Here is a 112,081-nt window from a genome sequence, read left to right on the forward strand (position 1 = left end):
GCCAGGGCTCGCTGCGGACCTGGTGGGTGCTCGACTACAAGCTGGAACCCCGCCCGCACGACGACGCTGACAACCTCGCCCAGCTGGCACGCTACCGCCGCGTCGTGTCCGCCCTGCAACCCGGTGAGCCGGTTCGGGCGGCGTTCATCACCGGGCGCGGAGATCTGATCGAGATTTCGGGTTAACGAGCGGACGAAACGGCCGATATAGGCAGGCGAATGCGCCTGTGAAAACGTTTGTCGCTGGTCCGGCACCGCCGTATCGGCGCGAAAAGATGACGGATTTCCCGGTACTTCCGGCCACCGTGGCGGGCGGTGACGGGGTGCAATCCGGATGAGGTCCTCGGGCCGTTCACGCTAGCAGGGAGAAGTCGCGTTGATGACCGATCGGGCCACCGCCAAGGCGCCAGACCGCAGCACGGGTGCATGTGGTCGCCCGCCATCGCGGGTGCAAACGGTTGGAACGGTCGGTTTGAGAGGCGAATTTCGCTCCTTGCATGGCGTGAGTGGCCACCCACGGAATCCAGGCGCCGCCTGAACAGGCCCGATCCGACATGGTTGTTCCCGCCCATTCTTCTTCCGCCGAGTCTTCCCGACCCGCCGCCTCGACCGGCGCGGTGCGCATGTTCGGCCGCTTCCAGCTGCTGCGGCTGCTCGGCAAGAGCGAGCGGGGCATGCTGTGGCTGGCGCTCGATCCACGTGCCCAGCAAGAAGTGATGCTGGCCATGCCGCGCACCCAGCCGGGCGAATCCGCACCGGCCTGGACGCAGGCGGTGCGCCGCGCCGCGCGTCTGAATCACCCGCGGCTGGCCAAGCCGCTGGACATTGGCGAGCACGAGCATTGGCCCTACGTGGTCTACGACCGGGGACAGAACGTCACCTGGGACGAGAAACTGTCGTCGCATGGCATGGTCGCGACGGAGCTGGCCGATTGGCTGGCTCAGGCGTCGCAGGGCCTGGCCTTTGCCCACGAGGCAGGCACCGCCCACCATGATCTGCAGCCGTGGTGGCTGCTGGTCGACGAAGACAACCACGTCAGCGTCATGGGGCTGGAAGTGGCCGGCGCACCTCGGGCGTCGGTCACCCAACCGGGTGGCCTCGACGAATTGCGCGCCGTGCGCGATGCCGCCGGGCAGGACGTGCTGGCGCTTGGACTGGTGGCCCACTGGTGTCTGGCCGGCCAGCCGCCGCTGGATGAGCCCGACCTCGGCCGCGTCATCGCCAGCATGCCCCCGCTGGGTGCCGATTTCGTGCGCCTGCCTTGGGCCGTGCCACGGCCGATCCCCGAGCCGCTGCGCGCCATCGTCAACCGCGCCACCGACCGGCAGGAGCGTCACCGCTACCTGAATGCCCGGACGCTGCAACGCGCGCTCGAGGGCTGGCTCAAGACCACCCGCGAGCAAGATGGCGGCCCGCTGGCGCTGTTGCTCGACCGCCTGCGCCAGGTGGGCACCTTGCCGGCTCAGCCGGGCGGTGCCGACCGTGCGGCCCACCTGGCCATGATGGAAAGCGCGCGCACCAGCGACCTGGCCGAGATCGTGCTCGACGACCTGGCGCTGAGCTTCGAACTGCTGCGCACCGTCAACACGGCACAGGTCAACGGTGGGCGAGTCTCCAGCGATGGCCCGGTGCTGATGCTGCGGCGCGCGATCGCGATGCTGGGCGTGGACGGCGTGCGGCGCGCAGCCCTGTCGTTGCGACGCTGGCCTGGCCCGATGAACGAGCAGGCCGCCACCGAGATGGAAACGCTGATCCGCCGGGTGAAGCGGGCCGGGCGCGTGGCGATGCGCCTGGTGCCGGCCGGCTATGACGGCGAAGTCGTTTACCTGATCACGCTGCTGCAAAACCTCGGGCGGCTGCTGGTGCAGTACCACTTCCCGGAAGAGGCGGGGCAGATCCGCCGGCTCATGGCGCCGACGGTGGTGACCGTGCCCCACAAGAACCCGGGCACGCCGCCAGAAACGAAAGAAGAGCCGGGCATGAGCGCCGAGGCGGCGTCGTATGCGGTGTTGGGCGCCGATCTGGAGGCGCTGGGCGTGGCCGTCGCGCGCTACTGGGGCCTGGACGACTCGGTTCAGCAGATGATCCGCCGCATCGCGCCCACCGCGCCGGTGCGCACGCCCGATTCCGATGCCGACATCCTGCGCGCTTGTGCCAGCTGCGCCAACGACCTGGTCGACGCCATGTCGCTGCCGGCCGGCCGCGCGACCAAGACGCTGAACCTGGTGGCGCAGCGCTATGCGCGGCCGCTGGGGCTGACCGGGCGCGACATGCAGGACGCTCTGCAAGGCGAAGGTGCGCGCAAGCGCCCCGAGGCCGCTTCGCCGTCCGCAGGCGCGAAGAAACCCGGTGCCGAGGGCGATGCCCCTGGCGCCGGCGGCACGCCCCGCCGACCGGGGCCCTGGTCTCAAGCCATTGAAGGCACGCTCACATGAGCACCGCCACGGCCAATCCATCGACCAAGAGCCCGGGTTCGCCACACGCGGGCCGGTTCGAGCTGAGGGGCGTGCTGGGCCGAGGGGCCCAGGCCACGGTCCACCTCGGCTGGGACCCGAAGCTGCAGCGGGAGGTGGCGGTCAAGGTGATGAGCGCCTCGGCCGGCCCCGCCACGATCCACGAATGGCTCAGCGAGGCGCGTGCCGCCAGCGCGTTGGCCCACCCAGGCATCGTGCCGGTGTACGAGGCCGACCAGGACGGCGATGTCGTCTTCCTCGTCTTCGAGCGGGTGGATGGCCAGACCCTGAGCGAGAAACTCAAGGGCCTGGGGCCGATGCCCGCGCGCGAAGCCGCCGAACTGATGCGCGAAGTCCTGGATGCACTGGCCTTCGCCCATGCGCGCGGCGTGGTGCATCGCGACCTGAAACCGTCGAACATCCTCATTGGCAGTGACGGCCGCGCACGGGTGATGGATTTCGGCATCGCGGCGCGCTTGTCCGAGGCGCACGACGGCCGCATCGTCGGCACACCGGGCTACATCTCGCCCGAGGCAGCGCGCGGCGCGGCGCCGACGCCGGCGATGGATGTGTATTCGGCCGGCATGATGCTGGGCCAGCTGCTGCTGGGCGGGCCGATGCGGCCCATTCCCGTCGCCCCCGATGCGGCGCTGCGGCAGGTGATCGACGAAGACATCGTCTGGCCCGCGGGTCGCGCGCAGGTGGACGACAACCTGCGCACGATGGTCATGCGGGCCACCTCGCGTTCGCCAGAGGCGAGGTTCGCCAGTGCCAGCGAATTCCGCGACGCACTCGCGCGCTGGCTCACGCCGCCGGATGCCGCACCGCAGGTGGGCGGGCATGGCACGCTCGAGTTCTTGCTGCGTCGCATGCGCCTGCATGGCGACTTCCCAGCGCTGTCGGATTCGGTGGTTCGCATCCAGCGCGTGACGGCGTCGGAGAACGAAAGCCTGCATGCGCTCTCGGCCGAGATCCTGAAAGACGTCGCGCTGACGCAGAAGCTGCTGCGGCTGGTGAACACCGCACATTTCCGCCACGTCGGCGCGGGAGAGATCGCCACCGTCTCAAGGGCCACGGCCCTGATCGGCTTTGCCGGCATCCGCAACATGGCGCTGTCGGTGGTGCTGCTCGAGCACATGAAGGACCAGACCCATGCCCAGCGCATGAAGGAGCTGTTCCTGCAGGCGCTGCTCACGGGCACCCTCGTTGACCAGCTGTCGCCCACAGCGCGCGAGCGCGAAGAGGCGTTCCTCGGGGGCATGCTCAGCCACCTGGGCCGCATGCTGGCCGAGTACTACTTTCCCGAAGAGGCGGCCCAGGTGCGCGCCCGCGTCTCTCGCAGCGGTCTGCGCGACACCGGTGACACGCCCGACGAAGGCCGGGTGGCCGCCGATGTGCTGGGGCTCAGCTACGACGACCTGGGGCAGGGCGTGGCCCAATCCTGGGGCCTGCCCGACACCCTGCGCCGCATGATGCACGTGCCGCGCGAAGAGGTGCCGGGCCGGCCCATCGAATCCGCCGTCGAGCGTATGCGCTGGCGCGTGCGGGCGTCGGCTGAAATGGTGCAGATCCTGCTCGAGGGCGATCCGGCCCACATCGAGCAACGGGTGCTGGCGCTGGGCGAGCGCTACTCGCGCGCTCTGGGCGTGCGGGCCGATGAATTCGCCTCGGCCCTCAAGCAGGCGCGGGTGAATCTGTCGGAGATGGCGACCAGCCTGAAGATCGAGCCGGGCGCGCAGGCCCGTGCGCGCCGCCTGCTGCATGCGCCGGCGGACGCCGGCTCGCCCGTGTCTTCGGCCCCCAAGCATGGCGCGGTCGACGCCACCATCGTCTCGCGGCCGTTGGCGCCCACCGGCGTCGGGGTCGAGTCGGCGCACGATTCCACGATGGTGCTGCCGGCCTCGGCCCACCCCACCCATGAGGAGGCCGAGGCCATGCTTTCGGCCGGCATTGCCGATGTGACCACGTCGATGGCGGCCGACAGCTTCAAGCTCAACGAAGTGCTGAAGCTGATCCTCGACACCATCTACAAGGGCCTGGCCTTCGACCGCGTAGTCTTCTGCCTGCGCGACCCCAAGACCGGCCAGCTCAGCGGACGCATCGGCCTGGGGCATGGCGCCGAGCAGATGGCCAAGCGCTTCGTCGTCGATGCGCGTGGGCCGCAACCGGCCGACCTGTTCGGTGCGGCCTGCCTCAAGGGCGCAGACACCTTCATCGCCGACGGGCGCAGCTCGACCCTGGCGCCGCGCCTGCCGGCCTGGTACCGCGGCGCGCCGGCACACAGCTTCATGCTGCTGCCGATGATGCTCAAGGGCGCGCCGTTCGCGCTGATCTATGTCGATCGCCATTCCACGCCGCTGGAACTGGCCGAGCGCGAGCTGACACTGCTGCGCACACTGCGCAACCAAGCTGTGATGGCCTTCAAGTCCGCGGGCTGACCACCACATCAGACGGCCCCGCTTGGCCCCACGGCGGCGGGGGCCCGCGCCAACGCCCGACAATCCCGCGGGCATGAGTTCCACGCCAGCCCTTCTCGACGACACGCCCGCCCCCCGACTGCGCGACCAGCACGACTACCTCCGGCTGCTGGCCGCCCGCATCAGCGGCACCGCGGCCAACCAGATGCTGATGGTGGCGCTGGGCTGGCAGGTCTACGACATCACCTCCAGCCCGTGGGCGCTGGGCCTGGTCGGGTTGGCGCAGTTCCTGCCCGCCTTGCTCTTCACGTTGCCGGCCGGCCATCTGGTCGATCGGCACGATCGCCGCTGGATGCTGGTCGCGAGCCTGGCGCTGCAGGCGGTGGTCGCCCTGGTGTTGGCCACCGGCAGTGCGGGAGGGTGGATCGACGCGAACTGGATCCTCGCCACCTCGGTGCTGCTGGGCCTGGCCCGCGCGGTGCAGATGCCGGCCCTGCAGGCATTGACGCCGTCGCTGGTGCCGGCGGTGTTGCTGCCGCGTGCGGTAGCGGCCAGCAGCTCGGTGATGCAAGGCGCGATCGTGATCGGCCCCGCGCTGGGCGGCGCCATCTACGCGTGGGCCACCTTGGCGGGGGCGGGCCGCCTGGGGGCGGCGCCCGGCGCCGTGGGCGTCTACAGCGTGTCGCTGGGCATGCTCGCAGTATCGATCGGCGCGGTGATGCTGCTGCGCCACCGCGCGCGCTTCGAGCGCACGGCCACCGCCAACTGGGCGAGCGTGACCGCGGGCCTGCGCTTCATCTGGGAACGCCCGGTGATGCTGGGGGCGATTTCGCTCGATCTCTTCGCTGTGCTGCTGGGGGGAGCGACGGCGCTGTTGCCCATCTTCGCCCGCGACATCCTGCACACCGGTCCCGAAGGCCTGGGGCTGCTGCGGGCGGCACCGGCCGTGGGGGCGGTGATCGTGGGCCTGTGGCTGGCCCGGCACGGCATCCAGCGACGGGCCGGCCGGTGGCTGCTGGGGGCGGTGGCGGTGTTCGGCCTGGCCACCGTGGGCTTCGGCCTCGCGCGCACCATGCCTCTGGCCTCGCTGATGCTGGCGGTTGCCGGTGCGGCAGACATGATCAGTGTGGTGATTCGCCAGTCGCTCGTGCAGCTCGAAACGCCCGATGACATGCGGGGTCGCGTCGGTGCGGTGAACTCGGTGTTCATCGGTGCGAGCAACCAACTGGGCGAGTTCGAGTCAGGGGCCACTGCTGCGCTGTTAGGCCCGGTGGGTTCGGTGCTGCTGGGGGGCTTCGGGACGCTGGCGGTCGTCGTGCTGTGGTGGCGGTTGTTCCCTGCGCTGGCCCAACGCGATCGCCTTCGCGCCGACTGATCTTGCGACCTTTGGCGCGATGTGTTTTCAGGCGTTGAATCTCGTTTGAGAGCCCTTTCAGAGCTCGAACGTAGAATCCGCCACCTTACAAGATGGCAAAGCAACTGACTTTGGAAACTCCAGCCGTACCCGCCAAGAAGGCCGCCAAGCGTGGAACCCCCCGCAAGACCGAGCCTGTAGAAACCGTCGTTGAGCCGAAGCCGGTCCCGGTGCCTGTGAAAACGCAGGAGCCGATTCGCACTTTGCTCGTGGCCTCTTATGGCTGGCCGACGGATGCCGCCTTGCCCGTGCGACAACGGGCCACCAGGCGTTGAGCCTGGCGGCAGGTGCGTCCGCGCGCCTGCCTGATCATCGCTGATCCCCATCGAGGGCGCCTGACCTGCGCTGCACGCGCAACCGTCGGCGCCCTTGTTCCATTTCTCGTCTTCGCGCCGTGAGGCGCCTGTGAGGCAGCCCCCGGGCAGAGCCCGCGAACCCGCCAGGCATCGCCCATCGGCAGGGCCGTGGAAGGGGGCACGTCCTTCGCCCGGTGCCCCGTCTGTGCCTGGGCGGCGGCGCGATCGGCTCGCCTGTCAGCGGCGCGGCGTGCCCGTGGTGGCCCCGGCGCGCCCGAAGGCCTTGCGATCGGCCGCGCTGCGATCCAACTGCCGCGCGATGTTGCCGCACACCAGCTCGCACAAGGCATAGACCGATTCATCGGCGATGCGGTAGTAGACCGCAGTCCCCCGGCTTTCGCGCGCCACGAGGCCGTGCCTCATCAGCATCGACAGGTGCCGTGAGATGTTGGCCGAGGTGTAGCCACAGGCCTGGGCCAGTTCGCCGACGTTGAGTTCGCCGCCGCGCAGCATGTTGAGGATCTGCAGCCGGGTGGGTTCGGACAGCGCCTGGAAGTAGGCGGCAACCTGGTCCAGGGCCTCGGGGGGCAAACCTTGCATGGTGGGACACGACGGTGGTGGGATGTCCGGATGATGCCTCATGACGCGAACTCCTTGCGTACTCGATCAATTGCTTGCTTGACTATTTAGCTCATTAGTTAAAGAATAACGTCATCCGAGCCCAAAAGCGAGAGAGAAGTCGAATGGACCGCACGCCCTTGCTCATGTCTTTGCTGGTCGCCAGCCTGGGTCTGGCGTCGGCTTTGTCGACCGCCGCCGAACCGCCCGCCACCCCCGCACTGGCCAGCACGCCCGCCATCGCAGGGGGCGCGGTGGCGGGTACCGGCCACGATGGGGTGGTCGAGGCGGTGCGCCAGACGGTGGTGGCGGCCCAGGTGCCGGGCGCCGTCGTGGCCTTGTTCGCCAAGGCCGGCGACCGGGTGAAGGCCGGTCAGGTGTTGCTGCGACTGGATTCCCGTGCTGCCGATCAGCAGGCAGGCGCCGCCGCGGCGCAGGTGCATTCGGCGCGTGCGGCGCAGGACGTGGCGACCAAGGAATTCGAGCGCCAGAAGCAGTTGTTCCAGAAGTCCTACATCAGCCAGGCGGCGCTGGAGCGAGCCGAGGCGCAATACAAGGCCTCGATGTCGCAGGCCCAGGCACAGACCGCCGTGGCCGCCGCGGCCAGCACCGAATCGAGCTTCTACACCGTCAAGGCGCCGTATGACGGCGTGGTGTCGGACGTGTCGGTGGTGCTGGGCGACATGGCCATGCCCGGCCGGCCGCTGCTGACGCTGTACGACCCCGCGGCGCTTCGCATCACGGCCGCGGTGCCGCAGAGTGCCGCGCTGCGTCTGCGCACCCAGGGCAATGCCGCGGTGATGGGCGAGTTGCCCGGGTCTGGCGCCGAACTGATCAAGCCCTTGCGCTGGCAGGTGTTGCCCGCCATCGATCCGGCCACCCACACGGTGCCGGTGCGTCTGGATCTGCCCGCCCAGACCGAGGCGGCCCCGGGCATGTTCGCCCGGGTCTGGCTGCCGGGCGCCGTGGGGCAGGCGGCGCGCGTCTCGGTGCCGGTGGGCACGGTGGTGCGCCGTGCGGAGCTGACCGGTGTCTACGTCATCGGCAGCGATGGCAAGCCGCTGTTGCGCCAGGTGCGCCTGGGGGCCGAGGCCGCAGGCCGTGTCGAGGTGCTGTCGGGCCTGGGTCTTGGCGAGCGCGTCGCGCTCGACCCGCAGGCCGCGGCGAGGGTGCGGTGATGAGCGGGGACACCGTGATGGGCTCGTCAGGGCGGATCGCGCGCTTCTTCCAGAGCGCCGAGATCACGCCGCTGCTCGCGCTGGTGGCGCTGCTGCTGGGTGTGTTCGCGGTGGTGGTCACCCCGCGCGAGGAAGAGCCGCAGATCAACGTGACGATGGCGAACGTGATCGTCCCATTCCCCGGCGCTTCGGCGGCTGATGTCGAGCAGATGGTGGCCACGCCGGCCGAGCAGGTGCTCTCGCAGATCGCTGGCACCGAGCACGTGGCCAGCGTGTCTCGGCCCGGGCTCGCGATCGTCACGGTGCAGTTCAAGGTCGGCGTGTCGCGCACCGAGGCGCTGGTGCGGCTGTATGACACGGTGCACTCGCACGCCGACTGGCTGCCGGCGGGCCTGGGCGTGGGCGAGCCGCTCATCAAGCCCAAGGGCATCGATGATGTGCCCATCGTCACGCTCACGCTGCACGCGCAAGACCCCAGCACCGGCGCTTTTGACCTCGAGCGCATCGCGCACACCCTGGAATCCGAACTCAAGCGCGTGCCAGGTACCCGAGAGGTGTCCACCATCGGGGGCCCGGGCCGGGCGGTGAGGGTGGAGATCGATCCCACCCGCATGGCCGGTGCCGGCGTGACGGTGGTGGAGTTGCGCCAGGCCTTGCAGGCCGCCAACCTCGGCCTGCCGGTGGGCGACCTGCTGGGCGGCGACCGCGCAGTGGCGCTTGAAGCCGGGCCGCATTTGCGTGATGCGCGCGATGTGGGCGAGCTGGTGGTGGGCGTGCGGCAGGGGCGACCCGTGTTCCTGCAAGACGTCGCCCATGTGGTCGATGGGCCGCTGCCGCCGCTGCAGTATGTCTGGCATGGCGACAAGACGGGCGACGCGCCGGCGGTCACCATCGCCATCACCAAGAAGCCGGGCGAGAACGCGATCTCGGTGGCCGATGCGGTGATGCAGCGCGTCGATGTGGCGCGCAACGCACTGATCCCGCATGGCGTGGTGGTCAGCGAGACTCGCAACTACGGCGCCACCGCCAACGACAAGGCGATGAAGCTCATCCAGAAGCTGATGTTCGCCACCGCGTCGGTGGTCGCGCTGGTGTTCATCGCTCTCGGGCGCCGCGAGGCCGCGATCGTCGGCAGCGCCGTCATCCTCACGCTCACCGTCACCCTGTTCGCCTCCTGGGCGTGGGGATTCACCCTCAACCGGGTCTCGCTGTTCGCATTGATCTTCTCGATCGGCATCCTGGTCGACGACGCGATCGTGGTGGTCGAGAACATCCACCGCCACATGGCGCTGCACCCGGGCAAGACGCTCGCCGAGCTGATACCCGGCGCGGTCGATGAAGTGGGTGGCCCGACCATCCTCGCCACCCTCACCGTGATCGCGGCCCTGCTGCCGATGGCGTTCGTGTCGGGCCTGATGGGGCCGTACATGAGCCCGATCCCCATCAACGCCAGCATGGGCATGCTGCTGTCGCTGGCGATCGCCTTCATCGTCACGCCCTGGTTGTCGCGGCTGTGGATGAAGCACACCGGGCACGCCGACCATGCGGCGCAGAAAGGCCTCGCGGCGCGCATCGGCCCGCTGTTCGACCGGGTGTTCCGCCCTCTGCTGGACGATCGGCGTGGCGCCCGCAACCGCGCGCTTCTGGGGCTGGGCGTGGCGGGGTTGATCGCGCTGTCGCTCGCGTTGCCGGCGCTGGGTTGGGTGGTGCTGAAGATGCTGCCCTTCGACAACAAGTCGGAGTTCCAGGTCATCGTGGACATGCCCGCCGGCACGCCGGTGGAGCGCACCGCCGCTGTATTGCGTGAACTCGGGGCTCACCTGTCGCGCCAACCCGAGGTCACCGACTACCAGGCCTACGCCGGCACGGCGGCGCCCATCAACTTCAACGGTCTGGTGCGCCAGTACTATCTGCGCAGCGGCGGCGAGGTGGGTGACCTGCAGGTCAACCTGGTCGACAAGCACCAGCGCCACGAGCAAAGCCACGCCATCGCCACCCGGCTGCGCCCCGAGCTGCAACGGATCGGCAAGCGCCACGGTGCCAACGTCAAGGTGGTGGAGGTGCCGCCGGGCCCGCCGGTGCTGTCGCCGATCGTGGCCGAGGTGTATGGGCCGCAGGCCGATGGCCGGCGCCAGGTGGCCCGTGCCGTGCGGCAGGTGTTCGAGAACACGCCCGGCGTGGTCGATGTGGACGACTCAGGCATCGTCGACGCACCGCGGCAACTGCTGCTGGTGGACCGGCGCAAGGCCGCGATGCTGGGCGTGCCGCAGGCCGCGATCGTGAGCACCCTGCGCACGGGGCTGACGGGTGAGGCGGCCACCTACCTGCATGACCAGAGCAAGTACCCCGTGCCCGCCACCTTGCAGCTGCCCGCGAAGATGCATGGCGACTTCGACGTGCTGCTGCAGCTGACGGTGCGCGGCGCCGCCGGCCAGGCGGTGCCGATCCGCGAGCTCGTCACGGTGAGCGACACGCTGCGCGAGCAGCCGATCTTTCACAAGGACGGCTTGCCCGTGCACTACGTGGTCGGCGACATGGCCGGGGCGGTGGACAGCCCGCTGTACGGCATGTTCCAGATGCGCGGCGCGCTGGCTGCCATCACCACGCCCGGCGGCGGAACGCTGGGCGAGACCTTCATCACCCAACCGGCCGACACCTGGCGCGACTACGCCATCAAGTGGGATGGCGAGTGGCAGATCACCTACGAAACGTTCCGCGACATGGGGGCGGCGTATGGCGTGGGGCTCATCCTGATCTACCTGCTGGTGGTGGCGCAGTTCGGCTCGTACCTCACCCCGCTGATCATCATGGCGCCCATCCCGCTGACGATCGTTGGCGTGATGCCCGGCCACGCGCTGCTGGGCGCGCCGTTCACCGCCACGAGCATGATCGGCATGATCGCCCTGGCCGGCATCATCGTGCGCAACTCGATCCTGCTGGTCGACTTCATCCGTCTGCAGGTGGCCCACGGTGTGGCCCTGAAGGAGGCGGTGGTGCACTCGGCGGCCACGCGGGCGCAGCCTATTCTGCTCACAGGGCTGGCCGCGATGCTCGGCGCCTTCTTCATCCTCGATGACCCGATCTTCAACGGGCTCGCCATCTCGCTCATCTTCGGCATCTTCGTCAGCACGCTGCTGACGCTGGTGGTCATCCCGCTGCTGTACTTCGTGGCCTACCGGAACAGCCCGGTGCCACCGGCAGCAAACGTCGCAATGGAAGGAGAAGTTGCATGACCTCGTGGCAAATCGTTCGGCTGTTCGCCGGCTTGTTCATCCTCGTGTCGCTGGCCCTCGGCGTGCCAGGCAGCCCGGTCTTCGTGAGCACCTGGTGGCTGGCCTTCACGGCCTTCGTCGGGGCCAACCTGCTGCAAAGCGCTCTGACGCGCTGGTGTCCGTTGGAAATCATCCTGCGCAAGCTCGGCCTCCAGGCCGGTTGCTGAAGGGGCCCTTCATGCGCCAGCCCGCGATGACGCTGCCCCAGGCCCGGCACCGGGCGATGCTTCGCCTGGTGCGTTCCGCTTGCGTGGCCGCCGCGGCTGTCTCTGCCCCCGTGGCCCGCTCGGGCGCTCGATCTGGTGCAGGCCTGGCAGGGCGCGCTGCAGCAGTCGCCCGATCTCGCGGTGGCACGCGCTGCCCGCGAGGCGGGTGCAGCGCGTGCAGAGCAGGCCAGTGCGCTGTGGCGGCCGACGGTGGCGCTGCAAGCGGGCGTGTCGTACGCGGGCAGTGAGTCGAACATCCGCGGGGCCAGCTTCACCGCGCCGGGCCTTGGCTCGGCCAGTGGCGTGGCGTTCGACACCTCGGTGAGTGGTGGCGCCGCCACGCAGGCCACGTTGGCCATTCGCCAGCCGCTGTTCAGCCGCGAGCGAAGCGCCCGAGCCGAGGCCCTGGAGCAGGCCGCCCAGGCCGCGGAATACGAGTGGGCACAGGCCGAGCAGGAGGCGATGCTGCGAACGGCAGAGGTGTATTTCGCGGCTGCGTTGGCGGCCGAGCGGCTGCGCTTGGTCGAACGGCAGCAGCAGGCGGTCGACCAGGCGGCCCAGCAGGCCCGCGACCGTTTCCGGTTGGGCGACCGGCCCGTCACCGATGTGCATGAGGCCGAATCGCGCGCCGCGGGGCTGCAGGCCGAGCGGGTGGCCGCGCAGACCCAGCTGGAGCTGGCTCGCCAGGCCTTGTCGGACATGACGGGCCAACCCGTCACGGACGAGCCCGTTCACCTGCCGGGCGAGCTGGCCCGCGAGGCGTTGAGCACCTTGCCAGACTGGCTCGCCCGCGCCGAACAGCGCAATCCGATGCTCATGCGGGCGCAGACCCACTGGCGCACCGCCCAGGCCCAGTCTCGCGCGACAGGCTCCGCCTTGTCGCCCACCGTCGACGCGGTGGCCCAGATCGGGCGCGAACGATGGGCTGGAGACGGGGCCTCCGGCAGCGCCAGCCAAGCCAGCCGCCAGCATGCCGTGGGCCTGCAGATCACGGTGCCGCTCTACACCGGTGGCATGCGCAGCGCGCAGGCCGCCGAGGCCCGCGCCTTGGTGGATCAGGCCCGCGCGGAGCTGGACCGCGCACGCCTGCAGGTGGCGCAGCAGACGCGTGCCGCGTGGCTCGACCTGGCCGTGGGCCACCACCAGACCAGCGCCTTGAAGGCTGCCCGGGAGGCCAGCCTGGCCCGGCTCGACGCGACCCGCGTCGGCCTGCAAGCGGGCGACCGCACCACGCTCGACCTGCTCAACGCCGAGAACGATGCCGCCTCGGCGGAACTGGCGCTGAGCGAGGCCCGCGTTCGGCTCATCAGCCGCCGGCTCACGCTCGCGGCGCTGGCGGGCGAACTGGATGACACCGCGCTACAGCAGGCCAACGCGCAGCTGCAGCCTTCTGCAACCCGAAGATAGCGATCGACAGACAAGGAGACACCCCATGGCCCACATCGTTGTGCTCGGTGCCGGCATCGGCGGCATGCCGGCGGCGTATGAGTTGAAGGCTGCACTCGGCGGCGGCCACCGCGTCACGGTGATCAACGCGGTTGACTACTTCCAGTTCGTGCCCTCGAACCCCTGGCTGGCGGTGGGCTGGCGGGAGCGCGATGCGATCACCATGCCGATCCAGCCCGCGCTCGAGCGCAAGGGCATCGAGTTCATCGGCCAGCCGGTGGTGAAGATCGATGCCGAGGGCAACGCGGTGGAGCTCAAGGACGGGCGACGTGTCGCCTACGACTACCTGGTCATCACCACCGGCCCGCGGCTCGCGTTCGAGGAAGTGCCCGGCTCGGGCCCGGCGGCTGCCACTGGGGGCCACACGCAGTCGATCTGCAGCGTCGACCATGCGGACCATGCCCATGCCGAGTACAAGCGCTTCGTCGAAGAACCAGGCCCCGCCATCATCGGGGCGATGCCGGGCGCGAGCTGCTTCGGGCCCGCGTACGAGTTCGCCTTCATCTTCAGCCGCGATCTGCAGAAGCGAAAGATCCGCCACAGGGTGCCCATCACCTTCGTCACTTCCGAGCCCTACATCGGCCACCTGGGCCTGGGCGGCGTGGGCGATTCGAAGAGCATGCTCGAAAGCGAGCTGCGCAACCACGATGTGAAGTGGATCTGCAACGCCAAGGTCACCCGGGTGGAGGCGGGCAAGATGTTCGTGACCGAGCTGGACGACATGGGCCAGGTCAAGAAGGAGCACGAGCTGCCGTTCAAGTACAGCATGATGCTGCCCGCCTTCAAGGGCGTGGATCCGGTGGCGGCTGTCGAAGGGCTGTGCAACCCGCGCGGCTTCGTGCTCATCGACGAGCACCAGCGCAGCCCAAAGTACCGCAACATCTTCTCGGCCGGTGTGTGCGTGGCCATCCCACCGGTGGAGGCCACACCGGTGCCCACGGGAGCACCGAAGACCGGCTACATGATCGAATCGATGGTGACCGCCATCGTCCACAACATCGTGGCCGACATCCAGGGCCAGCCGGCCACGGCCAAGGGCACCTGGAACGCCATCTGCCTGGCCGACATGGGCGATACCGGCGCCGCGTTCGTCGCCTTGCCGCAGATTCCGCCTCGCAATGTCAATTGGTTCAAGAAGGGCAAGTGGGTCCACCTGGCGAAGATTGCCTTCGAGAAGTACTTCCTCTACAAGATGAAGACCGGAAGCTCCGAGCCCATCTATGAGAAGTATGTGCTCAAGGCCATCGGCATCACACGGCTCACGGGCCATCACTGAAGGAGCTTCACCTCATGCAACTCGACCCCCTGCAATGCGCCCAGGCGCTGGCCGATGGCGCCTGGCTGATCGACGTGCGCGAGCCGCACGAGGCCGCCCGCCTGGCCTACGACCATCCCCGCTGTGTGCCCATGCCCATGAGCCAGATCCAGTCCCGCTTCCATGAGCTGCCTCGTGATGCCCCGTTGGTGATGGCCTGTGCCGCAGGCGGCCGCAGCCAGCAGGCCATGCAGTTTCTGGCCCACCATGGCTACACGCATGTGGCCAATCTGGCTGGCGGCATGGGCGCCTGGGCCGCGCATGGCCTGCCGGTGCGCCGTGGAGCGTGAAGCCATGGCCGGTCACGTCGCGGATCGCCTCCAGATCGAATCGTTCTACGACCCAGCCACCAGCACCTTCAGCCACCTGCTGCTGGACGCCGCCTCCGGCGACTGCGCCTTGGTCGACACGGTGCTTGATTTCGATCCCAAGTCGGGGCGCACCGGCCGCGAGAGCGCGGACCGGCTCATCGCCCGGGTGAAGGCATTGGGGGCCCGCCTGGTGTGGCTGCTGGAAACACATGTCCATGCCGACCATCTCTCGGCCGCGGCGTACATCCAGCAGCAGTTGGGTGGCCAGATCGCGATCGGCCAGCACATCACCACCGTCCAGGCCACCTTCGGCCGCCTGTTCAATGTGGGGCCCGAGTTCAAACGAGATGGCAGCCAATTCGACCGCCTGCTCGCCGAAGGCGAAGTGATCACGCTCGGCACCACGCCGTTGAGGGTGATGCACACGCCGGGCCACACGCCGGCCTGCACCACCTACGTGGCGGGCGAGGGCGATCAGACGGTGGCGTTCATCGGCGACACCCTCTTCCGGCCCGACTACGGCAGTGCGCGCTGCGATTTTCCCGGCGGCGACGCATCCACGCTGTACCGCTCGGTGCGCCGGTTGCTGTCCCTGCCGCCATCCACCCGGCTGTACTTCTGCCATGACTACCCCGAGGCCGGACAGGCACCTTCTGTGTCGAGCACGGTCGCCGCGCAGCGAGAGGGCAACATCCACCTGCACGATGGCATCGCCGAGGAAGCGTTCGTCGCAATGCGCCGCGCGCGCGACGCCGGCTTGGCCATGCCTGTGCTGATCTTGCCCTCGGTGCAGGTGAACATGCGTGCCGGGCACCTGCCACCCCCTGAAGACAACGGCGTGAGCTACCTCAAGCTGCCCCTGGACGCCTTGTGATCCGGTGATGGCGCCTGCCGGCGGCGCCACCAGGTGAGGGCCGCCACCGCATAGCCCGCCAGCCCCAGGCCCAAGGGCATCCACAGGGCCCACGGGGAGGTGACGTTGTTGAGTTGGTGGATCTCGTCCGCCAGCGAGCGGGTGGGCCGGTCATCCACCACCAGCGCGTAGGCGGGCACGGGGTCGGTCGAGCCGCCGAGGTGGTCTCCATCTTTCGGTACGTGAAAGGCCAGGTGGGTAGAGCGCAGCCGCCAGGCTTCGGAGCTTTGGTGGATGGCGGTGAAGCGGTTCTCGTAGACCAGCGGGTCGCCAATGATGCGAAAGCGCACCGCCGAGCGGCGCCGCCCATGCTCGCGGCTCACGATGTCTTCCACCCGGCCTTGCTTCAGTGCGTAACGATCAGGGTCAGTGGGCAGCGGCTCAAGCGGGAACAGCACGAACAGCACGCTCATGGCCACCATCAGCGTGGAGAGCAACAGAAAGAAGATCCAGTCGCCGATGGTGCGAGGAGGGCGCATGAAGAGGGCTGGGTGGTCGATGAGCCCCGTGGGGCCCGGTGGAAAGATGGGCGCCGATGGTCGCATGGTTTGGGGCGCGTTGAGCCTCGCCTCGGGGGGCTTGTCGGCCACGGGCCTCGGTGGCGGGATAATCGCGGGGCCGATCCGGTGCCACCTTCGGGGCACCGGGCCCGTTCAGCCGACCACGGCCTGATTCGCCGGCGCATCCATCGCCCCTCTCGGGCATGGGCTGGTGGCATGCCGGGTCTTTCACCTTCAACGATGAAGCCTCCACGGATCCTCCCGACCCTTGTTCTCGCCTTGATGGCCGCTGCCCAAGGCAGCGCTCGTGCCGAAGGCCCCTCGACAGACGAATACGTCGCCTTTCAGGACTTCACCATCCGTCACTGCGCGCAGCATGATCCGGAGCGCTCGAAAGAGTACGAGAAGCTGCGCAACCCGCCCTACGCCTGCGCACCGGAGGACCGCGCCATCGCCGAGAAGGCGCGCCAGTCGACCGACTATGCCTCGATGACGCAGAAGCTCACCGAGCGCTTCAGCACCCTCAGCGCCTCGCAGCGCATCGAGGTGTGCCGCTCCACCCTGGCAGCCAAGTGCGGCGGCTGATCGCCCTCAAGCGCTGAGGCCCGGTGCGGGCGCGTGGCCCGGCCTGCCTTGTCAGCCCGCGCGTGCGCCCAGGCCGAATTCGCCGCCGAACATCGACGCGAGGTGTGCCTCGCCGTGCTCCAGCACGAAGTAGCGGAAGGCCTCGGCCGCGGGCGACAGGTGCTTGGCGGCGGTGTTCACCACATTCCATCGCCGCACCAGTGGCAGCCCTTCGGCCGCGGGAGCCGCGATCAACTCGTTGGCCCATTCGAGCGCGATGGTGTGCAGCGACAAGATGCTGATCCCCATGCCTGCCATCACCGCCTGCTTGATGGCCTCGTTGCTCGGCATCTCCATCACATACGTGGGCTGGATGTGGTGGCTGTCGAAAAAGCCTTGCAGCGCTTCGCGGGTGCCGGATTCGGGCTCACGCACGATGAACGGCTCGCTGGCCAATGCGGCCACGGGCACGGCTTCAGCGCGGGCAAAACGATGCTGTGGTGACACCACCAGCACATGGGGGTGCATCGCGAAGGGCTCTGCGCGGGTGGGCAGGTCGCGCGGGGCGCGGCCCATGATGCACAGGTCCACCTCGTTGGCCTGCATCATCACGCCGAGTTGGTCGCGGCTGCCCAGGCGCAGCCGCACGTCCACCGCCGGGTACTCGGCGCGGAACTTGGCCAGCAGCAGCGGCAGGAAGTAGGTGGCCGCGCTGACCATGCCGATCGTCAAACGGCCTGATTCGAGCCGGGTGAACCGCGCCATCGCGTCTTCAGCGTCTTTCAGGGTGGCCAGCAGCCGCTTGGCATAGACGAGGAAGTACTCGCCCGCCGTGGTCAGGCCCATGCGCCGGCCGGCCCGGTCGAACAAGACCTGGCCCACCTGCGACTCCACCTCCTTGATCTGCAGCGATACCGCCGGCGCGGTCAGGTGCAACGCCTCGGCGGCGCGCGCCACGCTGCCCTGCCGGGCCACTTCGACGAAGACCCGGATCTGGCGGAAGGTGATGTTCATCGTTTAGCTTTTCCTAAACGTTTTAGAAAGAATATCAAACTTTCACTTATTCATCTCGGCTCATACCCTGCGTTCCATACCGACCGACGCTGAGGAGACCCCGGATGAATGCCCCGCTCGATGCAGGCCTGCTGGCCGATGCCACCCAGATCACCGACGCCAAGAAGCGCTACAGCGCAGGTGTTCTGAAGTACCGCCAGATGGGCTACTGGCAGCCCGACTACGTGCCCAAGGACACGGACACGATCTGCCTGTTCCGCATCACGCCGCAGGAGGGGGTTGATCCGGTCGAGGCCAGCGCCGCCGTGGCGGGCGAGTCCAGCACCGCCACGTGGACGGTGGTCTGGACGGATCGCCTCACCGCCTGCGAGAACTACCGGGCCAAGTGCTTCAAGGTCGAGCCGGTGCCCAACATCCCGGGCCAGTACTTCGCGTGGGTGGCCTACGACCTGATCCTGTTCGAAGAAGGCTCGATCGCCAACATGACGGCCAGCCTGATCGGCAACGTCTTCTCGTTCAAGCCGCTCAAGGCGGCCCGGCTGGAAGACATCCGCATTCCCCCGGCCTACGTGAAGACCTTCAAGGGGCCGCCCACCGGGCTGGTGGTCGAGCGTGAGCGGCTGGACAAGTTTGGCCGCCCGCTGCTGGGGGCCACCACCAAGCCCAAGCTGGGTCTGTCGGGCCGCAACTATGGCCGCGTGATCTACGAGGGGCTCAAGGGTGGGCTCGATTTCATGAAGGACGACGAGAACATCAACTCGCAGCCCTTCATGCACTGGCGCGATCGCTTTCTCTATGTGATGGACGGGGTCAACAAGGCCAGCGCAGCCACCGGTGAGGTGAAGGGCTCCTACCTGAACGTGACCGCCGGCACGATGGAGGGCATCTACGAGCGGGCCGAGTTCGCCAAGCAGTTGGGCAGCGTGGTGATCATGATCGACCTGATCGTCGGCTGGCCCTGCATCCAGAGCCTGGGTGAATGGTGCCGCCGCAACGACATGGTGCTGCACCTGCACCGCGCCGGCCACGGCACCTACACCCGGCAGAAGAACCACGGCGTCTCGTTCCGCGTCATCGCCAAGTGGCTGCGCCTGGCCGGGGTCGACCACATGCACGCCGGCACCGCGGTGGGCAAGCTCGAAGGCGATCCGCTCACGGTGCAGGGCTACTACAACGTCTGCCGCGACGCCTACACCCGCACCGACCTGCCGCGCGGCCTGTACTTCGACATGGACTGGTGTGACCTGAAGAAGGTGATGCCGGTGGCCTCGGGCGGCATCCACGCCGGGCAGATGCACCAGTTGCTTGATCTCTTCGGCGACGACGTGATCCTGCAGTTCGGCGGCGGCACCATCGGCCACCCCGCTGGCATCCAGGCCGGCGCCGTGGCCAACCGGGTGGCGTTGGAGGCGATGGTCAAGGCCCGCAACGAAGGCCGGGACATCCGCACCGAGGGCCCCGAGATCCTGCAGAAGGCCGCGCAGTTCTGCAGCCCCCTCAAGCAGGCGCTCGATACCTGGGGCGACATCAGCTTCAACTACACCTCGACCGACACCAGCGACTATGCGGTGACGGCCGCGGTGGCCTGACCCCCTTTGGACGAACCCGGAGCCACTCACCATGATGACCAACCCCACCGGCCGCGTCACCCAGGGCCAGTTCAGCTTCCTGCCCGATCTCACCGATGAAGAGATCGCCCTGCAGATCGACTACGGCCTGCAGCGCGGCTTCGCCTGGAGCGTCGAGTACACCGACGACCCGCATCCGCGCAACACCTACTGGGAGATGTACGGCATGCCGATGTTCGATCTGCGCGATGCCGCTGGCGTGCTGCACGAGCTGCGCGAATGCCGCAAGACCTTCCCGCACCACTACATCCGGCTGATGGCCTTCGACTCCGCCCGCGGCATTGAATCCATCGCGATGAGCTTCATCGTCAACCGGCCGGTGGACGAGCCAGGCTTCGGCCTGGTGCGCCAGGAGGGCGAGGGCCGTTCGATGCGCTACACGGTGCACAGCTACGCCACCGACCGGCCCGAAGCCCGCCGGTACGGATGACGGGCTGAGCGGTTGAACGGGGCCGGCAGCGCCCACGGCGCCAACAGCGCCGGTCCTTGCCCGCACGACGCGTGGTGCCCCGCCGTGGCCGCCATGCCCCACTGAACCCTGTCGAAGCAGAGGTCGAGCATGTACCGCATCGCTCCGTCCATCCTGTCGGCCGATTTCGCGCGCCTGGGCGATGAGGTGCGCGGCGTGATCGAAGCCGGCGCCGATTGGATCCATGTCGACGTGATGGACAACCATTACGTGCCCAACCTGACCATCGGCCCCGCCGTGGCCCTGGCGATCCGGCCCCATGCCGCACGCGCCGATGGGACCCCCGTGCCGATGGATGTGCACCTGATGGTGCAGCCGGTCGACGCCCTGGCCCAGGCCTTCGCCGAAGCGGGGGCCGACCTGATCAGCTTTCATCCCGACGCCAGCACGCACGTCGACCGTACCCTCTCGTTGATCCGCGGCTTGGGGTGCCGCGCCGGGCTGGTCTTCAACCCCCACCAGCCGCTGGATGTGCTGGACTGGGTGATCGACAAGGTCGATCTCGTGCTCGTCATGAGCGTCAACCCCGGCTTCGGTGGGCAGAGCTTCATCGACGCGGCCTTGCGCAAGGTCGAGCAGGCAAGGCGGCGCATCGACGCCTCGGGGCGCGACATCCGGCTGCAGGTCGACGGCGGCATCAAGGTGGACAACATCCGCCGCGTGGCCGAAGCGGGGGCCGATGTGTTCGTGGCAGGCAGCGCCGTCTTCGGCCAGCCCGACTATCGCCGCGTGATCGACGCCATGCGTGTCGAGCTGGCCCGGGTGCGGCCCGGCGAAGGAGGGCGTTGATGGGAGGCCCGCTCTACGCGATCCCGCCTGCGGGCAGCCACGCCGCTCCCGCCTCGGCGGCTGCCGTCCCCGCCTCGGCGGTTGCCACGACGACGCCTGCGGCAGAAGCACCTGAGCCCGCACGCTCCGTGGCGCAGGTGCTGCGCGACAGCCAGGTCGAGGCGGTGTTGGAAGAACTGGACCGCGACCTGGTCGGCTTGGCGCCGGTGAAGCGGCGCATCCGCGACATCGCCGCGCTGTTGGTCATCGACAAGCTGCGCGCGCAGCACGGCCTGCGTGCCCAGTCGCCGTCGCTGCACATGTCGTTCACCGGCAACCCCGGCACCGGCAAGACCACCGTGGCGATGCGGATGGCCGAGATCCTTCACCGGCTGGGCTATGTGCGCAAGGGCCACCTGGTGGCGGTGACACGGGACGACCTCGTTGGCCAGTACATCGGCCACACCGCGCCCAAGACCAAGGAAGTGCTGAAGAAGGCCATGGGCGGCGTGCTGTTCATCGACGAGGCCTACTACCTCTACAAGCCGGAGAACGAGCGCGACTACGGGCAGGAAGCGATCGAGATCCTGCTTCAGGTGATGGAGAACCAGCGCGACGACCTGGTCGTCATCCTCGCCGGTTATGCGGACCGGATGGAGACCTTCTTCCGCTCCAACCCTGGGATGAGCAGCCGCATCGCGCACCACATCGATTTTCCCGACTACGGGCATGACGAGCTGTGCCTCATCGCCGACCGCATGCTCGACCGCATGAGCTACCACTTCGGTGACGGCGCCCGCGAGACCTTTGCCGAATACCTGGCGCGGCGCCTGGCGCAACCCCACTTCGCGAATGCCCGCAGCGTGCGCAACGCGCTGGACCGCGCGCGCCTGCGGCAGGCCAGCCGGCTGTTCGAGGACCGTGAGCGCGTGCTCAGCGCGGAAGACCTCAGCACGCTGCATCCCGAAGACATCCGCGCGAGCCGGGTCTTCAGCCATTGATTTCCGACATCTCCACATCCAAGGCCCCCATGACACTCCAAGGTCGCATCACCCTGACCCGCTACCTCATCGAAGAACGCAGGCGCTTTCCCAAGGCCAGCGGTGAGCTCAACGGCTTGATCCTCGACATCTCGCTGGCATGCAAAGCGTTGGCCCGCATCGTCTCGCGCGGCCCGCTGGCCGCGGCGATGCTGCCGCAGGCGGGCGCGGTCAACATCCAGGGCGAGGTGCAGAAGCCGCTGGATGTGCTGTCCAACGACATCTTCGTTCGCATGAACGAGTGGAGTGGCCACCTCGCCGGCATGGCCTCGGAGGAGATGGATGCGCCGTGCCAGATCCCGCCTTCGTTTCCCCGCGGCAAGTACCTGCTGGTGTTCGACCCGCTGGATGGCTCGTCCAACATCGATGTGAACGTGGCGGTGGGCAGCATCTTCTCGATCCTGCGTGCGCCGCCCGAGGTGGCCGGCAGCGGGCGCGATGTCGAAGAGGCCGATTTCCTGCAGCCCGGCGCGGCGCAGGTGGCTGCGGGCTACGCCATCTACGGGCCCACCACGCAGTTCGTGCTGACGGTGGGCAATGGCGTGGCCGTCTTCACGCTCGACCACGACCTGGGCGAATTCGTGCTCACCGCCTCGAATGTGCAGGTGCCCGAAGACACCCACGAGTTCGCCATCAACACCTCGAACGCCCGCTTCTGGGAGCCGCCTGTCAAGCGCTATGTCGACGAGTGCCTGGCCGGCAAGACGGGCGGCCGCGGCAAAGACTTCAACATGCGCTGGATCGCCAGCGTGGTGGCCGAGGCGCACCGCATCCTGATGCGGGGCGGCGTGTTCCTCTACCCGCGCGATACCAAAGACCCGGCGCGTCCCGGCCGGCTGCGATTGCTCTACGAGGCCAATCCGCTGGGTTTCGTGATGGAGCAGGCCGGCGGCCGCGCGAGCACGGGCCGCCAGCCGGTGCTGGGGGTTCGGCCTGCTGAGCTGCACCAGCGCATCGGTCTGGTGTTCGGTTCGAAGAACGAGGTCGAGCGCATCGAGCGCTACCACCACGAGCCAGCAGCCAGCACCGCTGCGCCGGCGCCGCTGTTCGCCACCCGCAGCCTGTTTCGAGACTGACCGCGAGGCCGCCATGTCAGAACGCCACCCCATCATCGCGATCACCGGCTCGTCAGGGGCCGGCACCACCTCGGTGACCCGCACCTTCGAGAACATCTTCCGGCGCGAGAACGTCACTGCCGCCGTCATCGAGGGCGACAGCTTCCACCGCTACGACCGGCTGGAGATGAAGCAGCGTCAGGCCGAGGCCGAGAAGAAGGGCAACACCCATTTCAGCCACTTCGGCCCCGACAACAATCTCTTTGCCGAGCTGGAACAACTCTTCCGCCACTACAGCGAAACCGGCACGGGCCAGCACCGCAAGTACTTGCACGATCGCGTCGAGGCCGCGCCCTACAAGCAGGAGCCCGGCACCTTCACGCCCTGGGAAGATCTGCCGCCCGACACCGACATCCTCTTCTACGAAGGCCTGCACGGTGCGGTGGTCACGCCCGAGGTGAACGTGGCCAAGTACCCCGATCTGCTGATCGGCGTGGTGCCGGTGATCAACCTGGAATGGATCCAGAAGCTCTGGCGCGACAAGAACGTGCGCGGCTACAGCTCCGAGGCCGTCACCGACACCATCTTGCGCCGCATGCCGGACTACGTGCACTACATCTGCCCGCAGTTCCGCCACACCCACGTCAACTTCCAGCGGGTACCGGTCGTCGACACCAGCAACCCTTTCATCGCCCGCGACATTCCGAGCGCCGACGAAAGCATCTGCGTGATCCGCTTTGCCAACCCGAAGGGCATCGACTTTCCCTACCTGCTGAACATGATCAACAACTCGTGGATGAGCCGGTCGAACACCATCGTCGTGCCCGGCGGCAAGATGGAGCTGGCGATGCAGCTGATCTTCACGCCCTTCATCTGGCGGATGATGGAACGGCGCCAGCGTGCGCTGGGGGCGCTGTGATGGGCGGCGCGAGCGACGGTGGCCGCGTGCTGCGGCCCGACGATGGGCGGTTCGACGAGATGGCCAATGCGCTGCGTGCACTGGCCATGGACGCGGTGCAGCAGGCCCAGTCTGGCCACCCCGGCGCGCCGATGGGCATGGCCGAGATGGCGGTGGCCTTGTGGGCGCATCACCTGCAGCATGATCCGGCGAACCCGCGCTGGCCCGACCGAGACCGCTTCGTGCTCTCCAACGGCCATGCGTCGATGCTGCTGTATGCCTTGCTGCACCTCACCGGCTACGACCTGCCGATCGATGAATTGCAGCGCTTCCGGCAGTTGCACAGCCGAACGCCGGGCCACCCCGAGGTGGGCGTCACTCCCGGGGTGGAGACCACCACCGGCCCGCTGGGCCAGGGGCTGGCCAACGCCGTGGGCATGGCGCTGGCCGAGAAGCTGCTGGCGCAGGAGTTCAACCGGCCGGGCCATGCGATCGTCGACCATCGCACCTACGTCTTCATGGGGGATGGCTGCCTCATGGAAGGCATCAGCCACGAGGCCTGCTCGCTGGCGGGCGTATGGCGCCTGAACAAGCTGATCGCGCTGTACGACGACAACGGCATCTCGATCGACGGTGAGGTGCGTGGCTGGTTTGCCGACGACACGGCGCAGCGCTTCCTGGGCCACGGCTGGCACGTCATCGGACCAATCGATGGCCACGACATCGACCAGGTCGCCCGTGCCATCGGCCAGGCCCGCCTGAGTGAAGACAAGCCAACGCTCGTCATCTGCCGCACCACCATCGGCCGCGGCTCGCCCGGCCGCGCGGGCACGGCACGTGCGCATGGCGAGCCGCTGGGTGTGGAGGAACTGGCGGCCACGCGGGCGGCCATCGGGTGGAAGGTGCCGCCCTTCGAGGTGCCGCCGGCCATCGCCACCCGCTGGCGTCAGGCGTCCACCGGCCCGTCGCGACAGGCCGCCTGGCTTCAAGCCCTGGGGCGGTACCGCGCCGCTCACCCGGATCTCGCGGCCGAGTTCGAGCGGCGCATCGGCGGCCACTTGCCGGCGGACTTCCAGGAGACCGCGCTGTCGCTGATGTCGCGTCTGGGCCCCTCGACCGAGGCGGTGGCCACCCGCAAGGCTTCGCAGCAGGCGCTGGCGGTGCTGGCGCTGTCCATCCCCGAGCTGATCGGCGGCAGCGCCGATCTCACCGGCTCGAATCTCACCGAGGTGCCCGGCGGGCGCCACCTGCACTACGGGGTGCGCGAGTTCGGCATGGCCGCGGTGATGAACGGCCTGGCGCTGCACGGTGGCTTCATCCCCTATGGCGGCACCTTCCTCACCTTCAGCGACTACAGCCGCAACGCCATCCGCATGGCGGCGCTGATGAAGCAGCGGGTGATCCACGTGCTCACCCACGATTCGATCGGCCTCGGTGAAGACGGCCCGACCCACCAGCCCATCGAGCACGCCGCCAGCCTGCGCCTCATCCCCCACCTCGACGTGTGGCGCCCCTGCGATGCCGCCGAGACGGCCGCCGCCTGGTGCCATGCGCTGGAGCAGCCCGATCGCCCCTCCGCCTTGCTGCTGTCGCGGCAGGCCTTGCCGGCGCAGCAACGCACGCCGCAGCAGATCGTCGACATCCGCCGCGGTGGCTATGTGCTGAGCGACCGCGATCGGCCGGTGGCGGTGCTGCTGGCCACGGGCTCCGAGGTGGCGATGGCGATCGCGGCACAGCGCCTGCTTGACGAGCGCGATCTGCCGGTGCGGGTGGTGTCGCTGCCCAGCAGCACCGTCTTCGACCGCCAACCGCGCGAATGGCGCGAGGCGGTGCTGGGCCGCGGCCTGCCGCGCATCGGCATCGAGGCCGGGGTGACCCGCTGGTGGGGCCAATACGGCTGCGTGGCCGCCTTGGGGGTCGACAGCTTTGGCGAATCGGGCCCGGCGGCCGAGGTCTATGCCCACTTCGGCCTCACCGCTTCGGGTGTGGTCGAGTTGGTCGCCGAGTGCGTGACGTGGCGCCGCAGCCCGGGCACCACCCTCATCGCCTGAGGCCCACGGCATGGACTTCGACATCATCAGCTTCGATCTCGATGGCACCCTGGTCGACACGGCCGGCGAGATCGCCGAGGCAGCGAACCGCGCGCTGGAATCGCATGGCATCGAGCGGCGTCCCGAACACCTGATCACCCGGCACATCGGCGCCGGCACGCGCGAGTTGATGCTGAGGGTGCTGGCCGAGGTGTTCCTGGAGCAACCCGAGCTCGCCGACCGGGTGCGGCCCGAGCACGTGCTGGCCAGCCTCGACCACCACTACGAGGCCACCACCGGCTCCACTTCGCAGCCCTATGCGGGGGCGGGCGAGATGCTGGCACGCCTGCGTGACGCGGGCGTGCGCCTGGCCTGCACCACCAACAAAGAGCTGCGCCATGCGCGCCGCCTGCTCGAAGCACACCGACTGGCCGAGTGCTTCGACCTCGTCACCGGTGGCGATTCCTTGTCCGTCAAGAAGCCTGACGCCGGTGTTCTGCGGCATGTGGTGTTCACCTTGCGCGGCGATCGGCGACGCTCGGCCCACCTCGGCGATTCGCACATCGACGTGCAGGCCGCCCGACAAGCCGGGGTGGCCGCATGGGCAGTGACTTTCGGGTACAACGGGGGTCGCCCGATCGAGGCCTCGCGCCCCGATCGCCTGTTCCCGGATCTGAACACGGTCGCGGCCCATGTGCTGCGACGGGAGGTCGCATGAGCAATCCATCCACCCGGATCGAGGCACTGCTGTGGGATGTGGACGGCACCTTGGCCGAAACCGAGCGCGACGGGCACCGCGTCGCCTTCAACCATGCCTTCGAGGCGCTGGGCCTGCCCTGGCGCTGGGGCGTCGAGCGCTATGGCGAGCTGCTGGCAGTGAGTGGCGGCCGCGAGCGAGTGCTGCACGACCTGGCCAGCCGAAGCGATGCGCCGGTGCTGCCGGCCGAGCGCGATGCGCTGGCGCGGGCCGTGCATCAGCGCAAGAACGCGCTGTATGCCGAGATCGTCCGCTCCGGGGTGGTCACACTCCGGCCGGGGGTGACCGAGCTGCTGCAGGAATGCCGATCGCTGGGCGTGCGCCTGGCGATCACCACCACCACCAGCCGCGCCAATGTCGAGGCCTTGCTGCGCGCGAGCCTGGGGGGCGAGTGGCTGGGCTGGTTCGAGACCTTGGTTTGCGGGGAAGACGTGCGGGCCAAGAAGCCCGATCCCGAGGTCTTCCACATCGCGGTGCAGCGCCTGCGCCTCAGCCCGTTGCGCTGCCTGGCGATCGAAGATTCCCCCGGAGGTGTGGCAGCAGCCCACGCGGCGGAAGTGCCGGTCGTCGTCACCCGCAGCAGCTATTTCGCCAACGCCACGGTGGAAGGGGCCATCGCCATCGGCCCCGGGCTCGACCAGCGGGCCGGTTGGCGACCGGCCGCGCCAAGGGGTGGCGACCCCGCGCGCATCACCTTCGACGATCTGTCGCAGTGGCACATGGCCATGGACGAGGTCTCGGCCTTCGGCTGAAGCTCACGTCGCCCACACCTCCCGCCGGGGATTTCCCCCGGTGGGATGATCGCCGCCCGTGGGTGGTCTGGAAGGAGCGGTGCATGACAGCCTGGCGCAAGAAGACGGCCGACGAGGTGTACGGCGAAGACGAGGTCCTGGCGCGGCTCGCGCAAGAGCTGCCCGCCTGGACCTTTGAAGGCGGCTGGATTCGCCGCAAGTACAAGACCAGCGGCTGGAAGGCCACGCTGATGGTGGTCAACACCGTCGGCCACCTGGCCGAAGCCGCCTGGCACCACCCCGACCTGACGGTCTCCTATGCCTTCGTCACCGTCAAGCTGATGACGCATTCGGCCAAGGGCATCACCGAGAAAGACTTCGAGCTCGCCCGCAAGATCGAAGAGACGGTGATGTGGCGCCCGCAAGCTGAATCAGGCTCGGTGCTGGAAGGCACGCCGGACGATCCCCGCTTCAAGTACATCAAGTACGACTAGGGCGTGACACTGTGTCACCGCGCCGGTACAGACCCCGTCCAGCGCCCGCGCGTCGCGAGGGCCCGGCGCAGGGCCTGACGAAGGGCTTCGCCCGGGGAACGATGCTTGCTTTGAAGGCCCATCCGCGGCCACTGCAGGGCAGGCATCGACATGGCTTTTCTCTTCATCTCATCGCGTGGGCGCCATGCGCCCTGACCGCGCCGACACCTTAAGTGTGCGGGCGCCCGGCCGCCTGCATCTGGGCTTTCTCGATCCCTCTGGCTCGCTGGGCCGCCGCTTCGGCAGCGTGGGTCTCGTGATCGATGGCTATGCCACCGAGATCGAGTTGGGCGCGGGCGAGCGCGACGAGGTGGTGGCGGTGGGCGAGGCGGCCTGGGCGGAAGTCGGCCGCGTCGAGGCCCACATCGCGACCTTGCGGCAATGCACCGGGCGCCTTGAGCCCTTGAGTGTGCGCATCCTGCGCGCACTGCCGGCCCACGCGGGCTTCGGCTCGGGCACCCAGCTCGCCCTGGCTGTCGGCCGCGCTTTCGCCGCCTGGCACGGGCTGGAGATCGGCAGCGCCACGCTGGCGCAGTGGCTCGGACGCGGCTTGCGCTCTGGCGTGGGCATCGCCGGGTTCGATCAAGGTGGTCTGCTGGTGGACGGCGGCCCCAGTGCGCAAGGGCGCCCCGCACCGCTGTTGGCCCAACTGCCACTGCCCGAACGCTGGCGCGTCATCGTGGTCGAAGATCCCCGCCACCGCGGGCTCTCGGGCGCTGCAGAGCGGCAGGCGATCGCTGCCCTGTCGCCCTTGCCGCGTGCCGCTGCGGCTGATTTGTGCCACCAGGTGCTCATGCGAGTGCTGCCAGGGGCGGCGGCGGGTGACTTCGAGCTCTTCGCCGCCGGGGTCAGCAGCATGCAGCAGACCTTGGGCGGCCACTTTGCGCCGGCCCAAGGCGGCACGGGCTACACCAGTGCGGCGGTGGGCCACTTGATCGAGTGGCTGGGTCGCCACGTGGCAGGGGGGGCGGGCATGGGGCAAAGCTCATGGGGCCCCACCGGCTTTGCGATCGTGTCATCGCAGGCGGCGGCGCAGAGCGCGGTCGATGCGGCGCGTGCGGCCGGCGCAGTGGCCAATGGGCTGCAGGTGCGCATCGTTTCGCCCCGTCGCCAGGGCGCTGCCATCCAGCGCCAGCAGGCGGGCCGGCTTGCGGTGGCCGACGCCGCTTCGCCCTGCATCGGATGAATTCTCAAAAGGTTGGCATGGAACGTCCCTACATCCTCCACATGTTCACGCCCGGGCGGCAGATGAGCCCCTTCGATGTCAACATGGCCGCCGACGCCGGCTACCAGGTCATCGTGCCCTACTGCGAAGTCGGCCTCGATGCGGTGAAGGGCCTGACGCAGGACACCATCTTCTCGCGCGGCCCCAAGGGCGTCGCGCGCACCGGCATCTTCATCGGCGGGCGCAGCGCGTTGCTGGCGATGGACATGCTCGACCGGGCGCGTGAATCGATGGTGCCACCCTTCGTGGTGTCGGTGATGGCAGACCCGAGTGGCGCCTATTCGACCGCCGCGGCGATGGTGGCGTGCGTCGATGCGGCGTTGCAGGCCCGGCAGGGCCACGGCCTCGCGAACCAGCGGGTGGTGGTGCTCGGCGGCACCGGGCCGGTGGGCCGTGTGGCGGGTGTGCTGGCCGCGTCGGTCGGGGCCGAGGTGTTTCTCTCCAGCCGCGAGGGGGTCGAGGCGGCCGAGACGGCGGCCCGTGAAACCGGCGGCCGCTTCAAGGTGCGCCTGCGCGGCATCTCCGGCCACGGGCCGGAGGCCGTTCGCACGTCGATCGGGCAAGCCGACGTGGTGCTCGGCTGTGCCGCGGCGGGCGTGCAGGTGGTGTCCGCCGAAGACCTGGAGTTCGCCACCCGCTTGAAGGTGGCCGCGGATGTGAACGCAGTGCCGCCCGAGGGCATCGCCGGGGTGGGGGTGATGGACGATGCGGTGCCGCTGTCGGGCACCGATGCAGTGGGCATCGGCGCGCTGGCCATTGGCAACGTGAAGTACCAGACGCAGCACCGACTGCTCTTGCAGATGATCAAGGCCGACAAGCCCGTGGTGCTGGGCTGTGCCGAAGCCTTCGACACGGCGCGGGCCTACCTCGATGAAAAGCGCCGGGGTTGACGCCCGTGGCCTGGGTGGCCCGGGCCCGGATGCACCTGGCCACGCTGCCCCTGGCGATGCTGTGGCGAGGGCCTGAGCGTGGCGGTGTTGGCGGTGTGCGCCTTGTCGGCGCGGGCGTTGGCCGAGGCGGCCGGGCAGAGCGACTACGAGGTGATTTCGCTCGACCTCTTCGGCGATATGGACACCCGGCGCGCCAGCCTCGAGTGGCGCTCGATCGGCGACCCGCAGCGGCTGTGCATCGAGCCCGCACAAGTGCTGCGGGCCTTGGCCGAGCTGGGTGAACGCGGCGATGTGATCGGCTGGGTGCCGGGCGGCGGCTTCGATGGCCAGATGGCCTGCCTCGCCGCGGGTGCCGAGCACCTGCCGCTGATCGGCAACCACCCGAATGCGGTCGCCCGTGCGCGCGATCCGGCCGAGTTCTTCCGCGTGCTGCGCCGGGTGGGTGGGCGTGCGCCCGAGATGCGCACGACCTGGCCCGACGATCCGGCAGGCTGGCTGCTGAAGGATGCCCGAGGTTGCGGCGGTTGGCACATCCAACGCATCGAGGCCGGGGTGGCCGAAGCGGCCCGAGCGGGCATGCCGGTGCCGCCGCACCACTATCTGCAGCGCGAAGCGACCGGTGTGCCGATGTCGGCCACCTTCCTGGCCGGTGACCGGCAGGTGGCCTTGCTGGGCTTCAACGAGCTGATCGTCCGGCCCATCGGGCCGAGGCCCTTCGTCTTCTCGGGCGTGATCGGCCCCTTGCCCAGCCCGGCGGGCGGGGCGGATGCACTGGGCGGCCAGTTGCAGACGCTGGTGCTCGAACTCGGCCTGCGGGGCCTCGGCAGCGTCGACTTCCTCTGGCAGGAAAACGGCCAGGCGCTGGTGCTGGAGGTGAACACCCGCCCGCCGGCCAGCCTGTCGCTCTACGGGCGCTGCTTCGCGCGTGGGCTGCTGCGGGCCCATGTCGAGGCCTGCCTGCGCGGCCAATGGTCGGATGCGCGCCTGCCCCTGCCAGACGGCGAGGTGCTGGGCCTGGAGACGGTGTTCGCCCGCCAACCGGTGCCGGTGGACGATGCCGTGGCGCGGCGGCTGAGCACCACACCAGGCGTGCACGACCTGCCCAGCAGCGGCACGCTCATCGAAGAGGGATGCCCCTTGTGCACCGTGAGTGCCCAGGGGGCGACGGCTGCGCAGGTGCGGGCGCGGTTGCGCGCCGCCGCTGCGCGGCTGCTGGACGACATCGAAGCATCGGAGACCACATGACCGACCCGAACCCCGCGCTGGCGGGATGCCGCATCAGCGTGAACGCCGGCGCGGGCCCGCTGGTGAAACGGCTGCTGGACGAGGCAGACACCTTGGGCGTGTCGTCCAGCCTTCACCACGGCGGCGTCTGCATCGTGGACGCGGGCGTGGCGGCGCGGGGCAGCGTGGCGGCCGGCCTCATCGTGGGCGAGATCTGTCTGGGTGGCCTCGGCTCGGTGGCCCTGCGGGGAGAGGGCGCGTCGGGCCCATCCGGTTGGCCCAGCTGGCCCAGCTGGGTTGATGTGCACAGCGCCCAGCCGGTGCTGGCCTGCCTGGGCAGCCAGTACGCCGGCTGGAGCCTGGCGGCGAGCAAGGAAGAGACGGGCGGCAAGAAGTTCTTCGCACTCGGCTCCGGGCCGGCGCGTGCGCTGGCCGGCAAAGAGGCCTTGTTCGGCGAGCTGGGCTACCGAGACGCATCGGCCACCGGGGTGCTGGTGCTGGAGGTCGATCGGGTGCCGCCGCCCGTCATCCTCGACAAGCTGCTGCGCCACTGCGGCCTGCAGCCGGCGGGCCTGACGGTCATCCTCACGCCCACCACCAGCCTGGCGGGCACCACCCAGGTGGTGGCGCGCGTGCTGGAGGTGGCTTTGCACAAGGCGCATGAGCTCGGTTTCGCGCTGGGCGACATTGTCGGCGGCCGCGGCACCGCGCCGCTGCCATCGCCCAGCCCCGATGGCGTGCAGGCGATGGGCCGCACCAACGACGCCATCCTCTACGGCGGCCGGGTGCACCTCACCGTGAAAGGCGGCGACGACGCCGCCCGCGCGCTGGCGCAGCGACTGCCCTCGTGCCATTCGCGAGACTACGGGCGGTCGTTCGCCGAGATCTTCCGAGAGGCCGAGTACGACTTCTACAAGATCGATGGCGCACTCTTCGCGCCGGCCGAGGTGTGGGTGAGCAACCTCGATTCGGGGCGCACCTGGCACGGTGGCGCCACCGACATGGCGTTGCTGCAAAGCCTGTGGATGGAGGCGGCCTGATGACCCGCATCGCCATCATGGCCGACGAGAAGGGCTGGCACACCCGGCAGCTGCAGGCGGCGCTGCGCGCCCGCGGCGCGGTGGGCTGGTGCGTGGACCTGGCCGATTGCTACATCGACACCACGGCCGCCTGGCACGGCCTCGTCATCCCCGGCTTCGGCCGCGAGCTGCCCGATGCGGTGGTGGTGCGCGGCATCGCCGGCGGCAGTTTCGAGCAGGTCACCAAGCGGCTGGGCATCCTGCATGCGCTGCGCGAGCTGGGGGTGCCGGTCTACAACGACGCCCGCGCCATCGAGCGCAGCGTCGACAAGTCCATGACCAGCCTGCTGCTGCACGCGGCGGGCATTCCGACGCCAGCCACGTGGGCGACCGAATCCGCCGCGCTGGCGCAGCGTCTGGCCATCCGCGAGGGGGCCCGGCGGCGTTCGCTGGTGCTCAAGCCCCTGTTCGGCTCGCAGGGGCGTGGGCTCGAACGGGTGGGCCATGTCGATGGCGCGCACCGCGGCGTGCCGCCACTGGACAAAGGCTTCGGCTCGCTGGCCTACCTGCAGCGTTTCGTCGACCCCGTCTCCGAGCCCGGCTACGACTGGCGCGTGCTGGTGGTGGGGGCGCGTGCGATCACCGCGATGCGGCGCGTGAGCTCGCACTGGATCCACAACATCGCGCAGGGTGCGCGGGCGCAACCGGCCGAGCTGACGCCCGAGCTGGCTGAGCTGGCCGAGCGAGCGGCCCACGCGCTCGGCATGGACTACGCCGGCGTCGATCTCGTGCCGTCGGCCTCGGGCGCGCCGATCCAAGTGCTGGAGGTGAACGGCGTGGCCGCATGGCAGGGCCTGCAGCGGGTGACACCCTTCAACATCGCGCAGGCCATCGTCGACGACCTGATGGACCGCAAGATGCCGGCCACCCCTGCGGTGCTGCGGCCCGGGCGGCCCGCGCGGGCGCATGGCTGAGGCCCACCCAGCCCGCCAACCCGCCCACCACCGAGCCCGCCGCGCCTTCCTGCGGGCCTGTGCGCTGGACGTGGGCGTGCGCAAACCCGGCAACGTGAGCCTGGCCTCACCGGGCCATGGCATGCAGGCGGAGATGTTCTTGCGCAGCGCGCAGGCCGCGTCAGAAGGCCTCTTCGCGCCGGGCGCGCGGGTGGGTGCGCGCATCGAGGCGGCGCAGGCTGCGTCGTGGGCCGCGGCAGGCTGCAACACCAACCTCGGCATCTTGCTGCTGTGCGCGCCGCTGGCGGCCGCCGCCGAGCAGGCAGGCCCCAGCGATTCGCTGAGAGCCACGCTGCAGGGCGTGCTGCAGCGTCTCGATCTCGAAGATGCTGCGGCCGCCTATCGCGCCATCGCGGCGGCCAACCCCGGTGGGCTGGGCGAAGCGCCCGAAGAGGATGTGCACGCCGCGCCACGCCTGAGCCTGCGCTCGGCGATGGTGCTGGCGGCTGACCGCGACCTGATCGCGCGCCAGTACCGCGATGGCTATGCCGGGCTGTTCGACGTGACGCTGCCGGTGTGGCAGGCCGCCGGGCTGGGCCGGCGGGCGGACTTTCCCGCCCTCGACGATGCCGCGCCGGATGCCCGCACGACGCTTGCCGTCCAGCGCGTGTACCTGGCGTGCCTGTCGAGTTGGCCCGATTCACACATTGTTCGAAAGCACGGCGAGGCCGTGGCACAGACTGTCATGCGCTCGGCGCAGGCGTGGAGGGTGCGCGCCGAGGCCGGCGAAGTGCTCGACGCCGACCCGGCCTTTGCCGACTGGGATGCACAGCTCAAGGCCCAGGGGCTCAACCCCGGTACGAGCGCCGATCTGACCGTGGCCACGCTGATGCTGGCCGGCCTGATCGGCAGCACGCCGGCAGCGTGGCACGGATCGTGTTTATGAGAGCAGGTCGAGCTGGTAGGCCGGCCAGCGCGCTCATGACCTAGAAACTTCCATTAGGAGATAAGCAACCATGGCAAAGATCAATCACATGATGGTGGGCGAGTCGCTCGTCGGCGATGGCAATGAGGTCGCTCACATCGACTTGATCATCGGGCCGCGGGGCAGCGCTGCCGAAACAGCGTTCGCCAACGCGCTGACCAACAACAAGGACGGCTTCACTTCGCTGCTGGCGGTGGTCGCACCGAACCTGTTGACCAAGCCGTCCACCGTGATGTTCAACAAGGTCACCATCAAGGGTGCCAAGCAGGCGGTGCAGATGTTCGGGCCGGCCCAGCGCGGCGTGGCCATGGCCGTGGCCGATTGCGTGGAAGACGGCACCATTCCGGCCGCGGAAGCCGACAACCTCTTCGTCTGCGTGGGCGTGTTCATCCACTGGCTGGCTGAAGACGACAAGAAGATCCAGGACTACAACTACCAGGCCACGCGCGAGGCGATCCAACGCGCCGTGGCGGGGGTGCCTACCGCCGCCGAGGTGGTGGCCAAGAAGGCATCGGCGGCCCACCCGTTCGCTGCCCACCAATAACTTCGAGACTCCGAGCACCCAGCCCCCAGGCATCAGGCATCAGAGCCCAGCCTGACAGACCGCCCCGGGAGACCGGGGCGGTCTTGTCGTCGGTGAAGAACGTTCAGCGCTTGCCGGGAACCATCCCGCTGCCGATCAGCTGCAACACCGCGGCGTGGCGAGCGGGGCCGGGCGAGCGCCGGTCGCGAGGCGTGTCGGCGTCGGTCGATTGACGTTCGATCTGCACGCCCACCGCCTGCACATCGCCGAACTTGCGAGGCTTGGTCACCTTCACGCGAACCCACCGTGCTCCAAACTCGTGGATCAGGATGTCGGCAATGGTTTCGGCGAAGGCTTCGAGCAACTGCACGCGGTGCTCGCGCAGCAGGCGGTGCAGGCGCTCGTGCACGACGCCGTAATCGATGGTGTCGCCGATGCGATCGGTGTCGCATGCCCGTGCGCGCTCCACGCCCGCGTACAGGTCGATGCCCACGGGTTGAGGCTCGTGCAACTCGCCGTCGTAGATGCCAATGATGGTCTGGCCGACGAAGCCCTCGATGAAGATCACATCCAGAGGACGTGCAGCGCCGGCTTGCGCTGGGGCCGCGGGGCCCGCAGAGGGGAAAGGTTCTCGCCAAGTGGAATTCACAGACTTGTCTCCATGGTGTGTCGCCAGAGGATCGTTGCCATGGCACAAGCGCCTGGCCGTGATTGCAAAAATGCAATATGCGGGCCAGCGAACCGGCGGCGGTTCGATACAACTCCCCGTGTTTAACCGGGTATCGGCTGCGGGAGTGCATCCCACAATAGTCTGGTTTATTCCACAGATCCTGGAGGCGTCATGGCCATGACCTTGCACGATTCCACGCGCTTGGCCGATCGGCACGCCGAACGCATCCTGCAACTGGTGCGGGGTGGCGGATACAACGACAACGCCAACGATGTGCTGGTGCGCTCGTGGGGCCGCTGCCTGGACGAATATCAGCTCGATCCCTCCAAGCCCCACGAGCCTGCGATCGTCACCGCTGCCGAGCTGGAAGAGCGCCGTGCCCGCCGCGCCGATGTCATCCGTTGTGCGCGTTATGAGATGACGACGCTCTACCAGCAACTGGCCGACATGGACACCGCGGTCGTGCTCACCGACACCGACGGCGTGATCGTGCACATGGTGTCGTCGCCCGAGTTCGCCTCGGATGCGGCGCAACTGGGCCTGCGCTGTGGCGGCGTGTGGAGCGAGGTGCGTGCCGGCACCAACGGGATGGGCACCTGCCTGGCGGCGGGAGCCCCCGTGTCGGTCCGGCGCGAAGACCATTTCTACAACCAGTTCACCCAGCTCACCTGCTCGGCAGTGCCCATCTGCGATCACCTCGGCAAGATCACCGCGGTGCTGGATGTGACGAGCCGGTCGAGCCTGATGCAGCAGCACGTGCTGGTGTTGCTGGGCATGACGGCCCGGATGATCGAAAACCGGCTGATCGACCTGCAGTTTCGTGACGCGCATCCGCTGCACTTCCACAGCCGGCCCGAGTTCGTCTACACGCTGCACGAAGGCAAGCTCGCGGTGTCGGATGAAGGCCGCGTGTTGGCAGCCAACCGCAGCGCGCTGTTCCAGCTCGGCGTTCAATCCGCCGATGACATCCGCATGCAGCGGGTGGAAGACATCTTCCAGAACTCGCTCGAAGACATCCTGGCCCGCAGTGCGTCGTCGTCGTTCCACCCGGTGGTCACCTACCGCGCTGGCGCGGCCCTGCGGTTCTTCGCGGTGGCACGGCGGCCTGCGGCAGAGAACGCCAATGGCGATCGCGCCATCGAGCGCAGCCCGGCGAGCCAGGCGCGCTCGGTGGCCGTGGCCACCGCCTCCGAGGCACAGATTTCGCGGGTGACGCGCGCCGCGCCGAACCAGCCCGTCACGGCGGCCAGCACCTTCCAGGACCCGCAGCTGGTCAAGCACCTGGAGACCGCGCGCCGTGTCATCGCCCGGCGCACACCCGTGCTGCTGTGCGCCGAGACGGGGGCGGGCAAAGAGGTGTTCGCCCGCGCGGTGCACGAAGGCAGCCCGCATTCAGGCGGGGCCTTTGTCGCGGTGAACTGCGCGAGCCTGCCCGAGACCTTGATCGAGGCCGAATTGTTTGGCTATCGGGCTGGCGCCTTCACCGGCGCGCAGCGCACCGGGCGGCGCGGCAAGGTGCTGCAGGCCGATGGCGGCACCCTGTTCCTCGATGAGATCGCCGACATGCCGCTGGCCTTGCAGGCCCGCCTGCTGCGCGTGCTGGACGAGCGCCAGGTCACGCCCTTGGGCACCGAGGAGACCTTGCCGGTCGACTTCCAGCTCATCAGCGCGAGCCATCGCCACCTGCCCACGCTGGTGAGGGAAGGGGCCTTCCGCGAAGACCTGTACTACCGTTTGGCTGGCATCGAGCTGCAGTTGCCGGCGCTGCGCGAACGCACCGACCGGCGCGAAATCATTGCCGATGCGCTGGCGGCCGAAGGTGGGCCCAAGGCCACCTTGAGCGCCGATGCGATGGCGTTGCTGCTGGATCACCCGTGGCCCGGCAACATCCGGCAACTGCGCCATGTGCTGCGCAGCGCGGCGGCGCTGGCCGATGGCCGGCCCATCACCCGTGAGCACATGCCGTCCTTGAGGGCGTCGACGTGGAGTGCGTTGCCGGCGGCGGTTGATCGGGCCATGCCGAGGCTGGCAGCCGACACGGCGGGCGCCCCCGTGTCCGAGCCCGCACCGAACGACGTGCCGGCGGCGGTGAAGCTCAACCCCATCCAAGCCAATGAACGCCAAGTGCTGCTGCAGATGCTGGAGCAGCACCGCTGGAATGTGAGCAATGTCGCCAAGGCGCTCGATGTCAGCCGAAACACGCTCTACCGCAAGCTCCACAAGCTGCACATCGAGATCTCCCATCCCGACTGATGCCCTGGGGCCCAAGGGGGAGGCCGATCCGCGGCTGACCCGGCGCTCGGAGGCAGCGGGCGAGGGCACGGTGCCGCTGCTGGATTCGCCACCGCGTTCGCGCATCGCCTGGTGCGTCACGGGTTCGGGCCACTTCCTGGAAGAGTCGATCGCGCTGGCGAAGCGCCTGCCCGCGGTCGATCTCTTTCTCTCGGCGGCGGCGGAAGAGGTGCTGCCGATGTACCAGCTGCGCCTCGACGACCTGAAGCAGCAGTTTCGCCTGGTGCGCGATCGCACGGCCAGCGGTGTGCCGGTGGGCATGCTGTACGAAGACATCTACCACACGGTGGTGGTGGCTCCGGCCACCAGCAACACGGTGGCCAAGTGCGCCTTCGGCATCAGCGATTCGCTGCCGACCAACATGTTCGCGCAGGCCGGCAAGCTCGGCATCCCCGGCATCGTGTTCGCCTGCGATACCGAGCCGGTGGTGGTCACCAAGTCGCCGCACGAGTGGGTGACGCTCCGGCCGCGCCGCATCGAGCTGGCCAACGTCGAACGGCTGCGCGAGATCGACTTCTGCCAGGTCGTTTGTTCTCCGGCAGAGCTCGAATCGGCGCTTGACGCCCGGCTGCGCGAACTGTCCCTGTCATGGAACACATCGTCTTCCTGACCGGCCGACTCGCCCAGCCCGGCCTCGAGCGCGTGCTGGCGGGCATCGACAGCCCGCCCTTCACCTGGGAGGTGCGCGAGATCGGCCTTCAGGTGGCCGCGCTGATGACAGCCGACATGATCCGCCGCCGGGTGGCGGCGCCTGTGCAGGCGCAACGGATGATCGTGCCGGGCCGCTGCCGGGGCGACCTGGACGATCTGTCTCGGCACTACGGCCTGCCGGTGCAACGCGGCCCCGAAGAGCTGAAAGACCTGCCGCGGTTTTTTGACCGTGCCGCCAAGCCGGTGGACTTGAGCGAGTATGCCGTGTCGATCTTCGCCGAGATCGTCGATGCGCCCCGGCTCACGGTGGAGGGCATCGTGCAGCGGGCCCGGCAATACGTGGCCGATGGCGCCAACGTGATCGACCTCGGCGGCTTGCCCGCCACGCCGTTCGATCACCTCGAAGACAGCGTGCGTGCGCTGAAGGCCGAGGGGTTCACCGTCAGCGTGGACTCGGTCGACCCGCAAGAGCTGCTGCGTGGTGGCCGAGCCGGGGCCGACTATCTGCTGAGCCTGAACCTCGACACCTTGTGGGTGGCCGACGAGGTGGCGTCCACCCCGGTGCTGATCCCGCGGGTGCCGGCCGACGAGGCCTCGCTGGCCGAGGCGATCGAGCAGATGCAGCGCCGCGGCCGGGCGTTTCTGGCGGACCCCATCCTCGACCCCATTCCTTTCGGGTTGGCCGCCTCCATCAGCCGCTACCACCGCCTGCGTGAGCGCTTCCCCCACGTGCCCATCATGATGGGCGTGGGCAACGTCACCGAGCTGACAGAAGCCGATACCAGCGGCGTGAACGCGGTGCTGTTCGGCATGGCGGCCGAGCTGAACGTGGCCGCGGTGCTGACGACGCAGGTGAGTGCACACGCGCGCCGGGCCGTGCGCGAGGCCGATCGGGCGCGCCGCATCATGCACGCGGCCACACGCCTGAACACCCTGCCCAAGGGGCTGGACGACGCACTGATGACGGTGCACGACAAGCGCCCGTTTCCCGATTCGCCGGCCGAGATCGAGGCCGTGGCGGCGCAGGTGCGCGACCCGAACTTTCGTGTGCAGGTGTCCGAGGCGGGCCTGCATGTCTACAACCGTGATGGCTTGCGGCTCGGCCATGACCCCTTCGAGCTGTGGCCCCAACTGCAGCTGCATGACGATGCCGCGCATGCCTTCTACATGGGCGTGGAACTTGCACGCGCCGAGATTGCGTGGCGGCTCGGCAAGCGCTATGTGCAGGATCAGCCGCTCGGCTGGGGCTGCGCCGACGATGGGCCGGCCAAAGACGTGAGCCGGTGGTGTGCGCCCGGATCCACCCTGCCGTCACGGGCCGAACCAACGCCGGATGACCGATGAATGATGTGATCTTCGAAACCGTGGTGTCGACCGTGTCGGCGCGCGGGGTACCGCACGTGGCGCCCATGGGGGTGCGCTACCGCGATGGCGCGGTGGTGCTGATGCCGTTCAAGCCCTCGGGCACCCTGGACAACGTCCTGGCCACCGAGCGGGCGGTGCTCAACATCGTGACGGACACGCGGGTGTTCGCGGGCTGCGTCACCGGGCGGCGCATGTGGCCGTTGGTGGCCACCGAGCATGTGGCCGGTGTGCGGCTGGATGCGGCGCTGCGTCACCTCGAGCTGCGCCTGGCCGACCACCACGACGACGCTCAGCGCCCGGTGCTGACGATGTCGGTGGTGCATGCCACCGACCATGGCGTGTTTGCCGGCTTCAACCGCGCCCAGGCCGCGGTGGTCGAAGGTGCCATCCTCGTCAGCCGGCTGCCGATGCTGCCGCGCGAGAAGGTCGACGCTGAAATGGCCTACCTGCAGATCGCCATCGACAAGACGGCCGGCCCGCATGAGCACGAGGCCTGGGACTGGCTGAAGCAGGCGGTGGCGCAGCACCGTGCCCGCGCGGGCGAGGAGGCCGGCTGATGAAGCTGCTGGTGAGCGTGAGGGATGCCGACGAGGCGGTGCTCGCCGCGGCGGGTGGCGTCAGCTTCATCGACCTGAAAGAGCCGGGGCAGGGCGCGCTCGGTGGCCTGCCGATCGACACGATCCGCCACATCGTGGGCGTGCTGCGTCAGCGGTCGAGTCGCCTCCCGATCAGCGCCACCATTGGCGATGTGCCGATGCAGCGGCTCGACGAGATCCGCGCCCGCGTGCAGGCGGTGGGCTCGTGCGGGGTGGATTACGTCAAGGTCGGCATCGATCCGTCCCACATGGGCGATGCGCGCCGTGCGTTGGCCTTGCTGGCGGGCCTGGCCGGCGAGGGTCTGGCCATCGTCCCCGTCTTCCTGGCCGACCGGGGCCTGGATGTCGACCTGCTGCAGCACCCCGGCCGCGGCCACTGGGCCGGTGTGATGGCCGACACCGCCGACAAGCGCGCGGGCAGCCTGCTCGATGTGGTGGCCCGTGCGGCGCTGGCCCGCTTCGTGTCGGCATCTCGGCACGCCGGGCTGATGGTGGGGCTGGCCGGCGCCTTGCGCGCTTCAGATGCGGCGGCGCTGGCGCAACTCGCGCCGGATTTCGCTGGCTTTCGCACGGCTGTTTGCCGCGGCGACAGGGCCGGCGCGTTGGATGCGGGGCGGCTGCGCGAGCTGGTCCAGGCCATGGGTGAGGCCGAGCGCATGGCCGCGGCGGCCTGATTGACTTGGCGCGCGGGCCCGCGCGGGCCATGGGTGAAAGGCTCTCAGCCTCAGTGCACGCTGGGCCGGCCGTCTTCGAGCAGCAGCTGGCGCATCCGCTCCAGCTCGCTCTTGTGCAGGATCTCGATCGGGAACGATGCGCCGGTCGACAGCGAGGCGAAGCGGCGGTCCACCACGCCGGCATCGCTCAGTTCGGTGAGTGTCCATTCCGGCGTCACTTCGCATGACTTCACCAGCACCAGCCGCTCGGCGTTGAGCTTGCGCGCCAGATCGAGCGCTATGCTGTCCGACGTGGCGTCCCAGTTCGTGTCGGCATCCGGCCGATCCCGCTGCAGCTCGAAGGGCATCCACAGCGCGGTTCGGCCCTTCTGCAGCACTCGCCGGATCTCGGCCTTGCTGGTGGTGGGCTGCAGGCGGGGGTTCAGCGCATTGAGCTGATAGGCGGTTTGCGCCATCGCGAGGATGGCCATGTTGTGCGCCGCCAGGTCGTTGAACTGCCAGTGCGCCTGCACCCGCCGCACCTCGTCGGCGAACGTGCCGCCGCCGCTCACCACCGTGACCCGCCCTCCGCCCAGTGACGTGAGCAGCTCCAGCCATTCGGGCAGCACCGGGTCGCCGCTCAGGCTGCCGCCGAGCTTGATCACCCACATCGGCGCAGCTCCGCATCCAGCAGCGCGGCCACCGCGACACACGGGGCGCACACCTGGGCCCAGGCGCGTACCGGGGCAGCGCCGGAGCGCGCGTCGGCTGATACCTTGGCGACGCCGCTGCCATACGCCATGCCGCGCATCGGCAACCTGCCTTGGCCCGCCAGCGTGGCGGCGTGCGCCACCACATCGGCCGCCAGGAAATCGCCACAGCCCGCACTCACATACGCCGCCGACGAGGGCAGTGAATGGGCCTGCAGCACACGGTGAAGTTGGCCGCCCAGTTCGTCCACCTGGTGCTGGCGCCAGGCCCGTGCAAAGGCCAGCCACTCGTCGGCCGTTCCGTCGTGTTCATCGAGCCCGATCATCCGGGCCAGGCGGCGGCGCGTGGCCAGTGGCGATTTGGGGGCGTTGTCGGCCGTGGGGTAGAGATCGTGGTCGGCCTGCAGTTCGCCCGTCAGGCGATACACATCGGCCACGGTGGCGAAGTATTCGTTCATCACGTTCAGCATGCGGCCGCGCCAGCCGATTCGCCGCGCCAGCGCGAACAAGGGCGTTCGCACGACACCCAGGTAGACCAGCTCGCCCGTGGCCAGGCGCTCGGCGTCGGTGCGGCTGTGGCCCAGCACCTGTCCGCCGCGGAAGGCGACGAAATCGGTGGTGGTGCTGCCTATGTCCACCAGCACACCATCGCCGACGGCGTGGGCCGCATGTCTCGCCGTGGCCAGCCAGTTGGCCGAGGCGATGCGCTCCCACTGCGCGGGCACTTCGTCGATCCGGCACCAGCCTGCATCGCCCGCGAAAAAACGCATCGCGTCGCCGTCTTGGGCGGGCTGCAAGGTGCGCATCATCTGCAGCGCGATCCGCTTCACGCCCTCTTGCCGGTCGGAGAACAGATCGACCATCTCACCCGTCATCGTCACCGCATGCGCGGCGTCGTCGGCCATGGGCCAGCGCCGGCAGGCCGATTGAAGCGTGTGCTCCAGATGCTCCATGCCTTGCCACAGCGGGCAGGCCCACTGCGCCACGTCGGTCACCTCGCCGCCGCGCAGCAGGCAGGCTTTCACATGGGCGCCGCCCACATCCCAGCCGATGACCGGGCGTTCAGTGGCGGGCATGGGCATCACGGTGGTCATGCTGGTGGGCGACGATGATGTCCGCGGCCAGATGGCGCCCCAGTGCGCGGGACAGGCCCACATAAGCGCAGGTCACCCGCGGGTTCACCTCGATCAGCACCGGGCCGCACTGAGGGTGCCACACCAGGTCGACGCCCACGAAGCCCCGCAGCCCCGGGATGTGACGCGCCACCTGGCTGGCCATGGTGCGCAGGGTGCGCATGCGCGGGTCCGCCTGCGACATGATGTGCGGCTTCACTCCTTCATAGCGCACCACGCCGTCGCCATCGACCAGGATGTGCTGCCGGTTCACGCTCAACACCTCGGCGCCTTCTTCGCTGCACAGCAGCGACAGGCTCATCGGCTCGCCCACCACCCACGGCTCCAGCGACATGGCCATCCCCTGGCGTGATCGCTGCGCCCAGTCGTCCCAGGCCTCGTCCTGGCTGGTGTGCAACCGCGTGGCCACTGCGCCGGCGCCGTCGTCTGGCTTCACCACCCAGCGGTCGATCTCGGGCCAGTGCTCGAAGGCCAGCGGGGTGGCCACGCCTTGCTCGGACAGGCGCTTCAGCGTGGCCCGCTTGCCGGTGGTGAGATGGATGGCATCGGCATCGCAGCCGATCCAGCGCGCCGGGTCCACACCGCGGCTGATGCGTTCGAGCAGGCCGCCCGTCTCGGGCGCCACCACCCAGGTGAAGTCGTGGCCGTCGGCCTGCCTGGCGACGAATTGCCAGGGCGTCTCGCCCAGCATCGGCAAGGCGGTCGCGGCATCGGTGCTGGGCGGCGGCGTGCGTGCGCTGCACGCCACGGTGAGCACCACATCTTCCACCTGCCGCAGGTCGGCCTCGAGGGCCGAGCGCATCGCCAGGCCCATCGCCAGCAACTCGTTCGTCGCGGCCTCATCGCCATCGACGAGGCCGCCGGCGCTGAGATACTCGTACAAGAACACGCGTTTCATCGTGGCACCCGGTGCGTCGACATGACTGTCATTCCTGTGATCGATCTGATGCATGGCCAGGTGGTGCGCGCGGCCGGCGGCCTGCGCTCGACATACCGGCCCATCGTGTCGGGGCTGTGCGGCAGCAGCGATCCACTCACGGTGGCGCGCATCCTGTGCGACCACTGCGAAGCCGATCGGCTGTACATCGCCGATCTCGATGCGCTGCAAGGCGGCTTGCCGCAGCTCGAGGTGCTGCGCCGCCTGATGCAGGCCCTGCCCGGCATCGAATGCTGGCTCGATGCCGGCTTCACCGACGAGGGCGACGTGGCCCGCGTCATCAAGCCCCTGGCCGAGTGCGGCGCGCGCGTCGCGCCCGTGTTCGGCAGCGAATCGCTGCGATCGACGCGCACGCTGGCCGCTCGCTCTGAGGCGGTGCCCGGTGCGGCCCATCGCGAGCCCATCCTCTCGCTGGACCGGCGCGGCGCCGAACGCCTCGACCCCGCCGGCTGCTGGGAGTCGCCGAGCCTCTGGCCGCGGCGTGTGATCGTGATGACGCTGGAACGGGTCGGCTCCGGCGCCGGGCCCGATCTTGATCTCATCCGCGCGCTGCGGGGCCGATCGCCGCACACCGAGCTGATCGGCGCCGGCGGCGTTCGCCACCCGGCAGACCTGGACAGCGCGCGCGAGGCCGGCGCCGCGGCGTGGCTGGTGGCCAGTGCCTTGCACGACGGCCAACTACCTCGCCAGTCGCTTCGCCAGCCGCGGCCCACCCCCCGGCAGGTTTGATTCAGGGGCAGGCGGCTGATCTGCGTCATGCCATCGGCAGATCACGATTCGTGCCACCGCCTCCACGCGCCATCCCGCGGCTTGGCGGGCGGCTTGCGGGGTGGTGGGCGGCCAGAAACGCGACATAGTGTTGCAGTTCTGGCCGCGCGGTCGACACACGGCGAGCGCTGAGAGGCTGAGAGTTTTTCGCCGATGCCCGCCTTGAATCCCCAAACGCCCCGGCTCTTCGTTGCAAATGCTCGCCATAGCCCGAGCTATGGCTGTGCTTTGCGCCTCGATCCGGGTCGCCTGGGGGCCCCTTTCGGGCACCGCCGAAAAACTCTCGGCCTCTGAGCCACCGCGCACCGAGCGAGGGCGCGATCCGGGCCAAGTGGCACATGGCTTGCGTCATGGGCTGCACATGACCGCTGTTGCCTCTGCCCCCGCCGCCACCGAAACGGCGCCGTGGACCTGCCCGTTCTGCCCTTTGCTGTGCGATGACCTGTCGGTGGCCTCCGCCGCCACGGCGCCGGGTTCGCGGCCGGCCGGGCTGGCCTTGCGCGGCGGCACCTGTGCCAAGGCGCAGCAAGGTTTGGATGAATGGAGCCGATGCCGAACCGCCGCCACGCCGGTGGGCCCCAGCGTTCGTGGCCAGCCGGCCAGCCTGGAGGCCGCCGTCGCCGAGGCGGCGCGCCTCCTGGCTGCGAGTGCGCAGCCCTTGATCGGTGGTCTGGGTACCGAGGTGGCCGGGGCGCGGGCGCTCTACCGCCTGGCCTGCGACATCGGTGCCATCTGCGATGCGGGATCGGGCCGGCAACTGATGCACACCCTGCGGCCGCTGCAAGACCATGGTGGCTTCACCACCACTCTGGCCGAAGTGCGCACACGGGCCGATCTGATCGTGGCGGTGGGCGGCTGGCCGACGCGGCATGCCCCTCGGTGGCTGCAGCGCATCGGCGCGGAAGACCGTGCGCCAGCTTCGCACGCATCCGCCCCGGCGCGGCAATGGGTGCTGCTGGGCGGCACGCCAGACGATGTGGCGGCCGCGCAGCAGGCGGGGCATCTCCATGTCGAGCCCATCGGCACCGGGCTGGATCTGTTCACCCTCGTCGCTCAGCTGGGTGCCTTGGTGGGCGGGCGTGCCGTGCGAGATCTGCCGCCCGGTTTGGCGGAACTGGGGCCCCGCCTCGCGGCGGCGCGGTATGCCGTGTTCATCGGCGCCACCGCCGATCTGCCGGCGCAGGGCGCCTTGATCGTCGAGGGCCTCTATCGCTGCGTGGGCCAGCTGAACCAGCGCAGCCGCGCCGCGGCGATGTGGCTGGGCGGTGGGGAAGGTGCCAGCACCGTGAACCAGACCTTCACCTGGCTGTCGGGCCTGCCGCTGCGCTCGCGCTATGGCCCCGCCGGCATCGAGCACGACCCGCAGCGCTTCGATGCGCAACGGCTGATGGCCGATGGCGCCGTGGATGCCTTGCTGTGGGTATCCAGCCTGGGCACCCGTGCGCCCGAGTGGCCCGATGCGTTGCCGGCCATCGTGCTTGGCCACCCGGCGATGGCCGAGGCGATCGCTCAAACCTCCGCCCCCCAGGGTGGCGACACGGTGTTCATCCCGGTGGCCGTCCCGGGCATCGGCAGCGCGGGACATTTGTTCCGCACCGATGGCAGCGTGATGCTGCCGCTGTTCGCCGCCGAGGCTCCTTCGCTGCCAGGCGTGGCGCAGGTGGTCGAGATGCTGAGGGCCGCCTTGCCGCAGGCGGGCCGGCCATGAGCAGCGTGCGATTGCGCGGCGGCCGGGTGGTGGACCCGGCCCACGGCGTGAACCTGGACCAGCGCGACATCGTCTGGCGCGACGGCCGCATCGTGCCGCCCGACGACCAGCCGGTGGATCACGAGATCGATGCCACCGGCTGCGTCATCATGGCCGGCGGCATCGACATGCACACCCACATCGGCGGCGGCAAGGTGAACCTCGCCCGCATGCTGCTGCCCGAAGACCACCGCGCCCGGGGCAACCCCTTGGCGCCGCCCGAGAACCCGCTGGAGTGGCCCTCTTGCGGCGGCTGCACCCCGGGCACGCTGGCCACCGGCTACCGCTATGTCGAGATGGGCTACACGGCCGCCTTCGAGCCGGCCATGATGGCCTGCAACGCGCGCCACACCCACATGGAGATGGGCGACACCCCCATCCTCGATCACGGTGCGTACGTGATGCTCGGCAACGACGAGCTGTTCCTGCGCATGCTGGCCGAAGGTTGGGACCACGAGCGCATCCGCGACTACACCGCCTGGACGATCCGAGCCACGAAGGCCATGGGCGTGAAGGTGGTGAACCCCGGCGGCATCTCGGCCTTCAAGTTCAACCAGCGCCGGCTCGATGTCGACGAAGAGCACACCCACTGGCGCATCACGCCACGCCAGGTGGTGCACACGCTGGCCCGCGCGCTGCATGAGCTGGGCGTGCCTCACCCGCTGCACATCCACGGCAGCAACCTGGGCGTGGCCGGCAACATCGGCTCCACGCTCGACACCATCACGGCGCTCGAAGGGCTGCCAGGTCACCTGACCCATGTGCAGTTCCACGCTTATGGCACCGAGGGGCCGAAGAAGTTCTCGTCGGCCGCGCTGCAGCTGGCCGAGGCCGTCAATGCGCATCCGAACATCAGCCTCGACGTGGGCCAGATCATGTTCGGGCAGACGGTCACCGCCTCGGGCGACACCATGCGCCAGCACGCCCAGGCCGGCTTCGCCCAGCCGCGCAAGTGGGTGGGGTCCGACATCGAGTGCGAGGCGGGCTGCGGCGTGGTGCCGTTCCGCTACCGCGAGCAGAGCTATGTGAACGCGCTTCAGTGGGTGATCGGCCTGGAGCTGTTCCTGCTGGTCGACGACCCCTGGCGTGTCGTGCTCACCACCGATCACCCCAACGGGGCCCCGTTCACCAGCTACCCGCACCTCATTCGCCTGCTGATGGACAGCTCGTTCCGCGACGAGCAGTTGGCCCGCCTGCACCCCGATGTGGCCAGCCAGGCGGCGTTGCGCTCGATACGGCGCGAGTTGACCCTGTACGACATCGCCTGCATGACGCGCGCGGCCCCGGCCCGCCTGCTGGGCCTGCGAGATCGCGGGCACCTGGGCCCGGGCGCGGCGGCCGATGTGGCCGTCTACCGAGACGATCCCGATCGAGAGCGCATGTTCACCACCCCCGAGTACGTGTTCAAGGATGGCGAGCTGGTGGCCCGCGCCGGCCGCATCACGGCGGTGCCCGTGGGCGGCACGCACTTCGTCGAGCCCGAGTACGACCGCGGCATCGAGAAGACGCTGCGCCGCCACCTGGCCGAGCAGGGCTCGGTGAATTTCGATCACCTGGCCATCGGCCACGACGAGCTGTGCACCTGCTGCCGTGGCGGGCGCCTGCTGCCGGCCGCTTGCTTCGAGGGCCGCGCATGAGCCAGCCGTTGATTCGCGGTGGCGTGCTCATCGACGATGGGTTTGCCGAGGCCTTTCCGATGAAGGCGACGCGGGTGCTCGTCACCGCCCACAACGACACCTGGGCCCACCACGCGGCCATGGCCGCCACCGGCTTGGCCACCTCGGTGATCGCCTGCGGCTGCGAGGCCGGCATCGAGCGCACGCTCGGGCCCGATGAGACGCCCGATGGCCGCCCCGGCGTCAGCCTGCTGTTCTTTGCGATGTCGGGCAAAGAGCTGGCCAAGCAACTGGAGCGGCGCATCGGCCAATGCGTGCTCACGTGCCCCACCACCGCGGCCTATGCGGGGCTGGACGAGGGCGAGGCGGTCGCACTGGGCAAGAACCTGCGCTTCTTTGGCGATGGCTGGCAGATCTCGAAGGTGATCGGTGGCCGGCGCTACTGGCGCATCCCGGTGATGGATGGCGAGTTCGTCGTTCAGGAGACGACGGCCGTGGTCAAGGCCGTGGGCGGGGGCAACCTGCTGCTGCTCGCCCGCGATACCGATGCGGCGCTGGCCGCGGCCGAAGCCGCCGTGAAAGCGATGCAGCGCCTGCCCAACGTGATCATGCCGTTCCCCGGCGGCGTGGTGCGCTCGGGCTCGAAGGTGGGCAGCCGCTACCCGGCACTCGGCGCCTCGACCAACGATGCCTTCTGCCCCAGCCTGCGCGGCCTCTCGCCGAAGAGCGAGCTTTCTGCCGACACCCGCTGTGTGATGGAGGTGGTGATCGATGGCCTCACCGCCGACGATGTGGCCGCGGCCATGCGTGCAGGCCTGCAGGCGGGCATCGAAAGAGGCGCGGCTGGCGGCCTGTTGCGCATCTCAGCGGGCAACTACGGCGGCAAGCTCGGGCCCTTCCACTTCCACCTGCACCAGTTGCTGGGCGAGAAGGCGGCGGCATGAACGGCTGGCACCTTCGTTTGCGTCAGGCCCCCAGCTTGCGGGTGGACATGCGCGGCATCACCCCCCAGTCCGTCGCCGGTCTGGACACCGCCGCCGTGGAGCGCCTGATGGTCGCCCACGGCAACACGCCGGTGCCCTTGGCCGAGTTCTTCGATGTCGAGCGGGCCGCGGGCGATGCCCTGGTGCTCGATGGCGACCTCTCTCGTTTCGACCGCATCGGCTGGCAGATGGATAGCGGGCTGCTGGTGGTCGAAGGCCCCGCGGGCGATCAGGCCGGCGGCTGCATGCAGGCCGGCGAGCTGCGCATCTGGGGCGACGCGGGCATGCTGCTCGGCTGCGAGATGGCGGGCGGCACGCTGAGCGTTTCGGGCGATGCGGGCGACTTCGGCGCCAGCACCCTGCCGGGCAGCATCGACGGCATGCGCGGCGGCACGCTCGTCGTGCACGGCCGGGTGGGCGAGCGCTTTGCCGATCGCATGCGCCGCGGCACGGTGGTGATCTTCGGCGACGCCGGTGACTTTCTCGCCTCGCGCATGGTGGCCGGCACGCTGGCCCTGGGTGGGCAGGCCGGTGCCCACGCCGGCTACGGCATGCGCCGGGGCAGCCTGGTGTTCGCCCGAGGTGCCGCCGCGGCGGCCGTGCCCGAAACCTTCGTGCCCGCCGGCGCGCCAGCCGATGTCTTCTGGCAACTGCTCTCGCGTGACTTGGCCCGCCACGGCGGCCCCTTCAGCAGCCTGCCGCAACGCCCGATCGATCGCCACCTGGGCGACACGGCGGTGAGCGGCAAAGGCGAACTCATCTTCGTGCGCTGACGCGCAGCGCTCCCCATTCTTCAAACCCCAGGAGACCCACCCAGCATGAGCAGCCAGCCCTACATTTTTCACGCCGGTGAAGCCACCGTGGTGGCCCGAGAAGGCCAGGCCACCGATGCGATGCCCGAGATCCTCATCGGCCGCACCGATGGCCCCGTGGGCGCCGCCTTCGCGAACATGATGGCGCAGAGCAAGGGCCACACCGCGATGTTCGCCATCCGTGCGTGCAACCAGATGGTGAGGCCGGCCACGATCATCGTGCCCAAGGTGACGCTGAAGGATGCGGCCACCATCGATCTCTTCGGCGGCGTGGTGCAAAGCGCCACGGCCGATGCTGTGCTCGACAGCGTCATCGACGGTGTCATCCCCCGTGAGCTGGTCAACGAGCTGTGCATCATCAGCCTGGTGTGGATCGACCCCCGTTGCGGCAAGGATGCCCAGCTCGACAAGAAAGACATGTACCGCACCAACTACGAGGCCACGCGGCTGGCCATTCGCCGCGCGTTGGCCCATGAACCTTCGATCGACGAGCTGATCGCCAACCGCCAGACCATTCGCCACGACATGGACGACTGGAGCTGAACCCCAAGGGCTGCCCATGAGCTGCTTCGCGTTGCTGGATGACCGGGCCGCCACTGCTGAGCGGCCCACGAGCCGGCTGTACACCGGCTGGGTTCGCGAGCACAGCTGTACCGACCCCCGCACGCTCGACGACACGTGGCGCAGCGTGCAGGCCGATCAGGCGGCCGGCCTGCACGCGGTGCTGCTGGCCGACTACGAATGGGGCGCCAAGCTGCTAGGCGCCGGTGAGCGGCCGGGCGGGGAGGGGGCGGCCTTGCGCGTCCTCATGTTCAGCCAGATGGCCCGCCTGGGTGCGGCGGAGGTGGCGGTATGGCTGCGGCGCCGCCAGCAGGCGGAGCAGGCCGAGGTCACCAATGGGGGGCACCCGGCCGACGAGCCGCCGTGTGGGGTGATGGGCCTGGTGCCGAGCGTCGACCGGGCGGGTTTCGTGGCTGCCATCGGCCGCATCCACGAGGCCATCGCGGGCGGCGAAACCTACCAGGTCAACTACACCTACCGCCTGCACGGCCAAGCGTATGGCTCACCGGTGGCCCTGTACCGCGCCTTGCGCGCGCGGCAGCCGGTGCGCTTTGGCGCCCTCATCGCCTTGCCCGAAGGCAGCAGGCCGGGCAGTGCACCCGCCACGCACGTGCTGTCGTGCTCGCCCGAACTTTTCTTGCGCCACGAGGGCGGGGTGGTCACCGCGCGCCCCATGAAGGGCACCGCCGCGCGGCGCCCGGCACCCGAGGGCGACAGCGAAACCGCCCGCTGGCTGGCGGGCGATGCGAAGAACCGGGCCGAGAACCTGATGATCGTGGATCTGCTGCGCAACGATCTCGGCCGCATCGCGCAGATCGGCTCGGTGAAAGTGCCCTCGCTGTTCGCGATCGAGCCTTACTCGACCGTGTTCCAGATGACCTCGACCGTGCAGGCACGCCTGCGGCCCGAGATCGGCCTGCCGGATCTGCTGCGCGCCACGTTCCCCTGTGGCTCGATCACCGGCGCGCCCAAGCACCACACGATGGATCTGATCGCCGGGCTGGAGACCACCCCGCGCGGCCTGTACTGCGGCGCCATCGGCTGGGTGGATGCGCCAGCGCCCGGCGCGGCTTGCGGCGACTTTTGCCTCAGTGTCGCCATTCGCACCCTGGTGCTGGGCGCCGCCTCGGCCGACGGCACCCGCCCGCTCACGCTGGGGGTGGGGGCGGGCATCGTGCGCGACAGCCAGGCCGATGACGAGTTCGACGAGTGCCAGCTCAAGGCCCGCTTTCTCACCGGCCTCGACCCCGGCTTCGGCCTCATCGAAACCCTGCTGGTGATGCCCGGGGGCGGATTGCGCCACCTGCCGCAGCATCTGGCGCGGCTGGAGCGCAGCGCCCGCTGCCTGGGCTTCGCCTTCGATGGCCCCGCCGTGGCGCAGCGGCTGCATGCCCACGCCGAAGCGCTGGTTCGCGGCGTGGCCTACCGCTTGCGGCTGGAGCTGGCGCACGACGGCACGCTGCGCCTCGCCCATGCGCCACTGCAGCCTGTGCCAGCGGGGCCGGCCACGTTGCTGATCTCGCCGCAGACGTTGCCTGGCCCGCAGGCGCTGTCCGCCCACAAGACCACTCGCCGCGCGGTCTACGACGCGGGCGTGCGCGCTGCCGAGCAGGTGGGCGCCTTCGACAGCCTTTTCTTCACCCACGATGGCCGGCTGGTGGAGGGCGGGCGCAGCTCGGTGTTCTTGCGGCTGCAGGGCCGGTGGTGGACACCGCCCGTCTCGGATGGCGCCTTGCCCGGTGTCCTGCGCGGCGTGCTGCTGGCCGACTCCGCCTGGGCCGCGGCCGAGCGCACCCTGCGCTGGGCCGATGTGCTGGCGGCCGACGAGATCGTGGTGTGCAACGCGCTGCGCGGGGCCCTGCCGGCGCGCCTGCTGGCCAACGGCCCGTTGCCGCCCAACGCCGAACAGCACCAGCGGGCCGCCGCCACCCAGGCGATCCCCGGATGAACCTGGCCCTGTTCGACCTCGACCACACCCTGATCCCGTTCGACAGCGGCATGGCCTGGGTGCGCTTTCTCGTCGCGCAAGGCGCCTTGCCACCCTCCGCTTGTGACGACTACCTCGGCTACTGCCACCAGTACGTGGCCGGCACGCTGGACATCCATGCCATGCACCGTGCCAGCGTGGCGCCGCTGGCGCGCTACCCGCATGCGCTGCTGGCGCAATGGGGCCGTGAGTTCGAAATGCAGATGGCCGCCGAGGTGCCCGCGTCCACCCGCGCGCTGGTGGCCCAACACCAGCAGGCGGGCGACCTGTGCGCCATCGTCACCGCCACCACCCGCTTCGTGGCCGAGCCCTTTGCCAGGCTGTTCGAGGTGGATCACCTGCTGGCCACCGAACCCGCCACGGCCGATGGCTCGGCCACCGGCCCCCTGACCGGCGAGATCCAGGGCTGGCCGTGCTACCGCGAGCACAAGGTGACGCGGGTGCAGGCATGGCTGGCCGGCCTGCCGCCACCTCACCCGCGTGGGCTGCAGGCCTTCGAGCGTTCGTGGTTCTACACCGATTCTTCGAGCGACCTGCCGCTGCTCGAAGCCGTGACGCACCCGGTGGTGGTGCGCCCCGATGCGCGGCTGCGAGACCGGGCCCGGCGCGAAGGCTGGCCGGTGTTCGACCCCGCGCTGGCCATGCCGCCCTGAACCGAGGGGCCCCTACAACAACAGCAGGAGACACACATGCAATGGATTCGACGCATCAGCCTCACCCGGCGGGTGGTGGTGGGGTTCGCCGCCATGGCCGCCATGCAGGCCTTGACGGGCCTGAGCGCCATCAGTGTGCTGCGGCAAGCCGGCGGGGCGCAGGGCGCTGTCGCGACCATCGCGGGGCTGATGGCGCTGGGCTGCGCGCTGGCCGCGGTGGGCGGCTGGCTCATACGCCGCAGCATCGTTGACTCGGTGGAGCCCACCGTGCAGTGCGTCATCCGCATCGCTGGCGGCGATCTGGAGACCAAGATCGAATCGCCCGGGCGCGATGAAATCTCGTGGCTGCGCGCCGAGCTGAATGGCATGCGCAAGAAGCTGCGCACCATGGTGATCGACGTGCGAGACACCGTGGCCGGCGTGAACACCGCGTCGGAAGAAATCGCCAGCGGCAACGCCGATCTCTCGTCACGCACCGAGAGTCAGGCCAGCGCGCTGCAGCAAACCGTGAGCTCGATGCAGCAGCTGGCCGAGACGGTGCGCAGCAACGCCGAGAACACCCACGAGGCGCGCCGCGTGGTCACCCAATCCAGCGAAATCGCCTCTCAAGGTGCCGACCTGATGCAAGGCGTGGTGGCCTGCATGGCCGAGATCAACGCCAGCTCGACCAAGATCTCAGAGATCATCGGCGTGATCGACGCCATCGCCTTCCAGACCAACATTCTCGCGTTGAATGCCGCGGTCGAGGCGGCCCGGGCCGGCGAGAACGGCCGTGGCTTTGCGGTGGTGGCCTCCGAGGTGCGCAGCCTCGCCCAACGCAGCTCGACGGCCGCACGCGAGATCAAAGACCTGATTGGCGACTCGACCGAGAAGGTGGCCGCGGGCAGCCAACTGGTGGACCAGGCGGGGCGCACCATGCAGGAGATTCTGCAAAGCGTGAAGCAGGTGGAAGGGCTGATCAGCGAGATTGCCGAGGCGGGCCAATCGCAGAATGCGGGCATCGAGCAGACCCACCAGGCCATCGCCCAGATCGACACCATGACGCAGCAAAACGCCGCGCTGGTGGAAGAGCTGGCCGCGGCGGCCCAATCGCTCAAGAGCCAATCCAGCCGCCTGGCCGAATCGATGAGCTCGTTTCAGGTGGTGGGCTGAATCAGCCCGCCCGTCAAGGCGCTTTCGACGCCACCTGCCGCAGCGCCGCCAGCCGCCGCTTGGTGCCCGGGTGCGTGGGCGTGTCGGGCTGGAAGCCCTGCTGCACCAGCGCATCGTAGGCCGCCTGCGCCGGCAGGCCGAGCGTGCGCAGCACACCGAGCGCGAAGGCATCGGCCTCCATCTCCTGCCGGTGGGCCAGGGCTGAGGCGTCATAGCCCAGCAGCGCGGCAATCGCATCGGTGTGCGACTGAATCACCTCACCCGGGATGTGCGACTGGTACAGGTTCGTCATCTGCGGCCAATGTCGCATCGCGGTGTGCCCCCACTCATGGGCCAGCACGAACAACCGCGTGCTCTCGGGCGCAGCGGCCAGCGACACATCCACCACGATCACGCGGCCCTGCAGCGTCTCGGCCAGCGGGGCACCCGACACCACCCGCAACTGCACGGCCGGCAAGGCGGAACCCTCGTGCTCGCCCGCGGCCACCGCAGCGGCGGCCTTCACCACCGTGTCGAAACTGGCCCGAATGCGCTGGGCCGCCGCATCCTGCTCGGCCACCTCGGTATGGGCATCCAGCCGCAACTGCTGAGAGCGCAGCAGCACCTCGCCAATGCCTTCACCCCAGGCCCCCGCGCCGGCCCCCGCCAGCGCCATCACCCACAGCCAACGCATCCCATCACCTCCGCGCGGGCCAAGCTGCCGAACCCGCTTTGTCGTTGTGGCCAGAGCCAAGCATGCCACGACCGGGGGTTTCTACTGGGGCGAAAGGTGGGGAGTTTTGGGCGTTGTTGGGTTGAAGGGCAAGCAGGCGGGCGCTTTCCCGATGACGGCACCGTTCGCCTTCATGGCCCACACAGGGGCCTCATACCGAGCCCGTGCCGTTCAAGGCGCCGGCAAGCCCTGGTGCCAGCCGCGTGCAGGTACAGCTATAGAGATCGTGCGTCCGGCAGCAACGGCGCTCGCAGATACTGGTGCGGCATTTGAGGATGATGCCGATGTCACATTTGAAGTCAGTGGTTCCTTGGGAAGTCTGGAGCCGCGGAAACAACAACCCTTCGGCCATTTCCGATGAGCTGTTGGTTGCGCGTCTCGCCGAGACAGTGGCCTGGTGTGATGCGCTGGGCCCGTCTGAGAGCTTTCGATCGAACGCACTGCGCCCGTCGCTCTTCCACGACGGCTTTGACGACCTCGTCTGCGGTGTTGGACGGGCGCGGCAGAGCCAAATTCGCCAAGCCAACTTGACTGTGCAGCACCATACTCCGCTGACTGTCCGCGGTCGGTTCATGGTGTATTTCCCGGACGAGAACCTGTGCGACGGTTACGCAGAGCTCGTGTCCAATGGCTTTTTCGATGTGGACAACGTGCCCGCACACGACACCTGGGTGTCGTACTTCGATGAAGAGCCCTTGTCACGAAGCCGAAGCCGCCATTTGCTCTGCTATGTTCCCGTGGCGCTTCTCGACGCGGCGAACGAAGGCATCGACGGGAATCCAGAACAGTGCATCGACTGGCTGGACCAAACCGAAGTGTCGATCCGTCAACGCGTCGAGAGTTTGATCAGGCGGGCGTGAGCCGATGGCCGCAGTCCGCCCGGGCTTCTGCGACCGCCAGCTGGTCGCCATGGCGCACGTCTTGGAGCGCGAGGCCAACGAGATCGCAGGGCGCTCGGGCGAGGCTGCTCTGAGTTCAGACTGATCCTCGTCAACTTGCCCGCACACCTGGGCCCTACAGTCCGTCGGCGCACTGTCTGCGCCATTCGATGATCGCCTTCCGATGGCGGAACACTTTCCGCTCGCGGGCGATGGGTGGTCACGAATCCCTTTGGCCCCACTTCTTCGGGAGCGACCATGGCCCATGCACGAATCAATCTTGCGCCCCTCGTCTTCGCTGCCGCCTGCATTCTTGGCGCGGCGGCCACCGAGGCGGCGACCGTGGCCCACTACAAGTTCGACAGCGGTACGGCTGACACCAAGGCCCGCGGCAAAGGGAGCATTCTGGACAGTTCCGGCAACGGTCTCAACGGCACGCCCTATGGCGCACCGGTGTACAAGGCCGTCGGCAATCCCGACAGCACGCTCGCTCTGCGGCTCGACGGCACCGACGCGCGTGTGTTCGTCAAAGACAACCCGCGCTTGGCGCTGACTCACAGCCTCACCATCGAGGCCTACCTGTACCTGAAGGACGACGCAGACGAGGGCATCATCGTCGTCAGGTCAGACAACCGCGACGTGCACGATCCCTACTTGCTGTATTTGACCGCCGAGAGCTACCTGCGCTTCTCCATCTACGGCGACCGATGCGGCACGTATGAATTCGGCCGCAATGCCGCGCTGCCGCATCACCAGTGGCTGCATGTGGCGGCGACGCTGGACGACGCTTCCGGGTGGGCCACGCTGTATGTCAACGGCGCACTGTGGGTCAATGCGGTCATGCCATGCCGCCCAGCCGAGATGCTGGCCCCGGAATACAACCCGGGCCTGGGCATCGGCGGCAGCATCGTGGGCAGCCCCAGTCAGCGCTTCTTCCACGGCAAGATTGACGAGGTTCGCATCTCAGACGTGGCGCTCGATCCATCCGAATTTCTGCCTCCGCCCTGAGCGTCGGGCCGAGCGTGCGGCGGGACCTTCACGCGTCTCGCCATCGTCCGGTCCGGCGATCACTTGACGTCGGTCAGCGTGGGCCGAACTTGGGGCCGCGAGTGACGACGCCGGCTGAGCTCGTCAGGCATCGGCTGCTTCGACTGGGCCCAGTCATTCGCTGTCCGCGGCTTGAATGTCAGCGGTTCCGATCACCAGACCTTCGGCGGCCCGCGCTGCTTACGCCCGCTGCACCTACGTCACCGGTCATTCGACGTTTCGGCCGACGGAGCGGAAGTGCCGGTCGACCAATTGGCAGCAGCGCAACAACACAGGTAAATTGCCTGTATGAACGCTGAAGATCTGCTGGGCCTTACCCGCACGACGGAGAGGCAATCTGCCATTAGCAGTGCTGCCCCGAACGTAGACTTGATCGCCCTTCTCCAAGGGCAGCGGCGCAGCGGTCGAGTCGCTCTCTACGCCTCGGCCATGCACGGAATGATCTCGATGCTTGTGCACTCGGTGCTGGTCGAGACTTCAAAGCTCGCCGGAGACCTGCAGGGCATCGTTGACTGGGAGGGGAATCCGTACGACTCTCCCAGCTGCTCGCTGGTCACAGGAGGTGGCCAGCCGGCCCGAGTCGAGATGTTCCGACCTTGGCGAGAGAGACAACCCGCGCCTTTGATCGGGGCGGCCCAGTTGGTATTTGCCCGGGCGTTTGACGCAAGGCTGGGTGGGCGCACGTATTTCGAGCTCTCACAGGATCTGGCCATGGCGCATGACCTCCATTGGCTCGAAGAGAAGCAGGCGTGGTGCCGGTTCGATGAGAGCGGTGAGGTAGTCGCACTTGCTGGGGTCGAGTGCGTTGGAAATGAGGACCACGGCGCATCTGCACAATTGGTGTGGGTGGACTACGACCTCCTTCAGCGGCACATGTCTGCCAGTGGCACGTCCTTGGTCCAGATGTTCGACGCCATACCGATACCGGCAGGACTGTCATCAGGGCATTCGGAAGGTGAGGAGGGCGGTGACCTGGAGTCCGGGGTCATTTATCGGTGCGGGATGAGCGCGGCAGGTGGCTACGCCCGAGGCGTCTACTTCATCGGCCCTGACCAAACGGCGCAGGAACGCGGGATAGCCGAAGCGTCGATCGACGATGCTCCCAAAGAGTACGAGACCTTCACAATCCTCGACTGGAAGAATGGAAACGTCGTCGAGTGCAGTAGTTCTCCTGACGCCCAGGCTTCGTACTTTCAAAAGGACTCGCCGCTACCTTTTCAGACGTCGCCAGTGTTCTTCCGCCCGGACGTGCTGGACCGCTACAAGGCCGATCCGGATAAGTACCAACTTCGCCACCGGTCGATCACCTGCCGGCACGCTTGGTCCTTGCAGAGCTACGACGTCAACGCCGCCGGCCAAGTTCACACCTACATTCGATACCTGGGCTACTTGCCCATTGCTGAACAGCGCTACTGGAAGGCATTCAATGAGGCACCGAAGGGCACCATTTCCGATCGCGCGATAAAGACTGACTTCGAGGGCAGCTGGGATGTCGAGCCCGACAGCCTTGACTCCCTGAAGGCGACGCTCAGAGGACTCTCAGGGAGCAACCAATTTTGGTTCCAGCTGAAGCAGCCAACGCTTATTGATCAGCTCCACTATCCGCTGACCGCTTCCAACAAGATCTGGGACGACATGCTGATTGACATGAATAAGGTCATCAACGAAAGCCTCGTCAAAGATGAGCTAAAGAAGATCGCAGTTGCCGCTGGTGCTAAAGGCGATCCCACGATGGGCTCTATTAAGTGGCTGCGGGAAGCGCTGATTGCAAGAGGCACCGATGTAGATCAGGCGGATGCGCTCGTGAAGCCGCTTGGCGACCTTCAGTTCTTTCGCACAAGATTGTCCGCCCATGCCGGTGGCGCGGGAGCGGCGCAGGTCCGCCAAAACCTCCTCAAGGAGCACGGGACACCCCGCCAGCACATTGACTCCCTGGCCGGGAGGTTGAATGCAGCGCTGAAGGACGTACTCTCGATACTGAGGGCTTAGTCAGCTTCTCCCAGTTCCGGTGCGCCTGCGTCAGGCGTTGAAGGCCGGCTTTGCGATGGGCTGCCCATCTCACGATCCCGGCCATGATCGGACGGTCAAATCAGCCGCGCCAAGCGGACATTGCACACCGGCGGCGCGCCACCAACGTTCACCTGTGCGACGCGCACTAACCTCCGTGCGCCTGGACTGGTAGAACTACCAAGCGCGGTGCTGACGATAGAAGAGCCTTACAGCGCTATGCTTCACAGTAGCGGCGCATCGCCCAAGAGTGGCGCGAACCGCATATGGCGAGGCCGTATGCACCACGCCATCTGGCGGGCGCGAACGGCGCAAGGGGGACACTTATGGCGGCTTACGTCGCGCGGCTATCGGGTGACGACTGGCAGGCGTGGGCAAATCAGATACTTTCGTGCCACTACGGACCGGCTGACTATCAGACGATCCCTGACAAGGATCGCGGGGACGCCGGGCTCGAAGGATTTTGTCCTTCGAAAGGGCACGCGTATCAGGCCTATGGTTGTGAAGAACCGGTCAGCGTGCAGGAGCGCTACGAAAAGCAACGGGGCAAGATGACGACCGATATCGGCAAGTTCATCGCCAACGCGCCCATTCTGAGCAAGCTCCTCGCACCTACCAAGATTCGGCGCTGGATCCTGTTCGTGCCGCAATTTGACAGCAAGGAGATCGTTGCTCACGCGTCCAAGAAAACTGCGGAGGTATTGGCAGCCAATCTGCCGTATGTCGCCGACGACTTTCGCGTTATGGTCTGCCAAGAGGACGAGTTCGCGATAGAACGCGACAAGTTGATCAGTGCCAGCACAAAGGGCCTGCAGATCAAGAGTGCGGCGATTACTGCAGCCGATCTGGCTCAATGGACATCCACGAATGACGTGTTGCTGGAAGCCCTTGAACGCAAGGTTGCAAGGCTTCCTACGCTTACAAGCGACGCGCAGCGCGCGACCTTCGTTCAGCAAGTTCTAACGTGGTACTTGGATGGGCAGGCGGTACTTGACCGCCTGCGCGGCTACCCGCAGGTGTATGAGAAGGTCGTCGCCACGAAGTCGCATCGTGAGGCCTTTCTCGCGATGACGGCCATGCAAGGTGGGAAGTCCAACGAGATCCTGATGGCTACGCTCAAGGAGCTCCGCGACACCTTGGAGCGGGAGGCGAAGGAACTTCACAACTTCTCCGCCGAACAGCTTGCATACGAAGCAGTTGCCGATTGGCTAATCCGCTGCCCGCTAGACTTCCCTGAGGTTGCCAGTGTCTGAGCGCGTATCGCGCCCGATGGCGATTCCCGAACTCGGCACCGAGTTTCTATTTCGCAAGCGACCTGTGGCCGTTCCAGGGGACTTGAGACCAGCTTGGCGAATCGGCCTTCTGGTGCTGTTGCTGAAGCGATGCTGCCGGCAAAGTAGATCCAGTCTTACCCGGCTGCATGTGCTGAACTGGACCATTCGAACGGAGGGCAACCAGCAGGCATTGCTTGCGCTGGTGGGCAATGCACTGAGGCCGGATTCATTGGTCGTGCGATTCGATCCGGCTTTCAACCGCGCAGTCGACTTCGCTATCGGCGAGGGCCTTGTGCGACGGGTCGACGGCTCGCGCATTGAGATCACTGCAGCGGGCAATGCTCTGGCTGAAGAGATAGGCAAGGACAAGGAAATGTATCCGGCGGAGAGGCTGTTCATGGATGAGATCCGGCAAAGTGTGACGGAGACTCTCGTCGAGAGCATCTTTGGAACGAGGTGACAGGATGCGTCTTAGGCAACTGCGAATCGGTGTTAACACTCCAGGCGGCCCCTACGGGGCTTCGCTCTCGTTTTCCGATGGTCTGGTGGTTGTATGGGCCGACAACTCGATGGGGAAGTCGACCTGCGCCCGCGCGATCTTGGTCGCGCTCGGCATGGAGGCGATGCTCACGACGTCGCAACTTGACTTGCCACTGCCGCCGGCGATGACGACCAAGCTTGATGGTGGAGACGGTGAGCACCTGGTTCTCGAATCTGAGATCCTGTTGGAAATCGAAAACAAGGGTGGTTCACGAATCGTAGTGCAACGAACGGTCAAGGGTGGGCGTGACAAGAATTTGATAACCGTACATCACGGGCCCGCGCTCAGCGATGGCGGGACCTACCCGACTACCGACTACTTCGTCAGCCGCGCAGGCGCAGCGACGAGAGAAGCGGGGTTCCATTGGTTCTTGGCGAAGTTCCTTGGATGGGATTTGCCTGCAGTGCAGACCTATGACGGAAATGAGGTGCCGCTCTATTTGCAGTGCATTTTTCCTTTCCTTATGACCGAGCAGACCAGGGGCTGGTCAACGATTCAGCCGCCGCTGCCTACGCATTTCCGGATTCGGGATGCGCACAAGCGAGCGATTGAGTTCCTACTTGGAATGGATGCGCACCGGATAGCGCTCACTCGTCAGGAGTTGCAGCTTCGCAAGAGTCAGATCGAGGGCCGGTGGTCCGGTCAGGTCAAGCGACTGAATGAAATCGCTGCCGATGCGGGGGGTGTCGTGCAGGCCTTGCCGAAGGTACCGACGGTTAACTGGCCTCCCCAGATTTCACCTTCGGTCAGCGTGCCAGATGGCGAGCAGTGGATCTCGCTGAGCGAACGCATAAGGAGAAGAGAAGCTAGGCAGCGCGAACTTGTGGAGCAGGAGATCCCGCGTGTAGCCGAGATTGCCGAGTCTGCCCAGCGGGAACTGACGGCTGCCGAGTCCAATGTTCAGGTTCGACAAGCGCTGCTCTCAAGACTCATGGAAGCAATGGAATCGGAAGAACAGGAGCTTGCGCGCGTGCGCGAGCGGCTAGAGGCGATCGAGGAAGACATCCAACGGAACAAGGACGCCAAGACGCTTCGAAACCTAGGCTCACGGAAGGAGTCGGTTGTGGATCACGGCGCATGCCCGGTGTGCCATCAGTCAATCGCTGACTCACTTGTGCCGCTCGCGATAGGCCAGGCCGTTATGTCGCTCGACGAGAACATCGAGTTCCTTGGGGAGCAACGGCGAACTTTCGCGGGCGTGCTGGCACAGTGCGAGCGCGTCATCGATGCTCGCCAGCTGCAGATCCGAGCCGCTCGTGAAGAAATCGCCCGGTTGCGAGATCAAGTTCGCCACCTGCGGCAAACACTGGTAGCTGATGGCCGAATGCCCTCTGTCGCAGCCGTGTACGAAAGAGTCGAACTTCAGAGCCACATCAAACGGGATGAACGCAATCTAGAGCTATCTTCCCAAGCGATGGAAGCCTTCGTTGAACTTACGAACGAGTGGAAGATGCTGCAGGAGGAACTGGCGTCATTGCCTGCTGATGACCTTTCTGAGTCCGACCAGCGGAAGCTAGATCGCTGGGGCTCGTCGTTGCGCGCGCAACTTGTGGAGTATGGATTTCGCAGTCTCGATGCGGCTCAGATCGTGCTTTCGCCATACACCTATAGACCGGAGCATGAAGGCTTCGACCTACAGACGACCATCTCGGCGAGCGACTTGATTCGCACTATTTGGGCGTATCTGGCTGGGCTATTGGAAGTCGGGCGCGTAGAGGCAACCAACCACCCAGGCTTCCTTGTCTTTGATGAACCTCGCCAGCAATCCACACGCGATGTGAGCTTCGTGGCACTGTTGAAACGCGCCGCAATTTCCGCGGACTTCAGGCAGCAAGTCATTTTCTTCACCAGTGAAGAGCGAGGCAGACTCAAAGGTCATCTACACCGGCTTGCCCATACGCTTCACGAAGTTGAGGGCCGGGTCATCAAGAAGATTGCCACTGCAACTTGAATCAAGACCGTATTGCGCCGGACGATTCGGGGCATGAACGTCGTATTGGCTTGGCAGATGAAGGTCCGAGGGTCCGCTCCCTGCGTTGTCGAACGTCCGCTGTGGGTCGAGTTGAGTCTGCCGGCCTGACAGTGACCGGTCGCTCGCCCCCGGCCCGACAACGAGGCGACGCAGGTGGCCGCTGTCCATCGCTTCGCTGACATTGACGGCGTCGCCGGCCGTGTGGCTGACCGGCAGCTTGGTGGCGGTCTGCGTAAGTTCGCCCCACCAGAGCGACCGATCGCAACCGCTGCAAAGCAGCCACTACCGATGGCCCTCGGTCTTGGCGTATGTATGTTTGTGCCCGGCGTCCGTCCACAATGGGTTCGCGCCATCCATCGCGGCGCAGACCGCGGCTCCACAACATACAACGCCCGCCATGCACTCCAGCCTGTACCTGTTCGACCTGAGCCGCCACGCGGTGCCCCTGCCCACGTCAGCGAAGGATCTGGAGGCGCTGCAGCAGGTGCTGCAAGACAAGCCCGATGGGAAGAATCTTCGCTTCATCGAGTTCGCGCTGCGCTTCGAGGACAAGTTTCCTGTGCCGGCGGGCGAGGGCGCATCGCGCGGGCTGCTCGCTCGCGCCAGCGCGGTTCGCCGTGCGGCGTGGCAGTTGGACCTGCCGTCCACCAACACGCAGCGCGCTTACCACGTGGCGGTGGAGATCGCGGGGAGCTTGGGGCTGATCGCCTACGACCCCGAGTTGGGCGTCGGCTTTCTGCCCGGGGGGCGGGTGATTCCCGCCGAATTCGGGCAGCCCGACCCTGGCGAATCGCCGCCCAACGACATGCTGAGCGGCGAGGACGAGGTGATGGCCGTGCTCGCGCCCGCGCTCGCCGAAGCCATGGCTTCGCATGGCTTTGCGCTGCAGCCGGAGGCGCCTACGCCGGTGCGCACCATCACGCTCACCCGCACGCTGGGGCCGGTACGCCAGCAGCTCGTCGTCCAGCTGATGCGCTACGAGAGGCTTGACCTGGTGTTCAGCGTCCACCACGAGGCGTGCACCGCGGTGCACGCGGCGGCACAAACCCACCCTCGGTTTTGGCCCGACGCCCTGCGCCTGAACCTGGCGTTCTTTGCGCCGGGGCCGGACGCCTCGCACCACTGGGGCCTCGACCACCGCAGCAGGCTCCCCGGCTTGCTGGCCATGGTGCGCGACAAGCTGCTGCCGCTGGCTGAGCTGAGCCGCGACCTTGCGGGGCTGGACCAACTGCTCAACGACAACAGCGGCGCCGCCATCCGCACGCCCTACAAGACCTGCTACTCATGGCAGGGCCGCCCCCAGGGTTCGGACGGCTCGTGCACGCTGCAAGAGCGGTTGCTGGAGCCCTCGGCGCGGCTGGTGGTGGCCCAGCTGAACGGCAACCCGGCGGCGCCCCGCGTGGCCGAGCAGCTGGACGCGCATTACGCGCATGTGCCGCAGGCGAGCGATCGCGAGGCGTGGTCAAGGCTGCGCGGGGCGCTGGCATCGTCCCCGCCACTGGCTCACTGGCCCAGCCCCGAGGCCTATCGTGCGGCCCAGCGACCCGTGCCGCCCTCGCTGCTGCACCAGGACATCGACCCTCGCGGCCGGCGTTGCCACCACTGGGAAGTCACGACGGAACTGCACCAGACCCTCATCAAGGAGCCCGCGCAGTTCTGGAGCCGGTTCGCGGGCGACGACGGCCCAGCCGAATTGCAGCGGATGTGGCTTGAGAAGGCCGCCACCCTGCCGGCGGCCGAGCGCGTCGAGCCCGGTGGCCTGGCCTGCAGGGTGATCCAGATGGCCGGCATCGAGGTGCTGATGCTGGAGTTCCCGGCCATCCTGGGCCTGGACGAATGCGCCGTGCTGGCCCTGGTGCGCACCGGCGATGAATACCGGCAGTGCCGCATGGTCCACCACCATGCGCTGGAGGACGGCGAGATCCAGGTCGTGATGGCATTCCAGGCGGAGAAGAACGCGATCACGCAGCGACGGTTGCCGCATCTATTGAGCCCGCACGCGTTCCTGGACTTTGTGCGCGAGACGTGGGCATGACGACAGGGCGGGTGAGCAAGAGCACGGACAGCGCGGGTGAGCATGAGCACGACTTGGCGAGTCTCGCTGCATCGGGTGGTGTTCTCTCACAAGCGTCCCGCTGATGAGAATAGTGCTCGTCCAGCCATGATGGATGTATGCGCGGAGCCTGGCCCCGATGCGTTGGCTATGCTTGGCGCGTCCGGCGGCTTGAGGTCGTCAGATGGCAACGGTAGGGCCACCAACTCGGCAGCTGCGTTGTCGGAAGGCGGCGCATCGAGCCAGTTTCTGGCGCAGAAAACGGGGGTTTGAATGGCAGGCGTTCCGGCTACGGTTGATGAATACATCGCGGCTTTCGCGCCCGATGTGCAGGCCGTGCTCCGCGCCGTGCGCACCGCGGCGCGGCAGGCCGCGCCAGGGGCTGAAGAACGGATCAGCTACCGCATGCCGGCGCTGTACCAGCAGGGCGTGCTGGTCTACTTCGGCGCCTTCAAGCACCACCTGGGCCTGTTTCCGCCGGTGGATGAGCCCGGGCTGCTGGCCCGGGTGGCGCCGTATGCGGGGCCCAAGGGCAATCTGCAGTTCCCTTACAGCCAGCCGCTACCGCTCGATCTGATCACGGACATCGTGCAGGCGCGGGCCCGCGCCAACGCGGCCAAGGCCCACGCCAAGCCCCGGGCCAAGCCCGCTCAGCACAGGGGCTCGGCCTGACGGCACCGCGACCCGGGCACGACCGCGCATACTCCCACCATGGCCAACCCCCACGCACGCCCTGGTGAGCCCATTGATGTTCAGCCGCTGGGGCTGCCGCCGCACTCTGCCTCGGCCCTGGTCACCATCGTTTTGCCGGGCAGGGGTTCAGTGTGAGTGGCAGGCTGCCTCCCTTACGCACCGCCGGTTTGGCCTTGCACACCGCAGGCGTTGATGCCCATGGCCCGGCGGCGCTGCAGCGGCCGGCCACCGGCCGCCCTCCGGGCTCGGCGCGCTCGGTCGATGAGAGCCCGCGGCAGCTCGCGCAGCGCCGGCAGATTCAGGCTGCATTGGGCCCGACCAGCTCTGTGCAGGCTCAGGCCCCCATCCAACGTGCGATCAAGGGGGAACGCACTTTCGCCAATGGCATCCTCTCGATCGACATGGAGCCGGGCCACCGTCTCGACAGTGGTGAGTCCTACGGGGAAGAGGGGCTGATTCGGTTTGAGCCCAACGCGCAGGGGCCGCGCGCCGATGTGATCGAGCTTGTCCAAACGGTGGCGGTGACGGGCAAGGGCAAGGACGTCCAATGGACGGAAGAAGAAGCCATCCGTGAAGTCTGGAAGGCCGGTGACAAACGATTCGTAGACCAGAAAGGCGAGGGCGCCAGCATCCGGGGCTACGCATCGCAGGGCCCCGTCTCACCTGCCTACAACGCCTCGATACGCAGAGAAAAGGGAGAGAACGTAGCGGGGGCAGAGCGCCACAAGGACAAAGGCAAATACCGCACCGTCAACGTCGAGCCCGGTCATCGGACGGAACGCTCAGCAAAGCCCGTTGAACTGTGGGACCACCCCAGCGCCACTGAGCCCAGGAGCTACAGCTTCGAAACCGGTGTCCTGGCCCAGGTGGGAGACCAGCAAGCCGACTGGGGTTCGGTGCGCTGGTCGTTCAGAACCGTATTGAAGCCCCCATCGAGCTCGACCGGGTCGCCAACGTGGAGCGTCGCTGACGAAAATCTTTCATTTGACGAAAAGCCTTCTGAAAACCACGTGGCAGCGGTGCGCCGCTTTGACGAGGTGATGGGGAACACCGGCTTGATCAGCCCCGAGTCGATCAACGCGGCAAGGGATCTCTTCAGCGACCCGAAGAGTCGTGAAAAGGGGCGGGCTGCGATTCAGGCCATCACGAGCAAGGTGCGGGAGTACCAAGCGAAGCTCCCGGTTGGCAAAGACGGGGCAGCCTGGCATGGCAGGCTTGATGAGATTGCAAAAGGCCTTGCGACGCACATTGCCAACATCGAAGCCCCGACATCCCCCAAGGACGACCTCTGGGCGAACTCAACTTCGAGCCTGCCTCAGATCCCAAGCAACGGCGACACGCGGGACGAGGCCGACGAGCAAGTCGAAGTGCCCGATAGTTGGGAAGATATCGACCTCGAAGCTGTAGAAGAGCTAAAAATTTAGACCTCGCCGCCGTTGGCCGTCATTGATCTTGGTGACGACCTCTATCGCTCAGCGTCTCTTGGCGAACCCATCAGCCAGATCGTGATCGCGGCTGCAAAAGCACGTTTGGCGAGCCCGGCTGCATCGGCCGCCAGCCGGGGTGCACGGCTTTCGTGAATGTCGGCGCCGCACCCCCCACACCCGACACATTGGCCACTGGTGCGTCGACGGTCTGGTGCCTTCGGTGACTGGGCCAGGGTTGGCGCCCAAGAGTCTCCTGGGGGAAGCGCAAGCGGGCCGGCGGCGTCGGGCAGCCCAGGCCCGATTGCGCCGACGACACCGGCCCCGGCACATCCGCCGCGGTGTCCATGTCCGGATGTTGACCGAATCTGCGTTGGAGGGGGCAGGTCGGCGTGCAGGTTGCTTTGCACCGCGCCGGCTCATCACCTTCCTTCCTCATTCAACCGGAGTCTCCTCATGACCTGCATCCTTCGTACCTTCACCCGAGTTCTGGCGCACGTCGGGCTCTTGGGCCTGGGCTTCGCGGCCGGCCCGGCGCTCGCCGCGCTGGACACCCAGCCGCCCACGCTCACCAGCTTTTCGGTCAGCGGCAGTGTGGACGCCAGCCGCACCGGCCAGTCTGTGACGGTGAAGCTGGGCGCCAGCGACAACCTGTCGGGCGTCTACTACTACATCATCGAGATGCATTCGCCCACTGGCACCGTCATCCGTCAAGAGGGCTACAACGCCAGTGCGAGCAAGCGCTTCAGCAGCCCGGTGGTGATCGGTTTTCCGCGCCACATGAACATCGAGTTCAGCGAGCAGTTCGGGCGGTGGTCTGAGCCGGGCACGTGGTCGGTGCAATCGGTGGACGTGCGCGATCTGGCCGGCAATGCGCGCTTGTATGACCACGCGGCGCTGGCGGCGCTGGGCAACACCGACTTCACCGTCAGCAATGCCCAGCCGGACGCGGTGCCGCCCAGCCTCATTTCTGGCGCGGTGGACACGCCGGTGCTGTCGCTCTCTACACCGCCCGCGGGCCTGCCCGCCGGTGCCAGCCCGTTGGCCATCGTCTCGGTCACCGCTCAGGACACGGGCTCGCCCGCCACCTCGGGGCTGGACGTCTATTCGGCCCAGTTCTGCAAGCTGCCGTTCAATGGCACGGAATGCGCCGATGGCTTCGGCGTGATGGGCACCACCGGCACGCCGGCCAAGGCGGCCACGGCGCTGAAAATGAGCGGCCGTCTGGTGCGGGCCGACGGCTCCCCGGTAACGCCAGGCACCTATCTGCTGTGGGTGTTGACGCTGCAAGACGTGGCCGGCAACGCCAGCGCCTTGGTCTCCACCGCGCTGGGCGGCACCACCGACCTCGACACACTGTTCGGCGGCAACAGCAGCATCACCGTGCTGCCCTGAACGGGCGGTCATCGGCAAGGGGATGCGTCTCGCGTCCTCTTGCGTGCTCCTGCGTCCTTCTGCGTCTTCCTGCCGGCTCGGTCGCCGACGTTCTTGAGTGAGGCGCTTGAGTGAGGCACGTGAGTGGGGCGCGTGACGAGCGTGGGGCGAGTGAGTGGAGAATGGCCTTTTGCACCGCCCCTGGTCGGCCAGACAAGCTGTCCCGATTCACCGCTGGTGCCGTCCAACCGCTCATGACCGACATTCAATACACGACCCTGCCGCCGTGGCCCAGCGCCTATCCGGCCAGCGGCGCCAGCGCCACCCTGAAACTCGTCAACGAAGATTTCGTGGTGACCGAGCTGCCGCTGCAGCTGCCCTCGGGTGAGGGCGAACACATTTGGCTTGACGTCGAGAAGAACGGTGCCAACACCGCCTTCGTGGCCCAGCAGCTGGCCGAGGCAGCCGGCGTGCAGGAAAGAGACGTGGGCTATGCCGGCCTCAAAGACCGCTACGCCATCACCCGCCAGTGGTTCAGCATCTATCTGCCAAAGGGTGAGACGCCTGACTTGACCCAGCTTCAGCACCCCGAATTCAAGGTGCTGAGCCAGAGCCGCCACGTGAAGAAGCTGCGCCCTGGTGATCTGCAAGGCAACCGGTTCCGCATCGTGTTGCGTGATGTGGCTGGCGACCGAAATGCGATCGAGGCCAATCTCCAGGCGGTGGCGTCACAAGGCGTGCCCAACTACTTCGGCGCGCAGCGGTTCGGGCATGACGGCGGCAACGTCGAGCAGGGCAGGGCCATGCTGGCGCGCGAGATTCGCGTGCGCAACCCGAAGAAGAAGGGCATCTACCTGTCGGCGGTGCGCTCCTTTGTCTTCAATGAAGTGCTGGCCTTGCGGATTCAGCAGGGGCTCTGGGGCCAAACCCTGCCCGGTGACGTGATGGACGATTCCGGCCGTCCCACCGGGCCACTCTGGGGCCGCGGCCGCGTGACGACCACCGATCAGGCGCAGGCGCTCGAAAACGGTGTGGCCGAACGCCATGCCACCTTGTGCAACGGCATGGAACACGCCGGTCTGGATCAAGAGCGCCGCCCCTTGGTGGCACGCCCGGCCGACATGTCATGGGAATGGCCGCAAGCCGATCAACTCGTGCTCACGTTCTCATTGCTCGCCGGCCATTACGCCACCTCGGTGCTGAACGAGATCCTGCGCACCACCGAGCCCGAACGGCGCACCGAGTACGAGGTGGCGGCGGCCGAATGATGGCCTGCGCAGCTCGCGGCTGAACGGAACAGGCGCGAGCTCTACCGTGCCCTCAGCGCGGCCAGCACCTTCTCGTTCGCCGTGCCCGTCAGGTACTCGCCCAGCCGTGCTGGCGGTACGAGCAGCACTGCTTGCGATTCCCAGCCCATGTTCGCCGGGCTGCCGCCCACGCGGCGGGCCAGGTAGTAGCGGGTTCGAGTGCGGGTTCGATTGAAGTCGCCGATGAAGCCGGTGATGGCCACGCGCAGGCCGGATTCTTCGAAGGCCTCTTTGATCGCGGTGGCCTGCAGCGTCATGCCGTCTGCCCGGCCTTTGGGGATGACATAGGCGCCGCCGAAGGCATTGGTGGGGGCGCAGATCCACACACGGCCGTCAGCTTCCCGGATGACGACGCCTGCTGCGGCGTCGAGGTGCCCCAAGGTTTCGAAGGGCGGCTCGTCCAGATCGGCTTGCCCTTCCACGGCTTCCCAGGCCGCCTCGGTGGGCGGCGCATCGCCCCACGGCGCAAAGGGTATGCCATGCAACTCGGCGGGTAGGGCACTGTGGGGCGTGGCCACCGCCACGCTGTCGTGTCGTGCCCAGCAGGCCATGTCGGAAGGCTGGTGGGGTTGGTGGATGGGCACGCGCTGGCCCTTGGTGTTGGGCTGTGGGTGCCAGGCCTTCGGCGAGGGGCTTGAAGCCGGGTTCGGCATGGGTGCTGCGGGTTCCTGGGTGGGTGGTTGGGAGTGGGGGGAGAGGCCGGCGATCGGTGGCCAGATTCTCCTGCGCATCGGGTTGCCAGCCGCGCCTCAGGGCAACACCCCACTTCTTCTTGGCATTCGGTATAGGCCCATGGAAATCCTGGATCACCTGGGCAGCCCGATCAGCCGGACACTCGGGCCCAGAGCTGTCCGTCCGACGGCTGGCTTGGCCCTGCCTCATCGCAGGGGCCATTCTGCCGGCCGCTCCATGAATTGAAGACGGTTCTCACCCATGAGGGGGGCGAGAACACGATCTGAACAACGCGGGCGAGAAGCAGCCTGTCACCGGTCTGGCCGGCGCGCCGGGTGACCGGATGACGACTGAAGAGGGGCAACCAGCGCAGCGCCTGTGAACCGGGCGCTGTCGCCTATCCACATACAGGTTGAATCAGAGGAGAGCATTCATGTTCGTTCGTTCACCGGCGGCCAAGCGCACGCCGATGGCTTTGGCCGTGGCCACGTTGGCCCTTTGCAGCACCCAGGCGTTCTGGGGCACTGCCGCGCATGCGGCCGGCAGCAACCCCCGCGATTGGGCGGTGGTGGCGGGGCCGGCCCGTTTCGAGGTGTTGACACCCCGCCTGGTGCGCACCGAATACGCGGGCGACAAGCAGTTCGTCAATGCGGGCACCTTCAACGTGGTGGGCCGCAACAAGTTCGACAAGCCCAAGTTCACGTCTGAAACCGTGGATGGCTGGCTCACCATCACCACCTCGGCCATGGTGCTGAAGTACAAGGTGGGCTCGGGTGCCTTCAATGCCCAGAACCTGGTGGTGCAGTTGATCGGCGATCAGCCGGTCACCGCGGCGCCTTGGCAGCGCATCGAATGCGGCCTGGGCAACCTCTGCGAGGCCGAGCAGACGGCCCTGACAGGCGACGGTGTGGCCGCCGACCACACCGGCTACACGGGCGATGGCTTCGCGGCTGGCTTCACCAATGTGGAAGACGGCCTGACCGTGGACGTGAACGTGCCGAGCGCCGGCACCTATTCGTTCCAGGCTCGTTACGCCAATGGCCTGGCGGGCGACAACCAGCACGTGCAGCGCAGCCTCACCGTGGCGGTGGCCGGCGGCAACGCACAAACCCTCGCGCTGCCCATCACCGCCGACTGGAACACCTGGGCCGTGGCGAGCAACCAGGTGCAGCTCAGCGCGGGCAAGAACACCTTGCGCCTGTATCACGCCGCCGGCGATTCCGGCAATGTGAACATCGACAGCCTGGCCGTGGTGCCGCTGGGCGGGGGCTATCCAGACACGTCGACACGCCAGGCGCTGGAGTGCGCCTTCGGCAGCGTGTGCGAGGCCGAAAACGGCAAGCTGGCCGGTTCCGCCACGCCGATGAAAGACCACGCCGGATTCGCTGGTCGCAGCTTCGTGGCCGAGCTGAACCAGGGCGCGAGCATCACCACCCGCATCATCAATGTGCCAGCCGATGGCACCTACACGCTGCAGGTGCGATACGCCAACAGCACCGGCGGCGATGGCCTGAACCAGACCCGCACGGTGCGCGTCAGCGCCAACGGCGTGGCCGCCAACCTCAACCTGCCGGTGACGGGCAACTGGGACACCTGGAAGACCGGTCAGGTCGACATCGCGTTGAAGGCTGGCACGAACGACCTGTTGCTGAGCTGCCCCGATGCCGCCAGCTGCCACGTCAATGCCGACACGATCGCCGTCACGCCCCTGGGCACGCCCACACTGACGCCGCACGTTGCGCTGGGGGGCTACCGCCGCAGCGTCGACGGGGTGGACGGCGTGGCCCCCATCACACCGGGCCTGCTGTACCGGGATGGCTGGTATCTGCTGGACGACACGCCCTCGGCGCTGTACGACACGCAGACGGGCAAGCTGACGGCGCGCCGGACGACGAACCAGGCCTACCAGGATGGCTATGTGTTCGCGTACGGCAGCAACTACAAGAAGGCACTGGGCGACCTGGCCACGCTCACCGGCCCCTCGATGCTGCTGCCGCGCTGGGCCTACGGGGTCTGGTATTCCGAGTACTACGACCGCACCGCAGCCGACTACCAGAACACCATCATCCCGCGCTTCCGCTCCGAAGGCGTGCCGATCGACGTGCTGGTCACCGATACCGATTTCAAGGCGCCCAACACCTGGAACGGCTGGGAGATCGACACCCGCAAGTTCCCCGATCCGAAGGGCTACTTCAATTGGCTGCACAGCCAGGGCATCTTCACCACCTTCAACATCCACTCGTCGATCGTCGGCTCTGACCCGCAATTCGCCCAGGCCCAGGCCACGGCGAAGGGCAAGCTCACGAAGACCAGCTTCTGTGGCTGGCCGTCGAGCCAGGATCCTGCCGGTTGCTACGGCTTCGATTGGGCCGACCCCGACCAGCTCGCTGCCTACATGGGCCTGCACCAGACGATGGAGCAGCAGGGGGTGGACTTCTGGTGGCTGGATCTGTGCTGCGACGGCGCACAGACCCGCCGGCGCGATGTGACCTCGGACGCGTGGATCAACCAGCAGTACGCGACCGATGCCAACAAGCAGATCAGCCGAGGCTTCGCGTTCTCGCGCGCGTTCGGCGTGAGCCCGGGCAACAACCAGCCCAACGAGCCGACCGGGCCCTGGGCCGACAAACGCACCACGGTGCATTTCACCGGCGATTCCACTTCGAGCTGGCGGATGCTGGCGGCCGAGGTGGGCTACACGCCGGCCGAATCGGCATCCACCGGCTTGTCGGCGGTGAGCCACGACATCGGCGGCTTCAACAACGCGGGCGACCAGACCACCGGCGCCGAGCCGGGCAGCACGCGCATGTCAGACGACATGTACGCCCGCTGGGTGCAACTGGGCACCTTCCAGCCGATTCTGCGTCTGCACGGCAACCACAGCGATCGGCTGCCATGGCAGTACGGCCCGGCCGGCAAGGCCTCGTCGATCAAGTTCCTGCGCTTGCGTGAGCAGCTTGTGCCGACGACCTATTCGCTGGCTTGGAAGGCCACCAAGACGGGGGTGCCGGTGGTTCGCGCCATGTACCTGGAGTACCCGACGACCGAGGCCGCCTACACGACCGCCTGGTCGCAGTACTTCTACGGCCCCGATCTGTTGGTGGCCCCGGCGGTGACGGCGGGCAACTCCACCAGCACATCGGTGTGGTTCCCTTCGGGGCGGTGGACGGACTACTTCTCCGGCGCCACCTACAGCGGCGGCGGCAGCCAGAGCATCACCACCGACCTGAACGCCATGCCGGTGTTCTTGAAGGAGGGCGGCATGCTCGTCACCCGCAGTGACAACGCGCCCAACGATGTCCAGAACCCGATGAAGGCCCTGACCGTCACCGTGGCCACGGGCGCCAAGGGCAAGTTCACCTTGTACGAGGACGATGGCAAGAACCCCGACCTCAAGCAAAGCGCCACCACCGCGATGGCCTACGACGAGGCCGGCGGCGACCACACCGTGACGATCAAGCCGGCGAGCGGCAGCTTTACTGGCCAGGTGCAGCAACGCAGCTGGAGTGTGGCCTTCATGAATGCCGCTGCGCCCAGCGCCGTGTTGATCGACGGCGTGGCCGCCCCGAACGGCAGCTGGGCCTACGACGCAGGCCTGCGGCGCCTGACGGTGCAGGTGGCCCAGCGCTCCGTGCAAGCCAAGACGACGGTGAGCTACCGCTGATCGGCAGAGCGGGGGCTGGCGGTACCGCCGGCCCCCCGCCTGTTGACCCACATGTTGGCCCCCAGCCGGTCTGATGCCAGGCCGGTCGGCGGGCTCATTCGCCGCACACCTGCGCGCCGGGCATGAACTCGCGCACCTCTTGATCGCATCGGCAGGCGGCCGCGATCTTGGCCCCCCAGGCCAAGGCCTCGGCGGGGCCTGCCACCTCCACGATGGTGAGCCCCCCGATGAATTCGGCCCGCTGGGACCTGGGGCCGACACGCACCTGCCCGTTCGGGGCCACCACGCGCGTGTCCTGCGGCTCTCCCACCCCACCGGCAAAGACCAGCACGCCCGCCTCGCTGGCTTGGCGCACCACGGCACGGGCAGCTTCGCCCACGGCCGGCAACTCGTCATCGGGCACGTTCATGTCCCCGTAGTTGAACGAAATCAGATAGCGCGGCAAGGGAGCCTCCTTTTCGGTGGAATGGGCCAGTCACACCAGGTCACGACGATTGGCGAGGCTCGGGATCGACAGGTAGGCCGCGGTCGCCCGACGGGCGGGCGGGGCCGGATGCGCAGACGCCGAGGCGCTGTCAAAATCCCACGCCGAGGGCATTGACGATCCCAGCCTGGAGGGGGCCATGAGCCGAGAAATAGGCGAACTGGAAGTTCAACAGTTGGCGCGCGATTTGCGCCGCGACGAAGAGGCCAAGCGCGCCTTGAATGCAGGCCCTGGCCGTTGGGCTTATGGCTGGCTGGCCGTCGCCTGCGGCTTGCTCATCCAGTTCCTGGCCAGCCTTTGGAAGGGCCTGCCTGAGTACGCTGGCATCGCCTTGGCCACGCTGCTGTGTCATTTGGCAGGGCTTCGAACTGCACGCCACCCGGCGAAGGGTCGACGCCATCGTGCACCTTTTGCGCCTTCCTTCTGACGGCGATGCCTGATCCGCAGGCTGGCCCCGCAGAGGGCGGCTCGCCAAGAGGCTGAACAACACCCCATGATCGTTCCCGATTTCTGGGCCGAGGCGCGCCGGCAGCACCGTGCGCAGGGCCGGCAGATCACCGTGCGGCGCTTTGGCTGGTCCACCGTCAGTGCGCAAGATGCCGCGGCCATGGCCGAGCGCCGTGCCGACGAGGCCTTGAGCCGCCTGTTGGCCGGCGAAAAGCTGCCACGACGCGAACCGAAGGTGCCCTACAACGGCGCGGCGGGTGTGCCGATTCGAGAAGAGGTGCTGGAACGGCACGGCGAGGATGTGATCACGCGCAATGCCTATGGTGCGCGCTGCCTGAACACGCCCGATGCCCTGTTTGCCGACGTCGATTTCGCATTGCCGCCGGCGCGCTGGCCCTTCATCGCGGCGCTGACCGTGTTGGCCGTGCTGTCGGTGGCAGTGGGTGCGGCGCGGGGCAGCAGCGGGCTCGTGGTGGGGTTGCTGGTGGTCTCGCTGATCCTGGCCGCGCCGCTGGCGACCCTGGCGCGCCGGTTGGGCGTGGCCAGCCTGGGCGGCGCCGAGGCGGTGGCTCGGCGGCGACTGGCCCGCTTCTTGGCGGCGCACCCCGAGTGGAATGTGCGTGTGTACCGCACACCAGCCGGCCTTCGCCTGCTGGCCACCCACCGCCCCTGTGCACCCGGTGATGCCGAGGTGGCGCAGTTCTTTGATGCGGTGGGCACCGACCCGGTCTATGTGCGCATGTGCCTCAACCAGCACTGCTTTCGTGCCCGCCTCACCGCCAAGCCCTGGCGCATCGGCATGCCCGGCCGCATGAGGCCGCGGCCCGGTGTGTGGCCCGTGTCCCCCGAGCGCGCGCCGATTCGCGCACAGTGGGTGGCCGAGTACGAGGCGCTGGCCGCCCAGTACTCATCGTGCCGCTTCATCGAAGCCGCTGGCTCCGGCACCATCCACCCCCGCATCGCCGAGGTGGTGGCCCTGCACGACCGCGAGTGCCGTTCTCACGGCCCGACCGCGGCGATGGCGTAGACGCAGAGCGCCGGTGGCGGGCCGCGTGATGATTCAGGTGTAGGCTGCAGGCCGCTTCGCACTTCATGGGCGACCCAGCCATGCCTCACCTCGTTCTTCTTGGCGACTCGGTCTTCGACAACGGCGCCTACACCTCGGGCGGGCCCGCCGTCATCGAGCAGGTCTCTTCCGCGCTGCCGCCCGGCTGGGCCGCGTCGTTGTGCGCGGTCGATGGCTCCACCACCGAAGACATCGAGGCGCAATTGGCCCAATTGCCTGAGACTGCCACCCATCTGGTGCTGAGTGTCGGCGGCAACAACGCGCTCTTGCGGGCGGATGTACTTCAGACCCCGGTGGCCTCAAGCGGCGAGGCCTTGCTGCTTCTGGGGCAGGCTGCGGCCGATTTCGAGGCCAGCTACCGACGCATGTTGGCTGCCTGCCTGACCCATGGTCTGCCCTTGGTGGTGTGCACCGTCTATCACGGCAACTTCCCCGAGCCGAGCTATCAGGCCTGCGTTGCCGTGGCGCTGTGTGCGTTCAACGACGCCATCATCCGAGTGGCCTCTGAGCACGGATTGAAGGTCATCGATCTGCGGAGGATCTGCACGCAACCCGTCGACTACGCCAACCCCATTGAGCCTTCTTCGGCCGGCGGCTCGAAGATCGCATCGGCCATCGCCAAGGCGGTGACGGAGCAGACCCCTACGCTGCGTGGGGCCTGCGTCGTTGCAGGTTAGCCGAGCTGCCCCTCAAGCTGACAGTGCCGCGGGCAGTAGCGGGCTGATCTTGGAGTCGCCGTAGGTGCGCAGCACCTGTGAGATGACCACCTGGTAGCCCGCCAGCCAACTGGCCTGCGAAGCTTTGGCCTCACGATGCAGTGGGTGCTGCACCAACTGCTGCAGGGCCTCCAGCGATTCCCAGTAGTACACGTTGGAGACCAGCCCGGTTTGCGTGTTCTCCCAGGTTTCTTCGCCCAGATAGCCTGGTATCGCCCTGGCCATGGCGGCGATCTCCTGATCGAGCCGGTGAAACGCCTCGTCGAAATGACCCTTGGCGAAGATGAAGGTGGACGAGTACATGGTCGAGGTGAATGTGGTGGAGGGCGGTGCCGTGCGGCGACATCGGCGGCCAAGGCGGCGCAGTGTCGCAGAGCGGAGCGTCTGGTGTTGACGGTGTAGGCTACGAACCCGCACCCCATTGGATACCGGCTGAATCTCGCCCGCCAACCGCATGCCCGCCCACAACGCTGCGCCCCTTGCGCCCGATGTCATTCATGTTCCCAGCTTCTTGCCGGCGCACGCGGCGCTCTTCGAGCATCTGAGCGCGACGGTGCAGTGGGACGAACGGCTGCGGGCACGCAAGACGGCGAGCTTCGGCGTGTCGTATGACTACTCCGGGATGACCTATCCGCAGACGGAGATGCCCGAGCCGCTGCGACTCATCGCGCAGCAGTTGAAGCAGGTGCTGGGCTTCGAGCCGAACAATTGCTTGCTGAACTACTACCCGGACGGTGAGGCGTCGATGGGCTTTCATTCCGATTCGAGCGAGGAACTGGCAGAAGGCACGGGCGTGGCCATCGTGTCCCTCGGCAGCCCGCGAGAACTGGTGTTTCGCCTCAAGGCTGACCGCTCCCATCAAACGGGTTATGTGCTGGAGCCTGGCTCGCTCGTCTACATGACGAAAGAACTGCAGAGCGAATGGCTTCATGCCATTCCCAAGGCGCCCGAAGCAGGGCCGAGAATCAGCCTGACGTTCCGGCATCTCATCAAGGCGGCCTTGTAGCGGATGACGCCGCGCATCCTGATGTCAACTTACGAAAGCCGACCCGTTGCTGACTACTACCAGGCCTTGTTTGAATCCCGGGGGCACAAGCAGCTCTATTGGGTTGAAACGCCGGCCGGCTCGAGGGCGGGCCCTTGAGCTGTCATTCCAAAGGTTTGCTGCGATGATCTTGCAACGTGTCGCTGCCAGCGGAGCGGGTATGGCCTTGGCCTCTGCCTTGGCCCTGACCAGCGCCTGCGCGGGCCCGCCAACGGTCAAAGTTCAAGGGGGACATGTGGACACCTACACCGTGACAGTGGCTGCCGGTGCGCCCGCCGTGGTGGCCGAAGAGGGGTTGACCTTGTCGGTGCTGGCGGTCAATGACAGCCGTTGCCCGGTGGAGGTGCGGTGCATTTGGGCCGGGCATGCCGAAATCAGGCTCAAGGTCGACCAGAAGGGCTCGTCGGCCGAACTGTCGATCGGCACCCCTGCACCGGCGGCCATGAACCTGGCGGCGGACGCGACCTACGGCCGCTATCGTTTCGTGCTTCAAAGTCTGGAGCCCGCCAAGTCGCTGGCGAACCCGCCGGCTTTGGCGGACTACCGGGCCACGGTCCAGATCGAGAAGCGGTAGCCGCTGCGGCTTCCACGCTGTTGACTCCGTCGGGAAAGGATGGCCTTGTCCATGCAAACTGTCATTCCGCAACTGCGCATCACCAACGCCCGCCGCAGCCTGCAGTTCTATGTGGACGGCCTGGGCTTCGTCGTCGATTGGGAACATCAGTTCGAGCCCGGGTTCCCCTTGTTCATGCAGCTGACGCGCAGCGGCCAGACCCTCTTTCTCACCGAGCACCGGGGCGATTGTGAGGTGGGCGGCGCGGTCTACTTCATCGTCCCCGATGTCGACCAGTGCCACGCCGAGTTCAGCGGCCGCGGCATCTCTGCCGCCAAGCCGCCTGAAGACACGCCGTGGGAGACACGTGAAATGCTGCTGATCGATCCGGACGGCAACCGCCTGCGCTTCGCGAGCAGCGCCGCGGGCGATGACGACTGACGGCTGGCCGCCTACGCGTGCCTACCGGCGGACCGGTGAGGGGCCGGTCGTGCGGTAGTGTGGGCTGAGGCCCACCGTCTGGCCCACGATCAGCAGGCCGGGCCGCGGCCCGTGCGCGGGGGCCATGTGCGCCAGGGCGGCGAGGCCCGTGGCCAGCACCTCTTCGGTGGCGCGGGTTCCGTCTCGCACGATGGCCGCAGGCGTTTGTTCAGGCATGCCATGGGCCATGAGCTGGGTGGCGATGTGCGCCACGCGTTCGACCCCCATGTAGAAGACGAGGGTCTGCCCAGGGCGGGCGAGCGAGGCCCAGTCGAGGTCGGCGCTCCGGTCAGCCAGGTGGCCGGGCAGCAGGGTGCACGTTCGCGCGAGGTCGCGGTGGGTCAACGGGATGCCGGCGACCGCGGCGCAGCCATTGGCCGCGCTGATGCCGGGCACCACTTCGCAGGCGATGCCGGCGGCCTGCATGGCCTGCACCTCTTCGCCGCCGCGCCCGAAGATGTGCGGATCGCCACCCTTGAGCCTCACGACGCAGCGCCCGGCGCGTGCATGCTCGACCAACACGGCGTGAATCTGCTCCTGTGGCATCACATGCCGGCCGGATGCCTTGCCGACGTAGATCCTCTGCGCGGCCTGCGGCAACAGCGCCATCACCTCGTCGCCCACCAGGCGGTCATGGACGACCACCTCGGCGCGCTGGATCCGATCGAGTGCGCGCAGGCTGAGCAGGTCCGCCGGGCCGGGGCCGGCCCCGACGATGTAGACGATGCCGTGCCGCGCATCGCGCTGAAAGCCGGGTGCGGGGGGCATCATTCAGACGGGCACGGCGCCTCGGCCTCCAGGCCTGGCCCGCGATGGAAGACGAGATCCTCGACGACGCGGCCGCGCACGAAGTGCTCTTCGATGATGCGGTCCATGTTCGCCGAGGTGACGTCGTAGTACCAAACGCCGTCGGGCTGCACGCACATCACCGGCCCGCCCTTGCAGGCGGCAAAGCAATTCACGCGGCTTCGCTTGACGCGCAGCTCGCCGTCGTTCACCCCGGCGGCCTTGAACTTGTCGCCCAGGCTGTCGAACAGCGCTTGCGAGGCGTTGTCTTGCGTGCAACGGGGGCCGGTGCACACCAGCAGGTGTCGGCGGTAGGCGCCGATCTTCGGCTTCTCGGTGCTCATGCGCCGGTTTCCTCATGTTCCAGTGGAGCCTCTTGCGCGACGGCGGGCGGCGGTTCGGCCAGCGTGGCTGCGATGTAGGAGGCCGGCAGGTCGTAGCGCTCGGCCAGCGTGGCGATGCTGTCGCCCGAGGCGTGGGCGATGGCCAGCGCATCCAGCCAACCGAGCAGGCCGGTCGAGAGCGAGCGGCCGGCCTTCTCGCCCGCATGGGCGTCGTGGCTGTCCATGTCGTACTTGTTGGCGTAGCCGCGGGGCGTGACCATCAGGCCGTGGCGCACGAAGGTGTGGCTGTTGCCGATGAGCACCGTGGTCAGCATGCCGATGTCGGCCTCGCTCATCTGGGCGAGGGTGGTGAACTCGATGCGTTCGCGGCGCCGGTAGGCCGATTTGACGATGGCCACGGGCGTGTCCGGCCGACGGTGGCTCAGGAACAGGCGCTGGGCCTCGACGATCTGGCGCGTGCGCCGGCCGCTCTTCGGGTTGTAGAGCGCGACCACGAAGTCCGCCGCTGCCACGGCGTTCAGCCGCCGGGCGATCACCGGCCAGGGTGTCAGCAGGTCAGACAGCGAGATGGCGCAGAAGTCATGCGTCAGTGGCGCACCGACGCGGGCCGCGCAACTGTTCAGGGCCGAGGCACCGGGCACGATCTCTACTTCCACGCCGCACTCGGGCGTCCAGCCGGCCTGGAACAACACCTCGTAGGTGGGCCCGGCCATGCCGTAGACGCCGGCGTCGCCCGACGAGATGAGGGCCACCCTGCGGCCGGCCCGCGCGGCCTCCAGCGCGCTGACGGCCCGGTCGAGCTCTTCCGTCATCGACTTGCGGATGATCTCCTTGCCTTCGAGCAGGTCTTGCACCAGCTTGATGTAGGTGACGTACCCGATCACGGTGTCTGCTTCGGCGATGGCGGCGCGCGCGCGCTGCGTCATGTGCTCGACGCTCCCGGGGCCGATGCCCACCAGCATGATCTTGCCGGCGCTCACAGTGCACGCTCCATCGCGGGTGTCAGCGTCGCACCGCCCAACGTTCCAGGGCGGGTCAACGGGCGCACCCAACGCGCTACGGCCACGGCGGACAAGGCGCCGAGTGCCAGCCAGTACAGCGCCGTGGCCAGCGCCGTGGCCCAGATGAACTGGGCCCACAGCAGGTGCATCTGCACGGCGGCATCGCCGCTGAAGGCCGCCAGGGCGTCGCCGTCGGGCTGCGGGGCCCCCACGGCGAAGGGCAGCGCGAGCAGCACCGCGCCGATGCCGCGCCATGCCCACACGTGGCGGCGTGCCAGCAGCCAGGCGGCCAGGCCGGCGCCAGAACAGACCACGCAGAGCAGCCACCATGCCTGACGAGAGCGCAATTCGGCGGCCTCCATGCCCGGTAGCTCAGGCGGCAGCCCGATGCCCGGCAGCGCAAAGGTGGCGAGCCACGCGCAAGCGCCCCACGCGAGGCCGGTCTTCCACGACGCTGCCGTGCCGCCGCGCGAACGATCCCACAGCGCGAGCATCGGGATCATCAGCAAGGCATAGCCCGTGGCCGCCAGGATGTTGGCCACGATCGTCCACACCGTGCGCTCCAGGCCGTCGGCGGGTTGCCATTCGTCGGCGTCGTGGCTGTGCGTGTGGGTGTGCTCGTGCGCACCGGCGTCTTCGTGTACGTGGATGCTTTCGTGTGGTCGCTCGTGCGTGTGCTCGTGCGCCGCGGCCGGGGCAGGGGCTGCATCGTGGTGCGATGCGTGCGGTGGCGCCGCCGGGGACGCCGCGGATTCATGCACCTCGGCCGCCGCGATCAGCGGCACCACCTGCAAGCGCTGCAGCGCCGCATGCAGCAAGCCGCTGGCCACACCGACCAGCAGCGCGCAAAGAAACAAGCGTCTGAACAGCATGTGGGCTGCCTCCGTTTCTCTCAGTGGCTTCAATCAGTGGCAGGGACGCCCGTTGGCGTGGCGCACATCGTGCGCTGCGTTGTGGGCCACCGGTGAGGCGCTGAACTCGACGCCGTAGACCATCACGGCGCCCAGCAGCAGGGCCGCTGCGATCTGGGTGAACAGGCTGCCCGTGCGGGCCGGCGCCAGGCTGCCGAGGGAGGTGGGATGTGCGTTCATGGGGTCTCCGGGTTCAGGGGTGGGTTGGATGGGTGGGTTGAATGGGGGGCTCAAGGGGTGGGTCGGGACATCGGAGCGATCGACACGGTGGCGTGGCGGCCATCCGTGCCTCGCCACTTGAATTTCTCGACGAGGAGCGTCTGGCTCGATGCGGCGAGCAGGGCCGCGGCTTCAGACACCGAGGGCGTGCCCATGAAGCGCCGCACCGTCTCAGAAGGGTTGGGCACGGGCACCTGGGCCAGGCGGGTGGCGCTGTAGAAGTGGAGCGGCAGGCCTCGCCTTTCGGCCAGTTGCAAGAAGGCAGGCTCGTCGGCCTTCATGTCGATGCTGGCGAGCACGGCGACCTGGGCTGGCGCCAGGCCGACGCTGGCCAGCGCCCGCTCCAGGGCCGATTCCACCGTCTCCAGCGGTGTGCCGCGATCACAGCCCAACCCGACGGCGAGGGGGAAGGCGGCGGGGAAGGTGGCAGAGGCGACGGCGGTCATGCGCTGGCCTCCTGCGGAGGGCGGTAGACGACCAGCCGCTCGCTCAGCGATTGCCAACGCGCTTCGTCGACCTTGGCGTGGGTGATCCACAAAACGGCCTTGAACCGATCGAGGTCGACGTCGTCGAATCGATCGAAGCGCTGGATGCTGGCGGGCAACGGGGTCGGCCGCGTCCACCAGTTCGGGCTGCCGGCCTCTTGCACCACGGCCACCGGGTCGCCATTGACGACATGAGCCGACACGCGCGTGATGTTGAGCTTCGGTGCTTCCACCTTCCAACCGAGCTCGCGGCCGAGGATGTCGACGGGGATGGTCTTGCCCACGTCCGACGCGGTGGTCAACACGGCCGTGGCCGGCAGCAGCGCAGCGATTCTCTCGGCCCATGCGTTGGCGCCGCCCACATGCCCCGACAGCACCGGGATGACGAACTGGCCGGCATCGTCGATGACGATCACGCCCGGGTCTTCGTCTTTGCTGCGCAGGTGGGGTGCGATCAGCCGCACCACGGCACCCAGCGACACGAAGAAGACGATCTGGTCGTGGGCGCCGAACAGGGCGCCGATCTCGTCTTTGAAGGCGCCGGTGTAGATCTGCACCGGGTTGTCCAGGCCGGCCATGGCGTCGGCGAACTTCGCGGCGACACAGAGGCTGGTTTGCGGCAGCAGGCGCGCCAGTGCGGCCGCCTGTTGCGCGCCGTGGCGGGTGATGGCGACGAGGACAACACGAGTGCCCTCGTCATCCGCAACGTCGAAGGGGGTGTTCATGCGGTGGAGGCCTCCAGTGGCGGTGATGACTTCTTCTTGCAGCCTTTGAGGCGCTCGCCACGCCGGCGCTGCGGGTTCTTCACCAGCATCAGCGACAGGTAATTGACGGTCGTCCCGCGAAGCGTGAGCACGTCGCGCACCACGCGCTCTTCCGGCGATCCGGCCTTTTCAACAAAGCAGGCGTGCGTCAGCAGGCCGCGGCGTTCGAGCAGATCGACCAAGTCGTCGATCAGCGGCTTCACCTTCATCAACACGAGCGTGTCGAAGTCGTCGAGCAGGCGCTCGACCATCTCGATGCCATAGGCGGCCGGCACGATGGCAACGGTGTCGTCTTGTTCAGCGAAGGGCAGGCCCAGCCGAGCGCATGAAGCGTGGAACGAGGTGACCCCCGGCACCACGTCTACGGCGATGCGATCGTCTAGCGCGCGCAGCGTGCGCGCGAGGTGGCCGAAGGTGGCGTAGGTCGAGGCGTCGCCCTCGACGAGGAACAGCACGTCGCGCCCGGCCTGCAGCACGGGCAGCACCGCCTCGGCGGCGCGCAGCCAATGGCGCGTAAGCTTCTCGACATCGTGCGTCATCGGGAACAGCAGCGCCTGATGCTGCGCGGCCACGGCCAGGCCGCTGCGCTGCGCGATGCCCAGTGCGTAGCTTTCGGTTTTGGTCGAGCGCACCGGGTAAGTCCAGAGGGTGTCGGTGCGCTGCATCAAGGCCCAGGCGCGGCGGGTGATCAACTCTGGGTCGCCCGGGCCCAGTGAGACGCCGATCAGGCGGCCGAGGGGATGAGCGGGCTCACGCATCGCCATGCTCCGGCTTGGCTGAGTCGGCTCGATCGGCCGAATCGGCAACCTGGCCAGAGCCGGGTTGCGCGCAGACGATCCACACCGGGTTCTCAGCGGCCATCCGGTGCATGTGCAGGATGGGCTTGCTGCGCGCGGCCTGCAACTGCAGCACATCCCAATGCGCGCCGGCGGTCTTCAAGGCCTCGACGGCGGCAGCCAGGTTCTCGATCGTCACGAAGTTCATCACCAGCCAGCCGCCCGGCCTCAAGCGAGAGAGCACGAGGCCGATCAGCTCAGCCAATTCGCCGCCGGAGCCGCCGATGAACACGGCATCCGGGTCCGCCCAGGCCGCCAGGCCCGCCGGGGCTTTGTCGTGCACCAGCGTGTAGTTGTGCACCCCCATTGAGCGGCGGTTGCGGCGGGCGATGGCCGCGTCGTCGGCGTTCTTCTCGATCGCGTAGACGTGCCCGTCGCGGCACAGTCGCGCGGCCTCGAGCCCGACGGCACCTGAGCCGGCGCCGATGTCCCAGACTACGCTGTCGGCACGCAGCTGCAATCGGGCGAGTGACACGGCGCGCACCTCGTTCTTGGTGATCAGCCCCTTCTCTGGAAAGCGCTGCTCGAAGCCCGCGTCAGGCTGGCCGAACAGCACGGGCGGGCGGGAGCGCTCGGTGCGCCACAGCAGTACGACATTCGGCTCGGCGAACCGCATCTCGGCCAGCCGGACCGGGTGGTGGCCGGTGACGATGCGTTCGTCATCGCGGCACAGGTGCTCCGCCACGGCGACCTGGAAGGTGTCGCCCATGCCCTCGGCCAGCAGCATGCGGGCGATGCGATCGGGTGAGTTGTCGGGGCTCGTCAGCACCGCCAGCCGGTCGTGGCAGGCGGCGGCTTGCAGCAGCGCATACAGGCCATGGCGCGCATCGGCGCCTTCCACCCATTCGCCGGCGTCTCGGCTGTGCACCGAGACGATGGCCATGTCCTGCCAGGGCATGCACAGCCGCGCGCAGGCCAGCTGGATCGTCGAGAGGTTGGGGATGACCTCCAGCGCCTCGATGCACAGGCGCGAGGCGAGGTAGGCCGCCACGCCGTGGCACAGGGGGTCGCCCGTGGCCAGCACCACGCAGTGCAGCCCGTCGGCCTGGGCTTCTCGCACCCAGGTGGGTACCTGTGACATCGCCCCCGTGAGATCGCGGCGAATCGCACCAGGGCGCAGATGGGGGTCCACCAGCTGCAGCGTTCGGGTGCCACCGATCACGCAGTCGGCACTGGCCAGGTGGGCGAGGGCGGTGGCGCCGAGGCTGGCCGCACCGTCATCCAGCACGCCGATGACTTGGCAGCGCCGGCCGGTGAACCGTTCGACTTCTTCGTTCATGATGCTTCTGCCAGCTTGCGACCGTCGAAGTCACACACCAGCACCTTCAGTTGGAACTTGGTCGGGTAGCGCTCGGTGACCGTGTGCCACACGCGCTGAGCGAGCGCCTCGTGGAACTCGCGCACCAGGCCCAGGTCGGCGACGCGCTCGCTGGCGTAGCGGGCCGTCTCGGCCTGGCGTATGTCGTTGCATACATCTGGCGGTACGCCGATGCCGGCGCACAGATCGGCCAGCAAGCCGGTGTCCACCTCGGCGCGGCCGGCGTGGGTGATGGTTTCGCCTTGCGCGATCTTGGTCAGCTTGCCCACCATGCCGCCGATCACCACGCGGGGCAGCCCGGCCTTCACCGCGGCGCCGAGCGCATAGCGAAGGAAGTCGCCCATCTGCACGAAGCACGCCTGGGGCAGCTCGGGCATCTCCTCCATCACGAACTTTTCGGTGCGGCCGCCCGTGGTGAGCACCACGACGCCCGCACCGGTGGTGGCGGCCACGTGCACGCCCTGCACCACGCTGGCCCGAAAGGCGGCGGTGGAGTAGGGCTTGACGATGCCGGTGGTGCCGAGGATCGAGATGCCCCCCAGGATGCCGAGCCGCGCGTTGAGCGTCTTCTTCGCCATCTCAAGGCCCTGCGGCACCGAGATCGTGACTTCGAAGCCCGCATCGTCGAGCAGCGCGTTGCCGGCCAGCCGCACGTTGTGTTCGATGTTGCGCCGCGGCACCGGGTTGATCGCCGGCCCACCCACGGCCAGGCCCAGGCCCGGCATGGTGACGGTGCCCACGCCGAACCCGCCTTGCAGCAGCACCTGCCCGGGCAGATCGTGCCGCAGGCGCACATCGGCGGTGAGGTGGGCCTTGTCGGTGCAGTCCGGGTCGTCGCCTGCATCCTTGATCACCATGGCATGCGCCACCACGCCGTCGGTGCGGCCGTCGTGTACGGCGAAGTCGACGAGCTGGCCGTTCGGCAGCTGGCACTCGACCGTGCCCGGCACCTCGCCGTGAACGAGGCCGAGCACCGCCGCGCGAGCAGCCGCGGCCGAGCACGCGCCAGTGGTGAAGCCGGTGCGGGTGCCACGTTGGCCGGTGGGCTCTGTCATCGGCGAGGGGCTAGCTCGCCAGCGCGCGTTCGCGCGCCTGGGCCTCGGCCAGCCCCAGCAGGGCGTGGATCGCCGCCACCACGAGGGTGGAGCCGCCCTTGCGACCGCGGATCACGATCCATGGCACTTCGCGCAGCGTGGCCGCCAGATCCTTGGATTCGGCCGCTGACACGAAGCCCACCGGCATGCCGACGATGAGCGCCGGCCGCGCGCCTTCTTCGCGGATCAGGCGCACCACTTCGATCAGCGCGGTGGGCGCGTTGCCGATGCCGACGATCGCGCCATCCAGCAGGCCGCCGCGGTGCGCCTTGCGCATGGCCTGCACGGCGCGTGTCGTGTTCTCGGCCTGGGCCGCGGCGATGACATCGGCATCGCTGATGAACTGGTGCGTGGTGAGGCCGAAGTGCGCCAGCCGGGGGGCCGAAAGGCCCACGCAGATCATCTCGACATCGGCCACGACGCGCGAGCGCTGACCGAGGATCGCCGACATGGCCGCGGCGATGGCGCCCTCGTGAAATTCGGTGAGCCCGTTGAAGTCGAAGTCGGCGTTGGCGTGGATCATGCGGCGCACGACCTGCCACTGGGCGTCGTCGTAGGTGTGCGGGCCGGCTTCCTGGTCGATGACGGCGAACGAGTCGTGCTCGATGGCTCGGCCCGCCGCCGTCAACTGCTCGGTGACGGTGTTGAGGCTGCTCATGCCAGGCTCGGCGCCGTGGGGGCCGAGGCGTGGGTGTGCTCGTGGGAATGGCCGTGGCCCAGGTCGTGTGCGATTTCCCGGAACTTGCAGCCGTCGCAGGGCAGCCGCGACTGCGGCGCGCCCGACTGCAGCTCGAGCACGCGTTGCTCCATCAGCTCGAAGATTTCGCGCTCGTGCCCGAAGTGGGCGGTGCTGGCGAATCGGATCGTCGGGTACTGAACTCGCAGGTGCTCGACCTGGCGGGTAATGCGCTGCACCAGCGTGCCGGTGTAGAGGTAGTACGGCAGCACGACGATCTGCTTCATGCCCAGCAGCGCCTGCCGCTGAGCGACGCGTTCGAGGCGTGGATAGGTGATGCCGGTGAAGGCCAGGTCCACCAGTTCGTGCTGCGTTTCTTCTTGCAGCCATCGCGCCATCTTGGCCATCTCTCCGTTGGCTTGCCGGTCGGACGAGCCCCGGCCCAACAGCACCACGCCGGTGGTCGTGGGGTCGGGCATGTCCAGCTCGGCCATCGCTTGCGCCAGCCGGCGCTTGAGGATGGCGAGGATGGGATCGCAAGCGGTGAGGTGCGGGCCGTAGAGAAACTCGGTGCCCGGCGCATGCTCGCGGGCGTGCTCGATGGCCTCGGGGATTTCCATCTTCACGTGGCCGGCCGCATTCAGGATGAGCGGCAGCACCAGCACACGGCGCGAGTGGCTGGCCGCGCGAAGCAGGCCGTCGTGCAGGCCCGGGTCGGCGAATTCGATGAAGCAGACCTCGATCTGCCAGGCAGGTTGCCGCTGGCGCCATTGGGCCGCAAAGGCTTGGATTTCGTCGTTGCCTTCGCGCTCGCGCGAGCCGTGGCCGATCAGCAGGATGGTGTCTGTCATGTGGGTGTCTCCGAGGTGCGGCAGGGCGGCACCGAGGCACGCCGGAACCGATGGGTGAAGCGCGCGTCGTAGAGCTTCGACTTGGCGAGCTCGGGCCAGTGGCGGGCGCCGAGTGCGGGGCTCGCGATGATCATGGCCTGGCTCACGATGCGTTCTGCCCGGCAGCGCTGTGCGATGTCGGCGAGCGTGCCGCGCACGATCTTTTCTTCGCCAGGCCAGCTGGCCTTGTGGACGACGAGGATGGGCGCGTCCTCGGCCCAGCCCCCCGCCATCAACTCACGCACGACCTTGCCGAGCAGCGTGATCGAGAGAAAGACGCAGATCGTGCAGCCATGGCGCGCCAGGGCTTCGAGCGATTCACCTTCCGGCATGGGCGTGCGGCCGGCCACGCGGGTGAAGATCACCGTCTGCGTCAGCTCGGGCAGGGTGAAGCTCTCGACCGCCGCCGCGGCCGAGGCCATGGCCGATGACACGCCGGGCACGACGTGCACCGGCACGCCCGCCGCATCGAGTGGCTGCACGACCTCGATCAAGGTGCCGTACAGCGCCGGGTCGCCGGTTTGCAGGCGCACCACCGTGTCGTGCCGGCCGGCTTGCTCGATCAGCCAGGCGGCCATCTGCTCCAGCGTCATGTCTTTCGAGTCGGCGATGGTGCAGCCCTCGGGCGCCCAGCGCATCGCGGCCTCGTTGACGAGCGAGCCGGCAAACAGCACAGCGCCGGCGCGCGCGATCAGATCGCGACCCTTCACCGTGATGAGCTCGGGGTCGCCCGGGCCGGCGCCGACGAACCACACGGTGCCGGCTTGGGAAACGCAGTGGGGGCTGTCTGTGTGGGGCATGGGGTGGCGGGGCGTCAACGCCCTGTCGGGCGGAACAGCGCGGCGGTGGCCTGCGGATTCGAGGCGAAGTAGTGGTGGATGTAGCTCGCGGTAAGGCGACCTTGGCGGTACACCGCCTCGGCCGTGGCGCCGCCGTGGGGGTGGCGCCCGCGCGCTGCGGGCTGCATCTCGGTGCTCAAGGTCGAGTAGTGGAAGCTGTGGCCGCGCAGCTCGCCTTCGGGCAGTGAAACCGCCTGCAGGCCCAGCGCTGCCAGGCGCTGGCCCATCACGGCATGGCCGGGCAGGGCGCCGGCCATCGCGTGGCGTTGCCCTTGCGTGTCGGTCAATGACTCGAGCAGGTAGAGCAGCCCGCCGCACTCGGCCAACAACGGTTTGTCCTGGGCGATGTGGCGGCCGATGGCGTGGTGCATCGCCGTGTGGCGCGACAACGCGGCGGCATGCAGCTCGGGATAGCCGCCTGGCAGCCACAGCGCGTCGCAGGCGGGCAGGCTTGCATCGGCCAGGGGCGAGAAGAACACGAGCTCGGCGCCGAGGTCGCGCAGTACGTCGAGGTTGGCCGGGTAGATGAACGAGAACGCGTGGTCGTTCGCCACGGCGATGCGGGTGCCCGCCAGCGGTCGATCGGCCATGGGCTCGGCATCCGAGCGCTGCGGGGCGGGGAAGGCCACCGGTTCGGGCTCGAAGGCCGCGGTGGCGGCGGCATCCCAAGCGTCGGCCCATCGATCGAGCAGGGCATCCAGCTCGGGCATTTCCATCGCCTGCACGAGCCCGAGGTGGCGCTCGGGCAGGGCCAGCTCGGCGTCGCGGCGCAAGGCCGCCGCGAGCGGCAGCCTGGTGGGCAGGCTGCTGCCCACCATCCGCGCGTGGCCCAGGCTGCCGACCCGGTTGGCCACGACGCCGACCACCCGCGTATCGGCCCTGTAGCTGGCCAGGCCCAGCGCCAGCGCACCAAAGGTCTGCGCCATCGCACTCGCGTCGATCACTGCGAGCACGGGCAGCCCGAAGGCAGCGGCGAGGTCTGCGCTGCTGGGTTGGCCGTCGAACAGCCCCATCACGCCCTCGACGAGCACGAGATCGGCCGATTGCGCCGCCGCATGCAGCAGGCTCTGGCAGTGCGCCAGTCCGCCCATGAACAGGTCGAGCTGGTGCACCGGCGCGCCGCAGGCGCGTGCCAGGATCATCGGGTCGATGAAGTCGGGGCCTGTCTTGAAGACACGCACTCGGCGGCCACGCCGAACATGTGCTCGCGCGATGGCGGCTGTCACGCTCGTCTTGCCTTGGCCGGATGCGGGCGCGCTGACCATCAGCGCCGGGCACCTCGCCGCGCGGGTCACGGCGCCTGTACCGGGCGAGGGCAGACGGACAGGGTCGTTGCCGCAGGCGGGCACAGGTGCGCAGGCTGCACCAAGAAATGGAACATGGGAATCACCGGACACAACCAGGCTCCCGCTTCCCCGCAGGCACCTGTAACCAAGCGCGCGAACGCGCTCACTCGTTGGCCGGTATCCGGGCTGGCGGTGCGCTCCGAGAACCCTTCCCAGATACGTCAAGCATCCAGTGGGTATGTGCCTCGAAGCGAGGGCGATGCAGCGCTGGCCGCATTCATCCTCAACCGCTTACCGTTGCGGGGGCAGCTCAGGTTGGGGCCGCATCCGTCGGCACGACCCTTCCTGATTCCCGTTTAACTGCACCTGGCTTGAGACCAGGCACGAGCACCAAACCGAAAAATTATAGGCGGCTACCATGCCCCGATCATGAAAACCTGTTCGATGCCCGGGCTCTTGAGCCTGCCTTGGGGGCTCGAAGGCGCTGTACGTTGGCGAAGCTTCGATTACGCCCCACTACCCCTGGAGCGTAGGGCGTGTTCACACTATGCAGCCCCGTGCGAACGGGTTGTCCAGGGATGCAGGGCAAGGCGCCCGACGCCGCCCAGGCTGGTGCCTGGGCAAGTTGGGCAACGCCGCCATGCGCCCTGGGCGGCCCGTTCCCGAAGGGTTGCCACCAGAACCAGCCGCCCGCGGCGTTGCAAAGCCTCGCCGGGGCCGCACCCCGGCTTCGTTTTGCGCCTTGCGCTCGACCGGTTCTGGTGGCAACGCATCGGGGCTGCATAGTGTGAACACGCCCTAACCCATGACCGACCGCCACCTGGCATGGACCTGCGAGCGGCTCGGCGTGGCGCATGCGAGCGAGCTGTACCCTCATCTGCTCGACGAGCGCTTGTACCGATTCATTCCCGAGCGACCGCCCCGCTCGCTGGAGGCGTTGCAGCGCGAGTACGGCGAGTTCAGCGCTGGCGCACCTGAGGGCAGTGGCGAGGTGTGGCTGAACTGGGCGATTCGCAGCCCGTTGGCGGGGTGCGTGGGTACGCTTCAGGCCACGCGCTTCGCCGACGGGCTCATCTGGGTGGGCTACAAGATCGTTCCTGCGTTCTGGGGTCAGGGCTTCGCCACCGAGGCGCTGGCCTGGCTCGTGGGCGAGCTCGCGGAGCGCTTTCAGCGGCAGCCGATATGGGCCGCCGTCGATACCCGCAATTCCGCGTCGGTTCGGGTTCTGCAGAAGTGCGGCTTCGAGTTGATGCGTCGAGAACCCGCCGAACTCCACGGGGAGCCGACCGAAGATTTCATCTACCGCGCTTCGTCAACATGAAGGTCAAGGTCGCGGGCTCTGTGGTGGCATTGGTCCACATCCAGCAGTAGTCTTCTTCGGTGCGGGCCTCGATGGTCCCGCGCGACTGGGTGGCACCCTCGCCGCGGGCCGAATAGCGAACGGTCTGGCCTTCGTGGAAGTGGACATTGAAGTCCATCGGCGCGCCGGCTTCGAAGCGCCAATCCACCGCCGCACCTGCCGGAAGACGACCACAGACTTCGGCGAACTGCGCCGCACCCACGCGCACCTCGCGGCCAAAGCTGCCATCGGCCGACCAGACGATGTCGATGAGGTCGCCCTTCGCTGCGTGCGTGGGCGCGGCCCCGAACAGCGCCACGACCGTGGCCAGCGCTGCCGGGAAGGCGGTTCGTTGGTGTTGCATGGGGCCACTCTACGGGCGCATGGGCACCGCGTCTGCGGCGCTTTCCCGCTTGACCTTCCGACAGTGGCAAGGTCCATGCTGGTGGCCTGTCACGTTTAAATGGGAGTGGAGGGCGGTGCGAGACGGTATGCAATGCAAGGCGCGAAGCACAGCGATGCCTCGTGGCATCGCGTGCATTCGCAACGCCGCAGTGCGTGCCGTGTCCCGCCGGCAGCCGCTTCCGATTTGAGCGTTACAGGCCACTAAAGGCCGTCGACTGTCTGCAAGAGGGGCGGCATCCATCTGCTACGCTTTGCGCCGTGAGATTCGTTCGCGTCCTGCTGCTTGTGATGTTGGCGGCCATGCTCCCCCTGCGGGGCGTGATGGCGGCGGCCATGATGTGCTCGCCGCATGGGGGCGCCGATGTGGTTGCGCACCACATGCCGGCAGCCGGCGGCGCGTCACCTGCGCATGGCGAGGCCCATACAGAGGCCGATGCTCACGACCATGCCCATCAGCATGACGATGCAGGCCGTGGGGCAGGGGCCCAGCCCGAGCACCACCACGAAGGTGGTTCTGCCAGCCCGTTGCACCACCATGACGGCGCGCCGGGCACCGACTCTTGCAACCTCTGCTCCGCCTGCTGCTCGGTGCCTCCCGTGCCGAGTGCTGCCCCGGTGGTGCCGCTGCCGCGCGAGCCCGCCGCCGCGGTGTTCCCCACCGTGCAGGCGCCAGCGCCGACCTTCCAGTCTGAGGGCCCCGAGCGCCCACCCCGAAGCATCTGACCCTGCCAGGCCTCCGCGAGAGGCCTGATCGGGCTCGCGCGTTCGGCGCGGGCGTTGGCCGGCCCCTCGCGCCGGTGAACTGGATGACTTCGAACCATGCATCACAGCCTTTCCCGGCTGGCAGCGGCCATGGCGGCGAGCCTGCCGCTGCTGGCGCTCGCCCAAGGCCGCGTTGACCCGGCAGACCCGAGGGCGCCCACGCGGCCTCTGGCCCACCGCTCGGCCTTCGCCGACTACCGCGCCTTTCTAGACTTGGCCCCGGGCGACTGGCGCCGCCTGAACGACACCGTCGGCCGCGCTGCACTCCATCCGATGGCCACCGCGCCAGAGGCCGCGCCGCCGGTGGCCGCGCCCGGCACACCTGCCGCTCCCGCCGGATCCGCCGGATCCGCCCCATTGGCGCCGCCGGCCCACCAGCCCATGCACACGATGCCCGGACATCCCCATCACCCACCAGGAGGCCACCGATGAGGCGCCTCACCGCCACGGCGCTCGCGGGCAGCTTGCTCGCCGGTTGCGCCTCCTTCTCGCCCGACGGGGGATTCGATGCGGTCGATCAATTGGCCAAGGACCGCGTGGGTCACGCGCCCTCCTACCAACGGACCTCCGATCAGGTCGACGCGGCGCATCGGCGAGTGGCCGAGCTGCTCCAGCAGCCGCTGAGCGCCGACAGTGTGGTGGAGATCGCGCTGCTGAACAGCCGCGAGCTGCAGGCTCGGTACGCCGAGCTGAGGATCGCTGAATCCGATCTGGTCCGCGCGGGCCGGATCGCCAATCCATCATTCAGCTTTGGCCGGCTCTCGGGCAACGGCATGGTGGAGATCGATCGTGCGGTGATCTTCGACGTGCTGAGCGTGTTCACGATGCCGTTGGCGCGCCAGGTCGAACAGCAGCGCTTCGAGCAGGCCCAGTTGCAAGCGGCCTACGACACCGTGGGCGCAGCCGCCGAAGCACGGCGGGCCTTCTATGAGGCGGTCACGGCGCAGCAACTGGTGGGCTATTTCCAGCAGGTGCGCCAGGCGGCCGAGGCCTCGAACGAGCTGGCGCGGCGGATGGTGGCGGCCGGCAACTTCAGCAAGCTGGCCCAGATGCGCGAGCAGTCGTTCTACTCGGACGCCACGACGCAGCTCGCACGCGCCCAGCACCAGGCGGTGGCGGCGCGCGAGCAGTTGGTGCGTGCCCTCGGCTTGTCGGGGGACCAACTCGAATTTCGCCTTCCCGAGCGGCTACCCGATCTGCCCGCAGCGCCCGCCGAGCCGCGCGATGCCGAGCAGACGGCGATCGACAAGCGCCTGGACGTGCTGATGGCCAAGCGCGCCACCGAGGCCACGGCCCGGTCGCTCGGGTTGACGAAGGCCACACGGCTGGTCAACGTGCTCCACGCGGGCTACCAGAACAAGAGCGCCACCGGTGAAAGCCTCAGCCGTGGCTATGAGATCGAGCTGGAACTGCCTTTGTTCGACTTCGGCAGCGCCCGCGCGGCCCGCGCCGAGGCGGTCTACATGCAGGCGCTGAACCGCACGGCTGCCGTGGCGGTGAATGCGCGCTCGGAGGTGCGAGAGTCGTATTCGGCCTACCGAACCGCCTACGACCTGGCGAGGCACTACCGCGACGAGGTGGTGCCTCTTCGAAAGCGCATCTCCGACGAGAACCTGCTGCGCTACAACGGCATGCTCGCCAGCGTCTTCGACCTGCTGGCCGATTCGAAGGACCAGATCGCCGGCGTCGTCGGCGCGGTGAATGCGCTGCGCGACTACTGGATCGCCGAGACGAACCTGCAGACCGCGCTCACCGGCCGATCGCCAGGGGGCAGCAGTGCCGTCGGCGCCGGCCAGGCCCCGATGTCGGCATCACCCGCCGGCCATTGAAGAAGACCAGCACCATGAACCAACGCAGACATTTCTTCCGTGCCGCCGGTGCGACGCTGCTGGGCGCGGCCGGGGTGAGCCGCGCCGGAGCGGCGCTGCTGCCCGAGGCGGCGGTGAGCACCTCTGCCGCCACGCAGCCGCCACCGCCCCCCGCCAACGGCCGCCCCTTCCAGCCGCTCGTCACGCTCAATGGCTGGTCGCTGCCGTGGCGCATGAAAGACGGCGTCAAGGAGTTCCACCTGGTGGCCGAGCCGGTCGTGCGCGAGATCGCGCCGGGCATGAAGGCCAACCTCTGGGGCTACAACGGCTCCAGCCCGGGGCCGACGATCGAGGCGGTCGAGGGCGACCGGGTGCGCATCTTCGTCACCAACAATCTGCCCGAGGTCACGTCGGTGCATTGGCACGGCATCCTGCTGCCGTCGGGCATGGACGGCGTGACGGGGTTGACGCAGCCGCCCATCGGCGTGGGCAAGACCTTCATGTACGAGTTCGTGCTGCAACGCCCCGGCACCCACATGTACCACCCGCATGCCGACGAGATGGTGCAGATGGCGATGGGCATGATGGGCCTGTTCATCATCCACCCGAAAGACCCGAGGCAACACCGGGTGGACCGCGACTTCGGCTTCATCCTCAACGCCTACGACATCGAGCCGGGCAGTGCGACGCCGCGCGTCAACACGATGCTCGATTTCAACTTGTGGACCTGGAACAGCCGCGCGTTCCCCGGCATCGATCCGTTCGTGGCACGCACGGGTGATCGGGTGCGCATCCGCGTCGGCAACCTGACCATGGCCAACCACCCGATCCACATGCACGGGCCGCACTTCGAGGTGACGGGGACCGACGGCGGCTGGGTGCCGAAGTCGGCCCGCTGGCCCGAGGTGACCACCGACGTGGCGGTGGGCCAGATGCGGGCCTTCGAATTCGACGCGCTGGCCGGCGACTGGGCCATCCACTGCCACAAAAGCCACCACACGATGAATGCGATGGGGCACGGGGTGCCCACGATGATCGGCGTGGATCACCGCGATGTCGTTGAGAAGATCACCGGCTTGATCCCCGATTACATGGTGATGGGTGACCGGGGCATGCACGACATGGCCGAGATGGAGATGCCGCTGCCTGACAACACCTTGCCGATGATGACGGGCCAGGGGCCGTTCGGGCCTGTCGGCATGGGCGGCATGTTCAGCGTCGTGAAGGTCCGGGACCACGTGAAGCGTGGTGACTACACCGACCCCGGCCCGTACCAGCACCCGGCCGGCACGCTCGCCAGCGAGTACACCGCCGAGCTGGAGGCGCCCGCCCGGGCGGCAGCACCCGAGGCCGATGCGCAGACGCTGCAGGTTCGCAAGCCGGGTGCCCACGAGGGCCACGCTGGCCATTCCGGTCACTGACAGGGCCCACCGGGCGCCTATCGAAACTTCAGGAGCTTTCATGAACAAGACCTTGCCCACGGCAGCTGCTTCGTCTCCTGCATCAGGCCCAGTTCGAGCCTTGGCATGGGCACTGGCGGTGGCCGCCTGGCTGGCGCCGTTGGCCCCAGCTCAAGCGCATGGCAATGAAGACCACGCCGCTCCACGCAGCTACGACCCACGCCAGGTCGACGACACGGCCTTCGGCCGCGAAGGCGATCCGAAGAAGGTGGTGCGGACGATTCGGGTGGACATGGCCGATTCGATGCGGTTCACGCCCGCCCAAGTGACGATCAAGCGCGGTCAAACCGTGCGCTTTGTCGTGCACAACGGCGGCAAGGTGCTGCACGAGATGGTGCTTGGCACCGTCGAGGCGCTGAAGGAACACGCTGAGCTGATGAAGAAGTTCCCGGACATGGAACACGCCGACCCGAACATGGCCCATGTCAAGCCGGGCGCGACCGGCGAAATCGTGTGGCAGTTCACCCAGGCGGGTCGCTTCCAGTTCGCCTGTCTGCAGCCCGGGCATTTCGAGGCCGGCATGGTGGGCTCGGTCGACGTCCAGTAACGGCAGCACGGCCGCCCGCGGGCGGCCACTTCACCTTTCACACGCCACCTTTCAAACGTTCTCGGGTACCCACTCTCATGTTGATTCTTCGTCATTGTCTGAGCGCTGCGCTCACTCTGGCCGGCGGCGCGCACGCCCAGGCGCCGGGCGGCGACCCCGCCACGCCGCCCACGCCTTCTGCGTCCAGCGCGGCCGCGCCGCTGGCCCTGTCCGACGGCGAGGTCCGCAAGGTCGACCGGGAGCAGGGCAAGATCACACTGAAACATGGGCCGATCGCAAGCCTGGAGATGCCGCCGATGACCATGGTGTTCAAGGTGGCCGACCCGAAGATGCTGGACGGGCTCAAGGCCGGCGACCGGGTGCGCTTCGCCGCCGATCGCGTGAATGGCGCCATCACCGTGACGGCGATGCAGCCCGCAGCGCGTTGATGCGACGAGCCGCTGCGACGAGCTGATGCGCCGAGCTCCTGCACCGAGCTCCTGCGCCGAGCCGCTCAGATCTGGATCAGCCCCCACTGCAGCGCCACCAGCGTCAGCTCGGACTGGTTGTTGGCGCCGAGTTTTTGCTTGATGTGGTACAGGTGGGTGCCCACGGTGCTGGGCGAGAGCTTCAGGTTGTCGGCGATCTGGGCCACGGTTTGGCCGCGGGCGAGTTGCAGAAACACCGAGAACTCGCGCTCGCTCAGGGCTTCGGTCGGGTTGGTGTCGCCCTTCACCTGGGCCATGGCGAGGGCCCGGGCGGTCTGGGCATCGACATAGGCCTCATGCGCCGCCACGGCGGTCACGGCGGCGATGAGGGCGTCTGGTGCGCTGCGTTTGGTCAGGTAGCCGAGCGCGCCAGCCTTCAGCACCCGGCGAGGGTGGGCCGTGTCCTCGTGCGCCGACAGCGCGAGGATGCGGGCCTTGGGGTCTTGGGCGATCAGTCGACGCACGGCTTCCAGGCCGCCCATGCCGGGCATGGACAGGTCCATGACCACCACGTCGGGCTTCACCCGGCCGTATTCGGTGCAGGCCTGCTCGCCGGTCTGCAATTCGGCCACCACCTCCACCTGGGCATCGGTCAGCAGCATGCGAAATCCCATGCGGACAAGGGCATGGTCGTCCACGAGCATCACGCGGATCATTCGTTCTCCAAGGGCGCACACAGGCGCAACAGCACCCCATGGGGCGAGCAGGGTTCCACATCGAGCCGGCCGCCCAGGGCCTCGGCCCGCTCGCCGAGCCAGCGCAGGCCGTAGTGGCCGGTGCGGCGCTGCCAGTCTGGGGCCAGGCCCTGGCCGTCGTCTTGCAAGGTGAGGCAGACGTGGCCGGGTCGGGTGGTGAGCGAGAGCTGCAGGTGGCGGGCCTGCCCATGCCGAAGCGCATTGGTGATGCCCTCTTGGGCGGCACGGTAGAGCGTCAGTGCCAGCTCGGCGGGCAGGCTGGCCGCGCCCAGGTCGATCTGCAGCTCGATCTGGACACCGGGCTGAAGGCGGCGGGTGCGCTCGACCAGGTCGTTCAAGGCATCGGCCAGGCCGAAGTTGTCCAGCACCAACGGCGTCAGGCGCGGGATGATGCCGTGCATCGCGTCGTACAGGCGTGACGACTCATCAGCGATCAGCCGGGCCGCCTGCTCGGCTTGCTGATCCACCGTGCCCACCCGCTGCGCGATGGACAGCGCCATGCTGCGGATCGCGGTGACCGACTGGCCGAGTTCGTCGTGCAGCTCGCGCGCGATCAGCAGGCGCTCTTGCTCGACATGCTGCTCGATCCAGCGGGTGAGCTCGCGGCTGTCCGACAACTGCATTTCGGCGCGTACCGCCCGCCGCTCAGTCTCGATGTGGGCGTCGAGGTCGCGCACCATGTGGTTGAAGGCTAGGCCAATGGCGCCGGCTTCGGTGCCAGCCAGCGGCGGCAGGCTCACGTCGAAGCGGCCCGCTTGCACCTGGAGCAGCGCCTGCACGATCTGTCCGAAGGGGCGGGTGGTTCGCCCCACCAGCCAGAAGACCAGCGCATTGAGCACCAGCAGCAGCACGGCGGCTCCCCCGGCCAGCCAGCACATGTAGTCCCATGCGTCTACCGCAGCGCGCGACGCATCGGCGGCGATCACCAATCGGCCGTCGGGAAAATCGATGGACTGCGACGACGGCGGCGGGGCGATCAGGGCCGAGAACCAGTCCGGCGCACTGTGGCCGGCCTTGTAGGGCGACGGCGGCGAGCGGTACAGGCTGTGGCCCCCCGCATCGAACAGCTCGATGTCGTTCGAGCGCACTCGGCCCACGCCTTGCAGAAAGGCCAGCATCGCCGGGGTGCCCTGCGCCGCGTAGCGCCACGCCGTGCGGTTGAGCAACTGCGCGGCAACGCGATTGGCCGTCAGCACCTCTTCGTGCACCGATTCACGCAGGCTGCGCAGTTGCAGGCCGACCACCGAGGCGGCGAACAGCACGGTGAGCGCGCCGACGATCAGGTTGATCTTCAGCCGCAGGGTCATGAGGCGGGCAAGGCAGACACACACCGATGGTATCGGCCGAAGCCTCCCGCGCGAGTGCGCGAGGGCGGGGCGGTGGGGATTCATGAAAATCATGAGGCCGGAATCATGATTCGGGCCCTGTGCGGCGAATGGGCACCGGGCGAGGATGCGCCACGGGAGCGATGCCTCCCCGCTTCAGCCAACCGGCTGGCGCGCCACCTCGTGAAGGAGACCTGCAATGACCTGGCAAACCCCTGTGGCCATCGACTATCGCCTCGGCTTCGAAATCTCGATGTACGCGGCAGCTCGCTGACGCGAGAGGCTGAGACTAGTCCAGTGAAACGGAGAAATCGAATGTTCGCCGGTGTTTGGCAGGGTGCGCGGCAAGGCGCGGCCCGCAGCCCAGGCTGTACGCCTGGGCAAGGGCCGCAACGCCGCGGCGCGCCCTGCCAGGCACCGGCCCGAAGGGTGGGCGCCTGCCAGCGTCGCACTCGGCGTTGCCAATGCTCGCCGGGTGTCCAACCCGGCTGCGCTTGGCGCCTTGATTGCGCCACTGGCAGGCGCCCACGAACATCCGGTTTCTCCGTTTCACTGGACTAGGCCGCCCCCGGGTTGCCCCCGGGGGCCAACCGGCGGGGTTCTCATGCGCATCACGATCCTGGGCTCAGCCGCTGGCGGTGGCTTCCCGCAATGGAACTGCAACTGCCGCCTGTGCGACGGCGTGCGGTTGGGCCGCATTCGGGCGCAGCGCCGCACCCAGTCGTCGATCTTCATCGCCCCCGAGGGCGGGGTGGACGGCGTGCTCTTCAATGCCTCGCCAGACATCCTGGAGCAGATCCGCAGCCAGCCGGCGCTGCAACCGGCCCGAGCGATCCGCGACACCGCCATCGCGGCGGTGGTGCTGATGGACGGGCAGATCGACCACGCGACCGGCTTGTTCATGCTGCGCGAGCGTGGCTCGCCGCTGCCCCTGTGGTGCACCGACCCGGTGGAAGAAGACCTTCGCCAGGGCAACCCCATCCTGCGCGTGCTGGGCCACTATTGCGGGGTCGACCGCCACCGCATCGCCATCGATGGCGGCACGTTCGAGATCCCGGGCGTGGCAGGGCTCGGTTTCCGGGCCATGCCGCTGTCGAGCAAGGCTGCCCCCTATTCGCCGCACCGCGAGCAATCGGTGCCCGGCGACAACATCGGCATGCTGATCACCGACCGCCGTACGGGCCGCAGCGCCTTCTATGCGCCGGGGCTGGGCGAGATCACGCCGCCGGTGTTCGATGCGATGGCCGGGGCTGACGCGGTGCTGGTCGACGGCACCTTTTGGACGGACGACGAGATGATCCGCCTCGGGCTCAGCCAGAAGACCGCGCGCGACATTGGCCACCTGGCGCAATCAGGCCCCGGCGGCATGATCGAGTGGCTCGATCGGCTGCCGGCGCGCACCCGGCGGCTGCTCATCCACATCAACAACACCAACCCCATCCTCGATGAAGACTCAGACGAGCGCGCCGTGCTGCGCCAGCACCGCATCGACGTCTGCGAGGACGGGATGCTGATCCAGATCTGAGGCTGAGAGGCTTTCACCCATGCCCGCCTTGTCCGACAAACCCCTGGTGGCTGACGACCGCACCACGCCTTGGAGCCGAGTGGAATTCGAAGCTCGGCTTCGCGAGCGGGGCCGCTCGTACCACATCCACCACCCGTTCAATGTGATGCTCAACACCGGGCGCGCGACGCCGGAGCAGATCCGTGGTTGGGTGGCGAACCGCTTCTACTACCAGATCGCGATTCCGGTGAAAGACGCTGCCGTGATGTCGAACTGCCCGGATCGCGAGGTGCGGCGCGGCTGGGTGCAACGCATCCTCGACCACGACGGTTTCGAGATCGGCGGCATCAAGGACGAGGGGGGCATCGAGGCCTGGCTGCGGCTCGCGCTGGCGGTGGGCCTCACCCGCGAAGAGGTGCTGGACCAGCGCCACGTGCTGCCGGCGCTGCGCTTCGCCGTGGATGCGTATGTGAACTTCGCGCGCCGGGCGCCGTGGCAGGAGGCGGTGTGTTCGTCGCTCACCGAGCTGTTCGCGCCTGAGATCCACAAGCAGCGCCTGGCCACCTGGCCCGACCACTACCGGTGGATCGAGCCCGAAGGCCTGGCCTACTTTCGCAACCGGGTCAGCCAGGCACGCCGTGATGTCGAGCAGGGCCTGGCCGTGACACTCGACCACTTCACCACACGCGCCCAGCAAGAGCGTGCGCTGGAGGTGCTGCAATTCAAGCTCGACATCCTCTGGGCGATGAACGATGCGATGGCGCTGAAGTACGGAGTGCAGGCATGAACCTTTTGACCGACACCAGCCAGCCGCGGGTGGGCCCGGGCTTTCGGCTGCAATGGGAGCCGGCGCAGGAGGCGCATGTGCTGCTGTACCCCGAGGGCATGGTCAAGCTCAATGGCAGCGCGGGCGAGATCATGAAGCGGTGCGATGGGCAAAGCGAGCTGGCCGCCATCGTGCAAAGCCTGGAGCAAGCGTTCCAGACGCAGGGCCTGCGCCCCGATGTGGAGGCGTTCATGGAGATGGCCTCGAAGCAGGGGTGGCTGGTGTGGTCGTGAACACGCCAGCCTCGGCTCCACCTCGCCCCGGCCCCCCGTTGTGGCTGCTGGCCGAGTTGACCTACCGGTGCCCGCTGCACTGCGTGTTCTGCTACAACCCGATCGATTTCGCCGAGCAGACCCAGGAGCTGTCGACCGAAGACTGGCTGCGCGTGCTGCGCGAAGGGCGCGAGCTGGGCGCGGTGCAGTGTGGGCTGTCGGGCGGAGAGCCGCTGCTGCGCGACGACCTCGAGGTGATCGTGGCCGAGGCGAGGCGCCTGGGCTACTACACCAACCTGCTCACCTCGGGCGTCGGGTTCACCGCGGAGCGGGCCCAGGCCTTGAAGGCCGCGGGGCTCGACCACGTGCAGCTGTCGTTCCAGGATTCAACGCGCGAGATGAACGACTTTCTCTCGCACGCCAAGACCTTCGAGCTCAAGCGCCGCGTGGCGCAGATCATCAAGAGCCAGGGCTGGCCGATGGTGATGAACGTGGTGCTTCACCGCTACAACATCGATCACATCGACCGCATCATCGCGTTGGCCGACGAGCTGGGTGCCGAGTACATCGAGCTGGCCAACACCCAGTACTACTCGTGGGCGTTCGTGAACCGGCAGCAACTGCTGCCCACGCGCCAGCAACTGCAGCGGGCCGAGGCGGTGACCAACGAATGGCGCGAAAAGCTGGCCAGCCGGATGAGGCTGTTCTTCGTGGCACCGGACTATCACGACGGCAAGCCCAAGAAATGCGTGAACGGTTGGGGCAGCACCTTTCTCACGGTGACGCCGGACGGCACCGCGCTGCCCTGCCACACCGCCAAGATGCTGCCAGGCCTCGCGTTCCCGAATGTGCGCGAGCACAGCGTGCGCGACATCTGGTTCGACAGCGAGGGCTTCAACCGCTACCGTGGCACCGGCTGGATGAAGCAGCCCTGCGCCAGCTGCGACCAACGCGAGCAAGACCTGGGTGGCTGCCGCTGCCAGGCCTACCTGATCGCCAACGACCCGGCCGCGGCCGACCCCGTCTGCCCCAAGAGCCCGCACCACGCGCTGGTGCAAGAGGCGGTGGCGCAGGCCGAGCGCGGCGGCGACGCCGTCATCGAGCACCCGCTGGTCTTCCGCGATCCGGCACAGTCGCGCCGCCTGGCGCGCGAGGCGGCAGCCGACACGGCGGGCTGATCCGCCCGCTGTGGCGGTAGGCCCTACTTTGCTTCGACCAGCTTCTTCAGCTGGGCCAGACCACTCTGGTAGACGCCCGTGACGGCGCGCACGGCGGCCTCGTCGTTCTTGTCGGGCGGCGGGTCGTTGTTGGGGTAGCCGCGGTAGAAGGCGCCACGCCATTCGACGATGCTCTTGGCGCCCTCAGCACGCACGCTGATCGTCGAGGTGTAGTTGGTCACCGGCAGGGCACCGCCGTCTTTCGCGCGGTAGCTGTAGCGCATCTTCGCGTCGTCGTAGCTCTCCAGCGTTTCCGTCAGCTCGCCACCGTCGCGCAGCTTCAGCCGCCGCACTGAGCCTTCGGTGTTGCCCTGATCGGCCGGGCTCTCGGCCACGGCGGGGTGCCAGTCTTTCAGTGCATCGAAATTGCGGATGCGCGCCCACACCGCCGATGCGGGCGCGTCGATGGTGATTTCTTCAACCACCTTCTGACGGGTGGGGCCGTGGGCCAGGGTGGGCAGGCAGAAGCCGGCGAGGACGGTGATCGCGAAGGCGCGGCGAGCGAGGGTGGGGTGGGGGTGGGTCATGGGACAGGGTTGCCGATGAAGGAGCCAAAGCCACGGCTGTTGCGGCCGGTGGCGATGTGGGTGAGCGTGCGGCCCGAGCGGGCATCGAGCACGCTGACGTTGTCGTCCATCCAGTTGACGACGTACACCCGGTCGGCATGGGCTGCCACGCCTTCCGGGTAGCCGAAACCGTCGAGCGTCTTCACCACCGCCAGGTGGCGGGTGTCGATGACACTCACCGTGTCGGCATGCTGGTTGGTGATGTAGAGCAGCTCGCCGCCGGCGGCGAGGGCTGCGCCGTAAGGCGCGCGTCCTACCGGCACGGTGGCGATGCCGGTGCGCTGCCGGGTGTCGATCACGGTGACATCGTTGCTCATCACATTCAAGGCGTAGAGCCGATCACGCTCGGGATCCAGCAGCAGGGCGAACGGGTGCTGGCCCGCGGGGATGCGGCCCAGCACGCGGCGCTGCACGACATCGACCACCGCGATGCGGTCGTCGTCGCGCTCGGCGACGTAGACCGTGCGGCCGTCGGGCGCCACCGCCACGCCGGCCGGCGCGCGCCCGAGCGGCACCTCGCCATAGGCTCGTTCGGGCGCCAAGGTGTCGATCAGCAGCAGCCGCTGGCCGAACCAGTCGGCCACGGCCAGCAGGCGGCCATCGGGTGAGGCGTCGAGGCCCACCGGGCCGTCGCCGGCGGGCCAGGTGGCGACCACCGACTGGCGCCGCATGTCGATCACCGAGATCGTCCGGCTGTCGGGGTTCGACACGTACACCCGGCCGCCGCCGCTGGAGGCCACCACCCCCGCGGGCGACCGGCCCACGGGCACCGAGGCCACCACCGTGTCGGTGGCGAGATCGATCACCGAGACGTCATGGCTGCCTTGGTTGGTGATGTAGGCGAACGGCGCCGCACAGCCGGCCGACATCGCGAGCCCGGCCAGCAGGCCCGCCAGCACGCGAGGTGGGCTGCAGCACGGCGAGCGCCGCAAGCGCGCGTGGGCCATGCTGTCTACTTGGGTCCTGGCTGGATGAAGCAGGCCTGCTTCACGCGCGCCTGCAGCTCGCGGTAGCGCGAGACCTGCGGCTTGACGGTTTCGTTGTCGCGCAGCTCGCCGCCACGCTCGCCGCCGATCGTCATCGCGTTGACCACGGTCGTCATCGTGACGTAGTCGTCGTACTTCACTTCGCTGGCCATCTTGTCGAGCGCGCACGAGCATTTGTTGACCATCTCGTAGTACGGACCGGGATGGGCGCGCATGCAGTCCTGCACATAGAGCACGCGGTCGATCGTGGGGAAGTCGTTGGCGCGGGCCGGCGCGGCGGCGATCAGCGCGGCGCTCGTGGCCAGCGTCGAGCCCAGCAGGCGATGAAAACGGGTGGGCGTGTGCATCATGGTTCGCGCGGCGTCGGTGGGACGCCGTCGGCTTGAAGTTCTTCGACGAGCAGCGGCTCGGCGCCCTGCGCTTCGGCCGCCACCCAACTGCGCAGCGCATACACCCCGCCGGGCACTTCTTTCGACAGCGAGAACACATACCGCTTGCCCGCCAGTGTCTCGAAGCGCGACCGCATCGGGTCGTCGAGGTACGGCGCGATGCTGATTTCGCGAACGGTGACCTGGCCATCGCGGTAGGGCCGCTTCAGCTCGCGGATCGTGGCGCCTTCGTAGACAGCCATGCGGATGCGTTTGCGGAAGTAGTTGTGCTGGCCCTTGGTGAGGCGCTGCATCTCGTGGATGTCGCGTTCCAGAAAGCTCAGGATCACCGGGTTGCCTTGGGCGGATTCGATGTCGGGCAACTGCACCCGCCTCGTCGGCGACAGGAACTCGGTGTGCGCGAGGCAGCAACTGCCGTCGGGCTGCCGGCTCAAAGTGACGTTGACGTCGTCATCGAAGCCTGCCTCCAGCGTGCCGGATTTGCGGTAGCGGTAGTGCAGCGTGGCAGGCGGCGACACGCCCGCGAGCTGTGGGTCGATGAACAGCGCCTGCTCGGCCTCGGAGAAATCATCCGCCGCGAGGCAGGCGCCAGGTGCCGGGAGCGCCACGGCCAGCCACAGCGCCAGCCGATGCAGCAGGGGCCGGGTCATGGCTGCGCCGCGGAGTACGACTCGTCCACCAGCGGCACACCGTAAGATTTCAGGATGGCCTGGATCTCGGGCATGCGCGATTCGATCAGCGACTCCACCTGCTGCTTCCACTCGCGCTCGCCGTAGCGCACGCCCATGGCCATCTGGTAGTCGAGCCGGATGCCGGGCTCCGACTTCATCGGCACCACCACCAGTTGCGGGCTTTTCACGCGCTGGGCGAAGTACCCGGCGATGGGCCCCCAGACGATGGCCACGTCCAGCTTGCCGGCCGCGAGGTCTTTTTCGATGATCTCGCCGGGGTACTGCTGCGGATCGGCATTGAGCATGGCGTAGGGCACGCCGCGCTCCACCAGGCCATGGCGGCTCAGCCAGTCCGAGGCAGGCGATCGGTCGTAGATGCCGATGCGAAGCTGGTTGAGCTTCTCGGGGCCGAGCCGAAGAAAGTCTTCGCTGGAGGTCACGCCGTCCAGGCCGCGCCCGCGTGGATAGACCAGCGCATAGGTCGAGCGGTAGTACGGCTTGGTGACCGAGACCTGGTCGAAGCCCACCGGCACGCTGATCACGATGTCGCACGGGTAGTCGGCGCCGGGCAGCTTGTAGCGCAGCGTGTTGCGGATGAAGGCCATGCGCTGCGGAAACGAGTAGTACGACACCGGCAGGCCCAGGGCCTTGCCGAAGACTTCGGCGATCTGGTTCTCGAAACCCTCGCCGCCGGTGCTGGAGAAGGGCAGGTTGTTCGGGTCCTGGCACACGCGCAGCGCGGTGCGCGGCTTGGGCGCATCGGGCTTGGCCGCGTCTTGCGCGAACGTGGCGGTCGACAGCGACCAGCCCACGGCCGCGGCCATCACCACGGCGAAGAGCCTTCGGGCGGCGGCGAAGCGGGTCATGGCAGTTGCTCCACCTTGGCGCGGGTGATCGCACCGTCGGAGCGGCCCTTCAGGTAGGCGTAGAGCTGGTTGATGTTGTCCATCACCACCGGGCTGTTGCCGAAGCTCTGCATGCCCTTCTCCAGGCGGCCGTCCCGCACGGTCTTGATGAATTCATCCTTGGTGAGCGTCTTCAGGCTGTTGACCAGCGAGGGACCGACGAGCCCTTCCTGGTTGGCGCCGTGACAGCGGTCGCAGGCCGCCTGTCGCCAGGTGCGGAAACCCTTCATCGTTTCCTGGTCCACCTTGTAGCCTTCTTCCACGGTGTAGAGCGGCGGCTCGGCCGCCTGGGTCGTCGCGGCCATCACGCCCAGCCACCCACAGAGAATCACTCGAAGCATGTTTTGGTCATCCACAAAGAAAGCAGGGGGGACGACGCCCGCAAGCGCCACCCCCCGGCTTGGCTCAGGCCTCAGCCGTGTTCGGCCTGATGCGCATCGGTTGTTGCATCAGTTCGGCAGGGCGAACACCGTCAGCGAACCACCCAGTTCGGTGTACTGGTTCAGTTCGCGGTAGCCGCCCACGGCGCCCAGGCCGTCCGTGTCCTTGTCCAGGCCTGCGGCCATGCCGATGCCGGCCCAGCCACCGATGCCCGAGAACACGCCCATGTACTGCTTGCCCTTGTGCTCGTAGGTGAACACGTTGCCGATGATCCCGGAGGGCGTCTTGAACTTGAAGAGCTCTTTCTCGATGTTCTTCTTGTCCACGCACTTCAGGTAGCCCTCCAGCGTGCCGTAGCAGCTGAGGCCGCCGGCCGTGTTCAGCGCGCCGGACCACACCGAGAACTTCTCGGCCTTGCTCTGAACGATCTTGCCGGTGCCCGCGTTCCAGGTGATGTAGTTGCCCATGCCGCCGTGGCTGTTGGGCGCCGGGAACATCGACAGCGTGGCGCCGACGTACGGCTGACCTGCGGTGTACTCGACCTTGAACGGCTCGTAGTCCATGCAGACGTGGTTCGTCGGCACGTAGAAGAGCTTGGTCTCCGGGTCATACGCCGCGGGCTGCTGGTCTTTGCTGCCAAGCGCCGCAGGGCAGATGCCCTTGGTGTTGACGTCGGGGCCGTTCTGCGCGGTCGAGTACTTCGACACCACCTGCGGCCGGCCGGTCTTCATGTCGACGTGCGTCGCCCAGTTGACCTGCGGGTCGTACTTCTCGGCCACCAGCAGGGCGCCGGTGACCCGGTCCATGGTATAGGCGAAGCCGTTGCGGTCGAAGTGCACCAGCGCCTTGGTGGGCTTGCCCTTCACGTCGATGTCGGCCAGGATCATCTCGTTGATGCCGTCGAAGTCCCACTCGTCGAACGGCGTCATCTGGTAGACCCACTTGGCCATGCCGGTGTCGACGTCGCGGGCCCAGATGGTCATCGACCACTTGTTGTCGCCGGGCCGCTGCGAAGGGTTCCAGGTCGAGGGGTTGCCCGTCCCGTAGTACATCAGGTTCAGCGCCTTGTCGTAGCTGTACCAGCCCCAGGTGGTGCCGCCGCCGGTCTTCCACTGGTCGCCCTTCCAGGTCTTGAGCGACGAGTCCTTGCCCACCGGCGCCATCTTGCCGTCGGTCCAGGTCATGGTCTTGTCAGGGTCCATCAGCATCTCGGCATCGGGACCGGTGCTGAAGCCCTTCCAGGCCAGCTTGCCGTCTGACAGGTTGTAGGCGGCGATGAAGCCGCGCACACCCCATTCACCACCCGAGATGCCGGTGATGACCTTGTCTTTGAAGACGTGCGGCGCGTTGGTGTTCACGGCCCCGAGCTTCGGGTCGCCATTCTTCGTCTGCCACACCAGCTTGCCGGTCTTCGCGTCGAGCGCCACCAGCATCGAGTCGGCCTGTTGCAGGATGACCTTGCCCTCGGCGTAGGCGAGGCCGCGGTTGACGGTGTCGCAGCACATCTGCGGGATCACGGCCGGGTCTTGCTTCGGCTCGTACTTCCACTTGATCTTCTGGGTGTCCAGATCGATCGCGAAGACCTTGTTCGGGAACGGCGAGTGCAGGTACATCATGCCGTCGACCACCAGCGGCGATCCTTCGTGGCCGCGCAGCACGCCGGTGGAGAAGGTCCACGCGACCTGCATCTTGCCGACGTTGCCGGTGTTGATCTGCTTGAGCTTGCTGTACCGCTGGTTGTACATGTCTCCAGCCTGCATCGCCCAGTTCTTCTCGTTGGCGATGTTCTTCTCCACATCCGCGTTCGCGAGGGTCAGGCTCGGCAGGGCCAGCACGGCCAACCACAAACGCGACCAGGCGGGCCGGCGAGATTGCCCAGATTTGCGCATTGCTTGTCTCCTTGTTGAAGTGACCGGAGCCCGGCCTCGCGACGCCATGCCTGCAACGGCTGGCACCCGTGGCACCCAGAACTCGGCAAAGCGCCTGTCCGCAATTTCTGCGCCCGGCTTGCGCGGGTGCTTCGGACCGGCCGGTGCCGACTGGGTCAGATTGAGCAAGCGATGTGTGCCGGGTGCGGCGCAGGTGTCTCGGCACGCCACGCCTTCGCAGGTGAATGGGCCGGTGGCTTCAGGGATCGCCCCAATAGGGAAAGTATGGGGAAGCGCGATCCGGGGTCGGGCACGTCACAGGGCTCATGGGCGAGGCTGGCGTCTCACCCCGCTCACGCACGCCACACCGCGTGTGTCCACGTCGGCACAGAGTGTTTCATCGTGGGCGGCGCAAGCGTTCGTCGGTTCGCACGGCGCCCTGCGCCGGATGCTCCGGCTGCGAGCGGCCCGCGCCTTGCTAGTTGGCACGGCATCGATGTGTCACTGCGCGGCCTGTGCGGCGCCTTGGTCATGAATGCTTCCAACCCGATGCGGGCGCCGGGCCCGCGCATCCACCGGTCTGTGGCGCGGTGGGTCGCCTGGGCGCGTGGGGCGCTGCAGGACACCGCATCGCGGCCGCGTCGTGGGCCGGGTGATCTGGTGTGGGTGCTTGCCGTGACAGCCTGTACCTACGGTCTGGCGGTGTGTTTCGAGTGGCACGAGCAGCTGGGTCGCTGGCTGGCGCGGTATGAACACTGGCAGTTGGATGAACTGCCGCTGGCGCTGGCGGTGCTGGCGTGCGGCCTGGCCTGGTACGCGTTCCGGCGGCGGCGCGAGGCCTGGTTGGAGGTGCGCCGCCGCGAACAAGCCGAGAGGCATGTCAGCGCCTTGCTCACCCACAACCGTGAGCTGGCGCAGCGGCTGATCTCGCTGCAGGAAAGCGAGCGTCGCATGCTGGCGCGCGAGCTGCACGATGAGTTCGGCCAGCGCTGCAGCGCCATCCGTGCCGAAACGGCCTGGCTGCGGCGCTGTGCGGTGGGCGACCGCGATGGCATGCTCGCTGCCGCACGCCGCGCGGACAACGCCGCGCACGATCTGAATCAGCTGGTGCGCGATCTGCTGCGCCGCCTGCGGCCGGCCGATCTGGATGCGCTGGGCCTGGTGGCGGCCTTGCAGGCGCAGTGCGAGGCCTGGGAGGAACGCAGCGGCGTGAGCTGCACCTTCCACCATGAGGGCGTGCCCTCGTCACTGGGCGAGTCGGTCGACATCGCCATCTACCGCACGGTCCAAGAAGGCCTCACGAACGTGATGCGCCACGCCCGGGCTTCGCAAGTGCGCATTCGACTCGTTCGGCCTTCGCCGGACGCTTTGCAACTGATCATCCATGACGATGGCCGCGGCATGGACGTGACCGCAGCCACGCGGGGCCTGGGCCTGCTGGGTGCGCGAGAACGTGCCGCTGCCGTGGGTGGGCGGCTCGATGTGACCAGTCGCCTGGGGCAAGGGGTTCGGCTGGCCCTGCATGTGCCGCTGGCCGCCACCGAGCCCTGCACTGTGGACCAGCGGGAGGCGGCGTGATCAGGGTGCTGCTGGCCGACGATCACCCGGTGGTGCGCAGCGGCTACTGGCGCCTGCTCGAGCAATCCGACGACATCCGGGTGGTGGATGAAGCCAGCGATGCGGACACGGCCTACGCTGCTTATGCCGCCGAACGGCCGGATGTGCTCGTGACCGATCTGTCGATGCCCGCCGGAGGGGGATTGGGGCTGATCCGCCGTGTGCTGGCGAGGCAGCCTGAGGCGCGCATTCTCGTGTTCAGCATGCATGACGGGCCGCTGCTCGTGCGCCGCGCCTTCGAGGCCGGCGCGCGCGGCTACCTCACCAAGTCCAGCGCGCCCGAGCGCTTGGTGGATGCAGTGCGCGCGCTGCACGCCGGGCGACGCTACCTCGACCCCGATCTGCCGTCCGGCCTGCTGCATCACGATCCGCTGGACGAGGCGGCGCGCCTGTCCGCCTTGAGTGGGCGCGAGTTCGAGATCTTCCGCTTGCTGGCCCAGGGGCATTCGCCCAAGGAATGCGCCGACACGCTCAAGCTCAGCGCGAAGACGGTGTCCAACCACCAGACGGTGATCAAGGAAAAGCTGGGCATCACCACCTCGGCCGCGCTGGTTCACCTGGCGATGCGGCACGGCGTGATCTCGACGGCTGGCGCGTGACGGGGGCGCACCTCACGTCGGGAAATTTTCCGTGGGCATCAGGCGGCAGGCTGTTTAGCGTCGGCGCCAAGCCTCGCCGACCGATGCGAGGCTGCCTACAACGGAGACAACCGATGCCCCGATCGACGCCGCGATGGCGCCTGCACCCGCTGGCCCTGGCCAGCTTCATGACCCTGGCCTGCGGCCCGGTGGTCGCCCAGCAGACCGAGGCCGAACAAGTGGCGGCGCTGGGCGAGACCCAGCGGGTGGAGATCATCGGCGTCACACCGGTGCCCGGCACGGGGATCGACCGCGACCAGATCCCGTCGAACGTGCAGACCACGAACGACCGGCGGCTGCGCCAGTTGCAGAGCCTGAACATGCCCGACTTCCTGGGCGGCCAGTTGCCCAGCGTGAACGTGAACGAGATGCAGGGCAATCCGTACCTGATGGACGTGAACTTCCGCGGCTTCAGCGCGAGCCCGCTGCTGGGCACGCCACAGGGCCTGTCGGTGTTTTTGGACGGCGTGCGGGTCAACGAGCCCTTCGGCGACATCGTCAACTGGGATCTCATCCCCCAGTCGGCGCTGGCGAGCGTCACGATGCTGCCGGGCTCGAACCCGCTGTTCGGCTTGAACACGCTGGGGGGCGCGCTGTCGCTGCAGACCAAGCGTGGCGACACCCACCCCGGCACCGAGGTGGAACTGCAGGCGGGCTCGTTCGGCCGCGTCAGCACCGAGGTGACCCATGGTCAGACCTGGGGTGACAGTGGCCACCTGTTCCTCGCGGCCAGCACCTTCGATGAAGACGGCTGGCGTGACCATTCGCCGTCGTCCTTGCGGCAGCTGTTTGCCAAAGGCGGGCAGCGCCTGGACAACGGATCGTGGGATCTGGCGCTCACCCACGTGAGCGGCAGCCTGATCGGCAACGGCCCGCTGCCTGAATCGATGCTGGCCCAGCGCCGCGACCAGGTCTACACCCGGCCCGATCGCACCGAGAACACGATGACGCTGTTGAGCCTGAACGCCAGCCTCGATCTCAGCCAAAGCCATCGGCTGTCGGCAACCCTCTACACCCGCCAATCGGACGCCGACACCCTCAATGGCGACCTGAACGATGAGTACGATCCGCCGGATGTGACCGAGGCGGGCGTCGAGAACCGCACCCACACCCGTCAGGCGGGGCAGGGCCTGGCGCTGCAATCGACCTGGACCACGGCGCCGCACCACCTCACCGTGGGCGCGTCGTTCGACACCGCCCGCAGCCGCTTCCGCCAGACCGAGGCCGAGGGCGACATCGACGACACGCTGCTCATCGTGGCCACCGGCGAGCCCGAGATCAGTGCCTGGATCACCGGCCGCACCCGCACCACCAGCGTCTATCTGCATGAGTTGTATGCATTGCGCCCCGATGTGCAGCTGACATTCTCGGCGCGTTACAACGACACCCAGGTCACCACGGTGGACGAGGGCCGCATCCAGCTCGGGCTCGACACTACGCTCGATGGCGACGCCCGCTACCGCCGCCTGAACCCGGCCGCCGGCATCACCTGGCAAGTGACGCCACAGCTGACGGCCTATGCCAGCGCGTCGCAGGGCAACCGGGTGCCCAGCCCGATCGAGTTGGGCTGCTCCGACCCCGACAACGCCTGCGTGCTGCCCAACGCGCTGCAATCAGACCCGCCGCTGAAACAGGTGGTGTCGCGCACCGTCGAGGCGGGGGTGCGGGGGCGCTGGGAGCCCGGCTGGCAATGGAACGCCTCGGT

111 protein-coding genes and 1 riboswitch (2 of these 112 only partly in view) are annotated in these 112,081 nt (G+C 68.0%); of the genes, 75 read left to right on the forward strand and 36 right to left on the reverse strand.

The annotated features are described in order from the left end of the window. The 4 genes from AACH06_RS02390 to AACH06_RS02405 all read left to right on the forward strand — a co-directional run. Window positions 1–185 carry the 3' portion of a UvrD-helicase domain-containing protein gene (locus AACH06_RS02390; RefSeq protein WP_341423990.1) on the forward strand. 3,226 nt of this gene lie to the left of the window's left edge, so the window shows 185 of its 3,411 coding nt (coding positions 3,227–3,411); its start codon lies beyond the left edge, outside the window; it ends in the stop codon at window positions 183–185. A gap of 368 nt (window positions 186–553) precedes the next feature. Continuing rightward, on the forward strand, window positions 554–2,434 hold the full coding sequence (locus AACH06_RS02395; RefSeq protein ID WP_341423991.1) for a serine/threonine protein kinase: 1,881 nt from the start codon (window positions 554–556) through the stop codon (window positions 2,432–2,434). Continuing rightward, window positions 2,431–4,890 (forward strand): protein kinase domain-containing protein, encoded by a 2,460-nt coding sequence (locus AACH06_RS02400; RefSeq protein WP_341423992.1) that lies wholly within the window; start codon window positions 2,431–2,433, stop codon window positions 4,888–4,890. Before AACH06_RS02395 ends, AACH06_RS02400 begins: the two co-directional genes overlap by 4 nt. 73 nt (window positions 4,891–4,963) lie before the next feature. Next, a complete protein-coding gene (locus tag AACH06_RS02405) occupies window positions 4,964–6,244 on the forward strand; it encodes an MFS transporter (protein WP_341423993.1) in 1,281 nt (426 codons plus the stop codon). A 572-nt stretch (window positions 6,245–6,816) separates the two neighbouring features. On the opposite strand, the gene AACH06_RS02410 is transcribed toward AACH06_RS02405, so the two are convergent. Further along, window positions 6,817–7,179 (reverse strand): ArsR/SmtB family transcription factor, encoded by a 363-nt coding sequence (locus AACH06_RS02410; RefSeq protein WP_341423994.1) that lies wholly within the window; start codon window positions 7,177–7,179, stop codon window positions 6,817–6,819. Between the two features lie 143 nt (window positions 7,180–7,322). On the opposite strand from AACH06_RS02410, the gene AACH06_RS02415 reads away from it, so the two are divergent. The 7 genes from AACH06_RS02415 (at window position 7,323) to AACH06_RS02445 (ending at window position 15,799) form a co-directional block, all read left to right on the forward strand. Then, window positions 7,323–8,375, forward strand: a complete 1,053-nt coding sequence (locus tag AACH06_RS02415) for an efflux RND transporter periplasmic adaptor subunit (protein WP_341423995.1) — start codon at window positions 7,323–7,325, stop codon at window positions 8,373–8,375. Then, window positions 8,375–11,608, forward strand: coding sequence for an efflux RND transporter permease subunit (locus tag AACH06_RS02420; protein WP_341423996.1), 3,234 nt, complete (start codon window positions 8,375–8,377; stop codon window positions 11,606–11,608). The genes AACH06_RS02415 and AACH06_RS02420 overlap by 1 nt, the downstream gene beginning before the upstream one ends. Continuing rightward, window positions 11,605–11,814, forward strand: a complete 210-nt coding sequence (locus AACH06_RS02425) for a YgaP family membrane protein (protein WP_341423997.1) — start codon at window positions 11,605–11,607, stop codon at window positions 11,812–11,814. The genes AACH06_RS02420 and AACH06_RS02425 overlap by 4 nt, the downstream gene beginning before the upstream one ends. A gap of 135 nt (window positions 11,815–11,949) precedes the next feature. Continuing rightward, complete coding sequence (locus AACH06_RS02430) at window positions 11,950–13,260, forward strand: TolC family outer membrane protein (RefSeq protein WP_341423998.1); 1,311 nt, start codon at window positions 11,950–11,952, stop codon at window positions 13,258–13,260. Between the two features lie 25 nt (window positions 13,261–13,285). Continuing rightward, window positions 13,286–14,575, forward strand: coding sequence for an NAD(P)/FAD-dependent oxidoreductase (locus AACH06_RS02435; RefSeq protein WP_341423999.1), 1,290 nt, complete (start codon window positions 13,286–13,288; stop codon window positions 14,573–14,575). Window positions 14,576–14,589: 14 nt separating this feature from the next. Next, a complete protein-coding gene (locus tag AACH06_RS02440) occupies window positions 14,590–14,904 on the forward strand; it encodes a rhodanese-like domain-containing protein (RefSeq protein WP_341424000.1) in 315 nt (104 codons plus the stop codon). A gap of 4 nt (window positions 14,905–14,908) precedes the next feature. Further along, window positions 14,909–15,799: an MBL fold metallo-hydrolase gene (locus tag AACH06_RS02445; protein ID WP_341424001.1), complete on the forward strand. Its 891-nt coding sequence runs from the start codon at window positions 14,909–14,911 to the stop codon at window positions 15,797–15,799. Here AACH06_RS02445 and AACH06_RS02450 read toward each other — a convergent pair. Beyond that, entirely contained in the window at window positions 15,769–16,317 is a 549-nt protein-coding gene (locus AACH06_RS02450) for a hypothetical protein (protein WP_341424002.1), read from the reverse strand. The genes AACH06_RS02445 and AACH06_RS02450 overlap by 31 nt on opposite strands. A 261-nt stretch (window positions 16,318–16,578) precedes the next feature. Here AACH06_RS02450 and AACH06_RS02455 point away from each other — a divergent pair, with 261 nt between their 5' ends. Next, entirely contained in the window at window positions 16,579–16,923 is a 345-nt protein-coding gene (locus AACH06_RS02455; protein WP_341424003.1) for a hypothetical protein, read from the forward strand. 51 nt (window positions 16,924–16,974) lie between these two features. Here AACH06_RS02455 and AACH06_RS02460 read toward each other — a convergent pair whose 3' ends face one another. Further along, the gene (locus tag AACH06_RS02460; RefSeq protein ID WP_341424004.1) at window positions 16,975–17,916 is read right to left on the reverse strand and encodes a LysR family transcriptional regulator; all 942 of its coding nucleotides are present in this window, start codon (window positions 17,914–17,916) and stop codon (window positions 16,975–16,977) included. Window positions 17,917–18,020: 104 nt separating this feature from the next. On the opposite strand from AACH06_RS02460, the gene AACH06_RS02465 reads away from it, so the two are divergent. The 17 genes from AACH06_RS02465 (at window position 18,021) to fae (AACH06_RS02545) (ending at window position 34,665) form a co-directional block, all read left to right on the forward strand. After that, a complete protein-coding gene (locus AACH06_RS02465) occupies window positions 18,021–19,505 on the forward strand; it encodes a form I ribulose bisphosphate carboxylase large subunit (RefSeq protein ID WP_341424005.1) in 1,485 nt (494 codons plus the stop codon). Between the two features lie 31 nt (window positions 19,506–19,536). After that, window positions 19,537–19,974: a ribulose bisphosphate carboxylase small subunit gene (locus AACH06_RS02470; RefSeq protein WP_341424006.1), complete on the forward strand. Its 438-nt coding sequence runs from the start codon at window positions 19,537–19,539 to the stop codon at window positions 19,972–19,974. 129 nt (window positions 19,975–20,103) lie between these two features. Beyond that, window positions 20,104–20,802: a ribulose-phosphate 3-epimerase gene (rpe, locus tag AACH06_RS02475; RefSeq protein ID WP_341424007.1), complete on the forward strand. Its 699-nt coding sequence runs from the start codon at window positions 20,104–20,106 to the stop codon at window positions 20,800–20,802. Beyond that, window positions 20,802–21,782, forward strand: coding sequence for a CbbX protein (cbbX, locus tag AACH06_RS02480; protein WP_341424008.1), 981 nt, complete (start codon window positions 20,802–20,804; stop codon window positions 21,780–21,782). Before rpe ends, cbbX begins: the two co-directional genes overlap by 1 nt. A gap of 29 nt (window positions 21,783–21,811) precedes the next feature. Further along, window positions 21,812–22,897 carry a class 1 fructose-bisphosphatase gene (locus tag AACH06_RS02485; RefSeq protein ID WP_341424009.1) on the forward strand — a complete coding sequence of 362 codons (1,086 nt, stop codon included), beginning with the start codon at window positions 21,812–21,814 and terminating at the stop codon, window positions 22,895–22,897. 13 nt (window positions 22,898–22,910) lie between these two features. Further along, window positions 22,911–23,795, forward strand: a complete 885-nt coding sequence (locus AACH06_RS02490) for a phosphoribulokinase (RefSeq protein ID WP_341424010.1) — start codon at window positions 22,911–22,913, stop codon at window positions 23,793–23,795. Next, complete coding sequence (gene tkt / locus AACH06_RS02495) at window positions 23,795–25,825, forward strand: transketolase (RefSeq protein WP_341424011.1); 2,031 nt, start codon at window positions 23,795–23,797, stop codon at window positions 25,823–25,825. Before AACH06_RS02490 ends, tkt begins: the two co-directional genes overlap by 1 nt. 10 nt (window positions 25,826–25,835) lie before the next feature. Then, window positions 25,836–26,522 (forward strand): HAD-IA family hydrolase, encoded by a 687-nt coding sequence (locus AACH06_RS02500; RefSeq protein WP_341424012.1) that lies wholly within the window; start codon window positions 25,836–25,838, stop codon window positions 26,520–26,522. Continuing rightward, entirely contained in the window at window positions 26,519–27,313 is a 795-nt protein-coding gene (locus AACH06_RS02505) for an HAD-IA family hydrolase (protein ID WP_341424013.1), read from the forward strand. The genes AACH06_RS02500 and AACH06_RS02505 overlap by 4 nt, the downstream gene beginning before the upstream one ends. Before the next feature lie 83 nt (window positions 27,314–27,396). Then, window positions 27,397–27,786 (forward strand): 4a-hydroxytetrahydrobiopterin dehydratase, encoded by a 390-nt coding sequence (locus AACH06_RS02510; RefSeq protein ID WP_341424014.1) that lies wholly within the window; start codon window positions 27,397–27,399, stop codon window positions 27,784–27,786. Between the two features lie 184 nt (window positions 27,787–27,970). Next, complete coding sequence (locus AACH06_RS02515; RefSeq protein ID WP_341424015.1) at window positions 27,971–29,011, forward strand: beta-ribofuranosylaminobenzene 5'-phosphate synthase family protein; 1,041 nt, start codon at window positions 27,971–27,973, stop codon at window positions 29,009–29,011. A gap of 17 nt (window positions 29,012–29,028) precedes the next feature. Further along, window positions 29,029–29,940: an NAD(P)-dependent methylenetetrahydromethanopterin dehydrogenase gene (locus AACH06_RS02520; protein WP_341424016.1), complete on the forward strand. Its 912-nt coding sequence runs from the start codon at window positions 29,029–29,031 to the stop codon at window positions 29,938–29,940. 78 nt (window positions 29,941–30,018) lie between these two features. Further along, a complete protein-coding gene (locus AACH06_RS02525; RefSeq protein WP_341424017.1) occupies window positions 30,019–31,185 on the forward strand; it encodes an ATP-grasp domain-containing protein in 1,167 nt (388 codons plus the stop codon). Next, window positions 31,182–32,204 (forward strand): methenyltetrahydromethanopterin cyclohydrolase, encoded by a 1,023-nt coding sequence (gene mch / locus AACH06_RS02530; RefSeq protein ID WP_341424018.1) that lies wholly within the window; start codon window positions 31,182–31,184, stop codon window positions 32,202–32,204. The genes AACH06_RS02525 and mch overlap by 4 nt, the downstream gene beginning before the upstream one ends. After that, window positions 32,204–33,157 (forward strand): ATP-grasp domain-containing protein, encoded by a 954-nt coding sequence (locus tag AACH06_RS02535; RefSeq protein ID WP_341424019.1) that lies wholly within the window; start codon window positions 32,204–32,206, stop codon window positions 33,155–33,157. The genes mch and AACH06_RS02535 overlap by 1 nt, the downstream gene beginning before the upstream one ends. Continuing rightward, window positions 33,150–34,082, forward strand: a complete 933-nt coding sequence (locus AACH06_RS02540; RefSeq protein ID WP_341424020.1) for a triphosphoribosyl-dephospho-CoA synthase — start codon at window positions 33,150–33,152, stop codon at window positions 34,080–34,082. The genes AACH06_RS02535 and AACH06_RS02540 overlap by 8 nt, the downstream gene beginning before the upstream one ends. Before the next feature lie 70 nt (window positions 34,083–34,152). After that, a complete protein-coding gene (gene fae, locus AACH06_RS02545; RefSeq protein ID WP_341424021.1) occupies window positions 34,153–34,665 on the forward strand; it encodes a formaldehyde-activating enzyme in 513 nt (170 codons plus the stop codon). A gap of 103 nt (window positions 34,666–34,768) precedes the next feature. Here the strand turns inward: fae (AACH06_RS02545) and AACH06_RS02550 are convergent, their stop codons facing one another. Next, window positions 34,769–35,218: a dihydroneopterin aldolase gene (locus tag AACH06_RS02550; RefSeq protein WP_423221977.1), complete on the reverse strand. Its 450-nt coding sequence runs from the start codon at window positions 35,216–35,218 to the stop codon at window positions 34,769–34,771. Between the two features lie 273 nt (window positions 35,219–35,491). On the opposite strand from AACH06_RS02550, the gene AACH06_RS02555 reads away from it, so the two are divergent. Genes AACH06_RS02555 through AACH06_RS02575 form a run of 5 tightly spaced genes read left to right on the forward strand, consistent with a single transcriptional unit; the run spans window position 35,492 to window position 40,892 of the window. Then, window positions 35,492–37,567, forward strand: coding sequence for a sigma-54-dependent Fis family transcriptional regulator (locus AACH06_RS02555; protein WP_341424227.1), 2,076 nt, complete (start codon window positions 35,492–35,494; stop codon window positions 37,565–37,567). Between the two features lie 34 nt (window positions 37,568–37,601). After that, entirely contained in the window at window positions 37,602–38,216 is a 615-nt protein-coding gene (locus AACH06_RS02560; RefSeq protein ID WP_423221978.1) for a flavoprotein, read from the forward strand. Next, a complete protein-coding gene (locus AACH06_RS02565; RefSeq protein ID WP_341424024.1) occupies window positions 38,195–39,601 on the forward strand; it encodes a DUF6513 domain-containing protein in 1,407 nt (468 codons plus the stop codon). The genes AACH06_RS02560 and AACH06_RS02565 overlap by 22 nt, the downstream gene beginning before the upstream one ends. Beyond that, a complete protein-coding gene (locus AACH06_RS02570) occupies window positions 39,598–40,179 on the forward strand; it encodes a DUF447 domain-containing protein (RefSeq protein ID WP_341424025.1) in 582 nt (193 codons plus the stop codon). Before AACH06_RS02565 ends, AACH06_RS02570 begins: the two co-directional genes overlap by 4 nt. Next, window positions 40,179–40,892 carry a (5-formylfuran-3-yl)methyl phosphate synthase gene (locus AACH06_RS02575; protein ID WP_341424026.1) on the forward strand — a complete coding sequence of 238 codons (714 nt, stop codon included), beginning with the start codon at window positions 40,179–40,181 and terminating at the stop codon, window positions 40,890–40,892. The genes AACH06_RS02570 and AACH06_RS02575 overlap by 1 nt, the downstream gene beginning before the upstream one ends. A 50-nt stretch (window positions 40,893–40,942) precedes the next feature. On the opposite strand, the gene AACH06_RS02580 is transcribed toward AACH06_RS02575, so the two are convergent. From AACH06_RS02580 to AACH06_RS02590, 3 genes are read right to left on the reverse strand one after another with little or no spacing between them, the layout of a single operon-like run. Beyond that, window positions 40,943–41,542, reverse strand: coding sequence for an amino acid kinase family protein (locus tag AACH06_RS02580; protein ID WP_341424027.1), 600 nt, complete (start codon window positions 41,540–41,542; stop codon window positions 40,943–40,945). Then, the gene (locus AACH06_RS02585) at window positions 41,533–42,657 is read right to left on the reverse strand and encodes a hydantoinase/oxoprolinase family protein (protein ID WP_341424028.1); all 1,125 of its coding nucleotides are present in this window, start codon (window positions 42,655–42,657) and stop codon (window positions 41,533–41,535) included. Before AACH06_RS02585 ends, AACH06_RS02580 begins: the two co-directional genes overlap by 10 nt. After that, the gene (locus tag AACH06_RS02590; RefSeq protein ID WP_341424029.1) at window positions 42,644–43,612 is read right to left on the reverse strand and encodes an ATP-grasp domain-containing protein; all 969 of its coding nucleotides are present in this window, start codon (window positions 43,610–43,612) and stop codon (window positions 42,644–42,646) included. Before AACH06_RS02590 ends, AACH06_RS02585 begins: the two co-directional genes overlap by 14 nt. A 21-nt stretch (window positions 43,613–43,633) precedes the next feature. On the opposite strand from AACH06_RS02590, the gene AACH06_RS02595 reads away from it, so the two are divergent. The 9 genes from AACH06_RS02595 to AACH06_RS02635 all read left to right on the forward strand — a co-directional run bounded on the left by AACH06_RS02595 (window position 43,634) and on the right by AACH06_RS02635 (window position 53,930). Then, on the forward strand, window positions 43,634–44,380 hold the full coding sequence (locus tag AACH06_RS02595) for a HisA/HisF-related TIM barrel protein (RefSeq protein ID WP_341424030.1): 747 nt from the start codon (window positions 43,634–43,636) through the stop codon (window positions 44,378–44,380). Between the two features lie 400 nt (window positions 44,381–44,780). After that, window positions 44,781–46,127, forward strand: a complete 1,347-nt coding sequence (locus AACH06_RS02600) for a molybdopterin-binding domain-containing protein (RefSeq protein WP_341424031.1) — start codon at window positions 44,781–44,783, stop codon at window positions 46,125–46,127. Next, on the forward strand, window positions 46,124–47,803 hold the full coding sequence (locus AACH06_RS02605; protein ID WP_341424032.1) for a formylmethanofuran dehydrogenase subunit A: 1,680 nt from the start codon (window positions 46,124–46,126) through the stop codon (window positions 47,801–47,803). The genes AACH06_RS02600 and AACH06_RS02605 overlap by 4 nt, the downstream gene beginning before the upstream one ends. Continuing rightward, window positions 47,800–48,726, forward strand: coding sequence for a formylmethanofuran--tetrahydromethanopterin N-formyltransferase (gene fhcD, locus AACH06_RS02610; RefSeq protein WP_341424033.1), 927 nt, complete (start codon window positions 47,800–47,802; stop codon window positions 48,724–48,726). Before AACH06_RS02605 ends, fhcD begins: the two co-directional genes overlap by 4 nt. Further along, window positions 48,723–49,538, forward strand: a complete 816-nt coding sequence (locus AACH06_RS02615) for a formylmethanofuran dehydrogenase subunit C (RefSeq protein ID WP_341424034.1) — start codon at window positions 48,723–48,725, stop codon at window positions 49,536–49,538. Before fhcD ends, AACH06_RS02615 begins: the two co-directional genes overlap by 4 nt. A gap of 45 nt (window positions 49,539–49,583) precedes the next feature. Further along, window positions 49,584–50,120: a formaldehyde-activating enzyme gene (fae, locus tag AACH06_RS02620; RefSeq protein ID WP_341424035.1), complete on the forward strand. Its 537-nt coding sequence runs from the start codon at window positions 49,584–49,586 to the stop codon at window positions 50,118–50,120. Window positions 50,121–50,136: 16 nt separating this feature from the next. Beyond that, window positions 50,137–52,086, forward strand: a complete 1,950-nt coding sequence (gene pabB, locus AACH06_RS02625) for an aminodeoxychorismate synthase component I (protein WP_341424036.1) — start codon at window positions 50,137–50,139, stop codon at window positions 52,084–52,086. Continuing rightward, window positions 52,083–52,778, forward strand: coding sequence for an HAD family hydrolase (locus tag AACH06_RS02630; protein ID WP_341424037.1), 696 nt, complete (start codon window positions 52,083–52,085; stop codon window positions 52,776–52,778). The genes pabB and AACH06_RS02630 overlap by 4 nt, the downstream gene beginning before the upstream one ends. A 36-nt stretch (window positions 52,779–52,814) precedes the next feature. Continuing rightward, a complete protein-coding gene (locus AACH06_RS02635; RefSeq protein WP_341424038.1) occupies window positions 52,815–53,930 on the forward strand; it encodes a methyl-accepting chemotaxis protein in 1,116 nt (371 codons plus the stop codon). 13 nt (window positions 53,931–53,943) lie between these two features. On the opposite strand, the gene AACH06_RS02640 is transcribed toward AACH06_RS02635, so the two are convergent. After that, on the reverse strand, window positions 53,944–54,603 hold the full coding sequence (locus AACH06_RS02640) for a M48 family metalloprotease (RefSeq protein WP_341424039.1): 660 nt from the start codon (window positions 54,601–54,603) through the stop codon (window positions 53,944–53,946). Window positions 54,604–54,926: 323 nt separating this feature from the next. Between AACH06_RS02640 and AACH06_RS02645 the strand changes: the two genes are divergently transcribed. The 11 genes from AACH06_RS02645 (at window position 54,927) to truD (ending at window position 69,173) form a co-directional block, all read left to right on the forward strand. Next, a complete protein-coding gene (locus AACH06_RS02645; protein WP_341424040.1) occupies window positions 54,927–55,502 on the forward strand; it encodes a hypothetical protein in 576 nt (191 codons plus the stop codon). Between the two features lie 276 nt (window positions 55,503–55,778). Continuing rightward, window positions 55,779–56,528, forward strand: coding sequence for a LamG domain-containing protein (locus AACH06_RS02650; protein ID WP_341424041.1), 750 nt, complete (start codon window positions 55,779–55,781; stop codon window positions 56,526–56,528). Between the two features lie 327 nt (window positions 56,529–56,855). Further along, on the forward strand, window positions 56,856–58,556 hold the full coding sequence (locus AACH06_RS02655) for a hypothetical protein (RefSeq protein ID WP_341424042.1): 1,701 nt from the start codon (window positions 56,856–56,858) through the stop codon (window positions 58,554–58,556). A gap of 344 nt (window positions 58,557–58,900) precedes the next feature. Further along, entirely contained in the window at window positions 58,901–59,827 is a 927-nt protein-coding gene (locus AACH06_RS02660) for a hypothetical protein (RefSeq protein ID WP_341424043.1), read from the forward strand. Between the two features lie 16 nt (window positions 59,828–59,843). Beyond that, window positions 59,844–60,308 carry a hypothetical protein gene (locus AACH06_RS02665; protein WP_341424044.1) on the forward strand — a complete coding sequence of 155 codons (465 nt, stop codon included), beginning with the start codon at window positions 59,844–59,846 and terminating at the stop codon, window positions 60,306–60,308. Next, window positions 60,295–62,340: a hypothetical protein gene (locus tag AACH06_RS02670; RefSeq protein WP_341424045.1), complete on the forward strand. Its 2,046-nt coding sequence runs from the start codon at window positions 60,295–60,297 to the stop codon at window positions 62,338–62,340. Before AACH06_RS02665 ends, AACH06_RS02670 begins: the two co-directional genes overlap by 14 nt. 418 nt (window positions 62,341–62,758) lie before the next feature. After that, window positions 62,759–64,396 carry a hypothetical protein gene (locus AACH06_RS02675; RefSeq protein ID WP_341424046.1) on the forward strand — a complete coding sequence of 546 codons (1,638 nt, stop codon included), beginning with the start codon at window positions 62,759–62,761 and terminating at the stop codon, window positions 64,394–64,396. Between the two features lie 291 nt (window positions 64,397–64,687). Continuing rightward, a complete protein-coding gene (locus AACH06_RS02680; protein ID WP_341424047.1) occupies window positions 64,688–65,086 on the forward strand; it encodes an iron chaperone in 399 nt (132 codons plus the stop codon). A gap of 188 nt (window positions 65,087–65,274) precedes the next feature. Further along, window positions 65,275–66,531, forward strand: coding sequence for a hypothetical protein (locus AACH06_RS02685; protein ID WP_341424049.1), 1,257 nt, complete (start codon window positions 65,275–65,277; stop codon window positions 66,529–66,531). A gap of 456 nt (window positions 66,532–66,987) precedes the next feature. Then, window positions 66,988–67,926 carry a hypothetical protein gene (locus tag AACH06_RS02690; protein WP_341424050.1) on the forward strand — a complete coding sequence of 313 codons (939 nt, stop codon included), beginning with the start codon at window positions 66,988–66,990 and terminating at the stop codon, window positions 67,924–67,926. A gap of 233 nt (window positions 67,927–68,159) precedes the next feature. Further along, window positions 68,160–69,173 carry a tRNA pseudouridine(13) synthase TruD gene (gene truD, locus AACH06_RS02695; protein WP_341424051.1) on the forward strand — a complete coding sequence of 338 codons (1,014 nt, stop codon included), beginning with the start codon at window positions 68,160–68,162 and terminating at the stop codon, window positions 69,171–69,173. 41 nt (window positions 69,174–69,214) lie between these two features. On the opposite strand, the gene AACH06_RS02700 is transcribed toward truD, so the two are convergent. Next, window positions 69,215–69,865 carry an NUDIX hydrolase gene (locus AACH06_RS02700; RefSeq protein ID WP_341424052.1) on the reverse strand — a complete coding sequence of 217 codons (651 nt, stop codon included), beginning with the start codon at window positions 69,863–69,865 and terminating at the stop codon, window positions 69,215–69,217. A gap of 452 nt (window positions 69,866–70,317) precedes the next feature. Here AACH06_RS02700 and AACH06_RS02705 point away from each other — a divergent pair, with 452 nt between their 5' ends. Further along, complete coding sequence (locus AACH06_RS02705) at window positions 70,318–73,548, forward strand: TIM-barrel domain-containing protein (protein ID WP_341424053.1); 3,231 nt, start codon at window positions 70,318–70,320, stop codon at window positions 73,546–73,548. A gap of 94 nt (window positions 73,549–73,642) precedes the next feature. On the opposite strand, the gene AACH06_RS02710 is transcribed toward AACH06_RS02705, so the two are convergent. Together AACH06_RS02710 and AACH06_RS02715 are read right to left on the reverse strand one after the other, a co-directional pair. Then, a complete protein-coding gene (locus AACH06_RS02710; RefSeq protein ID WP_341424054.1) occupies window positions 73,643–73,993 on the reverse strand; it encodes a YciI family protein in 351 nt (116 codons plus the stop codon). 130 nt (window positions 73,994–74,123) lie between these two features. Continuing rightward, entirely contained in the window at window positions 74,124–74,384 is a 261-nt protein-coding gene (locus AACH06_RS02715; protein WP_341424055.1) for a hypothetical protein, read from the reverse strand. A gap of 141 nt (window positions 74,385–74,525) precedes the next feature. Between AACH06_RS02715 and AACH06_RS02720 the strand changes: the two genes are divergently transcribed. Both AACH06_RS02720 and AACH06_RS02725 read left to right on the forward strand, forming a co-directional pair. Further along, entirely contained in the window at window positions 74,526–75,506 is a 981-nt protein-coding gene (locus AACH06_RS02720) for a hypothetical protein (RefSeq protein WP_341424056.1), read from the forward strand. Between the two features lie 80 nt (window positions 75,507–75,586). Further along, window positions 75,587–76,222, forward strand: coding sequence for an SGNH/GDSL hydrolase family protein (locus AACH06_RS02725; protein WP_341424057.1), 636 nt, complete (start codon window positions 75,587–75,589; stop codon window positions 76,220–76,222). Between the two features lie 12 nt (window positions 76,223–76,234). Here the strand turns inward: AACH06_RS02725 and AACH06_RS02730 are convergent, their stop codons facing one another. Further along, window positions 76,235–76,564, reverse strand: coding sequence for an antibiotic biosynthesis monooxygenase family protein (locus AACH06_RS02730; protein ID WP_341424058.1), 330 nt, complete (start codon window positions 76,562–76,564; stop codon window positions 76,235–76,237). A 208-nt stretch (window positions 76,565–76,772) separates the two neighbouring features. Between AACH06_RS02730 and AACH06_RS02735 the strand changes: the two genes are divergently transcribed. The 3 genes from AACH06_RS02735 to AACH06_RS02745 all read left to right on the forward strand — a co-directional run bounded on the left by AACH06_RS02735 (window position 76,773) and on the right by AACH06_RS02745 (window position 78,300). Next, window positions 76,773–77,267, forward strand: coding sequence for an alpha-ketoglutarate-dependent dioxygenase AlkB (locus tag AACH06_RS02735; protein ID WP_341424059.1), 495 nt, complete (start codon window positions 76,773–76,775; stop codon window positions 77,265–77,267). Window positions 77,268–77,430: 163 nt separating this feature from the next. After that, complete coding sequence (locus AACH06_RS02740) at window positions 77,431–77,880, forward strand: hypothetical protein (protein WP_341424060.1); 450 nt, start codon at window positions 77,431–77,433, stop codon at window positions 77,878–77,880. Between the two features lie 51 nt (window positions 77,881–77,931). Continuing rightward, a complete protein-coding gene (locus tag AACH06_RS02745; RefSeq protein ID WP_341424061.1) occupies window positions 77,932–78,300 on the forward strand; it encodes a bleomycin resistance protein in 369 nt (122 codons plus the stop codon). Window positions 78,301–78,321: 21 nt separating this feature from the next. Here the strand turns inward: AACH06_RS02745 and cobA are convergent, their stop codons facing one another. From cobA to AACH06_RS02815, 14 genes are read right to left on the reverse strand one after another with little or no spacing between them, the layout of a single operon-like run. Beyond that, a complete protein-coding gene (cobA, locus tag AACH06_RS02750) occupies window positions 78,322–79,107 on the reverse strand; it encodes a uroporphyrinogen-III C-methyltransferase (protein ID WP_341424062.1) in 786 nt (261 codons plus the stop codon). Then, a complete protein-coding gene (locus tag AACH06_RS02755) occupies window positions 79,107–79,469 on the reverse strand; it encodes a (2Fe-2S) ferredoxin domain-containing protein (RefSeq protein WP_341424064.1) in 363 nt (120 codons plus the stop codon). Before AACH06_RS02755 ends, cobA begins: the two co-directional genes overlap by 1 nt. Beyond that, on the reverse strand, window positions 79,466–80,431 hold the full coding sequence (cobJ, locus tag AACH06_RS02760; protein WP_341424228.1) for a precorrin-3B C(17)-methyltransferase: 966 nt from the start codon (window positions 80,429–80,431) through the stop codon (window positions 79,466–79,468). The genes AACH06_RS02755 and cobJ overlap by 4 nt, the downstream gene beginning before the upstream one ends. 14 nt (window positions 80,432–80,445) lie before the next feature. Next, window positions 80,446–81,342, reverse strand: coding sequence for a CbtA family protein (locus AACH06_RS02765; RefSeq protein ID WP_341424065.1), 897 nt, complete (start codon window positions 81,340–81,342; stop codon window positions 80,446–80,448). A 33-nt stretch (window positions 81,343–81,375) separates the two neighbouring features. Further along, window positions 81,376–81,561: a CbtB domain-containing protein gene (locus tag AACH06_RS02770; RefSeq protein ID WP_341424066.1), complete on the reverse strand. Its 186-nt coding sequence runs from the start codon at window positions 81,559–81,561 to the stop codon at window positions 81,376–81,378. Between the two features lie 50 nt (window positions 81,562–81,611). After that, the gene (locus AACH06_RS02775) at window positions 81,612–82,046 is read right to left on the reverse strand and encodes a cobalamin biosynthesis protein (RefSeq protein ID WP_341424067.1); all 435 of its coding nucleotides are present in this window, start codon (window positions 82,044–82,046) and stop codon (window positions 81,612–81,614) included. Beyond that, window positions 82,043–82,810 carry a cobalamin biosynthesis central domain-containing protein gene (locus tag AACH06_RS02780; protein ID WP_341424068.1) on the reverse strand — a complete coding sequence of 256 codons (768 nt, stop codon included), beginning with the start codon at window positions 82,808–82,810 and terminating at the stop codon, window positions 82,043–82,045. Before AACH06_RS02780 ends, AACH06_RS02775 begins: the two co-directional genes overlap by 4 nt. Then, entirely contained in the window at window positions 82,807–83,607 is an 801-nt protein-coding gene (cobI, locus tag AACH06_RS02785; protein WP_341424069.1) for a precorrin-2 C(20)-methyltransferase, read from the reverse strand. The genes AACH06_RS02780 and cobI overlap by 4 nt, the downstream gene beginning before the upstream one ends. Beyond that, window positions 83,600–84,964, reverse strand: a complete 1,365-nt coding sequence (gene cbiE, locus AACH06_RS02790) for a precorrin-6y C5,15-methyltransferase (decarboxylating) subunit CbiE (RefSeq protein WP_341424070.1) — start codon at window positions 84,962–84,964, stop codon at window positions 83,600–83,602. Before cbiE ends, cobI begins: the two co-directional genes overlap by 8 nt. Continuing rightward, window positions 84,961–86,058 (reverse strand): cobalt-precorrin-5B (C(1))-methyltransferase, encoded by a 1,098-nt coding sequence (locus AACH06_RS02795; protein WP_341424071.1) that lies wholly within the window; start codon window positions 86,056–86,058, stop codon window positions 84,961–84,963. The genes cbiE and AACH06_RS02795 overlap by 4 nt, the downstream gene beginning before the upstream one ends. A 10-nt stretch (window positions 86,059–86,068) precedes the next feature. Further along, window positions 86,069–86,755 (reverse strand): precorrin-8X methylmutase, encoded by a 687-nt coding sequence (locus AACH06_RS02800; protein ID WP_341424072.1) that lies wholly within the window; start codon window positions 86,753–86,755, stop codon window positions 86,069–86,071. Further along, the gene (locus AACH06_RS02805; RefSeq protein ID WP_341424073.1) at window positions 86,752–87,624 is read right to left on the reverse strand and encodes a sirohydrochlorin chelatase; all 873 of its coding nucleotides are present in this window, start codon (window positions 87,622–87,624) and stop codon (window positions 86,752–86,754) included. The genes AACH06_RS02800 and AACH06_RS02805 overlap by 4 nt, the downstream gene beginning before the upstream one ends. Further along, on the reverse strand, window positions 87,621–88,463 hold the full coding sequence (cobM, locus tag AACH06_RS02810; protein WP_341424074.1) for a precorrin-4 C(11)-methyltransferase: 843 nt from the start codon (window positions 88,461–88,463) through the stop codon (window positions 87,621–87,623). Before cobM ends, AACH06_RS02805 begins: the two co-directional genes overlap by 4 nt. 14 nt (window positions 88,464–88,477) lie before the next feature. Then, complete coding sequence (locus AACH06_RS02815) at window positions 88,478–89,767, reverse strand: cobyrinic acid a,c-diamide synthase CobB (RefSeq protein WP_341424075.1); 1,290 nt, start codon at window positions 89,765–89,767, stop codon at window positions 88,478–88,480. 176 nt (window positions 89,768–89,943) lie between these two features. Beyond that, window positions 89,944–90,196, reverse strand: a riboswitch (cobalamin riboswitch). Window positions 90,197–90,593: 397 nt separating this feature from the next. Here AACH06_RS02815 and AACH06_RS02820 point away from each other — a divergent pair. After that, entirely contained in the window at window positions 90,594–91,109 is a 516-nt protein-coding gene (locus AACH06_RS02820) for a GNAT family N-acetyltransferase (RefSeq protein WP_341424076.1), read from the forward strand. On the opposite strand, the gene AACH06_RS02825 is transcribed toward AACH06_RS02820, so the two are convergent. Beyond that, on the reverse strand, window positions 91,084–91,491 hold the full coding sequence (locus AACH06_RS02825) for a hypothetical protein (RefSeq protein WP_341424077.1): 408 nt from the start codon (window positions 91,489–91,491) through the stop codon (window positions 91,084–91,086). The two genes, AACH06_RS02820 and AACH06_RS02825, sit on opposite strands and share 26 nt — an antisense overlap. 299 nt (window positions 91,492–91,790) lie before the next feature. Here AACH06_RS02825 and AACH06_RS02830 point away from each other — a divergent pair, with 299 nt between their 5' ends. The 6 genes from AACH06_RS02830 (at window position 91,791) to AACH06_RS02855 (ending at window position 96,537) form a co-directional block, all read left to right on the forward strand. Beyond that, a complete protein-coding gene (locus AACH06_RS02830; RefSeq protein ID WP_341424078.1) occupies window positions 91,791–92,255 on the forward strand; it encodes a hypothetical protein in 465 nt (154 codons plus the stop codon). Window positions 92,256–92,351: 96 nt separating this feature from the next. Continuing rightward, the gene (locus tag AACH06_RS02835; protein ID WP_341424079.1) at window positions 92,352–92,726 is read left to right on the forward strand and encodes a hypothetical protein; all 375 of its coding nucleotides are present in this window, start codon (window positions 92,352–92,354) and stop codon (window positions 92,724–92,726) included. Then, entirely contained in the window at window positions 92,723–94,123 is a 1,401-nt protein-coding gene (locus AACH06_RS02840; protein ID WP_341424080.1) for a TolC family protein, read from the forward strand. The genes AACH06_RS02835 and AACH06_RS02840 overlap by 4 nt, the downstream gene beginning before the upstream one ends. Before the next feature lie 14 nt (window positions 94,124–94,137). Further along, on the forward strand, window positions 94,138–95,523 hold the full coding sequence (locus tag AACH06_RS02845) for a multicopper oxidase family protein (RefSeq protein ID WP_341424081.1): 1,386 nt from the start codon (window positions 94,138–94,140) through the stop codon (window positions 95,521–95,523). Window positions 95,524–95,563: 40 nt separating this feature from the next. Further along, complete coding sequence (locus AACH06_RS02850; protein WP_341424082.1) at window positions 95,564–96,109, forward strand: cupredoxin domain-containing protein; 546 nt, start codon at window positions 95,564–95,566, stop codon at window positions 96,107–96,109. 77 nt (window positions 96,110–96,186) lie between these two features. Continuing rightward, window positions 96,187–96,537: a copper-binding protein gene (locus AACH06_RS02855; protein WP_341424083.1), complete on the forward strand. Its 351-nt coding sequence runs from the start codon at window positions 96,187–96,189 to the stop codon at window positions 96,535–96,537. Between the two features lie 65 nt (window positions 96,538–96,602). Here AACH06_RS02855 and AACH06_RS02860 read toward each other — a convergent pair whose 3' ends face one another. Further along, entirely contained in the window at window positions 96,603–97,232 is a 630-nt protein-coding gene (locus AACH06_RS02860) for a response regulator (RefSeq protein WP_341424084.1), read from the reverse strand. Continuing rightward, window positions 97,229–98,578: a HAMP domain-containing protein gene (locus AACH06_RS02865; RefSeq protein WP_341424085.1), complete on the reverse strand. Its 1,350-nt coding sequence runs from the start codon at window positions 98,576–98,578 to the stop codon at window positions 97,229–97,231. The genes AACH06_RS02860 and AACH06_RS02865 overlap by 4 nt, the downstream gene beginning before the upstream one ends. Window positions 98,579–98,795: 217 nt before the next feature. On the opposite strand from AACH06_RS02865, the gene pqqA reads away from it, so the two are divergent. The 5 genes from pqqA (at window position 98,796) to pqqE (ending at window position 102,316) form a co-directional block, all read left to right on the forward strand. Then, window positions 98,796–98,870: a pyrroloquinoline quinone precursor peptide PqqA gene (pqqA, locus tag AACH06_RS30155; protein WP_423221979.1), complete on the forward strand. Its 75-nt coding sequence runs from the start codon at window positions 98,796–98,798 to the stop codon at window positions 98,868–98,870. Window positions 98,871–99,200: 330 nt separating this feature from the next. Beyond that, the gene (gene pqqB / locus AACH06_RS02870; RefSeq protein WP_341424086.1) at window positions 99,201–100,121 is read left to right on the forward strand and encodes a pyrroloquinoline quinone biosynthesis protein PqqB; all 921 of its coding nucleotides are present in this window, start codon (window positions 99,201–99,203) and stop codon (window positions 100,119–100,121) included. Window positions 100,122–100,140: 19 nt separating this feature from the next. After that, window positions 100,141–100,887 carry a pyrroloquinoline-quinone synthase PqqC gene (pqqC, locus tag AACH06_RS02875; protein ID WP_341424087.1) on the forward strand — a complete coding sequence of 249 codons (747 nt, stop codon included), beginning with the start codon at window positions 100,141–100,143 and terminating at the stop codon, window positions 100,885–100,887. Further along, window positions 100,884–101,159 carry a pyrroloquinoline quinone biosynthesis peptide chaperone PqqD gene (gene pqqD / locus AACH06_RS02880; protein WP_341424088.1) on the forward strand — a complete coding sequence of 92 codons (276 nt, stop codon included), beginning with the start codon at window positions 100,884–100,886 and terminating at the stop codon, window positions 101,157–101,159. Before pqqC ends, pqqD begins: the two co-directional genes overlap by 4 nt. Next, window positions 101,156–102,316 (forward strand): pyrroloquinoline quinone biosynthesis protein PqqE, encoded by a 1,161-nt coding sequence (pqqE, locus tag AACH06_RS02885; protein ID WP_341424089.1) that lies wholly within the window; start codon window positions 101,156–101,158, stop codon window positions 102,314–102,316. Before pqqD ends, pqqE begins: the two co-directional genes overlap by 4 nt. A gap of 23 nt (window positions 102,317–102,339) precedes the next feature. On the opposite strand, the gene AACH06_RS02890 is transcribed toward pqqE, so the two are convergent. The 7 genes from AACH06_RS02890 to xoxF form a co-directional block, all read right to left on the reverse strand. Continuing rightward, entirely contained in the window at window positions 102,340–102,882 is a 543-nt protein-coding gene (locus AACH06_RS02890; RefSeq protein WP_341424090.1) for an SRPBCC family protein, read from the reverse strand. Beyond that, entirely contained in the window at window positions 102,879–103,868 is a 990-nt protein-coding gene (locus tag AACH06_RS02895; protein ID WP_341424091.1) for a YVTN family beta-propeller repeat protein, read from the reverse strand. Before AACH06_RS02895 ends, AACH06_RS02890 begins: the two co-directional genes overlap by 4 nt. A gap of 5 nt (window positions 103,869–103,873) precedes the next feature. Next, window positions 103,874–104,257, reverse strand: a complete 384-nt coding sequence (locus AACH06_RS02900) for a hypothetical protein (protein WP_341424092.1) — start codon at window positions 104,255–104,257, stop codon at window positions 103,874–103,876. After that, window positions 104,254–104,946 (reverse strand): hypothetical protein, encoded by a 693-nt coding sequence (locus AACH06_RS02905; RefSeq protein WP_341424093.1) that lies wholly within the window; start codon window positions 104,944–104,946, stop codon window positions 104,254–104,256. The genes AACH06_RS02900 and AACH06_RS02905 overlap by 4 nt, the downstream gene beginning before the upstream one ends. Then, on the reverse strand, window positions 104,943–105,833 hold the full coding sequence (locus AACH06_RS02910; RefSeq protein WP_341424094.1) for a substrate-binding domain-containing protein: 891 nt from the start codon (window positions 105,831–105,833) through the stop codon (window positions 104,943–104,945). The genes AACH06_RS02905 and AACH06_RS02910 overlap by 4 nt, the downstream gene beginning before the upstream one ends. Next, window positions 105,830–106,213, reverse strand: a complete 384-nt coding sequence (locus tag AACH06_RS02915; protein ID WP_423221975.1) for a c-type cytochrome — start codon at window positions 106,211–106,213, stop codon at window positions 105,830–105,832. Before AACH06_RS02915 ends, AACH06_RS02910 begins: the two co-directional genes overlap by 4 nt. A 108-nt stretch (window positions 106,214–106,321) precedes the next feature. Further along, window positions 106,322–108,142 (reverse strand): PQQ-dependent ethylene glycol dehydrogenase XoxF, encoded by a 1,821-nt coding sequence (gene xoxF, locus AACH06_RS02920; protein WP_341424095.1) that lies wholly within the window; start codon window positions 108,140–108,142, stop codon window positions 106,322–106,324. A 510-nt stretch (window positions 108,143–108,652) separates the two neighbouring features. Here xoxF and AACH06_RS02925 point away from each other — a divergent pair. From AACH06_RS02925 to AACH06_RS02935, 3 genes are all read left to right on the forward strand, one after another. Further along, window positions 108,653–109,699, forward strand: a complete 1,047-nt coding sequence (locus AACH06_RS02925; protein ID WP_341424096.1) for a sensor histidine kinase — start codon at window positions 108,653–108,655, stop codon at window positions 109,697–109,699. After that, window positions 109,696–110,337 (forward strand): response regulator, encoded by a 642-nt coding sequence (locus AACH06_RS02930; RefSeq protein ID WP_341424097.1) that lies wholly within the window; start codon window positions 109,696–109,698, stop codon window positions 110,335–110,337. Before AACH06_RS02925 ends, AACH06_RS02930 begins: the two co-directional genes overlap by 4 nt. 113 nt (window positions 110,338–110,450) lie before the next feature. Next, a protein-coding gene (locus AACH06_RS02935; RefSeq protein WP_341424098.1) for a TonB-dependent receptor crosses the window boundary here: on the forward strand, window positions 110,451–112,081 show its 5' portion. It continues 670 nt past the right edge of the window; the window shows 1,631 of its 2,301 coding nt (coding positions 1–1,631); the start codon lies at window positions 110,451–110,453; its stop codon lies beyond the right edge, outside the window.

This window comes from Ideonella lacteola, from assembly GCF_038066555.1.
GTDB lineage: Bacteria > Pseudomonadota > Gammaproteobacteria > Burkholderiales > Burkholderiaceae_C > Ideonella > Ideonella lacteola.

Coding starts and splice junctions, on each gene's coding strand:
- AACH06_RS02395 (WP_341423991.1), top strand. CDS start 554: ATGGTTGTTCCCGCCCATTCTTCTTCCGCCGAGTCTTCCCGACCCGCC.
- AACH06_RS02400 (WP_341423992.1), top strand. CDS start 2,431: ATGAGCACCGCCACGGCCAATCCATCGACCAAGAGCCCGGGTTCGCCA.
- AACH06_RS02405 (WP_341423993.1), top strand. CDS start 4,964: ATGAGTTCCACGCCAGCCCTTCTCGACGACACGCCCGCCCCCCGACTG.
- AACH06_RS02410 (WP_341423994.1), bottom strand. CDS start 7,179: ATGCAAGGTTTGCCCCCCGAGGCCCTGGACCAGGTTGCCGCCTACTTC.
- AACH06_RS02415 (WP_341423995.1), top strand. CDS start 7,323: ATGGACCGCACGCCCTTGCTCATGTCTTTGCTGGTCGCCAGCCTGGGT.
- AACH06_RS02420 (WP_341423996.1), top strand. CDS start 8,375: ATGAGCGGGGACACCGTGATGGGCTCGTCAGGGCGGATCGCGCGCTTC.
- AACH06_RS02425 (WP_341423997.1), top strand. CDS start 11,605: ATGACCTCGTGGCAAATCGTTCGGCTGTTCGCCGGCTTGTTCATCCTC.
- AACH06_RS02435 (WP_341423999.1), top strand. CDS start 13,286: ATGGCCCACATCGTTGTGCTCGGTGCCGGCATCGGCGGCATGCCGGCG.
- AACH06_RS02440 (WP_341424000.1), top strand. CDS start 14,590: ATGCAACTCGACCCCCTGCAATGCGCCCAGGCGCTGGCCGATGGCGCC.
- AACH06_RS02445 (WP_341424001.1), top strand. CDS start 14,909: ATGGCCGGTCACGTCGCGGATCGCCTCCAGATCGAATCGTTCTACGAC.
- AACH06_RS02450 (WP_341424002.1), bottom strand. CDS start 16,317: ATGCGCCCTCCTCGCACCATCGGCGACTGGATCTTCTTTCTGTTGCTC.
- AACH06_RS02455 (WP_341424003.1), top strand. CDS start 16,579: ATGAAGCCTCCACGGATCCTCCCGACCCTTGTTCTCGCCTTGATGGCC.
- AACH06_RS02460 (WP_341424004.1), bottom strand. CDS start 17,916: ATGAACATCACCTTCCGCCAGATCCGGGTCTTCGTCGAAGTGGCCCGG.
- AACH06_RS02465 (WP_341424005.1), top strand. CDS start 18,021: ATGAATGCCCCGCTCGATGCAGGCCTGCTGGCCGATGCCACCCAGATC.
- AACH06_RS02470 (WP_341424006.1), top strand. CDS start 19,537: ATGATGACCAACCCCACCGGCCGCGTCACCCAGGGCCAGTTCAGCTTC.
- rpe (WP_341424007.1), top strand. CDS start 20,104: ATGTACCGCATCGCTCCGTCCATCCTGTCGGCCGATTTCGCGCGCCTG.
- cbbX (WP_341424008.1), top strand. CDS start 20,802: ATGGGAGGCCCGCTCTACGCGATCCCGCCTGCGGGCAGCCACGCCGCT.
- AACH06_RS02485 (WP_341424009.1), top strand. CDS start 21,812: ATGACACTCCAAGGTCGCATCACCCTGACCCGCTACCTCATCGAAGAA.
- AACH06_RS02490 (WP_341424010.1), top strand. CDS start 22,911: ATGTCAGAACGCCACCCCATCATCGCGATCACCGGCTCGTCAGGGGCC.
- tkt (WP_341424011.1), top strand. CDS start 23,795: ATGGGCGGCGCGAGCGACGGTGGCCGCGTGCTGCGGCCCGACGATGGG.
- AACH06_RS02500 (WP_341424012.1), top strand. CDS start 25,836: ATGGACTTCGACATCATCAGCTTCGATCTCGATGGCACCCTGGTCGAC.
- AACH06_RS02505 (WP_341424013.1), top strand. CDS start 26,519: ATGAGCAATCCATCCACCCGGATCGAGGCACTGCTGTGGGATGTGGAC.
- AACH06_RS02510 (WP_341424014.1), top strand. CDS start 27,397: ATGACAGCCTGGCGCAAGAAGACGGCCGACGAGGTGTACGGCGAAGAC.
- AACH06_RS02515 (WP_341424015.1), top strand. CDS start 27,971: ATGCGCCCTGACCGCGCCGACACCTTAAGTGTGCGGGCGCCCGGCCGC.
- AACH06_RS02520 (WP_341424016.1), top strand. CDS start 29,029: ATGGAACGTCCCTACATCCTCCACATGTTCACGCCCGGGCGGCAGATG.
- mch (WP_341424018.1), top strand. CDS start 31,182: ATGACCGACCCGAACCCCGCGCTGGCGGGATGCCGCATCAGCGTGAAC.
- AACH06_RS02535 (WP_341424019.1), top strand. CDS start 32,204: ATGACCCGCATCGCCATCATGGCCGACGAGAAGGGCTGGCACACCCGG.
- AACH06_RS02540 (WP_341424020.1), top strand. CDS start 33,150: ATGGCTGAGGCCCACCCAGCCCGCCAACCCGCCCACCACCGAGCCCGC.
- fae (WP_341424021.1), top strand. CDS start 34,153: ATGGCAAAGATCAATCACATGATGGTGGGCGAGTCGCTCGTCGGCGAT.
- AACH06_RS02555 (WP_341424227.1), top strand. CDS start 35,492: ATGACCTTGCACGATTCCACGCGCTTGGCCGATCGGCACGCCGAACGC.
- AACH06_RS02565 (WP_341424024.1), top strand. CDS start 38,195: ATGGAACACATCGTCTTCCTGACCGGCCGACTCGCCCAGCCCGGCCTC.
- AACH06_RS02570 (WP_341424025.1), top strand. CDS start 39,598: ATGAATGATGTGATCTTCGAAACCGTGGTGTCGACCGTGTCGGCGCGC.
- AACH06_RS02575 (WP_341424026.1), top strand. CDS start 40,179: ATGAAGCTGCTGGTGAGCGTGAGGGATGCCGACGAGGCGGTGCTCGCC.
- AACH06_RS02580 (WP_341424027.1), bottom strand. CDS start 41,542: ATGTGGGTGATCAAGCTCGGCGGCAGCCTGAGCGGCGACCCGGTGCTG.
- AACH06_RS02585 (WP_341424028.1), bottom strand. CDS start 42,657: ATGCCCGCCACTGAACGCCCGGTCATCGGCTGGGATGTGGGCGGCGCC.
- AACH06_RS02590 (WP_341424029.1), bottom strand. CDS start 43,612: ATGAAACGCGTGTTCTTGTACGAGTATCTCAGCGCCGGCGGCCTCGTC.
- AACH06_RS02595 (WP_341424030.1), top strand. CDS start 43,634: ATGACTGTCATTCCTGTGATCGATCTGATGCATGGCCAGGTGGTGCGC.
- AACH06_RS02600 (WP_341424031.1), top strand. CDS start 44,781: ATGACCGCTGTTGCCTCTGCCCCCGCCGCCACCGAAACGGCGCCGTGG.
- AACH06_RS02605 (WP_341424032.1), top strand. CDS start 46,124: ATGAGCAGCGTGCGATTGCGCGGCGGCCGGGTGGTGGACCCGGCCCAC.
- fhcD (WP_341424033.1), top strand. CDS start 47,800: ATGAGCCAGCCGTTGATTCGCGGTGGCGTGCTCATCGACGATGGGTTT.
- AACH06_RS02615 (WP_341424034.1), top strand. CDS start 48,723: ATGAACGGCTGGCACCTTCGTTTGCGTCAGGCCCCCAGCTTGCGGGTG.
- fae (WP_341424035.1), top strand. CDS start 49,584: ATGAGCAGCCAGCCCTACATTTTTCACGCCGGTGAAGCCACCGTGGTG.
- pabB (WP_341424036.1), top strand. CDS start 50,137: ATGAGCTGCTTCGCGTTGCTGGATGACCGGGCCGCCACTGCTGAGCGG.
- AACH06_RS02630 (WP_341424037.1), top strand. CDS start 52,083: ATGAACCTGGCCCTGTTCGACCTCGACCACACCCTGATCCCGTTCGAC.
- AACH06_RS02635 (WP_341424038.1), top strand. CDS start 52,815: ATGCAATGGATTCGACGCATCAGCCTCACCCGGCGGGTGGTGGTGGGG.
- AACH06_RS02640 (WP_341424039.1), bottom strand. CDS start 54,603: ATGCGTTGGCTGTGGGTGATGGCGCTGGCGGGGGCCGGCGCGGGGGCC.
- AACH06_RS02645 (WP_341424040.1), top strand. CDS start 54,927: ATGTCACATTTGAAGTCAGTGGTTCCTTGGGAAGTCTGGAGCCGCGGA.
- AACH06_RS02650 (WP_341424041.1), top strand. CDS start 55,779: ATGGCCCATGCACGAATCAATCTTGCGCCCCTCGTCTTCGCTGCCGCC.
- AACH06_RS02655 (WP_341424042.1), top strand. CDS start 56,856: ATGAACGCTGAAGATCTGCTGGGCCTTACCCGCACGACGGAGAGGCAA.
- AACH06_RS02660 (WP_341424043.1), top strand. CDS start 58,901: ATGGCGGCTTACGTCGCGCGGCTATCGGGTGACGACTGGCAGGCGTGG.
- AACH06_RS02665 (WP_341424044.1), top strand. CDS start 59,844: ATGGCGATTCCCGAACTCGGCACCGAGTTTCTATTTCGCAAGCGACCT.
- AACH06_RS02675 (WP_341424046.1), top strand. CDS start 62,759: ATGCACTCCAGCCTGTACCTGTTCGACCTGAGCCGCCACGCGGTGCCC.
- AACH06_RS02680 (WP_341424047.1), top strand. CDS start 64,688: ATGGCAGGCGTTCCGGCTACGGTTGATGAATACATCGCGGCTTTCGCG.
- AACH06_RS02690 (WP_341424050.1), top strand. CDS start 66,988: ATGACCTGCATCCTTCGTACCTTCACCCGAGTTCTGGCGCACGTCGGG.
- truD (WP_341424051.1), top strand. CDS start 68,160: ATGACCGACATTCAATACACGACCCTGCCGCCGTGGCCCAGCGCCTAT.
- AACH06_RS02700 (WP_341424052.1), bottom strand. CDS start 69,865: ATGCCGAACCCGGCTTCAAGCCCCTCGCCGAAGGCCTGGCACCCACAG.
- AACH06_RS02705 (WP_341424053.1), top strand. CDS start 70,318: ATGTTCGTTCGTTCACCGGCGGCCAAGCGCACGCCGATGGCTTTGGCC.
- AACH06_RS02715 (WP_341424055.1), bottom strand. CDS start 74,384: ATGACACAGCAGCGTGGCCAAGGCGATGCCAGCGTACTCAGGCAGGCC.
- AACH06_RS02720 (WP_341424056.1), top strand. CDS start 74,526: ATGATCGTTCCCGATTTCTGGGCCGAGGCGCGCCGGCAGCACCGTGCG.
- AACH06_RS02725 (WP_341424057.1), top strand. CDS start 75,587: ATGCCTCACCTCGTTCTTCTTGGCGACTCGGTCTTCGACAACGGCGCC.
- AACH06_RS02730 (WP_341424058.1), bottom strand. CDS start 76,564: ATGTACTCGTCCACCTTCATCTTCGCCAAGGGTCATTTCGACGAGGCG.
- AACH06_RS02740 (WP_341424060.1), top strand. CDS start 77,431: ATGATCTTGCAACGTGTCGCTGCCAGCGGAGCGGGTATGGCCTTGGCC.
- AACH06_RS02745 (WP_341424061.1), top strand. CDS start 77,932: ATGCAAACTGTCATTCCGCAACTGCGCATCACCAACGCCCGCCGCAGC.
- cobA (WP_341424062.1), bottom strand. CDS start 79,107: ATGCCCCCCGCACCCGGCTTTCAGCGCGATGCGCGGCACGGCATCGTC.
- AACH06_RS02755 (WP_341424064.1), bottom strand. CDS start 79,469: ATGAGCACCGAGAAGCCGAAGATCGGCGCCTACCGCCGACACCTGCTG.
- cobJ (WP_341424228.1), bottom strand. CDS start 80,431: ATGCTGGTGGGCATCGGCCCCGGGAGCGTCGAGCACATGACGCAGCGC.
- AACH06_RS02765 (WP_341424065.1), bottom strand. CDS start 81,342: ATGCTGTTCAGACGCTTGTTTCTTTGCGCGCTGCTGGTCGGTGTGGCC.
- AACH06_RS02770 (WP_341424066.1), bottom strand. CDS start 81,561: ATGAACGCACATCCCACCTCCCTCGGCAGCCTGGCGCCGGCCCGCACG.
- AACH06_RS02775 (WP_341424067.1), bottom strand. CDS start 82,046: ATGACCGCCGTCGCCTCTGCCACCTTCCCCGCCGCCTTCCCCCTCGCC.
- AACH06_RS02780 (WP_341424068.1), bottom strand. CDS start 82,810: ATGAACACCCCCTTCGACGTTGCGGATGACGAGGGCACTCGTGTTGTC.
- cobI (WP_341424069.1), bottom strand. CDS start 83,607: ATGCGTGAGCCCGCTCATCCCCTCGGCCGCCTGATCGGCGTCTCACTG.
- cbiE (WP_341424070.1), bottom strand. CDS start 84,964: ATGAACGAAGAAGTCGAACGGTTCACCGGCCGGCGCTGCCAAGTCATC.
- AACH06_RS02795 (WP_341424071.1), bottom strand. CDS start 86,058: ATGACAGAGCCCACCGGCCAACGTGGCACCCGCACCGGCTTCACCACT.
- AACH06_RS02800 (WP_341424072.1), bottom strand. CDS start 86,755: ATGAGCAGCCTCAACACCGTCACCGAGCAGTTGACGGCGGCGGGCCGA.
- AACH06_RS02805 (WP_341424073.1), bottom strand. CDS start 87,624: ATGACAGACACCATCCTGCTGATCGGCCACGGCTCGCGCGAGCGCGAA.
- cobM (WP_341424074.1), bottom strand. CDS start 88,463: ATGCCCCACACAGACAGCCCCCACTGCGTTTCCCAAGCCGGCACCGTG.
- AACH06_RS02815 (WP_341424075.1), bottom strand. CDS start 89,767: ATGGTCAGCGCGCCCGCATCCGGCCAAGGCAAGACGAGCGTGACAGCC.
- AACH06_RS02820 (WP_341424076.1), top strand. CDS start 90,594: ATGACCGACCGCCACCTGGCATGGACCTGCGAGCGGCTCGGCGTGGCG.
- AACH06_RS02825 (WP_341424077.1), bottom strand. CDS start 91,491: ATGCAACACCAACGAACCGCCTTCCCGGCAGCGCTGGCCACGGTCGTG.
- AACH06_RS02835 (WP_341424079.1), top strand. CDS start 92,352: ATGCATCACAGCCTTTCCCGGCTGGCAGCGGCCATGGCGGCGAGCCTG.
- AACH06_RS02840 (WP_341424080.1), top strand. CDS start 92,723: ATGAGGCGCCTCACCGCCACGGCGCTCGCGGGCAGCTTGCTCGCCGGT.
- AACH06_RS02845 (WP_341424081.1), top strand. CDS start 94,138: ATGAACCAACGCAGACATTTCTTCCGTGCCGCCGGTGCGACGCTGCTG.
- AACH06_RS02850 (WP_341424082.1), top strand. CDS start 95,564: ATGAACAAGACCTTGCCCACGGCAGCTGCTTCGTCTCCTGCATCAGGC.
- AACH06_RS02855 (WP_341424083.1), top strand. CDS start 96,187: ATGTTGATTCTTCGTCATTGTCTGAGCGCTGCGCTCACTCTGGCCGGC.
- AACH06_RS02860 (WP_341424084.1), bottom strand. CDS start 97,232: ATGATCCGCGTGATGCTCGTGGACGACCATGCCCTTGTCCGCATGGGA.
- AACH06_RS02865 (WP_341424085.1), bottom strand. CDS start 98,578: ATGACCCTGCGGCTGAAGATCAACCTGATCGTCGGCGCGCTCACCGTG.
- pqqB (WP_341424086.1), top strand. CDS start 99,201: ATGCGCATCACGATCCTGGGCTCAGCCGCTGGCGGTGGCTTCCCGCAA.
- pqqC (WP_341424087.1), top strand. CDS start 100,141: ATGCCCGCCTTGTCCGACAAACCCCTGGTGGCTGACGACCGCACCACG.
- pqqD (WP_341424088.1), top strand. CDS start 100,884: ATGAACCTTTTGACCGACACCAGCCAGCCGCGGGTGGGCCCGGGCTTT.
- AACH06_RS02890 (WP_341424090.1), bottom strand. CDS start 102,882: ATGACCCACCCCCACCCCACCCTCGCTCGCCGCGCCTTCGCGATCACC.
- AACH06_RS02895 (WP_341424091.1), bottom strand. CDS start 103,868: ATGGCCCACGCGCGCTTGCGGCGCTCGCCGTGCTGCAGCCCACCTCGC.
- AACH06_RS02900 (WP_341424092.1), bottom strand. CDS start 104,257: ATGATGCACACGCCCACCCGTTTTCATCGCCTGCTGGGCTCGACGCTG.
- AACH06_RS02905 (WP_341424093.1), bottom strand. CDS start 104,946: ATGACCCGGCCCCTGCTGCATCGGCTGGCGCTGTGGCTGGCCGTGGCG.
- AACH06_RS02910 (WP_341424094.1), bottom strand. CDS start 105,833: ATGACCCGCTTCGCCGCCGCCCGAAGGCTCTTCGCCGTGGTGATGGCC.
- AACH06_RS02915 (WP_423221975.1), bottom strand. CDS start 106,213: ATGCTTCGAGTGATTCTCTGTGGGTGGCTGGGCGTGATGGCCGCGACG.
- xoxF (WP_341424095.1), bottom strand. CDS start 108,142: ATGCGCAAATCTGGGCAATCTCGCCGGCCCGCCTGGTCGCGTTTGTGG.
- AACH06_RS02925 (WP_341424096.1), top strand. CDS start 108,653: ATGAATGCTTCCAACCCGATGCGGGCGCCGGGCCCGCGCATCCACCGG.